The 115343-nt window shown below is 28.1% G+C and carries 108 protein-coding genes, 2 tRNA genes and 1 other RNA gene (2 of these 111 cut by a window edge); 96 read left to right on the forward strand and 15 right to left on the reverse strand.

Annotated features, from left to right (window positions below):
* Together HV819_RS00315 and HV819_RS00320 are read left to right on the forward strand one after the other, a co-directional pair.
* Window positions 1-493, forward strand: the 3' portion of a protein-coding gene (locus tag HV819_RS00315) for an aminopeptidase (protein WP_216629198.1). 437 nt of this gene lie to the left of the window's left edge; 493 of the gene's 930 nt are visible here — the last part of the coding sequence; its start codon lies off the left edge, out of view; it ends in the stop codon at window positions 491-493.
* 194 nt (window positions 494-687) lie between these two features.
* Window positions 688-990 carry a hypothetical protein gene (locus tag HV819_RS00320; RefSeq protein WP_176269272.1) on the forward strand — a complete coding sequence of 101 codons (303 nt, stop codon included), beginning with the start codon at window positions 688-690 and terminating at the stop codon, window positions 988-990.
* Between the two features lie 288 nt (window positions 991-1278).
* On the opposite strand, the gene HV819_RS00325 is transcribed toward HV819_RS00320, so the two are convergent.
* Window positions 1279-1354, reverse strand: a tRNA-Thr gene (locus HV819_RS00325).
* Between the two features lie 137 nt (window positions 1355-1491).
* On the opposite strand from HV819_RS00325, the gene tuf reads away from it, so the two are divergent.
* From tuf to HV819_RS00340, 3 genes are all read left to right on the forward strand, one after another.
* Window positions 1492-2688, forward strand: a complete 1197-nt coding sequence (gene tuf, locus HV819_RS00330; protein WP_154538898.1) for an elongation factor Tu — start codon at window positions 1492-1494, stop codon at window positions 2686-2688.
* A 62-nt stretch (window positions 2689-2750) separates the two neighbouring features.
* Window positions 2751-4013, forward strand: a complete 1263-nt coding sequence (locus HV819_RS00335) for a putative glycoside hydrolase (RefSeq protein WP_154538897.1) — start codon at window positions 2751-2753, stop codon at window positions 4011-4013.
* Between the two features lie 9 nt (window positions 4014-4022).
* Window positions 4023-4655 carry a transporter associated domain-containing protein gene (locus tag HV819_RS00340; protein ID WP_176269273.1) on the forward strand — a complete coding sequence of 211 codons (633 nt, stop codon included), beginning with the start codon at window positions 4023-4025 and terminating at the stop codon, window positions 4653-4655.
* 41 nt (window positions 4656-4696) lie between these two features.
* Here the strand turns inward: HV819_RS00340 and HV819_RS00345 are convergent, their stop codons facing one another.
* Window positions 4697-5545: an AraC family transcriptional regulator gene (locus HV819_RS00345; protein ID WP_154538895.1), complete on the reverse strand. Its 849-nt coding sequence runs from the start codon at window positions 5543-5545 to the stop codon at window positions 4697-4699.
* Window positions 5546-5687: 142 nt separating this feature from the next.
* Between HV819_RS00345 and HV819_RS00350 the strand changes: the two genes are divergently transcribed.
* Window positions 5688-7340, forward strand: coding sequence for a GlgB N-terminal domain-containing protein (locus tag HV819_RS00350; RefSeq protein WP_176269274.1), 1653 nt, complete (start codon window positions 5688-5690; stop codon window positions 7338-7340).
* Between the two features lie 54 nt (window positions 7341-7394).
* Here the strand turns inward: HV819_RS00350 and cbpB are convergent, their stop codons facing one another.
* The 3 genes from cbpB to HV819_RS00365 all read right to left on the reverse strand — a co-directional run bounded on the left by cbpB (window position 7395) and on the right by HV819_RS00365 (window position 8299).
* Window positions 7395-7871 carry a cyclic-di-AMP-binding protein CbpB gene (gene cbpB / locus HV819_RS00355; protein ID WP_176269275.1) on the reverse strand — a complete coding sequence of 159 codons (477 nt, stop codon included), beginning with the start codon at window positions 7869-7871 and terminating at the stop codon, window positions 7395-7397.
* 71 nt (window positions 7872-7942) lie between these two features.
* Window positions 7943-8209: signal recognition particle sRNA large type (gene ffs, locus HV819_RS00360), an RNA gene on the reverse strand.
* Window positions 8209-8299: transfer RNA gene (locus HV819_RS00365), tRNA-Ser, on the reverse strand. The genes ffs and HV819_RS00365 overlap by 1 nt, the downstream gene beginning before the upstream one ends.
* 111 nt (window positions 8300-8410) lie before the next feature.
* On the opposite strand from HV819_RS00365, the gene dnaX reads away from it, so the two are divergent.
* From dnaX to hydF, 5 genes are all read left to right on the forward strand, one after another.
* Entirely contained in the window at window positions 8411-10132 is a 1722-nt protein-coding gene (gene dnaX / locus HV819_RS00370) for a DNA polymerase III subunit gamma/tau (protein WP_176269276.1), read from the forward strand.
* 11 nt (window positions 10133-10143) lie between these two features.
* A complete protein-coding gene (locus HV819_RS00375; RefSeq protein ID WP_154538891.1) occupies window positions 10144-10479 on the forward strand; it encodes a YbaB/EbfC family nucleoid-associated protein in 336 nt (111 codons plus the stop codon).
* Entirely contained in the window at window positions 10479-11078 is a 600-nt protein-coding gene (gene recR, locus HV819_RS00380) for a recombination mediator RecR (protein WP_154538890.1), read from the forward strand. Before HV819_RS00375 ends, recR begins: the two co-directional genes overlap by 1 nt.
* 441 nt (window positions 11079-11519) lie before the next feature.
* On the forward strand, window positions 11520-12944 hold the full coding sequence (gene hydG / locus HV819_RS00385) for a [FeFe] hydrogenase H-cluster radical SAM maturase HydG (protein ID WP_176269277.1): 1425 nt from the start codon (window positions 11520-11522) through the stop codon (window positions 12942-12944).
* Window positions 12941-14080, forward strand: coding sequence for a [FeFe] hydrogenase H-cluster maturation GTPase HydF (gene hydF, locus HV819_RS00390; RefSeq protein ID WP_176269278.1), 1140 nt, complete (start codon window positions 12941-12943; stop codon window positions 14078-14080). Before hydG ends, hydF begins: the two co-directional genes overlap by 4 nt.
* Before the next feature lie 19 nt (window positions 14081-14099).
* Here hydF and HV819_RS00395 read toward each other — a convergent pair whose 3' ends face one another.
* Window positions 14100-15908, reverse strand: a complete 1809-nt coding sequence (locus HV819_RS00395) for an ATP-dependent helicase (protein ID WP_176269279.1) — start codon at window positions 15906-15908, stop codon at window positions 14100-14102.
* A 99-nt stretch (window positions 15909-16007) separates the two neighbouring features.
* On the opposite strand from HV819_RS00395, the gene HV819_RS00400 reads away from it, so the two are divergent.
* Both HV819_RS00400 and map read left to right on the forward strand, forming a co-directional pair.
* Entirely contained in the window at window positions 16008-16805 is a 798-nt protein-coding gene (locus tag HV819_RS00400; RefSeq protein WP_176269280.1) for a nitroreductase family protein, read from the forward strand.
* Window positions 16806-16822: 17 nt separating this feature from the next.
* Window positions 16823-17623 carry a type I methionyl aminopeptidase gene (gene map / locus HV819_RS00405; protein ID WP_176269281.1) on the forward strand — a complete coding sequence of 267 codons (801 nt, stop codon included), beginning with the start codon at window positions 16823-16825 and terminating at the stop codon, window positions 17621-17623.
* Window positions 17624-18188: 565 nt separating this feature from the next.
* Here map and HV819_RS11495 read toward each other — a convergent pair.
* Together HV819_RS11495 and HV819_RS11500 are read right to left on the reverse strand one after the other, a co-directional pair.
* Window positions 18189-18410 (reverse strand): IS110 family transposase, encoded by a 222-nt coding sequence (locus HV819_RS11495; protein ID WP_235942747.1) that lies wholly within the window; start codon window positions 18408-18410, stop codon window positions 18189-18191.
* Between the two features lie 210 nt (window positions 18411-18620).
* Entirely contained in the window at window positions 18621-19175 is a 555-nt protein-coding gene (locus tag HV819_RS11500) for an IS110 family transposase (protein WP_235942748.1), read from the reverse strand.
* A gap of 245 nt (window positions 19176-19420) precedes the next feature.
* Here HV819_RS11500 and brnQ point away from each other — a divergent pair, with 245 nt between their 5' ends.
* Together brnQ and HV819_RS00420 are read left to right on the forward strand one after the other, a co-directional pair.
* The gene (gene brnQ / locus HV819_RS00415) at window positions 19421-20752 is read left to right on the forward strand and encodes a branched-chain amino acid transport system II carrier protein (RefSeq protein ID WP_176269282.1); all 1332 of its coding nucleotides are present in this window, start codon (window positions 19421-19423) and stop codon (window positions 20750-20752) included.
* Window positions 20753-20938: 186 nt separating this feature from the next.
* Window positions 20939-22120, forward strand: coding sequence for an acetyl-CoA C-acetyltransferase (locus tag HV819_RS00420; RefSeq protein ID WP_176269283.1), 1182 nt, complete (start codon window positions 20939-20941; stop codon window positions 22118-22120).
* Between the two features lie 34 nt (window positions 22121-22154).
* Here the strand turns inward: HV819_RS00420 and HV819_RS00425 are convergent, their stop codons facing one another.
* Together HV819_RS00425 and ychF are read right to left on the reverse strand one after the other, a co-directional pair.
* The gene (locus tag HV819_RS00425) at window positions 22155-22772 is read right to left on the reverse strand and encodes a thymidine kinase (protein WP_176269284.1); all 618 of its coding nucleotides are present in this window, start codon (window positions 22770-22772) and stop codon (window positions 22155-22157) included.
* Between the two features lie 7 nt (window positions 22773-22779).
* On the reverse strand, window positions 22780-23877 hold the full coding sequence (ychF, locus tag HV819_RS00430; protein ID WP_176269285.1) for a redox-regulated ATPase YchF: 1098 nt from the start codon (window positions 23875-23877) through the stop codon (window positions 22780-22782).
* A gap of 134 nt (window positions 23878-24011) precedes the next feature.
* On the opposite strand from ychF, the gene HV819_RS00435 reads away from it, so the two are divergent.
* The 13 genes from HV819_RS00435 to HV819_RS00495 all read left to right on the forward strand — a co-directional run bounded on the left by HV819_RS00435 (window position 24012) and on the right by HV819_RS00495 (window position 40384).
* Window positions 24012-25781 carry an aminopeptidase P family protein gene (locus HV819_RS00435; protein WP_154538880.1) on the forward strand — a complete coding sequence of 590 codons (1770 nt, stop codon included), beginning with the start codon at window positions 24012-24014 and terminating at the stop codon, window positions 25779-25781.
* Window positions 25781-27628 carry an excinuclease ABC subunit UvrC gene (gene uvrC / locus HV819_RS00440; protein ID WP_176269397.1) on the forward strand — a complete coding sequence of 616 codons (1848 nt, stop codon included), beginning with the start codon at window positions 25781-25783 and terminating at the stop codon, window positions 27626-27628. The genes HV819_RS00435 and uvrC overlap by 1 nt, the downstream gene beginning before the upstream one ends.
* Window positions 27629-27637: 9 nt before the next feature.
* Window positions 27638-28564 carry an HPr(Ser) kinase/phosphatase gene (hprK, locus tag HV819_RS00445; RefSeq protein ID WP_154538878.1) on the forward strand — a complete coding sequence of 309 codons (927 nt, stop codon included), beginning with the start codon at window positions 27638-27640 and terminating at the stop codon, window positions 28562-28564.
* Window positions 28565-28666: 102 nt separating this feature from the next.
* Window positions 28667-32197 (forward strand): pyruvate:ferredoxin (flavodoxin) oxidoreductase, encoded by a 3531-nt coding sequence (gene nifJ, locus HV819_RS00450; protein WP_154538877.1) that lies wholly within the window; start codon window positions 28667-28669, stop codon window positions 32195-32197.
* Window positions 32198-32692: 495 nt separating this feature from the next.
* Window positions 32693-33046, forward strand: coding sequence for an Asp23/Gls24 family envelope stress response protein (locus tag HV819_RS00455; protein WP_154538876.1), 354 nt, complete (start codon window positions 32693-32695; stop codon window positions 33044-33046).
* Between the two features lie 7 nt (window positions 33047-33053).
* Complete coding sequence (locus tag HV819_RS00460; protein ID WP_176269286.1) at window positions 33054-34619, forward strand: DAK2 domain-containing protein; 1566 nt, start codon at window positions 33054-33056, stop codon at window positions 34617-34619.
* Window positions 34620-34622: 3 nt separating this feature from the next.
* Window positions 34623-36602 (forward strand): ATP-dependent DNA helicase RecG, encoded by a 1980-nt coding sequence (locus HV819_RS00465; protein WP_176269287.1) that lies wholly within the window; start codon window positions 34623-34625, stop codon window positions 36600-36602.
* Window positions 36602-37162: a 16S rRNA (guanine(966)-N(2))-methyltransferase RsmD gene (gene rsmD / locus HV819_RS00470; RefSeq protein ID WP_154538873.1), complete on the forward strand. Its 561-nt coding sequence runs from the start codon at window positions 36602-36604 to the stop codon at window positions 37160-37162. Before HV819_RS00465 ends, rsmD begins: the two co-directional genes overlap by 1 nt.
* Window positions 37140-37631 (forward strand): pantetheine-phosphate adenylyltransferase, encoded by a 492-nt coding sequence (gene coaD, locus HV819_RS00475; RefSeq protein WP_154538872.1) that lies wholly within the window; start codon window positions 37140-37142, stop codon window positions 37629-37631. Before rsmD ends, coaD begins: the two co-directional genes overlap by 23 nt.
* Before the next feature lie 2 nt (window positions 37632-37633).
* A complete protein-coding gene (locus HV819_RS00480) occupies window positions 37634-38116 on the forward strand; it encodes an ATPase (RefSeq protein WP_154538871.1) in 483 nt (160 codons plus the stop codon).
* A 314-nt stretch (window positions 38117-38430) separates the two neighbouring features.
* Window positions 38431-38802, forward strand: a complete 372-nt coding sequence (locus HV819_RS00485) for an SPASM domain-containing protein (RefSeq protein ID WP_176269288.1) — start codon at window positions 38431-38433, stop codon at window positions 38800-38802.
* A 696-nt stretch (window positions 38803-39498) separates the two neighbouring features.
* The gene (locus HV819_RS00490; RefSeq protein WP_176269289.1) at window positions 39499-40080 is read left to right on the forward strand and encodes an ATP-binding cassette domain-containing protein; all 582 of its coding nucleotides are present in this window, start codon (window positions 39499-39501) and stop codon (window positions 40078-40080) included.
* A 28-nt stretch (window positions 40081-40108) separates the two neighbouring features.
* The gene (locus tag HV819_RS00495) at window positions 40109-40384 is read left to right on the forward strand and encodes an ATP-binding cassette domain-containing protein (RefSeq protein ID WP_407926325.1); all 276 of its coding nucleotides are present in this window, start codon (window positions 40109-40111) and stop codon (window positions 40382-40384) included.
* Window positions 40385-40474: 90 nt separating this feature from the next.
* Here HV819_RS00495 and HV819_RS00500 read toward each other — a convergent pair whose 3' ends face one another.
* Entirely contained in the window at window positions 40475-41641 is a 1167-nt protein-coding gene (locus tag HV819_RS00500; protein ID WP_176269290.1) for a nucleotidyltransferase family protein, read from the reverse strand.
* Between the two features lie 142 nt (window positions 41642-41783).
* Here HV819_RS00500 and efp point away from each other — a divergent pair, with 142 nt between their 5' ends.
* The 27 genes from efp (at window position 41784) to HV819_RS00635 (ending at window position 64874) form a co-directional block, all read left to right on the forward strand.
* Entirely contained in the window at window positions 41784-42341 is a 558-nt protein-coding gene (gene efp, locus HV819_RS00505; RefSeq protein WP_176269291.1) for an elongation factor P, read from the forward strand.
* Between the two features lie 23 nt (window positions 42342-42364).
* Window positions 42365-42679, forward strand: a complete 315-nt coding sequence (locus HV819_RS00510; RefSeq protein WP_154538864.1) for an Asp23/Gls24 family envelope stress response protein — start codon at window positions 42365-42367, stop codon at window positions 42677-42679.
* Window positions 42679-43068: a transcription antitermination factor NusB gene (nusB, locus tag HV819_RS00515; protein ID WP_176269292.1), complete on the forward strand. Its 390-nt coding sequence runs from the start codon at window positions 42679-42681 to the stop codon at window positions 43066-43068. Before HV819_RS00510 ends, nusB begins: the two co-directional genes overlap by 1 nt.
* A 2-nt stretch (window positions 43069-43070) precedes the next feature.
* Window positions 43071-44252 carry an exodeoxyribonuclease VII large subunit gene (gene xseA / locus HV819_RS00520; RefSeq protein WP_176269293.1) on the forward strand — a complete coding sequence of 394 codons (1182 nt, stop codon included), beginning with the start codon at window positions 43071-43073 and terminating at the stop codon, window positions 44250-44252.
* Complete coding sequence (xseB, locus tag HV819_RS00525) at window positions 44245-44436, forward strand: exodeoxyribonuclease VII small subunit (protein ID WP_154538861.1); 192 nt, start codon at window positions 44245-44247, stop codon at window positions 44434-44436. Before xseA ends, xseB begins: the two co-directional genes overlap by 8 nt.
* The gene (locus HV819_RS00530; protein ID WP_216629199.1) at window positions 44429-45262 is read left to right on the forward strand and encodes a polyprenyl synthetase family protein; all 834 of its coding nucleotides are present in this window, start codon (window positions 44429-44431) and stop codon (window positions 45260-45262) included. The genes xseB and HV819_RS00530 overlap by 8 nt, the downstream gene beginning before the upstream one ends.
* Window positions 45259-45711 carry an arginine repressor gene (locus tag HV819_RS00535; protein WP_154538859.1) on the forward strand — a complete coding sequence of 151 codons (453 nt, stop codon included), beginning with the start codon at window positions 45259-45261 and terminating at the stop codon, window positions 45709-45711. The genes HV819_RS00530 and HV819_RS00535 overlap by 4 nt, the downstream gene beginning before the upstream one ends.
* A complete protein-coding gene (gene recN, locus HV819_RS00540) occupies window positions 45712-47400 on the forward strand; it encodes a DNA repair protein RecN (protein WP_176269295.1) in 1689 nt (562 codons plus the stop codon).
* Between the two features lie 4 nt (window positions 47401-47404).
* Window positions 47405-47944, forward strand: coding sequence for an NUDIX hydrolase (locus tag HV819_RS00545; RefSeq protein WP_154538858.1), 540 nt, complete (start codon window positions 47405-47407; stop codon window positions 47942-47944).
* Complete coding sequence (locus HV819_RS00550) at window positions 47934-48647, forward strand: segregation and condensation protein A (RefSeq protein WP_154538857.1); 714 nt, start codon at window positions 47934-47936, stop codon at window positions 48645-48647. Before HV819_RS00545 ends, HV819_RS00550 begins: the two co-directional genes overlap by 11 nt.
* Entirely contained in the window at window positions 48647-49180 is a 534-nt protein-coding gene (gene scpB, locus HV819_RS00555) for an SMC-Scp complex subunit ScpB (protein ID WP_154538856.1), read from the forward strand. Before HV819_RS00550 ends, scpB begins: the two co-directional genes overlap by 1 nt.
* Complete coding sequence (locus HV819_RS00560) at window positions 49167-49856, forward strand: pseudouridine synthase (protein WP_154538855.1); 690 nt, start codon at window positions 49167-49169, stop codon at window positions 49854-49856. The genes scpB and HV819_RS00560 overlap by 14 nt, the downstream gene beginning before the upstream one ends.
* Before the next feature lie 8 nt (window positions 49857-49864).
* On the forward strand, window positions 49865-51085 hold the full coding sequence (locus HV819_RS00565) for a BaiN/RdsA family NAD(P)/FAD-dependent oxidoreductase (RefSeq protein WP_154538854.1): 1221 nt from the start codon (window positions 49865-49867) through the stop codon (window positions 51083-51085).
* Window positions 51078-51728: a (d)CMP kinase gene (cmk, locus tag HV819_RS00570; RefSeq protein WP_154538853.1), complete on the forward strand. Its 651-nt coding sequence runs from the start codon at window positions 51078-51080 to the stop codon at window positions 51726-51728. Before HV819_RS00565 ends, cmk begins: the two co-directional genes overlap by 8 nt.
* On the forward strand, window positions 51718-52317 hold the full coding sequence (locus HV819_RS00575) for a lysophospholipid acyltransferase family protein (RefSeq protein ID WP_176269296.1): 600 nt from the start codon (window positions 51718-51720) through the stop codon (window positions 52315-52317). The genes cmk and HV819_RS00575 overlap by 11 nt, the downstream gene beginning before the upstream one ends.
* The gene (locus HV819_RS00580) at window positions 52314-54389 is read left to right on the forward strand and encodes a bifunctional 4-hydroxy-3-methylbut-2-enyl diphosphate reductase/30S ribosomal protein S1 (protein ID WP_154538851.1); all 2076 of its coding nucleotides are present in this window, start codon (window positions 52314-52316) and stop codon (window positions 54387-54389) included. The genes HV819_RS00575 and HV819_RS00580 overlap by 4 nt, the downstream gene beginning before the upstream one ends.
* Before the next feature lie 70 nt (window positions 54390-54459).
* A complete protein-coding gene (miaB, locus tag HV819_RS00585; RefSeq protein WP_154538850.1) occupies window positions 54460-55815 on the forward strand; it encodes a tRNA (N6-isopentenyl adenosine(37)-C2)-methylthiotransferase MiaB in 1356 nt (451 codons plus the stop codon).
* Window positions 55816-55832: 17 nt separating this feature from the next.
* Window positions 55833-56810, forward strand: coding sequence for a V0D/AC39 family V-type ATPase subunit (locus HV819_RS00590; RefSeq protein ID WP_154538849.1), 978 nt, complete (start codon window positions 55833-55835; stop codon window positions 56808-56810).
* 3 nt (window positions 56811-56813) lie between these two features.
* A complete protein-coding gene (locus HV819_RS00595) occupies window positions 56814-57686 on the forward strand; it encodes a V-type ATP synthase subunit I domain-containing protein (protein WP_154538848.1) in 873 nt (290 codons plus the stop codon).
* 12 nt (window positions 57687-57698) lie between these two features.
* Window positions 57699-59117: a V-type ATP synthase subunit I gene (locus tag HV819_RS00600; protein WP_154538847.1), complete on the forward strand. Its 1419-nt coding sequence runs from the start codon at window positions 57699-57701 to the stop codon at window positions 59115-59117.
* Window positions 59118-59127: 10 nt separating this feature from the next.
* Complete coding sequence (locus HV819_RS00605) at window positions 59128-59553, forward strand: ATP synthase subunit C (RefSeq protein WP_154538846.1); 426 nt, start codon at window positions 59128-59130, stop codon at window positions 59551-59553.
* A gap of 1 nt (window position 59554) precedes the next feature.
* Window positions 59555-59791, forward strand: coding sequence for a V-type ATP synthase subunit F (locus tag HV819_RS00610; protein ID WP_154538845.1), 237 nt, complete (start codon window positions 59555-59557; stop codon window positions 59789-59791).
* Window positions 59792-59804: 13 nt separating this feature from the next.
* A complete protein-coding gene (locus HV819_RS00615) occupies window positions 59805-60425 on the forward strand; it encodes a hypothetical protein (protein ID WP_154538844.1) in 621 nt (206 codons plus the stop codon).
* Window positions 60409-62160 carry a V-type ATP synthase subunit A gene (locus HV819_RS00620; RefSeq protein WP_154538843.1) on the forward strand — a complete coding sequence of 584 codons (1752 nt, stop codon included), beginning with the start codon at window positions 60409-60411 and terminating at the stop codon, window positions 62158-62160. The genes HV819_RS00615 and HV819_RS00620 overlap by 17 nt, the downstream gene beginning before the upstream one ends.
* Window positions 62157-63536 carry a V-type ATP synthase subunit B gene (locus tag HV819_RS00625; protein ID WP_154538842.1) on the forward strand — a complete coding sequence of 460 codons (1380 nt, stop codon included), beginning with the start codon at window positions 62157-62159 and terminating at the stop codon, window positions 63534-63536. The genes HV819_RS00620 and HV819_RS00625 overlap by 4 nt, the downstream gene beginning before the upstream one ends.
* The gene (locus tag HV819_RS00630; RefSeq protein ID WP_176269297.1) at window positions 63523-64149 is read left to right on the forward strand and encodes a V-type ATP synthase subunit D; all 627 of its coding nucleotides are present in this window, start codon (window positions 63523-63525) and stop codon (window positions 64147-64149) included. The genes HV819_RS00625 and HV819_RS00630 overlap by 14 nt, the downstream gene beginning before the upstream one ends.
* Window positions 64150-64700: 551 nt before the next feature.
* Window positions 64701-64874, forward strand: coding sequence for a hypothetical protein (locus HV819_RS00635; RefSeq protein ID WP_176269298.1), 174 nt, complete (start codon window positions 64701-64703; stop codon window positions 64872-64874).
* Window positions 64875-65967: 1093 nt separating this feature from the next.
* Here the strand turns inward: HV819_RS00635 and rodA are convergent.
* Window positions 65968-67107: a rod shape-determining protein RodA gene (gene rodA / locus HV819_RS00640; protein WP_176269299.1), complete on the reverse strand. Its 1140-nt coding sequence runs from the start codon at window positions 67105-67107 to the stop codon at window positions 65968-65970.
* 95 nt (window positions 67108-67202) lie between these two features.
* Between rodA and nth the strand changes: the two genes are divergently transcribed.
* From nth to HV819_RS00770, 26 genes are all read left to right on the forward strand, one after another.
* Window positions 67203-67850, forward strand: coding sequence for an endonuclease III (nth, locus tag HV819_RS00645; RefSeq protein ID WP_176269300.1), 648 nt, complete (start codon window positions 67203-67205; stop codon window positions 67848-67850).
* A complete protein-coding gene (locus HV819_RS00650) occupies window positions 67847-68686 on the forward strand; it encodes an HAD family hydrolase (protein WP_154538838.1) in 840 nt (279 codons plus the stop codon). Before nth ends, HV819_RS00650 begins: the two co-directional genes overlap by 4 nt.
* A complete protein-coding gene (locus HV819_RS00655) occupies window positions 68679-69137 on the forward strand; it encodes a tRNA (cytidine(34)-2'-O)-methyltransferase (RefSeq protein WP_154538837.1) in 459 nt (152 codons plus the stop codon). Before HV819_RS00650 ends, HV819_RS00655 begins: the two co-directional genes overlap by 8 nt.
* Window positions 69138-69149: 12 nt before the next feature.
* Window positions 69150-70076 (forward strand): thioredoxin-disulfide reductase, encoded by a 927-nt coding sequence (trxB, locus tag HV819_RS00660; protein WP_176269301.1) that lies wholly within the window; start codon window positions 69150-69152, stop codon window positions 70074-70076.
* Between the two features lie 77 nt (window positions 70077-70153).
* Window positions 70154-71161, forward strand: coding sequence for a type I glyceraldehyde-3-phosphate dehydrogenase (gene gap, locus HV819_RS00665; RefSeq protein WP_176269302.1), 1008 nt, complete (start codon window positions 70154-70156; stop codon window positions 71159-71161).
* Between the two features lie 47 nt (window positions 71162-71208).
* A complete protein-coding gene (locus HV819_RS00670; RefSeq protein WP_176269303.1) occupies window positions 71209-72405 on the forward strand; it encodes a phosphoglycerate kinase in 1197 nt (398 codons plus the stop codon).
* Window positions 72406-72414: 9 nt separating this feature from the next.
* Window positions 72415-73167: a triose-phosphate isomerase gene (gene tpiA / locus HV819_RS00675; protein WP_176269304.1), complete on the forward strand. Its 753-nt coding sequence runs from the start codon at window positions 72415-72417 to the stop codon at window positions 73165-73167.
* Window positions 73168-73188: 21 nt separating this feature from the next.
* Window positions 73189-74484: a phosphopyruvate hydratase gene (gene eno / locus HV819_RS00680; protein ID WP_176269305.1), complete on the forward strand. Its 1296-nt coding sequence runs from the start codon at window positions 73189-73191 to the stop codon at window positions 74482-74484.
* Window positions 74485-74589: 105 nt separating this feature from the next.
* A complete protein-coding gene (secG, locus tag HV819_RS00685) occupies window positions 74590-74817 on the forward strand; it encodes a preprotein translocase subunit SecG (protein ID WP_154538831.1) in 228 nt (75 codons plus the stop codon).
* A 73-nt stretch (window positions 74818-74890) separates the two neighbouring features.
* Window positions 74891-76996 carry a ribonuclease R gene (gene rnr, locus HV819_RS00690; protein ID WP_176269306.1) on the forward strand — a complete coding sequence of 702 codons (2106 nt, stop codon included), beginning with the start codon at window positions 74891-74893 and terminating at the stop codon, window positions 76994-76996.
* On the forward strand, window positions 76997-77440 hold the full coding sequence (smpB, locus tag HV819_RS00695; protein WP_176269307.1) for an SsrA-binding protein SmpB: 444 nt from the start codon (window positions 76997-76999) through the stop codon (window positions 77438-77440).
* A gap of 1 nt (window position 77441) precedes the next feature.
* Window positions 77442-78143 carry an ABC transporter ATP-binding protein gene (locus HV819_RS00700; RefSeq protein WP_176269308.1) on the forward strand — a complete coding sequence of 234 codons (702 nt, stop codon included), beginning with the start codon at window positions 77442-77444 and terminating at the stop codon, window positions 78141-78143.
* A gap of 1 nt (window position 78144) precedes the next feature.
* Window positions 78145-81624 (forward strand): FtsX-like permease family protein, encoded by a 3480-nt coding sequence (locus tag HV819_RS00705; RefSeq protein ID WP_176269309.1) that lies wholly within the window; start codon window positions 78145-78147, stop codon window positions 81622-81624.
* A 53-nt stretch (window positions 81625-81677) separates the two neighbouring features.
* Window positions 81678-82247 carry a histidine phosphatase family protein gene (locus tag HV819_RS00710; RefSeq protein WP_154538828.1) on the forward strand — a complete coding sequence of 190 codons (570 nt, stop codon included), beginning with the start codon at window positions 81678-81680 and terminating at the stop codon, window positions 82245-82247.
* Window positions 82244-83275, forward strand: a complete 1032-nt coding sequence (locus HV819_RS00715; RefSeq protein WP_176269310.1) for a metallophosphoesterase family protein — start codon at window positions 82244-82246, stop codon at window positions 83273-83275. Before HV819_RS00710 ends, HV819_RS00715 begins: the two co-directional genes overlap by 4 nt.
* On the forward strand, window positions 83268-85178 hold the full coding sequence (locus tag HV819_RS00720; RefSeq protein ID WP_154538826.1) for an ATP-binding protein: 1911 nt from the start codon (window positions 83268-83270) through the stop codon (window positions 85176-85178). Before HV819_RS00715 ends, HV819_RS00720 begins: the two co-directional genes overlap by 8 nt.
* Window positions 85175-85867: a metallophosphoesterase gene (locus tag HV819_RS00725; RefSeq protein ID WP_176269311.1), complete on the forward strand. Its 693-nt coding sequence runs from the start codon at window positions 85175-85177 to the stop codon at window positions 85865-85867. The genes HV819_RS00720 and HV819_RS00725 overlap by 4 nt, the downstream gene beginning before the upstream one ends.
* Window positions 85857-86390: a class IV adenylate cyclase gene (locus HV819_RS00730; RefSeq protein ID WP_154538824.1), complete on the forward strand. Its 534-nt coding sequence runs from the start codon at window positions 85857-85859 to the stop codon at window positions 86388-86390. The genes HV819_RS00725 and HV819_RS00730 overlap by 11 nt, the downstream gene beginning before the upstream one ends.
* Window positions 86391-86450: 60 nt before the next feature.
* Window positions 86451-87380, forward strand: a complete 930-nt coding sequence (gene pyrB / locus HV819_RS00735; RefSeq protein ID WP_154538823.1) for an aspartate carbamoyltransferase — start codon at window positions 86451-86453, stop codon at window positions 87378-87380.
* The gene (locus HV819_RS00740; protein WP_154538822.1) at window positions 87373-87801 is read left to right on the forward strand and encodes an aspartate carbamoyltransferase regulatory subunit; all 429 of its coding nucleotides are present in this window, start codon (window positions 87373-87375) and stop codon (window positions 87799-87801) included. The genes pyrB and HV819_RS00740 overlap by 8 nt, the downstream gene beginning before the upstream one ends.
* Window positions 87801-88997 carry a dihydroorotase gene (locus tag HV819_RS00745; protein ID WP_176269312.1) on the forward strand — a complete coding sequence of 399 codons (1197 nt, stop codon included), beginning with the start codon at window positions 87801-87803 and terminating at the stop codon, window positions 88995-88997. Before HV819_RS00740 ends, HV819_RS00745 begins: the two co-directional genes overlap by 1 nt.
* Window positions 88972-89838, forward strand: a complete 867-nt coding sequence (gene pyrF, locus HV819_RS00750; protein WP_176269313.1) for an orotidine-5'-phosphate decarboxylase — start codon at window positions 88972-88974, stop codon at window positions 89836-89838. Before HV819_RS00745 ends, pyrF begins: the two co-directional genes overlap by 26 nt.
* The gene (locus tag HV819_RS00755; protein WP_176269314.1) at window positions 89825-90541 is read left to right on the forward strand and encodes a dihydroorotate dehydrogenase electron transfer subunit; all 717 of its coding nucleotides are present in this window, start codon (window positions 89825-89827) and stop codon (window positions 90539-90541) included. The genes pyrF and HV819_RS00755 overlap by 14 nt, the downstream gene beginning before the upstream one ends.
* A complete protein-coding gene (locus HV819_RS00760; RefSeq protein ID WP_154538818.1) occupies window positions 90541-91440 on the forward strand; it encodes a dihydroorotate dehydrogenase in 900 nt (299 codons plus the stop codon). The genes HV819_RS00755 and HV819_RS00760 overlap by 1 nt, the downstream gene beginning before the upstream one ends.
* Before the next feature lie 8 nt (window positions 91441-91448).
* Window positions 91449-92018: an orotate phosphoribosyltransferase gene (gene pyrE, locus HV819_RS00765; protein WP_176269315.1), complete on the forward strand. Its 570-nt coding sequence runs from the start codon at window positions 91449-91451 to the stop codon at window positions 92016-92018.
* Between the two features lie 76 nt (window positions 92019-92094).
* Complete coding sequence (locus HV819_RS00770; RefSeq protein WP_320595876.1) at window positions 92095-92799, forward strand: glucosaminidase domain-containing protein; 705 nt, start codon at window positions 92095-92097, stop codon at window positions 92797-92799.
* A 158-nt stretch (window positions 92800-92957) separates the two neighbouring features.
* Here HV819_RS00770 and thrB read toward each other — a convergent pair whose 3' ends face one another.
* Both thrB and HV819_RS00780 read right to left on the reverse strand, forming a co-directional pair.
* Window positions 92958-95261 (reverse strand): homoserine kinase, encoded by a 2304-nt coding sequence (thrB, locus tag HV819_RS00775; protein ID WP_176269316.1) that lies wholly within the window; start codon window positions 95259-95261, stop codon window positions 92958-92960.
* Window positions 95261-96460, reverse strand: a complete 1200-nt coding sequence (locus HV819_RS00780) for a homoserine dehydrogenase (RefSeq protein WP_176269317.1) — start codon at window positions 96458-96460, stop codon at window positions 95261-95263. Before HV819_RS00780 ends, thrB begins: the two co-directional genes overlap by 1 nt.
* 417 nt (window positions 96461-96877) lie before the next feature.
* Here HV819_RS00780 and HV819_RS00785 point away from each other — a divergent pair, with 417 nt between their 5' ends.
* The 14 genes from HV819_RS00785 to HV819_RS00850 all read left to right on the forward strand — a co-directional run bounded on the left by HV819_RS00785 (window position 96878) and on the right by HV819_RS00850 (window position 113498).
* Window positions 96878-98041: an IS256 family transposase gene (locus tag HV819_RS00785; protein ID WP_176269318.1), complete on the forward strand. Its 1164-nt coding sequence runs from the start codon at window positions 96878-96880 to the stop codon at window positions 98039-98041.
* 126 nt (window positions 98042-98167) lie between these two features.
* Window positions 98168-99499: a Mur ligase family protein gene (locus HV819_RS00790; protein ID WP_154538815.1), complete on the forward strand. Its 1332-nt coding sequence runs from the start codon at window positions 98168-98170 to the stop codon at window positions 99497-99499.
* The gene (locus HV819_RS00795; protein WP_154538814.1) at window positions 99496-100152 is read left to right on the forward strand and encodes a type 1 glutamine amidotransferase; all 657 of its coding nucleotides are present in this window, start codon (window positions 99496-99498) and stop codon (window positions 100150-100152) included. Before HV819_RS00790 ends, HV819_RS00795 begins: the two co-directional genes overlap by 4 nt.
* Window positions 100153-100244: 92 nt before the next feature.
* Window positions 100245-101900, forward strand: coding sequence for a formate--tetrahydrofolate ligase (locus HV819_RS00800; protein WP_154538813.1), 1656 nt, complete (start codon window positions 100245-100247; stop codon window positions 101898-101900).
* A 10-nt stretch (window positions 101901-101910) separates the two neighbouring features.
* Window positions 101911-102234 (forward strand): YerC/YecD family TrpR-related protein, encoded by a 324-nt coding sequence (locus HV819_RS00805; protein WP_154538812.1) that lies wholly within the window; start codon window positions 101911-101913, stop codon window positions 102232-102234.
* A gap of 174 nt (window positions 102235-102408) precedes the next feature.
* Window positions 102409-104601: an ATP-dependent helicase gene (locus HV819_RS00810; protein WP_154538811.1), complete on the forward strand. Its 2193-nt coding sequence runs from the start codon at window positions 102409-102411 to the stop codon at window positions 104599-104601.
* 1 nt (window position 104602) lies between these two features.
* On the forward strand, window positions 104603-106609 hold the full coding sequence (ligA, locus tag HV819_RS00815; RefSeq protein WP_154538810.1) for an NAD-dependent DNA ligase LigA: 2007 nt from the start codon (window positions 104603-104605) through the stop codon (window positions 106607-106609).
* Window positions 106602-106880: an Asp-tRNA(Asn)/Glu-tRNA(Gln) amidotransferase subunit GatC gene (gene gatC, locus HV819_RS00820; protein ID WP_154538809.1), complete on the forward strand. Its 279-nt coding sequence runs from the start codon at window positions 106602-106604 to the stop codon at window positions 106878-106880. Before ligA ends, gatC begins: the two co-directional genes overlap by 8 nt.
* Before the next feature lie 10 nt (window positions 106881-106890).
* On the forward strand, window positions 106891-108300 hold the full coding sequence (gene gatA / locus HV819_RS00825; protein ID WP_154538808.1) for an Asp-tRNA(Asn)/Glu-tRNA(Gln) amidotransferase subunit GatA: 1410 nt from the start codon (window positions 106891-106893) through the stop codon (window positions 108298-108300).
* Window positions 108290-109711, forward strand: a complete 1422-nt coding sequence (gene gatB / locus HV819_RS00830) for an Asp-tRNA(Asn)/Glu-tRNA(Gln) amidotransferase subunit GatB (protein ID WP_154538807.1) — start codon at window positions 108290-108292, stop codon at window positions 109709-109711. Before gatA ends, gatB begins: the two co-directional genes overlap by 11 nt.
* Before the next feature lie 19 nt (window positions 109712-109730).
* Window positions 109731-111005 (forward strand): amidohydrolase, encoded by a 1275-nt coding sequence (locus HV819_RS00835; RefSeq protein ID WP_154538806.1) that lies wholly within the window; start codon window positions 109731-109733, stop codon window positions 111003-111005.
* On the forward strand, window positions 111005-112195 hold the full coding sequence (locus HV819_RS00840; protein WP_154538805.1) for an NAD(P)H-hydrate dehydratase: 1191 nt from the start codon (window positions 111005-111007) through the stop codon (window positions 112193-112195). Before HV819_RS00835 ends, HV819_RS00840 begins: the two co-directional genes overlap by 1 nt.
* Before the next feature lie 107 nt (window positions 112196-112302).
* Window positions 112303-112647, forward strand: coding sequence for a type II toxin-antitoxin system PemK/MazF family toxin (locus HV819_RS00845; RefSeq protein ID WP_154538804.1), 345 nt, complete (start codon window positions 112303-112305; stop codon window positions 112645-112647).
* Window positions 112647-113498, forward strand: coding sequence for a ComEC/Rec2 family competence protein (locus HV819_RS00850; RefSeq protein ID WP_176269319.1), 852 nt, complete (start codon window positions 112647-112649; stop codon window positions 113496-113498). The genes HV819_RS00845 and HV819_RS00850 overlap by 1 nt, the downstream gene beginning before the upstream one ends.
* A gap of 129 nt (window positions 113499-113627) precedes the next feature.
* Here HV819_RS00850 and murC read toward each other — a convergent pair whose 3' ends face one another.
* Window positions 113628-115016 carry a UDP-N-acetylmuramate--L-alanine ligase gene (murC, locus tag HV819_RS00855; protein WP_154538802.1) on the reverse strand — a complete coding sequence of 463 codons (1389 nt, stop codon included), beginning with the start codon at window positions 115014-115016 and terminating at the stop codon, window positions 113628-113630.
* A 165-nt stretch (window positions 115017-115181) separates the two neighbouring features.
* Here murC and rpiB point away from each other — a divergent pair, with 165 nt between their 5' ends.
* Window positions 115182-115343, forward strand: the start of a protein-coding gene (rpiB, locus tag HV819_RS00860; RefSeq protein ID WP_154538801.1) for a ribose 5-phosphate isomerase B. It continues 282 nt past the right edge of the window; the window shows 162 of its 444 coding nt (coding positions 1-162); its start codon is at window positions 115182-115184; its stop codon lies off the right edge, out of view.

The raw sequence follows: 115343 nt of genomic DNA on the forward strand, positions 1-115343 counted from the left end.
TACTTTAAATTTAAACCTAGACGGAAGGTCTGGTGTTTCTTCCCCTGGCGTATATAAAAATAAAGGCGAAGGCGGAAATTTGCCTTCTGGAGAAGCGTATATAGCGCCTATTGAGACTGGTGTAAATGGAAAAATGTTAATTGATGGTTCAATGGTTGGAATAGGCCTTTTGAAAAAACCATTGCTTGTTGAAATAGAAAATGGCAAGATAGTCAAATTAGAGGGTGATGATGACAATAAGCTTTCAATTCTCTTTGTAAGTGAAGAAAATCACACTATAGCAGAACTTGGAATTGGAACAAATTCTGCCGCAAGACTTACTGGAGTGATTCTTGAAGACGAAAAAATATATGGAACTGTTCATATAGCTTTTGGTACAAATACATCATTTGGCGGGAAAAACCAAGCAAGTTGCCACCTTGATGGGATAATTCTTAATCCGACGCTGTATCTAGATGATGAAAAACTTTTAGAAAACGGGAGATTTTTATAATTATTTTTTCTAAGTTTAAAAAAGTGGTTCAATATCTGAACTCAATTCTGTAAATATTGAATCTAATAATCTATTTTGAGCGGAATGTAGTCTGTAATTTACAGAAGATTTCGCTTGATTTTTTAGTGAAAAAAAGGCATATTTAATTATTTACCTTACAATTAATTAACCACAACTTAAAAAGGAGACTAAATATGTCTATTGATTATTTTATTACAAATTTACTAAATATTAAAGTGGATAATATATCTTTTTTGGGTGATATTCATCATGAATTTATTAAGGGTGTTAAGAGACATTTAATGTATTTTAATGATAAGATTTATCTTAAGATGCATGTGTCTATTAATATTTATTTTGAGTATTTAGATTTTATTGAGAATTCTTTTATTTATAAATATCCTAATGATTCTATTGAAGGGATTAACAATTTTATTAAGCTATTAAGCATATTTATTTTAGATCATTTGTTAATTTTAGGACTAGAGTTTTTGTAAGTAGGAATCTAGTTTTAAGAAATTAAAAACCAAGAAGTAGTATGTTCTACTTTCTTACTTCCTTGGAAATAATTGTGTTTATTTTATCTACCAACACTATTTAACAAAGAATAAAAAAAGAAGAAAGCAGATCACTTTCTTCTTGATTCTCTATATTGTACCATTAGTTATTTTTTTATTGTGTTACCAACCAGTTACCAACGTGTTACCAAACCAGTCGGATTTCTCCAAATTTCTTAGCATTTTTATCAATACAAACGTTGAAATTCCGTAAAAATGGGCATAAAATGGAGCCACTTCCCAGAATCGAACTGAGGACCTCATCCTTACCATGGATGCGCTCTACCTACTGAGCTAAAGTGGCACTTAATTAAGTATACTACCTGTTTTAAAAAATTGCAAATTTTTTATTTATTCAATAAAAAACGGTATAATGTTCTTAATTCTAGTAAAATTATTAAATTTATGGTATAGTAAAATTATAATATTTAGGAGGATGAAATGAGTAAAGAAACATTTGAAAGAAGTAAACCACATATTAATATTGGTACAATAGGACACGTTGACCATGGTAAAACAACAACAACAGCAGCAATTACATTAGTATTAAATAAAAAATACGGAACAGGTGAATCAATTGATTATGATAAAATCGATAAAGCTCCAGAAGAGAGAGAAAGAGGAATCACAATCAACACATCTGTAGTAGAATATGAAACACCAAACAGACACTATGCACATATTGACGCACCAGGTCACGCTGACTACGTTAAAAACATGATAACAGGAGCAGCCCAAATGGACGGAGCAATCATAGTAGTATCAGCAGCAGACGGTCCAATGCCACAAACAAGAGAACACATTCTACTAGCAAGACAAGTAGGAGTACCAAAAATCGCAGTATTCTTAAACAAAGAAGACCAAGTAGATGATCCAGAATTAATCGAACTAGTAGAAATGGAAGTAAGAGATTTACTAAACGAATACGACTTCGATGGAGATGGAGCACCAGTAGTAGTAGGATCAGCATTAAAAGCAATCCAAGAAGGTGGAGAAGGACCATGGTCAGATAAAATCCTAAACCTAATGGAACAAGTAGATGAATACTTTGACATACCAGAAAGAGACAATGACCAACCATTTCTAATGCCAGTAGAAGACGTAATGACAATCTCAGGACGTGGAACAGTAGCAACAGGAAGAGTAGAAAGAGGAACTCTAAAACTAGGCTCAACAGTAGAAATCGTAGGATTAACTGACAAAACAAGAGAAGTAGTAGTAACAGGAATAGAAATGTTCCACAAATCACTAGAAGTAACAGAATCAGGAGATAACTGTGCGTTACTACTAAGAGGAGTTCAAAGAAACGAAATCCAAAGAGGCCAAGTAATAGCAGCACCAGGTTCAGTACACCCACACACAGAATTTGAAGGCCAAGTATACGTACTAACCAAAGAAGAAGGTGGACGTCATACACCATTCTTCTCAGGCTATAGACCACAATTCTTCTTTAGAACAACAGACGTAACAGGAGACATCCAACTAGAAGAAGGAACAGAAATGGTAATGCCAGGAGACAATGCAACATTCAAAATCACATTACAAAAACCAATAGCTCTTGAAGAAGGACTAAGATTCGCAGTAAGAGAAGGTGGAAGAACAGTTGCTTCAGGAGTTGTAACAAAAGTTATCCAATAAAAAATATAGAGTGGGTCTTTTTGACTTGCTCTTTTTTTATTTTAAACAAGCTAGGAGTTTTTATGAAGCATAGAAATTTTTTATTAGCTCTAATTGTTTCTCTTATTTTCATGTTTACTTCTTGTGTCAGTAAGGATAATAAAGGTAATGATTTATCAAATGATGTAAGTTCCAATAAAAAATTAAGTGATAAAAGAGAAAAAAAGCCTATAGGTGAGCCTTATGAAGTAGGGATAACTCCTGATGACTATAATATGGATTATGATACATCTAGGCTAAAATCATTAGACGAAAAAAAATCTAAATATTATCCTAAGGACGGAGTTAAGGGTTTATACTTTAATACCTATGCTATAGCAAATCCAAAAACATATGATAAAATTATAAATTTATTAGATTCTACCAAGCTAAATTCAGTCGTGATAGATATTAAGGATGATTGGGGAAATATCACTTGCGAATTTAAAACAGATAATGAAGATATAAAATATGCAACAAGTAAGGTTATAGATGTAGAAAAATTTATCAAGGATATGCATTCAAAAGGTATTTATGTTATAGGAAGAATAACCACTTTCAAAGATTCTGTTATAACTAAAAAACATCCTGAATGGGGTTTTACATTAAAAGATGGGTCTTTATGGACTAATGCTAATGGAGAAGCTTTTATGAATCCATTTATGGATGAGGTTAGAAAATATGATTTAGAGATTGCAGAACTTGCGGCAAAATCAGGATTTGATGAAATCCAATTTGATTATATAAGATTTGCTGAAGGATTTGAAACTTTCCAGGGAGAACTTAATTATCCAATGGGTAGGTGGCAAGATTTAAAAATGAAAGATGGAGAAAAAAGAATAGATGCTATAACTTCGTTTGTGAAAGATGCAAGAGAAATGCTTCAAGCCTACGATATGCCTTGTGGAATAGATGTTTTTGGTTATGCAATGCAAGTTGGAAGAGCTGAGGGAATTGGTCAGGATTTTAAGGAAATGGCTAATGAAGCTGATGTAATGAGTTCAATGATATACCCATCCCATTGGAGTTCTTTTTCGTTTGACCTAGAAAAACCAGATCTTGAACCATATGAATTAGTTAGAAGGTATCTAAAAGAAGAGCAAAAAGAATTTAAAGAAATTAACCATAAACCTAAGTCTAGACCATGGATTCAAGATTTTACAGCATCATGGATAGGACAGGGCAATTATATGGAATATGATGCTGGTGCAGTTCAAGCTCAAGTTGATGCTATCTATGATAGTGGACAAGATGAATTCTTAATATGGAATTCATCTGCAGAATATACTGAGGGTGTTAAATATTAGTGAGGTTTTATGGAGAAATTGATTAGAGAATTTATAGATAAGGCTATAAAATTTATAGAAGTTTTAATATGTATTGCCATATTAATATCTGTCCTATTGTCAGTTCCAAATCTTTTAAGATATGGGATTGATATCGTTTCATCTTCTAATGTAAGAAGTAACTATGAGCTTTTAAATGAGTTTTTAAAGCATGCACTTTTATTGGTGGTGGGTATTGAGCTTTTGGAGATGATAATCACTAAAAGTCATGAATCTGTTCTTACTCTAATTCTTTTTGTAATAGCAAGAAAAATGTTGGTTTATTCTGTAGGTTTAGTTGATATACTTATTGGTTCAATATCTATTGGACTTATATTTGCAATAATAAAATTTGTAATAAATGATGACAAACTTATGGCAACGATTGATAATACTTTTTCTGCCGCAATGACTGTAGAAAAGATAAAAAAAGAATTTGCTCTAGATATACCTCAAGATATGTCAAATACTCTTGGCGGTTTAGTTTATGAGATTGCAAAGCTAGAAGATGTAAAAGAAATTAAAGAAAAAACAAAACTTATATATGGAAATTATATGTATAAGGTGGTTTCAATTGAAGATAATGTTATACAAAGAGTAAGAATTGAAGAGTTAAAAAACTAAAAAAGGGTTGTTGCAAAATTACATTTGCAACAACTCCTTTTTTAAATTCTATGATTTTTTCTAAATTGTGAAGGTGTTATACCGACCTTCTTTTTAAAAACCTGATTAAAATAAGACTGAGAATTAAAACCCACTATAGAAGAAATTTCTTCCATAGAGTGATTAGTACTTATTAATAAGTTTTTAGTTACCTCGATTCTTTTAAGAATAAGGTATTCTATAGGGGTTACCCTATAATTTTGCTTGAATTCTGAAATTAAATGGAACTTATTCATATAAGCCATTTTAGATAAGTTTTCAAGTCTTATATCTTCTGAGTAATTGTTATCAATAAAATTTTTGATATAATCAATTTGTTTGTTGATTTTTATATCGTTTGTTATCTTAAACTCATCGCTTAAATTTCTAAGTAAAGTTATTACAAATTCGCTTGCTTTAGCATTTGCCATAGACTTAGAATAAGGATCTTTTGAATTAAATTCATTGTTGATGTCATTGAAAGAATTTAAAAAGTAATCTTTCATCTCATCTATAGAGTTGTAGTAATATTTATCCTCTTCTAAATTTTCGTTATTATCTACTGATTTGACAAAAATACTATCAACTCCGAATGAAACATAAATAAGATTCTCATCATCTTTCGATGAATATATACTGTGACCAACATTTGAATTTATTATCAAAAAGTCATCTTTTTTTACATCAATCATTTTATCTTCAATAGAAAATTTTCCATTGCCATCAATAATAAAATAAAACTCAGTAAAAGGATGAAAATGAATCCTAGAGCTTATTTTATTAGATGAAGAATTTTTTTTAGCATAAAGTACATTTAAGTATATACTTTGCATTGCTGTGTTATCGTTTTCGTTATTATCTATCATTACCATAATCATCGTCCCTTTTTGCTTGATTCATATACCATTATACAGAAAATGACAAGTTAAAACAAGTGAATTTTACAGTACTAAGCAAGAAATTTGTGATATAATGTACTATAGTTAATAATATTAATAAAAGAAAGGAATATTTATGGATACAAGGAACTACTTAGAAGGAAAATCAAATGAAGGTTTTAAATTTTTTGGTAATCATAAAAAAGGAAATAAATCTTATATATTTAGGCTCCTTGCACCGAATGCTGAAAATGTTTATATAAAGGGAGATTTCAATAATTGGGAAAGTGAAAAACTCAGAAAATACAACACAGGTGTATTTTCAAAAACAATAAAAAATTCTAAGGTTAATGATGAATATATCTATATAATAGAAGATAAAAATGGAAATAAGATTTATAAGCTTGATCCATATGCAAAAATTCAAAATAAAGATTTTTCTAATTCAATAGTCTATGATGATTCTTATAAATTCTCTTATAAATATAAAAATAAGAAAAATCTTAATTTATATCAAGTAAATTTAAGATATTTAAATGAAATTGGTGTTTTTGATGATGATAAATCAATTACAAAATATATTGAATATATTAAAAATTTAAACTTTAGCCATATTTTATTTATGCCTATAACTTCATATAAAGATGTAGAATCCCTAGGTTATAGCCCATTTAGTTTTTTTTCTTTGGATTCAAATTTAGACATTGACAAGATAAAAAGATTTATAGATTTAAGTCATAGGGATGGCCTAGGAGTTTTAGTAGAATTTTCCCTAAATGAGTTTGATAATAGCGAAAAGTCCCTAATAAATTTTGATTTTTCTAATATGTATAACTATGATTATGAAGATATACTTTATAATTATAAGGGAAATATTAATCTAGATATAGGTAAAGATATGGTTAAGTCTTTTGTTAAATCTATTATATTTTATTGGATTAAAGAGTTTAATTTAGATGGTGTATTCATATCAAATCTAGAAGATGTTATTTTTTGGCAAGGAGATATTAGTAGAGGAATCAACGAAAAATGGCTTAATTTTTTAAAAGATTTAAATGAAGAAATAAAAAATGAATCAAAAATTTCTATTGGAAATTATAATTCTATATATAATAATGATATAAACAAAGATTTAGGTTTCTCTTATATTTTTGATAGGTCGTTTTCTAATATTATTAAACTATTTCAAAAGATTCCTTTTTATAGAGATAATTACAAGGAAATGGTTAAAAAATATTTTGAAAGAGATTTAAATAACTTTATTTTAGGTTTTAATTACTATGATAGCTTAAGTGAAGGGTGTTCTCTTTTAATGAAGATGTATTCTGAGGATTTTAAATATGACCAATTAAAAACTCTTTTTACTTTTTTATATAGTATAAAATCTAATAAAATTATTTTTATGGGAGATGAATTTGGATCAATTGAGAAATTTGATTTAAGAAAATTATCAAGAATTAAGATAAATAAAGATGAGGAAGAAGATTTTTTAGAGTTTTTTAAGGATTTATCTTATATATATAATAACATATTTAATAATTTTTCTGGAAAAATAAAGGATGAAATTTTAGAAATAGAAGGTTATAGTTTATATGCTATTAAAAGATTATACAAGAAGAAAAATTATTTACTTTTATTTAACTTTACAGACCTAAGCTACAATCTTAAATCTCCATATTTCTTAGATACACTTATTTCTACAAAAAATAATAAAAAGAGTATTGAAAAGGATGAAATAATTAATATAAAACCTTTTGAATCTTTTATATTTCAAATATATAAGCCATAATATAGTTATAACCCAAAAGTTGATTTTAGTTCCAACTTTTGGGTTATTAACTTACTACAGCTTATTTAATCTTTTTATAAGTTTATATTCATTTTCAATATTGTGAGCTATATTAGTAAATCTCTCTAAAACTGTCTTTCTTGTAATTATACCTAAAAAATAACCATTTTTATGTGTAATACAAATAAAATTATTATTAATAATTAATCTTAAAACATCCTCAAGGTCAGAGTCATCAAATAGTATAGGAACTATTTGGTCCATAACTTCGTATACTTTCGTTTCAGTTAACTTTTTTTCATTAAAAAAACTTACATCTTCGCATGAAATAACAATTTTTGATATAGAAATTAAACCTCTTACTCTATCTTTAGTATCAAGAACAGGAATTGTTTGATAGCCTCTATTAGATAGGACTAAAATAGCATGTAGTAAGGAGTCATCTTCTCTTAAAACTGCAACTTCACTTGCTGGAGTTATAATATTTGCAGTTGGTTCATTAAACAAATCTTTGATTTTTTTACCGATCATATCTACTCCTATTAGCTATAAAAATAGCCCTTTGTAAAACAAATAACAAAAGGCTAAATTATATAATATGTAAGCACACCCAAGCTCGTGCGATAGAATCTATACGTTACTTAGACAGCCAGCTCATGATAGGTGACCTTACGGCACATAGAAAAATCTGCTTAATGCTGCTACGTTCCCGTCCTGACATGGTTCACAGCTTTCTATTGCGTAAGACCCATCAATCAACACTACTTTTCTAAGGCAGGCTATATATTTTAAAACCCTAACTTGGGAATTCAACCCTGCTATAGCGGATTGCAGGTTATAGGGCACCGCTAACTCCCCATCTAGTGCATGGCGGAGAGCAAGGGATTTGAACCCTTGATACACTATCAATGTATACACGATTTCCAATCGTGCTCCTTAAGCCACTCGGACAGCTCTCCATGATGCTTACAAAAATAAATTATACTTTAAATACTTAGAATTTCAAATTAATTTTTAAAATTATAAATATTTACCTACTATGGTATAATTTTATAAAGAAAGGAATGATTATGGCAAAAGCTTTATATAGAGAATATAGACCACAAAATTTTGATAATGTTTTGGGGCAAGATAGGGTTGTAAATGTATTGAAAAATCAAGTAAAATCATCTCAGATATCCCATGCTTATCTATTTGCTGGGGAGAGAGGTTGTGGTAAGACCACCTGTGCAAAAATATTTGCTAAGGCGATAAATTGTTTAAATCCTAGAAATGGTTCTCCTTGTGGAGAATGTGAAAATTGCAAGTCTATTGATGAAGAATCGACAATGGATATTGTAGAAATGGATGCAGCAAGTAATAGAAGAATAGATGATATTAGAAGTTTAAAAGAAACAGTTATATATCCACCAAATAACTTAAGATATAAGGTCTACATAATAGATGAAGCGCACATGATTACACGAGAGGCCTTTAATGCTTTATTAAAGATAATGGAAGAACCTCCTAGTCATTTAGTATTTATATTAGCTACAACAGAGATAGATAAAATACCAAAAACCATTCTATCTAGAGTTCAAAAGTTTGAATTTAATAAGATTGGAAAGACTGATATAATAAAACAGATAGATACTATTTTAAGAGATAAAAATATAAGCATGGACAATGAGGCGAAAGAGCTTGTTGTAGCAAAGGCTAGTGGAGCTATGAGAGATGCTTTATCAATACTTGACCAAGTTTTATCTATTAATAAAAAGAATTTTACACTTGCTGATGTACAATCTATTCTGGGAGTTGTAGAATCTAAGAATATAGATCTATTACTTGATAAGATAATTGGTTTAAATCAAAAAGGTGCTTTAGATATTTTATTTGCTTTAAGAGAAAATAACAAGGATGATATGGATATTCTTGATTCACTTACTATTTATTTAAGAGATATCATGATATATAAGACAAGTGCTAGCGAAAAACATATAAATTCTTTAGATTTTCTAGATAATATAAAAGAAAAATCAGAAAAAATTTCTAATAATCAAATTATCTCTTACCTTGAAATTATAAATGACTATTCAAATAGAATGAAAAATTCTTTTAATACATCACTTTTAATGGAAATGCTTTTGTTAAGACTTATCAATTTAAAAGATGAGAAAAATATTGAATCTAGGATAGAGAGGTTGGAGAAAAATAATCCAAGTAATAATATAGATCTTATAAATAAGATAGTCGAAGAAAAACTTGCTGATATTGATGTATTGTCTATAAAAACTAGACAAAATAACAATTTTAAAATCAATGATGAGTCCACTGAAAGAGATGATTCATTGAAGAAAGACATAAATGAAGAAATTAAAGATAATAATTTAGAAGTTTTATCTTCTAAAATAGAAGAAAGAAACAATGAAGAAAGGATTTTAAGAGAAGATAAAACTCTAAGCAAAAAAGATGAGGAAAATATTAAAAAGGCTCTCAAAAATAACTGTTCACCATTGATTAGAACTTTTATAGATAAAGAAGGCTTAAATTATGATATAATTAAGAACAAGCTTGTTATTTATTACGAAAGCTCTTTTTATTATCAATCTTTAGAGGCAGCAAAAGATAATATAAAATCTATAATTAAGACTATTACTGGTATAGATTTCAATATTGATATTGAAAATATTGACAAAAAAAATTATAAAAAGAATAATAATATAGAAGAATCTAATAATATTAAAATAGACTCAGAAAATATAGTAGATAAATTAGAAAAAGTCTTTGGAAAAGACATAACAATTGAAGAATAAAGGAGATTAACATGGTAAGAGGCGGATTCCCAGGTGGTGGAAATATGAATAATATGATGAAAAAAGTACAAAAAATGCAACAAGATATGGCTAAGGCTCAAGCTGAGATAGAAGAAAAAGAATTTACTTCAACAGCTGGAGGCGGAGTTATTGAAGCAACTGTTAATGGAAAAAAAGAGCTTATAAAAGTAAAAATTGACGAAGATGTTGTTGATCCAGAAGATACTGAAATGCTTGAAGATCTAGTGGTTGCTGCTATTAATGATGCACTTAAAAAGGCTGATGAATATAGTCAAAAAGAAATGGGCAAATTAACAGGAAATCTAAATATTCCTGGATTAATGTAATGAGTTTATATCCTGAAAGTTTAACTAATCTAATAGAACAATTTCAAAAGCTTCCAACTATTGGTAAAAAAAGCGCTGAAAGATTAGCCATGAGTATAGTTGATAAAGATTCAAAGTCTGTAGAGGACTTCTCAAATGCCTTAAAAGAAGTTAAAGATAAAATTCATCCTTGCAAGATTTGTGGTAATCTTACTGAAGATGATATATGTAATATATGTAAAGATGTTTCAAGAGATGAAACAACTATTTGCGTCATAGAAGATGTAAGAAACCTCATAGCGATTGAGAAATCTTCGGTCTATCATGGAAGATATCATATACTTGGAGGACTGATATCACCATCTGATAATGTCAAAGCAGAAGACTTATCAATAGATAAACTTTTAGAAAGAATTGATAAGGAAGGAATAAAAGAGATTATACTTGCCATATCATCAACTATAGAAGGTGAAACAACTTCTCTGTTTTTGGCTCATCTTCTAGAAAATAAGGATGTAAGAGTATCAAAAATAGCATCAGGAATACCCGTAGGTTCAAATCTCGAATATTTTGATCAACTTACCTTAGAAAGAGCTTTGGAAGATAGAAGAGAAATATGAAATTTATAGAAAATGTAGGTTAGAATTTAGTTTTTTTATTTAAAAATTTTGTGAAAATAATAGCAAAAATAAAGTAAGTGAATATCGACAATTCTAAGTATTTAAGTTCAGAATAAGCATTAGATATAGTTAACAATTAATTAGAATTTGTTATAAAAATCAAAGAGTTGATATAAACTTATAAATAATATAAGTCCTAGTGATATGAGTAAAGCTTATGATATAATAAAGAAGAATTATATAGTAAGTGATAAAGAAATTGACTATATTATTAACAATATTAGTTTTATGATTTTAAGTCAATTTAAATAAAAATTTGTCATAAGACAATGTTTATATTATATAAAATTACAATTTATATGATAAACTTTATTATAATTCAAATTGAATTTGAACAAGACCATCCTTAATGGGATGGTTTTTAAACTTAAAGGAGTAGCAATGTCTGTTTATGATGTAAAATCAAAATATGCAGAAGAATTTATTAATCACGAAGAGATTATGGAATCTCTTGATTATGGAAAAAGAAATAGTAAAAATGATAAATTAATAAGAGAAATTCTTGAAAAGGCAAGAAAAGCTAAGGGATTAAGTCACAGAGAAGCATTTGTCTTACTTTCCTGTGAACTTGATGATTTTAATGAGGAGATATTTAAACTTGCAAAAGAATTAAAACTTAAATTCTATGGAAATAGGATAGTTTTATTTGCACCTCTCTATCTTTCAAATTATTGTGTAAATGGATGCTTATATTGCCCATACCATGCTAAAAACAAGACCATACCAAGAAGAAAACTTAATCAAGATGAAATTAGGAAAGAAGTTATTGCTCTTCAAGATATGGGGCATAAAAGATTAGCTCTTGAAACTGGAGAAGATCCTATTAATAATCCTATTGATTATGTTTTAGAATCTATAAAAACTATTTACTCTATAAAACATAAAAATGGATCTATAAGAAGGGTTAATGTAAATATAGCAGCAACAACAATTGAAAATTATAAAAAACTTTTAGATGCAGAAATTGGAACCTACATATTATTTCAAGAAACCTATCACAAAAAAAATTACGAAACCTTGCATCCATCAGGACCAAAACACGACTATAATTATCATACAGAAGCTATGGATAGGGCAATGGAGGCAGGAATAAATGATGTTGGATGTGGTGTTTTATTTGGACTTCAAAATTATGAATATGAGTTTGTTGGACTTCTAATGCATGCAGAACACTTAGAGGCAAAATTTAATTGTGGTCCTCACACTATATCTGTTCCTAGAATCCAACCAGCAGATGATATAGATCCTGATGAATTTGATAATTCATTAAGTGATAGAATGTTTGAAAAAATAATAGCATGTCTTAGAATTGCAGTTCCTTATACAGGTATGATTATATCAACTAGAGAATCCAAAGAAGTAAGAGAGAAAGTCTTAGACTTAGGTATAAGCCAAATTTCAGGTGGCTCAAAAACTACTGTTGGTGGATATTCTAAAGACATAGGTGATGTATCAGGCTCAAATCAATTTGAATTATCTGATAATAGAACTTTGGACGATGTTGTAAATTGGTTAATAGGTATGGATTATATACCTTCATTTTGTACAGCTTGTTATAGGGAAGGAAGAGTTGGAGAAAAGTTCATGTCCATAGTAAAAGAGCATGGTATAGGACAGATGTGCCAACCTAATGCTCTCTTGACCCTAGATGAGTATTTAACTGACTATGCAAGTGATGATACAAGAAATATTGGACAAATTTTAATTAAAAAAGAAATAGATAAAATTGAAAATCCAAATCTTAGAGAAAATGCAAAAGAATGGCTTAAAGAAATCAAAGATGGAAAAAGAGATATACACGTATGATTCAATATAATTCAGAAAGACTTACCATGGCCTTGGTTGGAAAGACTAATTCTGGTAAGTCTTCCTTTTTAAATTTTATAACAGGAGAAGATACTTCTATAGTTTCAGAAGAAAGAGGTACTACAACTGATCCTATTAAAAAATCTATGGAAATTCATGATTTAGGACCTGTATTGTTTTATGATACGGCAGGATTTGACGATGGGTCAAGTCTTTATGAGAAAAGGTTAGAAAAAACAAAAAATTCTATAAAAAAGGCTGATATTATTCTTTACTTCCTATCTATAGAAGATAATTTAGATGATTTAATATCTATAAAAAACAATCACAAAAATATTATTTATATAGCAACAAAACAGGATATTTCAGATGGAATTAAGCTTATAGAGAAATTTAAAATTCTTGATCCTCTTGCGATTGATATAAAAAACAAAAAAAGTAAGGAGCAATTTTTTTTAAAGATAAAATCTTTATATGAATTTGAAGATAATACAATAACAAAGAAATTAGTAAAAGAAAAAAACCTAGTCTTACTTGTAATTCCTCAAGATAGTGAAGCTCCTAAGTTTAGGCTGATAAAACCACAGGTTATGACTATAAGAGAGATTATAGATAAAAATGCGAGTGTGGTTTGTACTAATCTAATAAACTTAGAAAATACACTTAGTTTTTTAAATAAGAAGCCTGATCTTGTTATTACTGATTCTCAGTATTTTAAAGAAGTTTATAAAATATTAGACAAGGATATAAAATTAACTTCATTTTCTGTACTTTTTTCAGCTTTTAAAGGTGATATTAATTATTATATTGAGTCTGTTAAAAAACTTAAAGATGGTAATAAAATTCTAATTACTGAAGCCTGTTCTCATCCACCTTTAACCGAAGATATAGGGACTGTTAAAATTCCAAAACTTCTAAGAAATAAATATAAGAATATAAGTATTGATTTTAAAAGAGGAGATGATTTTAAGGATATAGAAAAATATGATTTAATTATTCAATGTGGGGCTTGTATGTTTAATAAAAAATATGTAAGTGAAAGAATTAGAAAAGCCAAAGCTAAAAATATTCCTATGACAAATTATGGAATTTTAATAGCTTATCTTAACGGAATACTAGATAAGATAGAAAAATAAAAAGATAGACTGAGAGAGCCTATCTTTTATTTTTTAATATTTCATAACTTTCCTTATAAAAGATTGATTGCTTAACCTTTTTTTTATTTCTTTTAGATAGGCTTAAGATATAAAGGCTATTTTTAGCTCTTGTAATAGCAACATAGAAAATCCTCCTTTCTTCTTCTAACCTTTGTTTTCTATCCTCATCATTAAATATAAGAGGAAATTCATTTTCAATAAGGTCTATTACAAATACTTTGTCATATTCTAGACCCTTTGAAGAATGTATGGTTGAAAGATAAAGTTTAGATTTTATTAAAGATTTGGATTTTTTCTGAAGTTTTTCAATCTTTTCTAACAATTCTTCTTTTGTTTTAATTCCTTTGGTAAAATTTATAGCACTTTCTATATATAAATCTTTATTTACTGTTTCTTGCATATATTTTCTACTTATCATATTTATGTAAGACTTATATGAGAGACTATTATAAATAAAGGATATTTTTTTATCATATGAAAGTTTTCTTATATGCTTAAGCTTTTTTTCAATATTAAACAAAGAATCAATTTTATAATCTTCTAATTCAATTCTATAAAAATAATCAAATATGTCTTCATTTATGGCCTTATAACTTAATTTTTCTATATCTTCTTTGCTTAAGTAGCTACTAACTTTATAATAAATTTCCTTAAAGAGTTCAACATTATTAAAATCATTAGAAAAATCTATTATAGATAAGAGATCTTTAAAAATCTTGCTCTCAAAAAAATCCAATACATTAATATTTACATTAAAATCAATATCATTATCAAAAAAATACGCTATAAGTAATATGGCTGAAATATTATTTCTAAAAAGAATTGCAGTTTTTTCATCACTTTTAAGATTTTTTCTTATAAATTCATATTCTTTAGATGAGTCAGCAAAAGTTTTTAAAATTATATCATTTTTTTTATCTCTTTTTGCTATAAAGTTTTTATCATACCTTAACTTGTTATTTTGGATTAAGTATTTTGATAAATTAACAATATTTGATCCAGATCTGTGATTAGTATCAAGCCACATTATTTTAGAATTTTCAAATTTATTTTTAAAATTTAATAAATAAGATGGATTGGCTGCCCTGAATGAATAAATAGATTGATCATCATCTGCAACTATTAAAATATTATTCTCAGGATATATTATCTCTTCTAAAATCTTAAACTGTAATAAAGATGCATCTTGTCCTTCGTCAAGTTGATAATACTTATATTTACTCTTTATGGACATTAAGATAGATTTATCGTTTTTAAGTATCTCTAAAGCTTTTACTTGCATATCATCAAAATCTAGGAGATGCTTTTTGTTTTTTATTTCTTCATATATTTCATAAATTTTACTTATATTTTTTATTTCTATATTTTTTAAGTAAGACTTATCTAAAATAGAGTTTTTCATAAAAGAAACTTCCCTAAAAAACAAAGCCAAATCTTCTCTAGAAATAGGGTAATGATTTATCTTCTCATAAATTTCACCGACCAAATTATATTTGTTGTAAATTTTTTCATCTTCTATAAGTCTTATTTCTCTATTGTATTTTCTTAAATAATTTCTAATTATTAAGTAGCAAAATGCATGGATTGTCATAAAATTAGACTTTAAGTCCTTAGATCTTTCTTTCATATCTTCAGCTTGAATTTTTGAAAATGTTAGAGAAAGTATTCTTGTCTTATCAATAATTCTTGAAAGTATTTTTATTCTTTCTAAAAGCATTGTTGTCTTACCACTTCCAGGTATGGCTAATACTAATAAGGGTCCCTCTTTATGATTTGCTGCTTTTTCTTGTTTACTTGTCAATATCATATTTATATTTTATCATATAAGTATGGAAATTTACTATATAAAGCTTTTCATTATTACTTTGGCTTAATTTAAGGTATAGTATAAAAAACGGGAGGAATTATGTTAACTACAAATTTTTTAAAAACAAGAACATCTACTAGAGAATTTAAAGAATCTAAAGTAGAGGAATCAAAAATCGAGAAAATATATGAATATGTAACAGATATTAAAGCAGGACTTTATGAAGAAGATTTATCCTTTGAAATTTCTAAAGATGGAGAAGGTCTTTATGAAAAGTTAAATGGAAAGGCTGGATACAAAGGAGTGATGATAAAAGCTCCTATATATGTAGGTCTTGATGTTAAAAATCATAATCAAAAAGCCCTTGTTAAGGGGGCATATGGTCTAGAAGAATTGATTACAAAATTAAGCGAAATAGGACTTGCTTCATGTTGGATTTCAGTAGTAGATGCAAGTGAAGATGATTTAAATAGTGCTTTTTTAGATAGTAAAGGTAATATCAAATCTATTCTAGCTGTAGGTGAAGCTCTTAATGAAGAGGTAAGAGAGCATAGGTTTGATGATAGAAAAGGAATTAATGAATTTGTTTTTATAGATGATTTAAACCATAAGGCAAGTGTTGAGGAAATCGAACAAAGAGGCATGGATGATTTGTTTTCTTATTTAAGATTTGCACCATCTTCATATAACTCACAACCTTGGAGGTTTGTTCTTGTAGATAATCTTGTAAAACTTTATTTAGAAGATTATAAGGATGAATCAAACTTAGTTGATGCAGGAATAGTAATGTATTATTTCGACCAACTCACAAAAGACTTATCCATTAATTCTTCATGGGATGTTAAACCTAATCTTGATGGTTCAAAACAAGTATTTATAGCTCAAAAAGAATTATAAATTAAAGAAGGATATTAATGATAACTTTAAAGACAAGTAAAGATATAGAAAAGATGTATAGGGCTTCAGAAGTACTTTGCAAAACTCATCTAGCTATTAAAGAAATCATAAGACCAGGTATAACCACTTTATTTCTTGATGATTTCGCTAATAAATTCATCAAATTTCATAAGGCTATACCAGCTCAATTAGGCTATCAAGGATTTCCATATACACTGTGTATTTCTGTAAATGATGAGATATGTCATGGATTTCCTTCGGATTATGTTCTAAAAGAAGGGGATGTCGTGTCAATAGATAATGTAATAGATTTAGATGGAGGACTTGCTGACTCTTGTTGGACTTATAAAATAGGTAAACTATCAAAAGAAAATGAAAAATTAGTTGATGTTAACTTAAAAGCCCTATACAAAGGAATAGAAGAGGCAATACCAGGAAATAGGATTGGCGATATAGGAGCTGCTATCCAAGAATATGTAGAAAAAGAAAATGGTTTTTCTGTAATAAGAGATTTTATAGGACATGGCATAGGAAAAGAAATGCATGAAGATCCACAAGTCCCTCACTATGGCAAAAGAGGTTTTGGACCAAGGATTCAAGAAAATATGGTCTTTACTATAGAACCTATGATTTGTATAGGCAATTGGAAGTCAAAAATAGATTCAAATGGATGGACAGCTAGAACTAGTGATGGCTCTGTTTGTTCTCAATTTGAACACCAATTAGTAATAAGAAAAAATAAGGCTGAGATTATTACAGACCAAGATAAGTTTGAACTTAGTGACAAAGATTTAAAATTTATTGAAAATTACAAATAAAGGGGGGTACCCCTTTATTTTTATGAAAAAACCAAAATATATAAATTTAATCTATTATTATTCTTCTTTTGAATATGCCTTAATAAATTTTAATTTACAAACGCTTTTATAAAGGGATTTTTAAATATATACAAAACTGATGTTTACTTATGCAATTCATTATTCAAAAATTTAAGATATATTTGTAATTTTATTTCAAATATATTAATTGTTGCTATATATTTTTTTAAAACACTTAATAAGTAACCAAAAAACTGGTAAAATATAAAAGTACGTTTAGACTAACTAAGGAGAAAATTAGAAAATATGTAAAATAATTTATGAATAGAAACGCTTTTAAAAACAATAAAAATAAGCATAGGAAATAAAGCTAGTTAATCTAGCTTAAAAAATTAATTAATTTGTGGTTCAAACTTGCAGTTATCTTTAAGAAGTTTAAAAATAACTCTAATAAGCTTTCTAGCAGTATTGGTAAGTACAACATAATGATGTTTACCCTCAGATTTCTTTTTCTGATAATATAAAGCAAGAGTTTCATCCCTCATAGCTACTAGCCTTGCAGCATTTAAAAGAGCCACCTAAGATAAGGTGACCCTCGTTTAACTATAGACACACCTGTAGCAACAAACTTACCTGATTGGTGAGTACAAGGATCTAGACCAACAAAAGCAAGGAGTTGACCATCATTATCAAACCTATTGATATCAACAATTTCAGCTAAAATGATAGAAGCTAAGGTATAAGAAATCCCAGGAATAGACATCAGTGGTGACTGAATCTGATCCATAATCATATTGATTTTATCCTCTAACTCTTTAATTTTAGAAGAATAGAAATCAATTAAATCAATAGTTTGGATAAGTTCAAAACTAATAGCATCAGAATCAGAACCAATAGAATTCTCCGCGGCTATCTTTATACAAATAGCCTTATCCTTATAGAATTAGACTTAAGAACATTAGTAAGTTTTGTAAGATGAGCATATGCAATGAGCTTTTTAGAAGGGAAACTCTAAACTCTTAAGCATAGCTAAAGTAGACTTCTGATTAATAGAATAGACACAAGACTCAAGCTCAGGAAAAATGATATTGACAATCCTAGAAATTGAAATCTTAAGCTTAGATAATTGCTCTTTAAGTCTAAATCTGTATCTAGTAAGTGACTTAAGCTCCAAAATATAATAAGATAAACCCAAGTGGGGTTTAGCATCACTGGCAAATAACATAAGAGCAATTAACTTAGCATCAATTTTATCAGTTTTAGTCTTTCTAAGCGTATGAGCTTTTCTGAAAAGATTAATTTGAAGTGGATTGAAGATAACAGGATTAAAACCATTCTCAACTAAGAAATTGATCAATTTTAAAGAATAATGTCCAGTAGCTTCAAGCCCCACTTTTACATTTTCAGAAGAATCAGGCAAAAAAGACAAAAGCAAATCAAAGCCAACCCTATTGTTATCAAAAGAAAAAGAATCTTTAATAACAGTTCCATTTGAATGACAAATATAGCAATCATGCTTATCCTTAGCAACATCGATACCAACTAAAATCATAAAATATCCTTTCAAATAAAATGGTTGTGATATCCACAAAAAAATATGTATCGTATCCTTGCTTGAGATAAAACGTCAAGCGTTATCTAACTCATAAACAAATAAACATAGAATTGTGGTTGCACCCTAAATAAAATAGTCAAAAGCTATAGGAGGAAACAACAATCCACAAGCCTATGATTATCATATAGTAAAAATGAAATTTGAACACTATTTACTATGTGTTCATTATACAAGGAGGAAATATGGATATAATAGTAATAGGTTTTGCATTATTTGCAATGTTTTTTGGAGCAGGAAATTTGATATTTCCACCAATGCTCGGTTATACATATGGAAATAATTGGCTCTATGCAGGCATTGGTTTTACGATAGTAGGGGTTGGCCTAACTTTAATTGCAGTTATAAGTGTTGCAAAAAGTCATGGTAATATATTTTCATTTACTTCACTTGCAGGAAACAAGTTGTCTAAAGTTATAATTTTTATTATCGCTCTTTGTATAGGACCTTTGGGAGCTATACCAAGAACAGCAGCTACAAGCTCTGAAATGCTCACATCTAGTGGATTTAATATATCGCCTTTAGTGTTTTCTATAATTTTTTTCTTTATATCTTTATGTTTAGCCTTAGGAGAAAGTTCAGTTGTAGATTTTATAGGTAAGTTTTTAACACCTCTTTTACTAATTTCCTTGTTTATAATGATTATAGTTGGTGTTATAAACCCTATAGGAGAAATGAAAGATGTAAATATGCATACTGGAAAAATTTTATCAAATTCTATGCTTGAAGGATATAATACAATGGATGCACTAGCAGCTTTAGCTTTTACTCCTATTATAGTAAAGAGTATTGTAAAGAAGGGCTATAAAAATGAAATTCTTAAAAAAACAATAGAGGCTTCATTTGTAGCTGTGATTGGTTTAGTGTTAGTATATATGTCACTTGCATATTTAGGAGCAAGTGTATCTAAAAGTGTTGATGGTCTGTCAAGGGTAGAGCTATTAAACTTTATTTCAAAAGAAATATTAGGCAGTAAGGGGAGGTATATACTACTCATAGCATTAATATTAGCATGTTTTACAACAGCCACTGGTCTTATATCATCAATATCAGAAATATTTGTTAAGTATTCAAATAATAGACTTTCATATAAGTTTAATGCATGTCTAATAACATTAACTTCCTTAGTTTTATCGGTATTGGGAGTGGATAGTATAGTTGAATTTACAGGTCCATTTTTACAATTTGCTTATCCATTAGCTATTTTATTAGTTATTTTTAATCTATATGGTAAGAATAAGTTGGATAAAATTTTGGTAAGAAATTCATTTATAACTGTTTCCATTGTCTCTTTTATAGATGCTATAATAAGTTTTATAAGTGTAATTGAAAAGTTGCTAAATATTAATTTTGAATTATTTGATGCTATACAAGAAGCTTTAAGTAATATTCTTAAAATTATTTCAATCAATAATAAAGATTTTCCTTGGGTATATCCCTTTATAATTGTTTTCATATTAACTTTAATCTACGTAAATAAATTCAATTCAAAAACTAACATTGATCTGTCTAAGTAAAATTAGGCAGTTTTATTTTAAGAAATAGTTTGCAAATATATTTATTTCATGTATATTTTTTATTAGCTAGTAAAATAGTTTTAATAAAGAATTTCATAAAAATCAAAAAATGTTTGATAAATTTTTAACCACGTGTTATAATCTACATATAAGTTAATTATTTATCAAATATTGAAAGGGGAAAATATGACAAGAAAAGTAGTTATTGCAAGTGCAGCAAGAACACCAGTAGGAAGCTTCGGAGGCAGTTTAAAATCAAAAAGTGCAGTTGATTTAGGGGTTGTTGCTGCAAAAGCAGCAATTGAAAGAGCAGGAATTAAACCAGAAGATATAGAAGAGACAGTATTAGGTTGTGTATTACAAGCAGGATTAGGTCAAAATGTTGCTAGACAAGTTTCTTTAGGGGCAGGAGTTCCAGAAACAGTTCCAGCAATGACAATTAATAAGGTTTGTGGTTCAGGTCTTAGAACAGTATCACTAGCAGCTCAAATGATTTTAGCAGGTGATGTAGATGTAGTTTTAGCAGGAGGAACCGAATCTATGTCTAATGCTCCATTCTTAATCAATGAAGCTAGATGGGGAGCTAGAATGGGTGATAAAAAACTTGTTGATGAAATGATTATTGATGGACTTTGGGATATTTATAATAACTATCATATGGGAGTTACAGCTGAAAATGTAGCTGAAAAATATGGTATTACAAGAGAAATGCAAGATGATCTTGCAGCAGTAAGTCAACAAAGAGCAAGTAAAGCTCGTGCTGAAGGAAGGTTTAAAGATGAAATAGTTCCTGTAGAAATTACTGACAGAAAAGGTAATGTTACAGTTGTTGAAGATGATGAATATATAAGAGATGGAGTTACTAAAGAAAATATTTCTAAACTTAGATCAGCTTTTATCAAAGATGGTACAGTAACAGCAGCCAACGCATCAGGAATCAATGATGGTGCAGCATGTCTTGTAATTATGAGTGAAGAAAAAGCTAAAGAATTGGGAGTAAAACCTCTTGCAACAATTATAGGATATGCATCAGCAGGTGTTGATCCAAAAATTATGGGAACAGGTCCAATCCCATCAAGTAAAAAAGCTTTAGAAAAAGCCGGTGTTACAGTTGATGAACTTGATTTAATTGAATCCAATGAAGCTTTTGCAGCTCAATCTTATGCAGTAAGAAATGAAATGGGATTTGATCCTGAAAAAACAAATGTAAATGGTGGAGCGATTGCTATAGGCCATCCAATAGGAGGATCTGGAGCAAGAATTCTTACAACACTTTTATATGAAATGGAAAAAAGAGATTCTAAAAAGGGTCTAGCAACACTCTGTATAGGTGGAGGAATGGGAACTGCCCTAGTTGTAGAAAGATAATATAAACACAAAAATACTGTAAGATTTTAAAATCTTACAGTGTTTTTTTATATTTTTCAATTGATATTTGGTTCTTAGATTTTTCTCTATCTTTCATCTTTTTTGTGTAGCAAGATCTACATAAAGGTTCATATGAATCCTGAGCTCCTATTTCTATTCTCTCTTCATTATATGATTTTCTAAATGATACCCAGGCATCTTCTCCACATGATGCACAGATAGCATGGTGTTTGATAAGTTCATCTGCAATAGGCATAAGTTCCTTCACTATCTCAAAAGGTCTTGCTTTATAGTCCATATCAAGTCCAGATACTACAATTGTTATGTGGGACTTCATAAGTTTTAGAAAACACTCTACGATTTCTGTTGGATTATCTGGGAAAAATTGAACTTCATCTATTCCAATAGCATCAACTTCATTTCTTGAACTATATTCTAAAATGTCATTAATAGAATCTATTTTCAAAGCATCAAGTTCAAGATTATCGTGGCTTATAATTTTTTCATCTTCATGTCTTGAATCTACTGAAGGTTTAAAGGCAACAGTTTTATACCCTGCAATCTTCATTCTATATAGTTCTCTCCAAAGTGAAGTTGTCTTTCCTGAAAACATTGAACCTGTGTGAACAATAAGTTTAGCTTGTTTCTTCATATTACACCTAAACATTAAATTTAAAGTTCGTAATATCGCCGTCTTTCATAACATAGTCTTTTCCTTCCATTCGAAGTTGACCATGTTCTTTAACTTTTGCCATATTACCACATTCTTTAAGGATATCAAAGCTTACAATCTCGGCTTTTATAAATCCTCTTTGGATATCAGTATGAATTTTTCCAGCAGCATCAACTGCCTTTGTCCCCTTAGTAATTGTCCAAGCTCTAGTTTCATCTTCTCCCGTAGTTAAAAATGAAATTAAGTTAAGTGTTTTATATGAATCTCTTATAACTTGGTCACATCCTGACTCTTGAAGACCGATCATTGCTAAGAATTCCTTTTTCTCTTCATCTGTATCAAGGTTTGAAATCTCCTCCTCAATCTTAGCACTTACTACTGATACTTGGGAGTTTTCCTCTTTTGCAAACTCTCTTACTTGATTTACATATTTATTTGAATTTCCATTATCAATTACATCGCTTTCGTCTACATTACATACATATATTATAGGTTTAGTTGATAGAAGTTGATAGGATTTAAGAAGTGACATATCATCATCATTAAGATTTAATACTCTAGCTGATTTTCCTTCTTCTAAAATTTCTTTAATTTTTTTTAAAAGCTCTACTTCATTTCTCACACTTTTATCAGACTTTGCAATCTTTTCCCTTTTAACCAATACCTTATCAACAAGTTCTAAATCAGCAAGGATTAACTCGAGATTTATGGTTTCTATATCTCTTAATGGGTCAATAGATCCGTCTACATGGGTTACATTTGGATCGTTAAAGCAACGCAAAACTTCTACTATTGCATCTGTTTCCCTAATGTTTGATAAAAATTTATTTCCTAAACCCTCACCTTTACTAGCACCTTTTACAAGACCTGCAATATCATAAAATTCTATTGCAGCAGGAACTATTTTTTTTGAATTATGCATTTTTGCAAGGTAGTCTAACCTTTCATCTGGTACATTTACAAGACCTACATTTGGGTCTATCGTACAGAATGGGTAGTTTGCAATTTCTGCTCCTGCCTTTGTTATGGCATTAAATAGTGTTGACTTGCCTACGTTTGGTAGACCAACAATTCCTAATTTCATTTAATCACTCTCTCTTTTTTTATTCTTTCATTAGCCTTAATTATTATATGCAAAGGGGATTAAAAAATCAATTTTTATATTATTTAACAATGGTATAATAATAGAAAGATAAGATTTAATATAAAGGAGCTTTTATGAATATAGATGAAAAACTAAGAAAGTTACGAGAATTGATGGCAAGTCGTCAAATTGACGCCTATATAGTAAATACATCTGATCCTCATCAATCAGAATATATTAGTAATTATTATAAAACCCGTGAGTTTATTTCTGGATTTACTGGTTCAGCAGGTACTTGTGTTATAACTATGGACAAAGCAAGGCTTTGGACGGATTCTAGATATTTTCTTCAAGCAGAGAAAGAACTAGAATTTACTGAGTTTGAGTTTTATAAGCTTGGCTTTGAGGAAGATCCAAGCATAGAAGAGTTTTTATTGGAAGAAGTTAGTGAGTTTGGGAAAATCGGCTTTGATGGTAATTGTTTTTCCGTAAAAGACTACAAAAATTTAAGTGAGAATATGGGTTCACGTGCTTTGGTTTATGATATAGATTATATATCAAAAATATGGAATGACAGACCAAGTCTTCCTAAAGAAAAAGTTTGGGTATATGATTTAGAATATGTAGGGGAAAGTTTAGAGTCAAAGATTAAAAGGTTAAGAACTGAACTTAAAGATAAAAATTGTGATTATAATTTTATAGGTTCACCTGAAGATATATGCTATCTGCTAAATATTAGGGGAAATGATATAGAGTATAATCCAGTGTTTTTATCATATCTTTTAATATCTATGGATGAGATTCATCTTTGTGTTGACCTTGATAAAATAGATGATAAGGTAGAGGAATATTTAAAAGAAAATAATGTTAAGCTACATTCATATGACTATATTTATACATTACTTAAAGATATAAGGGGAAAAAATAGAATTTATCTAGATCCTGAAAGAACTAATGTATTAATTTATGATTCAATAAATTCAAATGTAAGAATAATGACAGGAATCAATTTATCTACAAAGATGAAGGCAATCAAAAATGATGTAGAACTTGAAAATGAAAAAAAAGCTTATTTAATAGATGCTTTAACTCTTGTTAAGTTCTTTAATTGGGTTGAAGTTGGAACTAAAACAGGTTCTTTGACAGAGCTTATAGCTAGCAAAAAACTTCATGACTTAAGGAGTGAGAATGAATCTTATATTGAAGATTCTTTTGAAACTATAGCAGGTTACAAGGAAAATGGGGCTATAGTTCATTATTCATCAAATTCATTATCTTCAAAGACTTTAGAAGAAAGATCTCTTTTACTAGTTGATTCTGGAGCTCACTATATGGAAGGAACTACTGATATAACAAGAACAATTTCCTTAGGAAAACTTACTGAAGAAGAAAAAGAAAACTATACTTTGGTATTAAAGTCTCATATTGCATTAATGAGCGCTAAATTTAAAGAAAAAACAAATGGACAAAGACTTGATGCTATTGCAAAATATCCATTATGGAAGGCTGGAAAAGACTTTTTCCATGGTACAGGTCATGGGGTGGGTTTTACACTCACAGTTCATGAAGGACCAAATAGGATATCAGCCTTTGATAATACAGAATTTATAGAAAATATGACTACATCTATAGAACCTGGTCTCTATATAGCAAATAGGCATGGAATAAGAATTGAAAGTGAAGTATATGTAAAGGAAGATTTTACAAATGAATTCGGAAAATTTATGAAATTTGAATGTTTAACCTTTGTTCCAATAGATACAAGACCTGTTAATATAGATATGTTAGAAAGATGGGAAATAGACTGGCTTAACTCATATAATAAGAAATGTGAAGAAATTCTTTCTCCATATCTTGAAGGAAGTGATTTAGAATATTTGAAAGAGAGTTGTAGGGAAATTTGATAAATAATCAAATAAAAGCTAAATTAAAAGACTTACCAGATTTACCTGGTGTTTATATAATGAGGGATAAAAATGACGAAATAATCTATGTAGGCAAAGCGATTAATTTAAAAAAACGTGTCAGACAGTACTTTGACAATAACGCCAATAAGGGTAGAAAAGTACTTGCTATGGTAAGTCATGTAAAAATATTTGAATATATAATTGTTGAAAATGAAGTTGAGGCCCTTGTTCTAGAGTCGAATTTAATTAAAAAAAATAGACCAAAATACAATATAGTACTAAGAGATGATAAGCAATATCCTTATATAAAAATTACAAATGAAAAATATCCTAGAATAGAAAAGGTAAGAAATGTAAAAAGGGATAAGGGACATTATTATGGACCTTATCCTGATGCCTATGCTGTCAACGATGTTATAGAATTATTTCACATACTTTTTCCTTTTAGGACTTGTAATATTAATTTTGACAAGGGACAACAATTAGATAGACCTTGTCTTAATTACTATATAAAAAGATGCAATGGACCTTGTATAGGTAAAGAAAAAGAAAAATCCTATATGGAAAATATAAAAACAATTAGAGAATTTTTAGAAAATAAGTCTAATGAAATACCGAAGCTTGTAATAGATAAAATGAATTATGCAAGTAAAAATCTTGATTTTGAAAATGCAGCTAAGTATAGAGACTATCATAGGGCACTTTCTACAATTTCTCAAAAACAAAAGGTTACAAATACAAATCAAGAAGATATTGATATTATAGCTATGAGCAAGGGATTATTTTATGTAACTATGCAGGTATTTTTCATGAGAGATGGAAAAATTGTGGATAGGGAACATTTTATATTAAAAGATGATTATAGAGAAAAAGAAGAAGATATTATGGCATCTTTTATGAAACAATTTTATTTAAATCTTATGTATATTCCTAAAGAAATTTTGGTAGCTATTCTACCCTCAGATCTTGGTGCATTAACCTCATTTATTGAAAAGAAAAAAGGCTCCAAGGTTTCTATAATTCAACCTAAATTAGGTAGAAAAAAAGATTTGATTAAAATGGCTGAAAGAAATGCTAGTGATATGATGAAAAAATATGAAAAAAGACTCGAAGAAAAGGAGAGGAAAAAACATAGGGGACTTAATGGTCTTAAGCAGGTTTTAAATCTTAAGTCCATTAAAAGAATTGAAGCTTATGATATTTCCAATACTGCTGGTGTTCAAACAGTAGGGTCTATGGTAGTATTTGAAGATGGATTACCTGAGAGAAAAGAATATAGGAAATTTAAGATAAAAACAGTAGAAGGACCAGATGATTATGCTTCATTAGAAGAAGTATTAACAAGAAGATTTAAAAGAGGAGAAAAAGAAATAAAGGAAAATAATACATCTACAGGATTTGGTAAACTTCCAGACTTGATTTTGATGGATGGTGGTAAGGGGCAAGTAAAGATTGCAAAAACAGTACTTAAAAAATTTAATTTAAATATAGAAGTAGCAGGACTTGTAAAAGATAATAAACATACGACAAGGGCTATTATTTATGAAAATCAGGAAATAAGTATAAAAAGAAGAGATCCAGTCTATAAACTCATATATGAAATTCAAGAAGAGGCCCATAGGTTTGCAATAAATTATCATAGAAAACTTATGACAAATGCAATGAAAAAGTCAGAGCTTGATAATATAAAGGGCATAGGCAAAAAAAAGAAAGAAAATTTATTTAATCACTTTAAAACGATTAATAATATAAAAAATGCAAATTTAGAAGAGTTGATGGAGGTTGATTTAATTAGTAAAAATCAAGCTCTTGATATAATTAAGTACTTTAAACTAAATAGTTAAGGGGAGAATATGACTAGAAGAACTAGTGTAAAATTAAGGGATGTAGTAAATAATTTAAAGCTTGAAATAGTTCATAAGTCAAGTGACTTTGATGAAGTTGAGATTACAAGTCCTGATATCAATAGACCAGGATTACAACTTACAGGTTTTTTGGAAGAATTTCCTTATAGACGTTTGCAAATAATAGGAAGTGTCGAGTATAACTACCTAACAAGTCTTGATAATAGAATGCAATATGAAAGATTTAGAGGTATTTTATCATATAATATGCCCGCAATAATTTTCTCATACAATGCAGGACTACCCAAAGATATGCTAGACTTAGCTGACTATTATGATATAAGTATATTAAGAAGTAAACTTCCTACAACAAGGCTTACTTCACTTATATCCCAAGAGTTAGAATATGTATTTGCTCAAAGAACTCAAGTTCATGGAGAGTTACTTGAAGTATACGGTGTAGGTGTACTTATATTAGGGGAAAGTTCAGTAGGGAAAAGTGAAACGGCACTTGATCTTGTATCAAGAGGTCATAGACTTGTTGCTGATGATTTAGTGGAAATTGCATCCTATGATAATAAAGTTGTAGGTCAGGCTCCAAAAAATATAAGACACTATACAGAAATAAGAGGTCTTGGGATATTAGATATTAGAAGGCTTTATGGTACAGGTTCAGTTAAGGTATATACAGATATTGATATGGTAATTGAGCTTGAACATTGGAGAGAAGATTATGAATATGATAGGTTAGGATTAGATGATCATTATACAGACCTTTTAGGAGTTCAACTTCCTAAAATTCTTGTTCCTGTGAGAGCTGGAAGAAATATTGCTATGATTGTAGAAGTGGCAGCAATGAACCAAAGAGAAAAGTCTATGGGATATAACGCAGCAAAGGTAATGACCGAAAACTTATTTAATGATTTAGAAGACTAGACATTTTTTAAATCATTAATTACTTGACTTAAATAAGGATATTTATTATACTCATAATAGTGTTAACGATAATTGATTCATATAATTTTTAGGAGGTCTTAAATGACAATTAAAAGAGCTATGAAGACTATGGATGGTAATACAGCAGCAGCTCACGTATCATATGCGTTTACTGATGTTGCAACAATCTATCCTATAACACCTTCATCACCAATGCCTGAATCAGTAGATGTATGGGCAGCAAACGGTAGAAAGAATGTATTCGGAAGACCAGTAGAAGTTAAAGAAATGCAATCAGAAGCAGGTGCAGCAGGAGCTGTACACGGTGCATTAGCAGCAGGAGCACTTACTACTACATATACAGCAAGTCAAGGATTATTATTAATGATTCCTAATATGTATAAAATTGCTGGAGAAAGATTACCAGGTGTATTCCATGTTGCAGCTAGAACTTTAGCTACTCACGCACTTTCAATTTATGGAGATCATTCTGATGTTATGGCAGCAAGACAAACAGGATTTGCTATGCTATGCTCAGGCTCAGTTCAAGAAGTAATGGACTTATCTCCAGTAGCTCACTTATCAGCTATAGAAGGAAGAATTCCATTTTGCAACTTCTTTGATGGTTTCAGAACAAGTCATGAAATTCAAAAAATAGAAGTTTGGGATTATGATGATTTAGCTCCATTAGTAGATTATGAAGCAGTTGATAAATTTAAAAATGAATCATTAAATCCAGAAAGACCAAAAACAATTGGTACATCTGAAAAGAATATTTTCTTCCAAAGAATGGAAGCTTCTAATCCAGCTTATACAGACATCGTTGGAATCACAGAAAATTACATGCACAAGATAAATGAATTAATCGGAACAAATTATGAATTATTCAATTTCTATGGTGCAGATGATGCTGAAGAAATTATTATAGCTATGGGTTCAGTTTGTCAAGCAGCTGAAGAAGCAATTGATAAGTTAATAGAAGACGGAAGAAAAGTTGGTATGATAGAAGTTCATCTTTACAGACCATTCTCTAAAGATCACTTATTAAAAGCTATACCAAAAACAGTTAAGAAAATAGCTGTACTTGATAGAACAAAAGAAAAAGGCTCAATTGGCGAACCATTATTATTAGATGTTAAATCAGCATACTATGATGTTGAAGATAAACCACAAATAATTGGTGGTAGATATGGACTTTCATCTAAAGATACAATACCTGCAGATATTGAAGCAGTGTTTAACAATCTTGAAGGTGAAATGAAAGATGACTTTACACTTTCAATTACTGATGATTTAACATATAAATCACTTGAAAGAACTGACTTAAGAATTAGACAAGAGGGAACTCACAGATGCAAATTCTGGGGATTTGGATCTGATGGAACAGTTGGTGCTAACAAACAAGCAATAAAAATCATTGGTGATAATACAGAAATGTATGCTCAAGGATACTTTGACTATGACTCTAAAAAATCAGGTGGTTTAACAGTATCTCACTTAAGATTTGGTTCAAACCCTATTAAATCAACTTACCTACTAGATGAAGCTGACTTTATTTCATGTTCAAAACCAGCTTATGTTAATCAATATGACTTACTTGAAGGTCTTAAAGATGGAGGAACTTTCTTACTTAACTGTTCATGGTCAGTAGATGAACTTGAAGAACACCTTCCAGCAAAAATGAAGAGATATTTAGCTAAACACAATATAGAATTCTATATTATTGATGCATCTCACATAGCTGAAAGAGTAGGATTAGGTTCAAGAACAAATATGATAATGCAATCAGCATTCTTTAACTTATCACAAGTAATTCCTATAGATGAAGCTGTTAAATACTTAAAAGATTCTATAGTTAAATCATATGGTCACAAAGGTGACGACATAGTAAATATGAACTACAAAGCAGTAGATGAAGGAATTGATGCAGTAGTTAAAGTTGAAGTTCCTGAATCTTGGGCTGATGCAAAAGATGAAGAAAAAGAAGAAAAAGAACTTCCAGAATTCATTAAAAATATCGTTAAACCAATGATTGAGCAAAAAGAAGATGAACTACCAGTATCAGCTTTCAAAGATAGTACTAATGGAGACTTTGAACCAGGTACAACTAAATATGAAAAAAGAGGAATTGCTCTTAATGTACCTGAATGGCAAATAGATAATTGTATACAATGTAACCAATGCTCATATGTTTGTCCTCATGCTGTAATTAGACCATTCTTAGTAACAGAAGAAGAAAAAGCAAATGCACCGGAAGGATTTGAAACAAAGAAAGCAATTGGTAAAGGAATGGATGGTTATGAATTCAGAATTCAAGTTTCACCACTTGATTGTACAGGTTGTGGAAATTGTGCTGATGTATGTCCAGCTCCAAAAAAAGCCTTGCTAATGAAACCTTTCGAACAACAAGTTGAACTTGAAAAAGATCATTGGGAATATGCACATGAAGTAGTAGGATATAAAGAAGATGTTATGGATCCAATGACACTTAAAGGATCTCAATTTAAACAACCACTTCTTGAATTCTCAGGTGCTTGTGCTGGTTGTGGTGAAACACCATATGCCAAGCTTGTAACTCAACTATTTGGTGATAGAATGTACATTGCAAATGCTACAGGATGTTCATCAATCTGGGGAGCTTCATCACCAGCTACACCATATACAACAAATGCTTGCGGTAAGGGTCCAGCTTGGGGTAACTCTCTATTTGAAGATGCAGCAGAATATGGATATGGTATGAAACTTGCAGCTGACTCAAATAAATTACTCCTTGAAACATATATGAATGAATTTAATGAACTTAATATTGATTCTGAATTAAGTGAAGCATTTAATGCATGGCTTGAGGGAAAAGAAGATGTTAAGGCTTCTAAAGAAGCAACAGCTAAGATTATAAACCTTGAAGATAAAGCTAGATCAGTATCAGATGAAAAGGCTAAAGACTTATTACACAAAATCTATACATTAAAAGATTATATGATTAAAAAATCAGTATGGATTTTTGGTGGTGATGGATGGAGCTATGATATAGGATTTGGTGGACTAGACCATGTACTTGCTAGTGGAGAAAATATAAACATACTAGTATTTGATACAGAAGTTTACTCAAATACAGGTGGACAATCATCTAAGGCTACACCATTATCAGCAGTTGCACAATTTGCTGCAAGTGGTAAGAAGGTTAAAAAGAAAGATCTTGGCTTGATGATGACTTCATATGGTTATGTTTATGTAGCACAAGTAGCTATGGGAGCTAATCAAAATCAAACAATAAAAGCTATGAAAGAAGCTGAAAGTTATGATGGACCATCTCTAATTATTTGTTATGCTCCATGTATCAACCACGGTATCAGAATTGGTATGGGTAAATCTCAATTTAGAGAAAAACAAGCAGTTGATGCAGGTTACTGGCACTTATGGAGATTTGATCCAAGACTTGCTGATGAAGGAAAGAATCCATTCCAATTAGATTCTAAAGAACCTAAAGAATCATTCCAAGAATTTATTCAAGGAGAAGTAAGATATTCTTCACTTAAGAGATCATTCCCAGAAACTGCTGATCAGTTGTATCAAGAAGCAGAAAAAGCTGCTAACGATAGATATCAAACATACAAGAGATTAGCTGGAAAATAGGAAAATCATTTAAATTAGAACTTGCTAATATTTTCTAGACAATAATTGTTTTTAAAAGTGCTTACATGATAGGTTTAAATTGATTAAATAAAACGACTAAAACTATATTATATCGCTTCAGACTCATAATTAGCTTGTTTCTTAAAATTAAATATTAACTCTAAGATAACCTTAAATTTGATTTTTAACAAATTTAAGGTTATTTTTATTGTCTGATAAATTGTAAAACTAATGCAACACTTATATTAAGTAAAATTCATAGTAACTTTATGGAAAATGTTAATAAATATAAAAATACACATAGATTAATATAAATTACAAATAACTTACAATAAATTATAGACAGTTATAGGGTATTGAAGCTTACTTTTTTCTAGGATTATCACATATGTTTGACAATCTTAGAAATTACTATATATAATACTTTTATACAATTATACTAGGAGACTAATTAATGGTATAATGATAATTAGAAGAAAATTAATGGAGGAGTATATGGCAATTAAATATAAAAACAATTACGGTAAAGTAAGTATATCAGAAACAGTAATTGCAAATATTGCTGCATCTTCTGTTATAGAGTCTTATGGAGTGGTAGGACTTGCAAGCAGAAGTACAAAAGATGGAATATATAAACTTTTAGGTCTAGATAATATGAATATGGGTGTGAAAGTTTCAAGGAATATAGACGGTTCAGTAACAGTAGAAATATCTTTGATACTAAATTATGGTGTTAGAATCGCAGTGGTATGTCAAAATATTATAGAAAATGTTAAATATAATATTGAACACTCTCTAAATGTTAGTGTAAATCATGTGAATATATTAGTTCAAGGAATTAAAAATTAGGTGAATTATGAAGAAAATTGATAGTTCTAAGTTCAAAATCCTTATTGTGAAGGCTTTCGAACTTTTAAATGAGAAAAGAGATATTGTGGATAGTTTAAATGTATTTCCAGTGCCAGATGGAGACACTGGTACAAATATGACTATGACAATGAAGTCTGGAGTAGACAAAGTTAAGAGCATTGATACAAGTTCTTGCTATGAGATAGCAAAGCTTCTAAGCCAAGGTACCTTAATGGGGGCTCGTGGAAATTCAGGAGTTATCCTATCCCAACTTTGTAGGGGTATGGCTAAGGCTATTAAGGGAAAAGATACAATTAGTGCGTTAGAGATTAAGGAGATTTTTAAAGTTGCCAATGAAACAGCATATAAGGCTGTAATGAAACCTACTGAAGGCACTATTCTTACAGTATCAAGATTGATGGCTGAAGAAGCAGAAAACTCTTATATAGATAATATTGATATAGATAAGTATCTTTTAAAAATTATTAATAAAGGTCAAAAGGCCTTATTAGATACACCTAATCTGCTACCAGTATTGAAAGAAGCAAAAGTAGTAGATTCAGGTGGTCAAGGACTTATGTTTTTATTAGAAGGTGCTCTCAAAGCCCTTAATTCTGATATTGATATTGAAACAGACTTATCTAAACTTGAAATAAAAGATATTCCTTCAAAATCCTATAATGTTGATTTAATTTTATTAATAGATGAGGATTATAAAATTTTAGAAGAAAAATTTTATAACATATCATCATCTTTAAGCACAAACATTGATAATGGGTTACTTGATGTGTCTTTTGATTGTGATAGCTTAAATGACCTATATGATATAATCAAAGATTATGATGTGATTAAGTTAAATATAGAAAATACAAATCCAGGTGTTTTAGTAAATATTAATATTAATAAAAAACCTTCTAAAAAATATGGTTTTATTGCTATATCCAGAGGAGAGGGATATGATAAGGTATTTGAAAGCCTAAATGTGGATAAAATTATCTCAGGCGGACAAACTATGAATCCATCTACTGAAGATATCTATAAGGTCATTGAAAAAATTGATAGTGAAAATGTTATAATTTTTCCAAATAATAAAAATATAATAATGAGTGCTAAACAAGCTTGTGATTTATCCGAAAAAAATTGTAGAGTGGTTGAAACTAAATCAATACCAGAATCATTTTCTGCACTTTTATCATTTGATGAGTCTCAGTCATTAGATAAAAATATGGAGAATTTCAATGAAGCTATTGAAGATGTCAAAGTATGCGAAGTGACTATAGCAGTCAGGGATACCAGTGTAAATAATATTTCGATTAAAAAGAATGAATATATAGGAATTGTTGATAATAAGATTGTAACAAGCAAAAAAACTATAGATAGGACTGCCAAGGATACTTTAGTCAAGGCTGTCGATGAAGATACTTCTTTAATTACCATATACTATGGTGAGGATGTTGATGATAAGGAAGCTAAGAAATTTTCAAAATCTATTGAAAAGAAATTTAAGGATGTTGATGTAGAATTGATTTATGGAGGTCAACCTCTTTATTATTACACAATTACCTTGGAGTAAATAATGGATCTTACTGATATTAAGGGTATTGGTAAAAAGAAGAAAGAATGTTTGCAAAGATTATCAATAAATTCAGTTAGTGACTTATATAATTATTATCCAAAAGAGTATGAGGATAGGTCAAAAAAATTTATGTTATCTTCAAATATTGATGAAAACAAGCACTATTTTGAATGGACTATCGAATCAAAAATTTATATGAAGTATTCAAGAAAATCTACCATATCTTATCTTTATGCTAGTGAAAATGAAAAAAAAATAAAATTAATATGGTTTAATGATAAGTTTTCACCAAGAAAACTGAAGATAGGTGAGACATATAAGTTTTATACCAAAGTTAAAACTGATGGGCAAAATTTTGAATGTTATAACCCGATGTTTACAAATCTTAAAGATTTAAGTATTGGAAGTATCATTCCAATCTATTCTTTAACTAGATCTATAACAAATAATAACCTACGAAATTTTATCAATGAGGCCTTAAAATACTACAATATGGATGAAAATTTTTTAGGTGACAAGCTAATAAGAAAGTTTGAATTTTCTAGTAAATTATCAAATTTAAAGGAAATTCATAGCCCAAGTTCAATTATTAAATTAAAAAAAGCAAAGTCTGAAATAAAAATTGTAGATTTCTTAAAAGAATTGATTTTTATATATCTGATGAATAAGGAGAACTACTATCAAAAATTAGATTTAGAGTATAATCTTGATGAAATTTTAAGAAAACTTGATTTTAAGCTAACCTCAAGTCAGTATAAGTCATTGGTCGACATTTTAAATGATATAAATAGCAATAGTCCTATGAATAGACTACTTTGTGGAGATGTTGGAAGTGGAAAAACAATTATAGCAATCATAAGTATGATTATTTTTGGTTTAAATAAATATCAATCTGCAATGATGGTACCAACAGAGGTGCTAGCAAGTCAACAATATGAGAAAAACAAAGATTTTATTGAATCTTTTGGCCTTAAAGTTTCTCTTCTTACATCATCGACTAAAAATAAAGATAAGATTAAAATGGATCTTAAAAAAGGTAAAATTGACATTCTTATAGGTACCCATGCCTTAATAGTTGACGATGTAGATTTTAATAATCTGAAATTTATAGTAGCTGATGAACAACATAGATTTGGTGTAAGACAAAGACAAAGTCTCTATCAAAAGGGAAGTAATGCTAATTATCTTACAATGACTGCTACACCTATACCTAGAACACTTTATCTAAAAATTTCGAAATTGTTGAATTTATCACAAATAACAGAGCTACCTAAGGGAAGAGGAGAAATAAGAACAGAAATAATTCTTGAATCTATGAGAAACTCAATTGATAATAAGTTAAAAAAAGTATTAGCTGAGGGTAGGCAAGTTTATATAGTAAGTGATTCTATAGATAGTGATGATAAGAATTCTGTTGAAAACTTATATTCTTATTATAAGAGTAACTTTAGAGAATATAAGGTTAAAAAGCTTCATGGAAAATTAAAATCAATTGAAAAAGAAGATATACTTAAAGAATTTTCAAAGGGAAATATAGATATACTTATATCAACAACTATAATTGAGGTTGGTATAGATGTTAAAAATGCTAATACTATGCTTATATACAACGCCAATAATTTTGGTCTATCTTCTCTTCACCAACTTAGAGGAAGAATAGGTAGGGGGAGGTATGAGTCTTATTGCTATTTAATATGTGAAAAATTCAATGAAAAGAGTAAGCTTAATATTATAAAAAACTCTAACGATGGTTTTGAAATTGCTAGAAAAGATCTAAAGCTTAGAGGTGCTGGGAAAATATTATCTACAATTCAGCATGGTAAAAACTTAAATGACATAGACTATTTTAACTTAAAAGAAAATGAGATTAATTTGTGTTTTGAAATTTTCGAATTTTCAAAAGAGGAAAATTTCAAAAATATAAACCTAAAATATCTAGAAAATTATTTTAACATTGATAAGGGAATTGTACTAAACTAATGAGAGTAATATCAGGAATCTATAAGGGATTTAATCTTAAATCTCCAAAAGCAAAAAACTCAAGACCAACAGATAATAAAGTAAAAGAGGCAATATTTACTATACTATATCCTTATAAGGAAAGTTTTACAGCACTTGACTTATTTGCTTGCACTGGTCAAATGGGTATAGAATTTCTGTCCCATGGAGCAAGTTTTGTTGTATTTGGAGAATTAAACAGGTCTAATTATCAGATACTTAAAGAAAATTTAGAAAAAATTTCTAACAAAAAGAATGAAACTATAAAAGGAGATTTTAGAAAAACTTTAGAAATTTGTAGGGATAAGTCTTATAAATTTGATTACATATTCTTAGATCCTCCCTACAAAGAAGATTATCTTAAAATTAGTCTAGAGCTTATATTAAACTATCATTTATTGAAGAATAATGGTATAATAATAAGCGAATCAGATAGAAATTTAGATTTTTCTGACATGGATTATTTAAGACTAATCAAAGAAAAAAAATATGGAAGGAAAATCGTGAAATTTTATTGCTATGAAAGTGATATATCCAGGTAGCTTTGACCCAATTACTATTGGACATTTAGATATAATTGAAAGACTTAGTAAAATGTTTGATGAAGTTGTGGTAGCTATATTAATAAATGAAGTCAAACACACTCTTTTTTCAATTGAAGAGAGAATAGAATTAATTAAGCAAGACATAAAAGAATACAAGTTAGATAATGTTGTTGTAAAAGAATTTGATGGTTTGCTAGTAGATTTTGCAAAAAAAGAAAATTCAAAGACAATTGTCAGAGGTATAAGGGCTGTGACTGATTATGAATATGAAATTAACATTGCACAATTTAACTCTAGCCTTTATCCAGGTTTTGAAACTATATTTTTGCTATCAGACCCAAGATACTCCTTTATAAGTTCAAGCGGAGTGAGAGAGCTAGCAAGTTTTGGTGGAGATGTATCCAAATTTGTATCAAAAAATGTAAAAAAAGCTATAGAAGATAAGGTTGATATAGGAGGAAGGTAATTATGGCAAATATTAATGAATTAATTGATGAAATAGAAGATATAATGGATAATGCTAGTTCTGTTCCATTTTCTAGAAAGGTTTCAGTAGACCCAGATGAAATATTTGAAATTGTAAGAGAAATGAGAGATTCATTACCAGCAGAAATTAAAAATGCTCAATGGATTAATGATGAAAAGGATAGAATTTTACAAGAAGCAGAAAATGAAGCTAAGTCAAAAATAGAAAATGCTAATAGTCAAATTAATAATTTCAAAGAACAAGCTAAAAACCAATATCAAAAGATGATTTCGGAACATCAAATAACAACTCAGGCCAAAGATGAAGCTAGAAGAATAATTGAAGAAGCAAACAATCAAGCAAATAGTATTAAAAAACAATCTTATCAATATGTAGATCAATTATTTTCTAAATCTAGTGACAATTTTAATAAACTAGCTCAATCTCTAGAAAAAAACAGGCAACATATATTAAATCAAAAATAAGAATTAAAAAATGAATTCTTTATCATAGAATGCATAGTTTTTATGATTTAGAGTTTATTTTTTATCTAAAATATTACAATACTAATATTCTAAGTAATAATATTAATTATCTTATATATAATAAATTCAATTATAATTAATTAAATATAATATGTTATATTCTATTAAAATCAAATTTTTAAAATTTTTAAAAATATTGCTTAAATAAATACAAAGACACTTATTGTAGATTGTTATGGTGATGATACTTTAGAATTTAAAGATATAGATAAAGAAATAATTTAGATATTGAAAACAATATAGCTAATAAATTAATGTCAGACAAATCGTTTTCAAGTTCTTATTATGATGATTTATTTTGTGATGCAGGGATCCATTCTTTTGCAATTGATCCATTTCTAAATATTATACCTTGTCATATGTTTTTAGGACATGATGATTACAAATTAGGAGAATATAATAAAAGATATATTTTTAATTCTAAATTCAGAAAGATAACAAATAGTTTACAATCTATTAGGAAATTTAAAAGATGTAAAGAGTGTATAAATAAAAATTCTTGCTCTGTATGTCCAGCATCTATTTTGATTTATAAAAAATTTAATCATGGAAGATTATGTGAATTTAAAAGAAAAATTAAAGATAAATATATAAAGGAAAAATCAAGGAATCAAGATCATGATTAAAGAATATATTTTTAAAAATAAAAAATCTCTTATAATATCTCTAATTACTAGTTGGTTTGCTATATGTTTTTTTAGTATTCTTCTTTAAACCTATCCAATATTACAAGACTTATGTTAGATGGGGAATTTATAGAATCTACATATTATATAGGGATATCTATCTTTTTTTTCTAATTTATCTTTTGTGTATGTATATAAGTCAAAAATATGCTAATGATTTCACTATAAACATTAGTGATGATATAAGAGTAGATTATTATATGAAATCTTTATATAAGATGGAAACTTCAAAATATAAATTTGATACTAGCTATTATATAAATATTATTGATAAAGATGTAGATCAATTTAGATTAAATTATTTATTAAATTTAGTTTACTCATGTATGTATCTTGGTCAAGTTTTAATATTTTTGTTTTTTTGGTAAGAATACATGTAGCAATAATGTTAACAGCTATATTTGTATCCTTTATTCCTTTATTTGTAGGAAAAATTTTTGCAAAAAAAATTAATTTTTTACAAATGGAATATTCTAATAATAATGAGATTTATTTGAATAAATTATATGAATCTTTAGATGGATATTTACAAATAAAACAATCAAAAAATAGCAAATCATTTGTAGATTTTTTTCTAAAAGTGATAAAAAAGTATTAGAATCAATTAAAAAATTGAATATAAGTAAAAGAATGTTAATGGAAACAATGACTACTTTAAGTGGGATAACTTTAATTATTAATGTATCTATATGTTCTTTACTTATTTCTTTTAATAGTTTAGATTCAACTATGATACTTTCTGCAATTACAATTGTGTCAACATCATCAAATGCTATAGCAGATGGATTCAGACACTTTGTAGAACTTAATGCATCTAAAAGCATAAAAAATAAGATATTTTCTGGGATAATCAAAAGTGAAAATGTAAAATCTAAAAAAATAATTACACCAAAGCAAGAAATTACTATAAATAATTTAAGTTTCAAATATAAAAAAACACTAGTTTTTTCTGACCTTAATTTTAAATTTGATAAATACAAGTCATATGCTATTATAGGTTCTAGTGACTCAGGGAAATCAACTCCTGCAAAGATATTAATGAAAATAGAAAAAGATTATAGTGGTAATATATTTTTTGAAAATATACCATTAAAGCAATTTAAAGAAGAAGATATATATGATTTAATATATTATATACCTCAAGATAATTTTATACTTAAGGATAGTTTATATAACAATATAAGTATGTATAAAGATTATAGATGTAAGTCTTTATAATAAAGTTATAGATTTAGTTGGACTAAAAATTTTATCTAATAAGGTCAAAAATAATATTCTTAATAAGAATACTATTTCTGGAGGAGAAAAGAAAAGAATAGAATTGACAAGAGCTTTAGTAAATAAGGTAAAGATAATAATCTTTGATGAACCAACTTCAGGATTAGACCCAAAATCAGCACAAGTAATCGAAAAACTGATTTTTAGCTTAAATGATTTAACAAGAATAGTAATAACGCATAATCAAGATGAAAATTATCTTGAAAGATTTGATGGAATATTAAATATTGAGAATTTCAAGTAAAAAATTAAGAATTTATAAAAATATTATAATAGACTCTATAATAACTTGTAGTTTTGTAGAAACAAATTATTATAGAGTCTTATTTTATTTTCATTCAGTGATTTTTATATGTCTAGTAAAATCATAGTTTAATTCTCTACCTATGATAAGAGAGTAAAGATTGGAAGAATCAACCATTTTATCATAGATTTTTTTATTATCTAAATTTAAAGAGTCGGCATCTTTTTTTCTAATTACAAAATTTATATTTTTATTTTTTAATAAAACTTTAGAATCTTCGCTAAAGGATAGGACTTTTAAAAAGTTAATGTTTATATTATTCAACTCTGTAAAATTATCTAAGCAATAGTTTAAAATTAGTCTTCTAATTCTAGATTTTGTAAATCTTTGACTTATTGCTTTTTCTAAAAAGTCTTTATAATTGTTATTATTTTCAGCTAGTTTTCTTAGCAGATTATCTATTCCATTTTCATAACATAGACACTTATTCATTGGAGCTTTTTCTACAAGAATTTTATATCTAAAAATATTATATATATAATCATCTTTTGGAAAATTTTTATATTCATTTTTAAAAGCAAGGATTTTTTCATAAGAATATTTAGGTAAGTATGTATTTATATTTTCATTTTCTATATTATTTCTTATAGATGTTGATGATGAGAAAATATCTTTTCCTAAAGATAAATCTCTATTGTTTGCTCCAATTCTTTTTATTGCTATAGGCTTTATATTTGAGTTTATTTTTTTGATAGCCCTTATATATTCTAGGGCAAGAATATTATTGGATGTTAAAAATAAAGTATCATCTATTATTTCATTGCTTGCTAAGTAAGAAGCTTTTGTATATGAGTATCCGTTATCCATAAACTCTCTGATCTTAAAATTTATCTTATCTTCATTATCGATAATTTTATTAGCATAATCAAAAAATTGACTTTCTTCAATATTTTCAATTCCAAATGCTAAGTAGTCTATGTTAATCTTATTTAATAATTCTATATTTTTATAAGCAAAAAAGTTTGCAGATTGTAAACTTATAAATGTAGGCATTTCAACAATGAGGTCAGAATATTTAATTGCACAATTAGCTCTTTTATATTTATCAATAATACTTGCTTGACCTCTTTGGACAAAATCGCCACTCATTATACTTACAAGAATATCAGCTTGAGATATTTTTCTAGCTTCTTTTAATATGTATTCATGACCATTGTGAAATGGGTTAAATTCTGATATAATTCCTATTTTTTTCATTTTAATCACCACTTATATTATATCAGATTTATGTTTTACTATATGAAAAAATATAGGTTAATTTTACATAAATTTGCATATCAATTTAAAAAAGTTTCTATAAGTGGTATAATAAGATAAAAAGAGTCAATCAGGAGGAATTATGATATCAGCAAATGATTTAAGAAAAGGAATAACTTTTGAATATAATGGGGATGTTTATCAAGTAATAGATTTCCAACATGTTAAGCCAGGCAAGGGAGCAGCATTTGTAAGAGCTAAAATAAAATCTGTTATGCAAGGTGGAAATAAAGATGTAACATTTAATCCAAATGAAAAGTTTGAACAAGCTATAATAAGTACAAAAGATATGCAATATTTGTACAATGATGGTGAATTATATTATTTTATGGATCCAGAAACTTTTGAACAAATTCCAGTGGATCATGATGCAGTAGAAGAGGCTATATCATATATTAGAGAAAATGATACAGCAACAATGAGATTTTATAAGAATAAACCTTTTTCTATTGAAGCACCAAACTTTGTAGAGTTAAAAGTAGTTAAAACTGAGCCAGCAATAAAAGGTGATACAGCCACTAACGTTACAAAACCTGCAGAGGTTGAAACTGGAGCAATTATAAATGTACCAGTATTTGTTAATGAAGGTGACACTATTAAAATCGATACAAGAAATGGAGAATATTTATCTAGAGTTTAACTTTTAGGTAAAAAGGAGTAAAGATGGCTAGAGAGTTTAAATACGGTAGTGTAAAAATCGCTAATGAAACTATTGAAACAATAGCAAAAACCGCGGCAGAAGAAATAAATGGAGTTGTTGAATTAGAAGAACTCGATAGTAAAGAGCTTAAAAAAGCATCTAATATTTCAGTGTTTGAAGGCTTTGTAACTATAGATTTAAATTTAGTACTTAGGGCAGATGTTAATGTTAGAAAAACTATCAAACACGTTCAAGAAAATGTAAAAAGGCAAGTTGAAACTATGACAGGACTTCTTGTAAAAAGAGTTAATGTCCAAGTAAACAGTTTGAAGATATAATGAATAGAAAAAAACAAAGAGAATGGATTTTTAAGATAATATTTGAAAATCAAATAAATGAAGTAAGTAATATTAAAGATTCGTTTTATAATCATGAAATAGACTTAGGAGAAGATTCATTTTGCTACTTATCTTTAAAATCATATTTAGAAAATTATGACGATATAAATGAAATAATACTAAATCAAATTGGAAAGTCTTCTTTTAATAGATTATCTAAGGCTGATAAATCTATTTTGTTTTTAAGTATAAATGAAATTTTCTACTTAGAGATTCCAGTAAGTGTTTCTATAAATGAAGCTGTTAACTTATCAAAAAAATATTCTACAAGTGATGGATATAAATTTATTAACAGTGTACTTGGTAAAATTTCTAAAAAGAGATTATAGTTTTGAAGTCTTTAAGTGTAAAACAATTTAATCAGTATGTAAAGACATCTATTAAGTATGATCCTTTATTTCAAAATGTAAGTATTGAAGGGGAAATAGCTAATTTAAAAGTATCGCATGTGCATATTTTCTTTTCTTTAAAAGAGGATAATGATATAGTAGATTGTGCTATTTTTTTCTATAAAAATGAGGACTTTGAAAATATAAATAATGGAGATATGGTAGTAATAATTGGAAATCTTACTTATTCTACATACTCTTCAAGGTTAACTATTGCGATAAAAGATATTAAAGTTTCAGGCCTATCTGACGAATATTTACGTTTTTTAAAGTTAAAAGAAGATTTTTACAAAAAAGGTTATTTTGATTTAGATAGAAAAAAGAAAGTCAAAGATTATCCTAAAAATATTGGACTTATAACATCTAGTAAGTCGGCTGCAATAGTTGATTTTATTTCAGTAATAAATAAGGAAATGCAAGATATTGAGATTTTCCTTTATCCAGTAAAAGTTCAAGGAAGTAGTGCAAAAGATGAAATAATTAAAGCACTTAATAGACTTGAAGATATGGACTTAGACTGCATTGTACTAACTCGTGGTGGTGGTAGTAAGGAAGATTTAAAAGTTTTCAATGAAAAAGATTTAGTAGAGATGATTTATAATTTAAATACACCAATAGTTTCTGCTATTGGACATAAAATAGATAATTCACTTACAGATTTAGTAAGTGATATATCTTTACAAACTCCAACTGAGGCTGGCTCTTATCTTGTAAGAAATTATAAAAGACTTAGAGAAGATTTTAAAGATTCTTTTATTGAGATAAAAAAAGTTTTCTCGAGAAATTTAGAACTTAAAGAGATAGAAGTTTCATATTTAAAACAAAGGTTAGATTTATTTAGTCCTAACAGCCTTATCGAAAAGAAAAAAAATGAAATAGATATATCTTTTAAAAGCATAAAAGATATTTTAAACGATAGAATAGGACAAAAAGAGTCTTTGATTGAAAATTTAAATATAAAGCTTTCTTCAATCAAAGAAATATTAGATATAAGAAGTAAATCTATATCCATTAAAAGTTTAGATGGTTATGATATTTATTCTAAATTTTCTTTGAAAGATTATGATTTTGTTAAGATAGTTTTTAGTGATGGAGAAGTGAAAGCACAGATAAAATATGAATAATACATTTGAAGATAATTATAAAAAGATGAAGTCTTTACTTAATCAGCTTGAAGAAAATAAGGATAATTTAGACAAAAGTATAGACTTATACAAAGAAGCTATGGATATATATAATAATTTAAATAAGCAAATTGATGAGTATAAGGCTAAGATAAAAATTATAGATAGTGGTAATGATGAATAAAGAAGATTTTAAAACAATTTTAAAAGAAGATAAGAAAATAATTGATAGGGCATTTGAAGAAAAATTTAAGGATGATAATCCTTTAAACGAAGCCTTAAGGTATGCAACAGATTCGGGAAAAAGGATTAGACCAATACTATTTCTAGAATCCTATAAGATGCTAACTAAAAAAAGTTATCTAAATGATGAGATTATTGAAATGGCATTAAATATTGAAATGATACATGCTTATTCTCTAGTCCATGATGATCTTCCATCAATGGATAATGATGATCTAAGAAGAGGAAAGCCGACGGTTCATAAGAAGTTTGGTGAAGATATTGCAATTCTTATAGGTGATAGTTTATTAAATTTGGCTTTTGAAAATTCATTAAATTTGGCTAAAAATGGGCAACGTTTTCTAGATGCATCGCTTTATCTCTCAAAAGCTAGTGGAATAGATGGTATGATAAAAGGTCAGGTATATGACCTAAGAAGAAACTTGGAAATTGATTTATCCTATATATTAGAAGTTTATAAAAATAAAACTTCTAGATTATTTATGGCGGCGTGTGTTATGGCTGGATTATTAAATGGACTAAGTGAAGATAAATTAAAAGCTTTGGAAAATTACGCTTATTATTTAGGTTTATCATTTCAAATTCAGGATGATTTATTAGATAAGAATGAAAAAAATGAACTTAATATACTATCATGTAAATCGTTAGATGAAGCTAATAGCTTATTATTAGATTTTAACAATAAGGCTAAGGAAAATATTAATAAATTCAAAAATAATGATTTTCATATTTACTTAATTGATTATTTAACTGAGAGGACTAAATGAAAAAATATACTAGACAAAGATTAATTTTAGATATTATTCAGAATAACGAAGTAAAGACACAAAGTCAATTATCAAGATTGTTAAAGGAACAAGGTGTAGATGCTACTCAAGCAACAATTTCTAGAGATATCAAAGAGCTTAGGATTTCAAAAGTACAAACAGATGACTATGAATATAAATATACAGTGATTGATACTGTTTATGATTCTTTAAATGAGAGAATGGAAAAAATATTTAAAGAATCTGTTCTTGCTGTTGAAAGAAGTTATCAACTTGTAGTTATTAAAACTATATCTTATACAGCTACAGTTTGTGGGCTTTATATAACTAATGCTAAGCTTGAAAATATAGGTGGAATTGTTACTGGTCTTGATACAATATTTATTACACCTAAAAATCTTGATGAAATAGACGAATTGATTGAAACTTTAAGAAGTATGGTGAAGTAGGTGTTAGCAGAGCTTTTTATAAATAATTTTGTTATTATCAAGAGAGATCATATATTCTTTGATAAGGGCTTTAATGTCATAACAGGAGAGACTGGCTCTGGAAAATCACTTATCTTAGATGCAATAAATATCGTATTAGGAAAGAGAGCTAATAAGGATATTATAGGGAAATTTGATAATAAAACAATTATAGAAGCTGTTTTTTTACTTGATGATAGGCTTATAAATATATTAGAGCAAATGGATGTTGTTTTTGATGATAATAAATTAATCATTACAAGAACAATAAGTGATAAGTCATCATCAATAAGGATAAATGGTAGGATTACTAATTTAAATCTTGTAAAAGATATATCTAAATTTCTTATTGATGTATATAAACAAGGTGATACAAATATATTTATGTATAAAAATAATTACCTGGACATAATTGATTCTTATAAAAATGATACGGAAAGTAATAGTATTAGAAAAAAATTAGAATCCTTGTATATTGAAAAAAATAATTTTTTAAAAAAATATCAAGAATTTGATCTATCTCAAGAGGAAATATCAAGAGAAAAAGAATTGATTTCATATCAATTAGATGATATAGAGCAAGTTGACTTAAAAAATATTAATGAAGAGAAATTAGACCAAGAGTATAAGAGATTAAATTCAGTTACTGAGATTATAGAATGCATAGAAAAATGCGAAGAGCACTTATCTTCATATGACTATGATAGTCCATCAATTAGTTCAATGCTTGCAAGTCTTTCATCGAGTCTTTCTTCTTTTTCGAATATTGATGATAATATAAAAGAAATAAACTCAAAAGTGGATGAGCTTATAGATTCTGTAAATGAAATATACTCTGAATTAGATTTTTATAAGGATAGTCTTGATCAAAACCCTGAAAGATTATATGAACTTGAGATGATAAATCAAAAAATATTTGATTTAAAGAGAAAATATGGTAATAATATAGAAGAAATCTTAACTTACAAAGATAAAATAAAAAAAAGATATGACGAACTTGATAAAATTGATAATTATAAAGATAAAATTTCAAATTCTATTAAAAATATAGATGAAAGTCTAAAAAGTATGGCAAAGAATTTGTCATATATTAGAAAAAATAAGGCTAAAGAACTCGAAGAAAAGATAATTATCGAAATCAAATCTCTTAATATAAAAAATGCTGATTTTAGGATAGATTTTAGTAAAAAATTGAGAATTGACCCAAATGGTTTTGATAACATTGATTTTTTGATTAAAACTAATAAGGGAGAAGAGCTAAAAAGTTTGTCGAAAACTGCATCAGGTGGTGAAATATCAAGAATTGTTCTTGCTTTTAAAAAAGTTTTTTCTACATTTGACAATATAGATACTATGATTTTTGATGAGATAGATCAAGGTATAAGTGGAAGGACTGCTCAAATTGTAGGTGAGAAGATATTGGATTTATCCAAAGAAAGGCAAATTTTAGCCATAAGCCACCTTCCTCAAATAGCTTCTTTATCTAATAATCATATACTTATAGAAAAACATGACGAAAAATCTTTGACAATAAGCTCCTCTACAAATTTAAAAGGTGAAGAGAGAGTTAATGAGATAGCAAGACTTATAGGTGGAGTCGATATAACAGATAAAACAAAAGATTCTGCTAAGGAAATGCTAGATATGGCTGAGAGATTAAGAAAAGGATGATTTTATGGATAACTATGAAAAAACTATAAAAGTAGATAACATTTATGAAGGTAAAATACTATCATTAAGAGTAGAAACAGTTGAAATGCCAGATAAAAAATATTCAAAAAGAGAAATAGTAGACCACATGAAAGGTGTTGGGATTATTGCTTATGATGGGGAAGACTCACTTTATTTTGTACGACAATATAGAAAAGCAATAGATGAATTTAGCTTAGAAATACCTGCTGGCCTTGTAGAGTCTAATGAAAAACCAATTGAAACTGCAAAAAGAGAGCTTCAAGAAGAAATTGGATATAAACCTTTAGATATAGAATATCTTTTTGATATGCACGCATCTCCAGGATTTACAAATGATAAACTATCATTTTTTATAGCAAAAGACTTAGAAGAGTCTAAATTAGAACTTGATGAGGATGAATTTTTGGAAGTTGAAAGTATAAAAATTGAAGATGCTTATAATATGGTTATAAATTGTGAGATAACAGATGCTAAAACAATAATAGCAATAATGTATGCAAAAAAAATATTAGATGAAAGATAATAGTTTAAATATTGACTTAGAGGTCTATACAGGACCTTTTGATGTCTTATTAAGTCTAATTGAGAAACAAAAAGTTGATATTTATGATATTAAGATAGAAGATATTACAAACCCTTATATGGAAACTATTAAAAATATGGAAATTCCAATAGACCAATTAAGTGAGTTTATATATATATCTTCTATTTTGTTGTATATTAAATCATCAAAACTTATGCCAAAAGAGGGTAGTGATAAGGTAGAAGAAGATTTCCTTGAATATTTAATAGAATATAAAAAAATAAAAAGTGTTGAAGATGATATGAAAGTTCTTGAAAATAAAGGTCTTTTATATTATTACAAATTTCAAGAAGATTTGTCAAAATACAGTGAAAAAGAGGAGGTTATCAGCCAAGACGTAGAAATTCTTTCAAAAGAATTTAGAAAAATAATGGATAAATTTAAGGAAAAAAATAGACAAAAACCAGATATAATAAATACTATAAGAAAACTTGATGTAAATGATTATGTTCTTAAGGTTAGAAATACTTTAAAATTTACAAAAAAAATAAGACTTGAGTCCATAATTAATGAAATTAAATCTAAGGATGCATGTATAGGAACATTTTTAGCCTTATTAGAACTAGTTAAGACTAAGGAAATTTATTTAAAACAAGATTATGTAAATAAGTTTTTGATTTTAAAAAGGGAAGTTAATAGCTAATGGATAGAGAATATTTAAAAGGAATAATTGAAGAAATACTCTATATATGGGGAGAAGCGATTGATATAGACGACCTTGCTAAGATTATTGATGATTCAAAAAAATCTGAGATAAAAGATGCACTAAAAGATATGGAAAATGAGAGAAACATTAAGACTAGTGGACTACTTATAAGAAACTTCGATGGTAAATTTCAATTTTCAACAAGAAGTGAACATGAAAAATATATATCAAAGCTTGTAAAAAAATCAAGCAGTAAACTTTCTAACTCATCTCTTGAAACTTTATCAATTATTGCCTATAAACAACCTATAACAAGAGCGGAGATTGACAAAATTAGAGGACTTAATTCTCAATCAACTATTGATTCTCTTTTATCTAAGAATTTAATAAAAGAAAATGGAAGGCTTGATAAAATAGGTAAGCCAATTATATATGTAACTACTGAAAATTTCTTAAAACATTTTAATATAGAAAGTTTAGAAGAATTACCTAAGATAGATATTAAGGAAGAATCTGATGAGAATAAATAAATTTATTGCAAAATCTGGTATTTCTTCAAGAAGAAAGGCAGAAGAACTTGTAAAAAATGGACAAGTTTATATAAATGGTAAAGTGGTAGAAGATTTATCTTATATGGTAAAAGATAACGATGAAGTTGTAGTAAATCGAAAAATTTTAGAAATAAAAGATAAGTTTTACCTAAAATTAAATAAACCTATAGGTTATATTTCGTCAAATTTCGATCCATACAATAAAAAAGATTTAAATGATTTAATAGATATAGATGAAAGATTTTTTTGTGCAGGTAGGCTTGATAAAGACAGTCATGGTCTTATGCTTATAACAAATGATGGAGCTATAACAAATAAATTAATTCATCCAAGCAAAGTTATAGACAAAATATATATAGTTAAAGTGAATAAAAAACTTTCAGAAACTGAATTATCGAGTTTTAAAAATCCTATAAAATTATCTAGTAAGGAAATTACTTCAAAATCCGATATAGAATATTTGTCAGATAATACATATAAAGTTGTAATTCATCAAGGCTTTAACAGGCAAATTAGAAGAATGTTTGCATATTTTGGAGTGAAAGTATTAGATTTAAAAAGGATTAAAATTGGAAAAATAAAGCTGGGTAATCTAAAAAGCGGAGATTATGCCAAACTTAGCAATGAAGAGATTAATTATTTAAGGTGTTTGTAGGAATAGGTATGGAAAAAATAGGAATAATAGGTGCAGGGGCAAGTGGTGTATTTACTGCAATAAATGCAAAAACTGAAAATAACGAAATTACCTTAATTGAAAAAAATGATAAGATAGGTAAAAAACTTTTTATAACAGGCAAGGGTAGATGTAATATTACAAACGCCAAATTTTTTGATGAATTTTTAGAAAATATAGTGGTTAATAAGAAATTTATGTATTCATCATTTACAAACTTTGATAATTATGCCCTTATGGATTATATGGAAAAGAATAATCTAAAACTATCTATACAAAGAGGAGATAGGGTATTTCCAAAAAGTGAGAAGTCAAATGATGTTATAAAACTATTTGAAAAACAAATTAGAAAAAAAAATATAAACTTAAGACTTAATGAGAATGTAATAGATTTGTATAAAGATGATAAATTCAAGGTTAAAACAAGTCAAAGTGCTTATGAATTTGATAAACTCGTTATAGCTACTGGAGGACTTTCATATCCTTTGACAGGTTCGACTGGAGACGGCTATAAGTTTGCTAAAAAATTTTCACATAAAATAATACATCAAGTTCCGGGATTATGTCCTATTATTTTTAAAGACAAAAACTTAAATGTATTAAATGGCATAAGTTTAAAAAATGTAAGTCTTAATATAGAAACAAATAGAGGGGATTTTAAAGAATTTGGTGATATGCTTTTTGCTAAAGACTTTATAACAGGTCCAATTGTATTAACACTCTCATCTTTAATTAATAGGAGTAGAGTAATTAGAATGTATATAGATCTTAAGCCTGCTTTAGATTTTGAAAAGATTGATAATAGACTTCTTAGAGAGTTTGATAAAAATCCTAATAAAGATATATCAAATATCCTAAAAAAATTACTTTTAAACGCCTTTATAGATATAATATTAGAAAGATCTGAAATAAATAATCGGATAAAGGCTAATCAAATTACAAAAGAAGAAAGACATAGATTAATTAAAGAAATCAAATTTTTTCACTTAAGTTTTGATGGACTAAAAGATATAAATTCCGCCATAATAACAAGCGGTGGGATTGACTGTAATGAAATTAATCCAAAAACTATGGAGTCCAAGTTAGTTCCAAATCTTTATTTTGTAGGCGAGGTAATTGATGTAGATTGTTTAACTGGAGGATATAATTTACAAGTGGCATTTTCCCAAGGATATGCTTGTGCAAATGATATAAGGAGGAAAAATGAATAATTATATAATTGCAATTGATGGACCTAGTGGATCTGGTAAGTCAACTATTGCAAATGAATTATCAAAAAAATTAGAAATATCTTATCTTAATACAGGCTCAATGTATAGAGCCCTTACTCTTTATTTTCTAGAAAACAATATTAAGAAAGATGAAAATATAAATAAATCATTACTCGAGAAAATAAATATTGATATAAAAAATAATAAAGTATATTTAAATAATAAAAATGTAAGCTTAGAAATAAGGGATAGCTTTGTAACAGAAAATGTATCTTGGGTATCTTCAATCATGGCTGTAAGGGAATATTTAGTAAAACTTCAACGAAAAATCGCCTCAAATAAGTCCATTATATTAGATGGAAGAGATATAGGTACAGTTGTATTTCCTAATGCAAAATACAAATTTTATCTTGATGCAAGTCCTGAAATAAGGGCTAGACGACGTTTTGAGCAAAAAGAGATAAACAAAAGTATAGATGAAATAAAAGACGATATTATAAAAAGAGATTACATTGATTCTCATCGAGAGATATCTCCTTTAAAAAAAGCAGATGATGCATATGTAATAGATTCTTCAAATTTAAGTATAGAAGAAGTAGTCAGTAAAATTATAAGTTATATGGATAAAGAAGATGTTTTATAGATTTTCTTATATTTTAATAAAATTTATTATAATTCCTTTATATAGGATAAATGTTCATGGCATAGAAAATCTTCCAAAAGATAATAAATTTATAGTATGTGCTAATCACAAAAGCATGTTAGATCCCATCTTTGTTGCTGTATCATTAAATAGACAAATACACTTCTTAGCCAAAAAAGAACTTTTTAAAAATCCATTTTTGAGAAAATTTTTAGACTTGCTTGGGGCATATCCTGTTGAAAGGGATGGCAAGGATTTAGGGGTTTTAAGAAATTCTATTAAGGTATTGAAAAAAGGACAAATTTTAGGTATATTTCCTGAGGGTACTAGGGTAAAAGAAATAAAAAGAGAAAATGTGAAAGACGGAGCAGGCTTTATTGCTCTTAAATCAAATACAAATATATTACCAATAGAGATAATATCAGAATACAAAATATTAAAAAAAACTAACTTATATATAAAAAAACCTATAGAAATATCTGATTTTAAAGAACTTAAATCAAAAGATGCTATGAGCAAGATTATGGATGAAACTTATGAGAAAATATATGAAAATCATAATTTATTATACAAAAGGAAGGTTAAATGAAAGTAATAGTAGCTGAAAATTCGGGATTTTGTGGTGGAGTAAGAAGAAGTGTGGAACTTGCAAACAATGAAAGTAATAAAGAAAATAAGTCATATACACTAGGACCTTTAGTTCATAACCCAACTCAAGTTAAGATGCTAGAAGATAAGGGAGTAGAGGTAATTGATGAGAATAAAGTAAGAGAAATTTCAAATGCTAATATTATTATACGAAGTCATGGCATAAGTCAAAAACTTAAGGATGAGCTAAAAAAAAATTCAAACAATGTTGTTGATGCTACCTGTCCTGTATTAATAAATATATATAAGAAAATCAAAAGAAAAGAAGATGATGGATATCAAATAGTAATTGTTGGAGATAAGGAACATCCTGAAATAAAAGCTATGGCATCTTATGTAAATAATGGTATAATAGTAAAAGATGAGACTGAAGCAAAAAATATTACAAATATATCAAAACTATATGTTGTTAGTCAAACAACAAACAGAATTGATTTTTTTGAGAATATTGCTCATGAGTTAGAGAAGACGAATGATGATGTAGTAATAGAAAACACAATCTGCAATGCTACAAGACTTAGACAAGAAGCATGTCTTAGTCTTTCTAAGAAGGTTGATTGTATGATTGTTATCGGTGGTTTTAATAGTTCAAATACAAACAAACTTTATCAAATTGCACAAAAGTATTGTAAAAATGTTCTTAGAATTGAAACTGTTAAAGATCTACCTTTGCAAAAGCTCTCAAAATTTAATATAATAGGGGTAATCGCTGGTGCGTCCACACCAGATTCGGTTATCGAGGAGGTAGTAAATAGGATGGATGATTTAACAAATGAAGAATTAATGAACAGCATTGATGACAGTATGAAAAAAATATACCCAAGGGATGTTGTTACAGGTACAATTATTGATGTAAAAGATGATGAAGTTTTTGTCGACATTCAATATCGTGCAGATGGTATTGTAAAGCTTGATGAAATGACTGAAGAAGAAAGAGAAAATCCAAAAAATCATTTTGAAGTAGGTCAAGAAGTAGAAGTTTATGTTATTAAGCTTGATGATGGTGAGGGTAATGTAGCCTTATCTACAAGAAGAGTTGAAGGAATGAAAAACTGGAAGGCCCTTAGAGATGCGTACGAAAACAAAGAAACTGTTAAAGGTGATGTGGTAGGCTCTAACAAAGGCGGACTAACAGTTAAAGTTATGGGTATCAATGGCTTTGTTCCAGCAAGTCAAATAGCCCCATATTTTGTTAAAAACTTTAAAAAGTTTGTTGGGGAACATTGGGATCTTAAAATAATATCAATTGATGAAAGAAAGAATCGTTTAGTTCTTTCAAGAAAAGATATTGTTGAAGAGAAATTAGACGAACAATGGGATGAGCTTGAAGAAGGACAAGTAATTACAGGTAAAGTAGCAAGATTAACAGATTTTGGTGCATTTATAGAAATAGGAAGCCTTGATGGTTTACTTCATGTATCTGATATTGCTTGGACAAGGGTAGAGTATCCAAGAGATGTATTAAATATCGGTGATGATATAGAAGTTAAAATATTAAAATTAAACAAAGAAAAGAATAGAATTTCCCTTGGTAGAAAACAACTACTCGAAAAGCCATTTACAGAATTTGTAAATACACATGAAGTAGGAGATGTTATAACAGGTAAGGTGGTTAATTTATTAGACTTTGGTGCTTTTGTAGAAGTACAAGATGGAGTTGAAGGATTAATTCACGTATCTGAAATATCATGGGACCACGTTGAAAAACCATCTGATGAGTTAAATGTTGGAGATGAAGTTGAAGTTAAAATCTTAAGCATTGATCCAGAAGAAGAAAAAATTGGTTTATCAATCAAAGCTTTAAAAGAAGCTCCAGAAAGAAGTGAAAGAAAACCAAGAAGACGTGATAACAATGATAATAAAAACAGATTTAATGCAAAAGCTAAAAGAAAATCAGCTCAAAAGGAATCAAGTGATGACTTTGGGGATAATGATTTAAATAACAACATTGGATTTGCTATTGAAGAAATGCTATCAGGTATTGAGATTGATGAAGAATCTTCAGATGAATAATATTTGATAAAATACAATTGTACAAGAAAGAGGTGATTTTATCATCTCTTTTTTGCCTGTAAGGAGAAATATGCAATTAAAAACTAATGAAATTTATAAAGACCATTTTAAAGGCAAGACATATAATATAACTACTTTTGGGTGTCAGATGAATGAACATGATTCTGAAAGAATTTCATACTTATTGGAAGACATAGGATATAAAAAAACTGAAAATAGAGATGAAGCTGACTTAATTTTATTTAATACTTGTTTGGTTCGTGAAAATGCGGAATTGAAATTATATGGTCAAGTTGGGAGTTTAAAAAAATTAAAGGAAGAAAATCCAGAAAAAATTATTGTAGTATCAGGTTGTATGATGCAAACCAGTGTTGCAAGAGAAGTTATAGAAAAAAAACATAAAGAAGTTGATATAATCTTTGGTACTAAAAATATAAATTCTCTACCAGATTTATTATTTAGGTATTTAGAAAGCGGAGAAAGAGTCATAGATATATCTGAAGATAATGTTAAAGATGACTATGTAAATTACAACTCAAAAAATAATTTCCAAGCTTATGTAAATATAATGAGAGGCTGTGATAACTTCTGTTCATATTGTATTGTTCCACAATCAAGAGGAAGAGAAGAAAGTAGAAGACCTTCTCATATAATTGAAGAAATAGAAAATCTTGTGAGAGAAGGATATAAGGAAGTAACACTTCTTGGACAAAATGTAAACTCTTATGGAAATAAGTCCGATTTTAATGTGACTTTCCCTGAACTACTAGAAAAATGTGCTCAAATTGATGGTTTAAAAAGATTAAGATTCACAACAAGTCACCCAAAAGATTTATCAGATGATTTAATTAAAGTAATTAAAAAATATGATAATATTTGTAATTATTTTCACTTACCTATGCAAAGTGGATCTAATAAAGTTCTTAAAGATATGAATAGAAAATATACAAAAGAGAAATACCTTGAAAGAGCATTAAAATTAAAAGAAGAAATACCAGGTATATCTATATCTACGGATATAATTGTGGGCTATCCTACAGAAGATGAAGAAGATTTTATAGAAACACTTGATGTATGTAAGAAAGTTGGTTTTGATTCAGCATTTACCTTTAAATACTCGCCTAGACCAAACACTAAGGCAAGTAAGCTTACACCAATAAACGATATGATTGTCCAAGATAGGTTTGACAGACTACTTGATACCTTATATCCTATTTTTAATGAGAAAAATAAAGAATACTTAGGAAAAACAGTTGAAGTTCTTCTTGAGTCTGAAAGTAAGAATAACAGAGAAGTGCTGACCGGTAGGACAGATACCTTTAAATTAGTTCATGTTAAGGCTGATAATAGCCTTATAGGAAAATTTGTAAAGGTAAAGATTACAGATCACACATCATTTACTATATCTGGAGATTTAATAAGCTAGATAGAAAGAAGGAGAACATGAAGTCTTATGTAGTTAAAGCAAAGGCAAAACTAGGTAAATTACCGGATAAGACCATTAGAAGAGATTTATTATACGAAGATGATACAGATAGAAAACTTGATATTATCAAATCATTTTATCCGGAAATATCTTCTTTAACAAGTAAAAGTGATTTAGAAATCGGTCTTGAAAATCATTTATACGATAACCTTTATTCTTTTTTGAAATTTATAAAGGGTGAAGAAAAAGAATTTTTCATTAAATATATTTCTAGATATGAAATTTCAATTCTACAGCTTATAATACAAGCTTTGCTAAATAATCATATAAAAGATAGCTTGGAAATTATAAAAGAAAATAAGTTTTCAAAAGCCTTTGATATAAAAGAAGACTATGATTTTGAAGATTTTGTTTTAAAAAGTAACAATACTAGATATTATAGGAGCTTATTCCCATTTTTAAATGAAAATGTGGATAGAAGCTCATTAATATTTTTGTCTTCAAATTCTTTGAATAAATTCTATTATAGGGACCTCTTAGAAGAAATTTCTAAATTTTCTAAAAATGAAAGAGATGAGTTAAGAGACTTTATAGGAAAAAAAATAGATATATTTAATATAGAGATGCTTTATAGACTTATAAGATTCTTTGATATAAATAGTAATGAAATGTTTAACTATTTAATTGAAGGAGGTAAATATCTTAAGTCTGATGACTTGATAAAATTATCTAATATGAATTTAATTAATTTCAAAGACTTTATAATAGGAAGTCAATATAAAGATTTATTTTTAACTAGTAAAACTTTTTATAAGGCAAAAGAAGATTATTTATCAAAACTTTCAAAAAAATTAGCTAATTCTAAATATGATTTATTAAAACTAATCTATATTGTTGATATGATAGACATATCTAATAGAAATCTAATTAGTCTTTTGGAACTTGACGAAAGTTTTGATAAAGATGAGAAGAAAAAATATATAATAGAGAGGTGAATTATGGCTGTAGAAAAAATGCATCTAGTCAATATAATGGCAAGGTTAGATAATCTAGATAGTTTTTTAGAAGATTTAATAGAAATTGATGAATTTGACCAAGTTGATGCTTTAAGACAGATTCAAAATAGGGAATTTTCAATAACTTCAAATGAAGCAAATATTGAAAAAACTGAAGATTTCAATAATATTGAATCTTTTGAAAAATTAGACCCTAATTTTTTAAAGAAACTTGAAGATATGAAAGAGTTTCTTAACTTAAAAGATTCTACTCATGGGAAAAAAATTGATAATGAAAAACTTGAATATCTTTATAATATATTAGATGAAAAGATTAATGAAAAGAAAAAGTTAGAAGAAAGAAATATAAAACTTGAAGAATACATTAGAAATTTAAGAGCATTAGAAAATGAAGATATTGATATAAATAAGGTACAAAAACTTAATTATTTTTCGTATAGACTTGGTGAAGTAAGCAAGGACGGTAGATTTATATTAAAAAATAATTATGAATCAATACCATCATTAATTATTCACTTAAAAGAAAATGATCCTGATATTGAAATAAATAAGCAGGCTCTTGGAGATATCTATAATATTGATAAAGAAACTAAAAAACTTAGGGATGATACGGATAAAATTTTAGAAAATGAGAAGGCCAATGTTAATAAAATCAGCATAGAACTTAATGAGGAGTATGATAAAAAGACAAAAAATGATTCGTCTAAATTGTATGATGATATTCTAAGTAAGGCAAATGTAGAATCTAAAAATATAGAAGAATTTTATAAACAACAAAAGTCTGAAACTGAAAAAATTTATAAAGATAAGAAAGATAGCATTATAAAAGACTTCTTCCAAAAGATAATTAAATAGAAAGGAGGTTATATGAAATTATTAGAAAAATTAGGTTTTAAAGATAAATATAAAAATAGTCCAAAAAGTAAGAATATAGATCAGTCAAATGAGGATTATCTTTTAGTATATCCTAAAAATGTTGAGGATGAAGTAAATAGAACAATATCTTCCTTGGGTTTTATTGATAAAGAGATAGAAAATGGGACAGATATGGAAAGTCTTAGAAAAGAGTATGAAGAGAATAAAAGGAAACTAAAAGAATTAGATAAGAGCCTCAGTAAGATAAAAAATGATAATTTAGCTGATTTGGAAAATATCCCAAAAACAATAGATTATTATAAAAAATCTTCAAAACTTAAAGAAAAGATGCTTAGAGGAAATAAATATTTTTACCTTTCAGGCTGGGTTCCTGAATCAAAATTTAAGATATTAAAAGATACAGTCGATAAGTATGAAGACAGCTTGATCGACCAAAAAAAAAATAAGGAAACAATAGCCAATCCACCTACTAAGCTGAAGAATAATAAAATATTTAAGCCATTTGAATTTTTAGTAAATATGTATGGTGCTCCAAATTATAATGAAGTAGATCCTACAGGATTTTTTGCCATTACATATATGCTTTTATATGGAATGATGTTCGGTGATCTAGGACAAGGTTTAGTTTTTATATTAGCTAGCTTCTTTATAGGAAAGAAAAATGAAGTTTTTGGTCAACTTATTAGAAGGATTGGAATATCAGCATCAATTTTTGGTCTTATGTATGGTTCATTCTTTGGAATTGAAACTTTGATACCAACTCTGCTTATAAAACCATTTGATAATATAATAAAAGTTTTAGCAGCATCTGTAGGATTTGGTATTATTTTATTAATAATATCATATCTTATCGGAATATATAATAAGTTAGTCAAACAAAAAGATTTAGAAGAGGGTATTTTTGGTAAAGAGGGAATAGCAGGACTCATAATGATGATATCATTTATTATGATAATACTTAATATAGTAAATATTAATCCACTACCAATGATAATATCATTAATACTTTTAATCTTATCTATAGTTATGATGATATTTAAGCAACCTATCACTAGAATATTACTTAGTGTTAGTCCTTTATATGATCAATCAGGTTCAGATTATTACGTAGAAAGTTCTTTTTCTATAATAGAAGCACTTTTATCAGTATTTTCAAATCTTGTTTCTTTTACAAGAGTTGGAGCCTTTGCAATAAACCACGTAGGTTTATATATGGCATTTGAAGTTATTAGTAAGCTTGTCGGTGGAGGCTTTATAGGAATAATTATATTGATTTTAGGTAATATTCTAATTATAGGTCTAGAGGGAATGATAGTATTTATCCAAGGCTTAAGGCTTGAATTTTACGAAATGTTTAGTAAATATTACAAGGGAGATGGACATAAATTTAGTCCAATAAGTAAATTATAAGGAGAAAAATATGATTTTAGTAACAATTTTAGCACTTTTATGTGTAACAATGACAATTTATTCAGGTTTATACTTAATGAAAAACAATGAGGACCCATCAAAGGAAAAAATAAAAAAAGCCTTAAAAATTAATTTATCAACATTTGTTCCAATCATGGTTATGATTTTAGTCTTGATTTTACCAGATGGAGTTAAGGCTGCAGCAAATGGAAATGAAGCAATGGCTGCAAGTGGTCTTAAATATATAGGTGCTGCTTTATCAACAGGTCTTGCAACTATAGGAACTGGATATGCTGTAGGTCAAGTAGGTTCAGCCGCTTTAGGAGCTATTTCAGAAGATGCATCTATTTTGGGTAGAACAATAATCTTTGTTGGACTTGCTGAAGGTATTGCTATCTTTGGTGTAATTATTTCTATATTAATTCTTTACGCATAAAATGAAAGCAAATATTATAACTAAGGATATGTCACTACTTCTAGGGTTTAGACTCGGAGGTATAGATGGCTGCCTTATCGACAAAAATGATCAAATATTAAAAAATTTCAATCAATATTCTAGAAATAAGGAAACAGCATTAATAATATTTTCAAAAGATTGTTATGAACTTATTAAAGATGAGGTTGAATCTTTTAGACAAATCAAGGACAAACCCTTGATAGTAGTTTTAGATTAGTAAGGAATATAATATGCTAGATTTAAGTTCAAAGATATCAAGCTTTAGAAAGATGGTTTGGTCTAATGAAAAGAAAAAAAGCGAGAAACAGCTTTATAATTCTACAGAAAATTCATCTAAAGCTTTAAGTGAAATAAAAATAAAGCTAGAAAATGAATATAATAAGTACATGGAAAAAAGAGAAGAATTTGCTAATTCAAGAAAAAATGAAAAAATAGCAAATATATCTCAGCACGAAAAAACACTTTATAATAAATTTAAGGAAGAACTCTTAAATAAACTAATTGATGAAATTAGATTAGAGCTTATTGACTATAGTAAAAGTGATGAATACAAAGAAAAATTAAAAATAGAGGCTACAAAAATATTTGAAAGCTTATCTAAGGATGATGATTCTCTGATTTTAGCGGTTAGAGAATCTGACAAAGAACTATTTGATTTTGATACCGAAACTATGGATGATAGTAAGATTGGTGGCTTTATTATAAGAAATAAAGATTTTACCTATCAATATAATTTTTCTTTAGAAAAGAAACTAGACAATTATAAGTATGAAATTGGTAGCGAATTTTATAAAGAAATTGCTGAAAATTTCAAAAAAGAAATGGAGGAATTATATGACTCCAAGAATTAAATCTATAAATGGACCTGTAATAGTAGCAAAAGATGCTAGTAAACTTAAAGTTAGAGAAATGGTTAATGTAGGTTCTTTAAAACTTATAGGTGAAGTAGTATCTATAGATGGCAATATGGGTGTAATACAAGTTTATGAAGATAGTTCAGGTCTTAAGGTAGGTGATGAAATAGTCCCTACACATAGACCTTTATCAGTAAGGCTTGGACCTGGTATGATTGGAAATATGTTTGATGGTATTCAAAGACCATTAGATAGGATTGCTGCAAAAAATGGAGCTTTTATTCCTTCTGGTTTAGGTTTATCAAATCTTGATGAAGAAAAACTGTGGGATATAAAAATTAAAGTCAAAATAGGCGACTTAATTAAAATAGGCGATATTTATGCAACTTGTAAAGAAAGTCCAATAATAGAGCATAGAATAATGTCAAATGTTAATGGTGAAGTTATAGAGATATCAGATGATGGTTTTTATAAACTAGAAGATACTATTGTAAAGGTTAAAACAAATGACGGTATAGAAGAATTAAAACTTTATCAATATTGGCCTGTAAGAGTTCAAAGACCTGTTAAAGAGTCAAAAGCTTTAAATAAGCTTTTAGTGACAGGACAAAGAGTTTTAGATATTTTCTTTCCAGTTGCAAAGGGAGGAACTGTAGCAATTCCAGGAGGATTTGGTACAGGAAAAACAATGCTTCAACACCAATTGGCCCAATATTCAGACGCTGATATAATTATATATATAGGTTGTGGTGAACGTGGAAATGAAATGACCCAAGTACTTGAAGACTTTCCAGATCTAATAGATCCAAATACTGGAAGAGGTCTAATGGAAAGGACTATTCTTATAGCAAATACCTCAAATATGCCAGTAGCAGCAAGAGAGGCTAGTATTTATACTGGAATAACCATGGCGGAATATTTTAGGGATATGGGCTATGATGTAGCTCTTATGGCAGATTCAACATCAAGATGGGCAGAGGCCTTAAGAGAAATATCTGCAAGACTTGAAGAAATTCCCGCTGAAGAGGGATACCCAGCTTATCTAGGTTCAAGACTTTCTCAATTTTATGAAAGGGCAGGAGATTTTATAAATTTAAATGGTAGTGAGGGCTCAGTTACTCTAATTGGTGCTGTATCTCCAACAGGAGGAGATTTCTCGGAGCCAGTAACTGAAAATACAAAAAGAAGTGTAAATGTATTTTTAGGTCTGGATAAAAATCTTGCTTACTCAAGACACTACCCTGCTATAAATTGGCTTACTTCTTATTCTAATTACCTTGACCAAATGGGAGATTATTATGAAAACTTGACAGGTGAAGATATTATAGGGTTAAGAAATAGGATGATGACAATACTTACTGAAGAAGATAAGCTTCAATCTATAGTAATGCTTGTTGGAAAAGATGCTTTAAGTGATAAGCAAAAAAATCTATTAGATGTGGCAAGTATTATAAAAATTGCCTATCTTCAACAAAATGCTTTTAATGATATAGATAAGTATGTGCCATTAGAAAAGCAAGTTTTAATGCTAAAGGCTATAGAAGCTTATTATAACTATTCCCTTGAAGCTATTGATAGGGGAATATCTTATAAGGACATTTACAATAAAGACTTAATTTCAGAGCTTAATGGCATGAAATATAATATTAAAAATGATGAAACAGATAAATTTATTGAGTTAAATAACAATATCCGTTCTTATTTTCAAAGTCTAAAAGAGGGTGAACTATGATAAAAGAATATACAAGAATTAAAAAAATAGAAGCATCAATTATAGAGTTAGAAAAAGTTTCAGATATTGCTTATAGTGCTGTGGTAAAGATAAATACACTTGGTCAAGAATTTATAGGACAAGTTGTAAAAATAGATGAAGACACAGTAACAGTTGAAGTTTTTGGTGATACTCAAAATTTCTCAATTTATGATATAGTTGTTGAATTTAATGAAAAACCCTTAGAGATTCCATTAAATGAGTCAATATTAGGCAGAACTTTTAATGGTGTAGCAAGACCAATTGATAATGGTGGAGAAATCTACTCTGATAAGTTTTATTCTGTAGAAGGTAAACCTTTAAATCCTGTATCAAGACAATATCCAAGAAATTTTATCCAAACAGGTATATCATCAATTGATATACTAACAACATTAATACGTGGTCAAAAACTACCTATATTTTCAGGATCTGGAATGCCACATAACGAAATAGCTGCCCAAATTGTACGACAAGCAAAACTTAAGACCGATGAAGACTTTTGTTTTGTATTTGCGGCAATGGGGATAAAAAAGGATGAAGCAATGTTCTTTGATGATGCCTTTACCAAGGCAGGTGTAAAAAATAAGGTAGTTATGTATGAAAATCTTGCGGATGATCCAATAATGGAAAGACTTATAACACCAAAATGTGCTCTAACAGCTGCAGAATACTTAGCATTTGAAAAAAATAAACATGTTTTAGTAATAATAACTGATATTACATCATATGCAGAAGCTTTACGTGAAGTGTCATCTATTAGGCAAGAGGTGCCATCACGTAAGGGTTATCCAGGATATCTTTACTCAGATTTAGCCTCTTTATATGAAAGAGCTGGTATGATAAAAGGGATAAATGGATCAGTAACCTTAATCCCTATACTAACTATGCCAAATGACGATATAACCCATCCTATTCCAGATTTGACTGGATATATCACAGAAGGTCAAATTGTAGTAGATAGGGGACTTAATCAAAAAGGGATATATCCTCCAATAAATGTTCTTCCATCTTTATCAAGACTTATGAAAGATGGGATAGGAGAAGGATATACAAGGGATGATCATGATGATTTGATGAATCAGTTATATGAATCTTATTCTAAGGTTCAAGAAATTAGAAATATTTCACAAATAGTTGGTGAGGATGATCTTTCAGATGTTGATAAGAAATTTTTGAAATTTGGTAAGATATTTGAAAATAAGTTCTTAAGCCAAGATCAATACGAAAATAGGTCTATAGAAGAATCATTAGATTTAGGTTGGGATATTCTTAAAATACTTCCTCTAGATCAACTTCATAGAGTAAGTGATAAAAATAAAGCAAAATTCTTGGGTGGAAATAATGACAGAGACTAAGCTTGCACCAACCAAAGCCAATCTAATGAAAGCTAAAGCCCAGCTTGACCTTATCAATGAGGGCTATGATATTTTAGATAAGAAGAGAAAGGCTCTTATTAGTCAGTATAATGCTAAAATTGATCAAAGAAACGAGTTGAATGATATAGTAAATTCATCAATTAAAGATGTAAAAAAAGCAATTAAAAAAGCAAGTGCAACTATAGGGGAGGATAAGCTTAAATCAATAGCTTTATCAGTACCATTAGATAATTCAATATCTTTAATAAATAGAAAATTTATGCAAATGAAAATTTATGAGATAAGTTTTGAAGAAAAAAAGCTTGATTTATCTTATTCATTAAGTTTAACAAACTCTTTATTTGACCTAGCCTTAATTTCATTAAATGAATTAAAGAGTAAGGTGTATAAGTTAGCTGAGCTTGATACAACTATTAATAATCTTGATAAAGAGATTAAAAAAACCTCAAAAAAGGTTAATAGTCTTGAAAAAGTTCAAATACCAAATTATAACAAAACAATTAAATCTATTTCTAGTCAAATTGAAGAAAAAGAAAGAGAAGAATTTTCTAAAACAAAAATGATAAAAGATAGAAAAGTTGATAATAAGTAAGTCTTATGCAAACGTCTTGTTTACATAAGACTTTTTTACATTATGGATAAATAAGAAAAGTACATGAACAATATCAAAAATTAGTAATAGGTGCTAGCATAAATTCTATAATATTATAGATAAAAAGTGGTAAAATAATTGTCTGAAAAATGATATTGATATAGAATAAATATATAATATAATTTGAAAGGGAAAAGCCTAAATTCAGCTAATTATGATGGTATATACTAATTAAAAATGATTAAAATAAAGCCAGTTCTATTCCAAAATCCTTCCAAGGATTTTAAAAAAAACGTAGTCTTTATCAAAACGTCTTTTACAAATTTAATTGTAAAGGGCGTGTTTTTTATATAGAGTTTAAGTAAATTGTAGGCAAATTTTAATATAGAAATTCTTGGATGAATTTTGAATTGAATTTTATCGTAAATATTTTTAATTATTTTTTAATAGATTTGTTTTTAGAATATACTTTTATTTAATTTAGAAATATTATTCAACTTGACAATATATATAATGTAGACATAATTAGGATTGCTAAAGGATAAATTTATATGAAAAAGAAAATAATAACACCAGCATTAATCCTATCATTAGGACTATTAGCAGCACCCCAAGCACACGCACAAGAGTGCAAAGCTAACGACTTAATTAATCAATCACAAACATTAATTACACAACTCAATCAAAACACAAGAGACTTAGACTCTATAAAAGCTAAAAAATGATGTTAAAGAAAACTCAGATGAAATAACACCATCTACCCTATCTAAGCCATCAAAAGAAGAAAAGAACGATGACAAAAAAGAAGAAGCAAAAGAGCTTCCACTAGGTGAATATGAACTAATAGAAAAAGCCGAATCCATAAAAAACAGATGATACAGTATTATGTCAAAGCCATTCCACTTTAACATACTCGGCAATAAGACAGGCTCTGAATGGGCTTCATATCAATATGAAAAAAACCATCTAGACATAATCTCAGTAGAAAACGTATAAGAAAACAATGAATTCAAAATCAAAATAACCTTAGGAAATATACATCAAAAAGGACAACTAGAATTAGTCAAAATAGGAAAACTTCTTACAGGAACAACAACAGAAGATAAATTAGTTATAAAATAACCAAACCAACAATCACATTAGATAGACTTCAAAATTGTTTTCTTGATTAAAATATTTTATTCTATAAAGTCTAAATCATTTATTTTTTGTAAAAGATAAAAATATTTTTTACTATCTTCATTTATTACTATTTCTTCAAAAGAATTGAGATTATAGCTATGAACGTATTCTACACTATCCTTAATATTATCATAATTTATATTTATTCCTATATTTTTTAAGATTTAAGAATTGTTTTTAAAGTAATTTCTGTTATTCTTTTTTCTATATAATCGTAGTTTAAATGATTTTCATTTGAATTGAAAGAATCTCAAATAGTTATTTCTACTATAATATAATAGAATTGGGAAGTTAAAAATAATATTGTTTACTAGAAGTATTTATAATTTAGAAATCATAATTAGAGGTATAAATAATAGTAAAATTATTCTTGAGATTAAATACTAAAAACATTGGGAAAGTGAACTAACTGTTTTAAGAATCAAGGCATAAGTTAATAATATTAGATAATGGTTCATGTAAAAATTGCTTGTTTAAAATTAATTAATTTAGCAAATCATTACAATATTTTAAATTACTTATAACTAATTTTATATAACAAATTAGTTTTCTAAGCTTGCTATATAGTCTTCAAGTTGTTTAGAATAGATTGTAATGACTTGCTAAAGATAGGAAATAATAATTTTTTAATAATTCCTATCTAATAAATTTAATAGTTTCGTATTCGCTTGCATCTTCTATGTCATATGATGATTTTTGCATGGATGCAGATAAAGCTAGTCCTACATTTGCAAAACATATAAGTAAGAATGTTCCTCCCGATGAGAAAAATGGTAAGGGAATTCCAGTAACAGGCATAAGACCTATTGTCATTCCTACATTTTCAAATATATGGATAAAAAACATAGCTGAAATACCAGAAACTAATAGGCTCACAAAAGTATTTTTTGAATTTTTACTTATAGCTATAAACCTATAAATCATTATAACAAAGGCTATTAGCATAAGTATTGCACCTATAAATCCAAGTTCTTCTGCAAGCACTGAGAAAATATAATCTGTTTCCTTTTCAGGGATATAACCATATTGAGCTTGGGTTCCTTTCATATATCCACGTCCTGTAAGCATACCACTTCCTATGGCTATTAAACCTTGTTGTTGTTGCCAACCACTACCAGATGTATCTCTTGATGGGTCCAAAAAGTCATGAATTCTATCGGCTCTATAGCCCTTAAGATTAAGTAATAAAATTAAAAATCCAACTATAGCGATGGCTAATAGAGCAATGATCCATTTCCATGAAAGTCCAGCCATAAAAAACATTACAGCTATAAAAAATATATAAACCATGGCTGTCCCAAAGTCAGGTTGGAATAATATTAAAATTACAGGAACTAGGGCAAAGGCCATACTTATAAGTAGACCACTTGGTTTATTTATATTTGATTTGTATTTATCAAAATAAGCTGCTAAAGCAAATATTATACCAACTTTAGTTACCTCAGATGGTTGAATTTGAATAGGACCGAGAATTAACCAAGAATTAGAACCCCACTCTTGTTCACCTTGTCCAAAAAGTATGGTTAATAGTAACAAAATTAAGGATATTACATAAACTGGCATCCATGCTTTTTTTATAACATCCATATCCATGGTGCATAAGACAAATATAAGTATAAATCCTAATACAGTTGCAACTATTTGGCTTTTTATATTGCTAATCTTTCCAGAAAAAGCAGAATAAAGTATAAATAGTCCATATAAACTTAAAAAAGCCACACTTATAAATAGCAGCCAATCGAATCTTTTTAAATCTTTTTTCTTTAAATTAAACATTTAATCACTCCAATACTAGTAATAATTATATAATAAGCATCTTAAATCTTCAATCTTTATTTTTCCCAAAAGATAAGGGTATAATAAATTAAGAGGTGAGAATTATTTTAGAAAAAGAAGAAATTTCAAAAGTAATAGATATACTAAATCAACTTTATCCAAATCTTGATAAAAGTTTTCTAGATTTTACAACACCATTTGAACTCTTAGTAGCTACAATTCTATCAGCTCAATGTACCGATGTAAGAGTAAATAAAGTTACAAAATATATGTTTAAAATTGCTAATAAAGCAGAAGACTTTGCAAATATGAATATTAAAGATATTGAAGACTTGATAAAAACATGTGGACTTTATAAGAATAAAGCAAAAAATATTAAAAATGCATCTATAATGTTGTTAAGGGAATTTGATGGAAAAGTACCTGATACCATGGAAGATTTGATTAAACTTCCAGGAGTTGGTAGAAAAACAGCAAATGTTGTAATGGCAAATGCTTTTAATAAAGATACCATAGCAGTAGATACTCATGTACAAAGGGTTTCAAATAGGATAGGTCTTGCTGATAGTAAGAATGTGTTAAATACTGAAAAAGATTTGATGAAAAACTTACCAAAAGACAGATGGTCAATTTTACACCATCAGATTATAGCACATGGAAGAAAAATTTGTAAGGCTAGAAATCCACTTTGCCATGAATGTGATATAAGAGTTTTATGTGAGTACTATAAGGAGAAAAAATGATAAAATTATTTGCTATTGACTTAGATGGGACAACTTTAGATAATCAGTCAAGGCTTGATAATAAAGTTATAGAGGCTTTAAAAAAATTAGATGAAAATGGTATAAAATTCGTATTTACTTCTGGAAGAGCAAAGCCATCCGTAGATTATTTAACATCTCTTACAGGTTTCGATAACCCAACTGTAGCTAATAATGGAGCTATAGCATCTATAAATAGAGAAAACATAATATACGAAAATTATCTAACTTATAAAAATATAGAAAAGCTTATTGAATTTTGTGAAAATTATAAACTTTTGTATCAATTTTATGACCATGATACTTATTATTCTAATAGAGTATGTCCTGAAAGATTTAGCCATCTAAAAAAGAAAAGTGATTATGGAATGAATTATCAGGTCAATTTTTCTTTTTCAGCAAATCCCTTAAATGAAATAAAAAACAGAAATAGTAATGTACTTAAATTTCAAATATTTCCAAAGGAATATAATAAATTAAGTAAAGATAGGATTATTGAAGAAATTAGAAAGTTCAATAAAAATCTTTATATAACATCATCAAATGATAAAGTTATAGAAATAATGCAAAAAAATGTAAGTAAATATCAAGCTATATGTGAAGTTTCAGATTATTTGGGTATAAATAGAGATGAAATAGCTGCAATTGGAGATCAAGATAATGATATACCAATGTTAAAGTTAGCGAAGCTTTCTTTTGCAGTTGAAAATGCTATAGATGAGGTAAAAGAAATTGCAGATGTAATTGTAGGATCTAATGATGAATTTGGTATTGTTGAAGCTATTGATATAGTAATAAAAAGGAATAAAGATGTTTAATATAGTATTGATTTCTCCACAACATCCTGGAAATGTTGGCAATATATCAAGAACTTGTGTACAGACTGATTCAACTCTTCATCTAATAAGACCATTTAAATTTGACCTATCAAATAAATCTTTAAGAAAAGCTGGCATTGACTATTGGGATGATTTGAAGCTAGTAATTCATAATAGTGTTGATGATTTTTTTGAATATGTAAAAGATAAAAATATATATTTTATCGAAACAGGAAGTAATAGGACTTATTGTGATATTTGCTTTAAAGTAGATGATTATCTAATTTTTGGCAGAGAAAAAGAAGGTATAGATCAAAAACTATTAGATGAACATAAGGATAAAATTTTTAGTATACCAATGACTAATAAGATAGATAGGTCATTAAATTTAGCTAATTCAGTTGCAATAGTTTTATATGAAGGATTAAGACAAAATAATTTTTTTAAATAATAGAGGTGAAATATGTTTGATGTAATAATAATTGGAGCAGGACCTGCAGGACTTACAGCAGGTCTTTATGCTGGTAGGGCTAAGCTTAAAACATTAATTTTAGAAAAAGATATAGCAGGTGGGCAAATTGCAACAACAGAGCATGTAGAAAACTATCCTGGTTCTGAAAAAGGAGCAGGAGGTCTTGCCATATCAGATAGGATGGAAGAGCAAGCAAGAGAGTTTTGTGAAATAAAATATAAAGAGGTTAAGAAAGTAGAGCTTAAAGGTGAAGTTAAAAAAGTGTATACGACAGATGAAGTTTATGAAAGCAAGGTGGTTATTATCTCAACTGGGGCAAGTCATAGGAAATTGAATGTTCCAGGTGAAAAAGAATTTGCAAATCTTGGAGTTTCATACTGTTCAACCTGCGATGGTCCATTTTATCAAGGTTTAGATATATTTGTAATTGGTGGAGGTGAGGCAGCACTAGAGGAAGCACTCTATCTTACTAAATTTGGCAAGTCTGTAAATATAATTCATAGAAGAGAAGGTTTTAGAGCAAGTCAAACTGTAGTTGATAGATGTAAGGAAAATGAAAAAATCAATTTCTTATTAAATTATACAGTTGAAGAGATAAAAGGAGAAAGTGAAGTAAATGAACTTATACTAAAAAACACTCAAACAAATGAATTAAAAAGAATAAAAAATGATGATAATAGTCCATTTGGGGTATTTATATATATAGGTAATATACCACAAACTGATTTATTTAAAGATCAAATTGAACTTATAGATGGCTATATTCCTACAGATGAGGACATGAAAACTAATTTAAAGGGAGTTTTTGCTATTGGTGATACCAGAGTTAAAAAAATAAGACAAATGGTAACAGCAACAAGTGATGGATGTATAGCTAGCGAGATGGCTAATAAATATATCGATAATGGTGAGTGGTAATATACACTTGACAAAAAATCGTCAATTAGTAAAATAATTATTGTAAAGCACATTGAAAAAGCACTTAGGAGGAAATAATGACAACAAAAGTAGCTATTAATGGATTTGGAAGAATAGGACGTCTTACACTTAGAAGAATTGCTGAAGTTGAAGACAATATAGAAGTAGTAGCAATCAATGATCTTATTGATAAAAAAGGCTTATTATATGCATTTAAATATGATACTGCTCAAGGAAGATTCAGCGGGGAAGCTGAACTTACAGATGATGGATTTAAAATAAATGGAAAAGATATAAAAGTATTTGCTGAAAGAAATCCAGAAGACCTTCCATGGAAAGACTTAGATGTTGATATAGTACTTGAATGTACAGGATTCTTTACAGAAAAAGAAAAAGCAGAAGCTCATATTAAAGCAGGAGCTAAGAAAGTTTTAATTTCAGCACCAGGTAAAGGTGATATGAAAACAATAGTTTATGGTGTTAACCATGAAACACTTGATGGATCAGAAACAGTGGTTTCAGGTGCTTCATGTACAACAAACTGTTTGGCACCAATGGTTAATGTATTGGTAAAAGAATTTGGTTTTGTATCAGGACAAATGTCAACAATCCATGCTTATACAGCTACTCAAGCTATCCAAGATACTCCAGCTAGTAAAAAAGACCTTAGAGGTGGAAGAGCAGCAGCTCAAAATACAATTCCAGCATCAACAGGTGCAGCTAAAGCAGTTGGTAAAGTACTTCCAGAAGTAGAAGGAAAAATAGATGGTTCAGCTCTAAGAGTTCCAACAATAACAGGTTCTATTACAGAACTTTACTCAGTACTTGAAAATAAAGTTACTGTGGAAGATGTTAATGCTGCAATGAAAAAATATGAATCAGATGCTTTTGCTTACACAGAAGATGATATAGTATCAAGTGATATTGTTGGATATCCAGCAGGAAGTGTATTTGATTCACAATTAACAAAAATAGTTGAAGGTACAGATGGAACACAAGTTGTTAAAACTGTAGCATGGTATGATAACGAAATGGGATATGTATCTAACCTAGTTAGAACACTAGATTACTTGGCAAATCTTTAAGATTTTAATTGGCGGGATATAGTCTCGCCTTTTTTTAGAGGTGAATAATGAATAAAAAAACAGTAAAAGATTTAAATGTATCTGGAAAAAAGGTGTTAGTTAGAGTTGACTTTAATGTTCCTTTATCAAAGGAAGAAAAGGGAGTTATAGCTGATGATGCTAGAATAAGAGCGGCTCTACCTACTATTGATTACCTATCAGAAAATGGTGCAAAGGTAATATTAATTAGTCATTTAGGAAGACCAAAGGGAGAAGCTAATCCAGAATTTACTTTAAAACCAGTAGCAGATTGGCTTAAGAATAAGTATGGAGAAAAGTTCCATTTTATACCATCACCTAGGGTAATTGATCAAAATGTAAAAGATAAGGTAAATGAATTAAAAGATGGTGAGATTGCTCTTTTAGAAAATACAAGATTTAGACCAGAAGAAACCAAAAATGGTGAAGAATTTGCAAAAGAACTTTCTGAAATTTCTAATTTATATGTAAATGATGCTTTTGGTACAAGTCATAGAGCTCATGCATCCAATGTCGGAGTTGCAAGTATACTTCCATCTGCAGTTGGACTATTAATTGAAAAAGAAATAGATGTTATGGGTAAGGCTCTTGAAACACCAGAACATCCTTTTGTTTCAATTTTAGGTGGAGCAAAAGTATCAGATAAAATTGGTGTTATAGAAAATCTTATAACAAAAGTAGATACAATTCTAATTGGAGGAGGAATGGCTTATACTTTCCTTAAAGCACAAGGAAAAGAGATTGGTAAGTCATTACTTGAAGAAGATAAGATGGATTTATCTCTTGAGCTAATCAAAAAAGCTAAGAATAAAGGAGTTGAAATACTTCTACCTATAGATGTAGTTATTGCTGATGAAATAAAATCAGGTGTTGAGACTTCAATAGTTGATATTGATAATATTCCAGAAGATAAGGAAGCTTTGGATATAGGTCCAAAAACAATAGAACTTTTTGCAAGTAAAATTAAAGATGCAAAAACAGTTGTTTGGAATGGACCAATGGGAGTTTTTGAAATAAAAGAGTTCTCAAATGGTACAAATGAAGTTGCTAAAGCTTTAGCTGACTCAGATGCTGTGACTATAGTAGGTGGTGGAGATAGTGCCCTTGCTATTGAGAAAGCTGGATTTAAGGATAAAATAACACATGTATCAACTGGTGGTGGAGCAAGTCTTGAATTCTTGGAAGGAAAGACTCTACCAGGTATTGCTTGTATTGATGAAAAATAAGGAGTAGATATGCGTACACCTGTAATAATAGGAAATTGGAAAATGAATTTAGCTCCTAGTGAGGCAAAAGCTTTGTTAAGAGAGCTTAGAGAATTAGACCTTGATCAAAGTGTTGAAAAGGGAGTTTGTGTACCAGCTATAGATTTATTAATAGCTGAAGATATTTTAAAAGACAGTGATATTAAGTTTGGTGCTCAAAATATGTACTTTGAAGAAAGTGGTGCTTATACAGGAGAAATTTCTCCAACTATGCTTAATGATATTAAAGCAGATTATGTTATATTAGGTCATTCCGAAAGAAGAGAGTACTTTAAGGAAGATGATGAATTAATTAATAAAAAAGTCTTATCAGCACTTGAGCATGATATAATTCCAATTCTTTGTGTAGGTGAAACTTTAGAAGAAAGAGAATCTAATAAAGAAGAAGAAAAAGTAAGAAATCAATTAGAAAAAGATTTAAAAGATGTTAAAGATTCTGATATAGAAAAGGTAATTATTGCCTATGAACCAATTTGGGCTATAGGAACTGGAAAAACTGCATCATCAGATGATGCTGACTGTATGTGTAAGTTTATTAGAAATTATATAAAAAAGGTCTATGGTGAAGATTATAGCGAAAAAATTAGGATTCAATATGGTGGATCTATGAAGCCTAAAAATGTCAAAGAACTTTTAGCTAAAGAAAATATAGACGGTGGACTTATAGGTGGAGCAAGCCTTAAAGCAAGTGACTTTGAGCAATTAATAAATTATAAAAAATAATAAATAATAAGGAGAAATATAATGAGTGTAATTTCAAGTGTATATGCAAGACAAATTCTTGATTCAAGAGGAAATCCAACAGTAGAAGTTGAAGTTGTTACAGAAGATGGTGGATTTGGTAGGGCAAGTGTTCCATCTGGAGCATCAACTGGTGAATGGGAGGCTGTTGAGCTTAGAGATGGTGACAAAGATTACTATCTTGGAAAATCTGTCCTTCAAGCAGTTAAAAATGTAAATGAGATAATTGCTGAAGAATTAGAATTCACATATGATGTATCAGATCAAGTTGGTATTGATAAAGCAATGATTGAACTTGATGGAACTGAAAACAAGGGTAAACTAGGTGCTAACGCAATCCTTGGCGTATCTCTTGCAGTAGCTAAGGCTGCAGCTGATGAAATTGGCGTTCCTTTATATAACTATCTTGGGGGAACAAATGCTAAACTTCTTCCAACACCAATGATGAATATCCTAAATGGTGGAGAGCACGCAGATAATTCTGTTGATATTCAAGAGTTTATGATTTTCCCACTAGGTGCAGAAAGTTTCTCACACGCTCTTCAAATGGGTACAGAAGTATTTCATAGTCTTAAAAATGTGCTATCATCAAAAGGATATAATACATCAGTAGGAGATGAGGGTGGATTTGCTCCAAATCTTAAATCAAATGAGGAAGCTTTAGAAATTATATGTGAAGCTATTAAGGCTGCAGGATATGAACCAGGAAAAGATGTTTATATAGCTATGGACTGTGCATCTAGTGAATTCTATAATAAAGAAGATGGTAAATATCACCTTAATGGAGAGGGAACAGTTAAAACTGAAGATGAAATGATTGATTGGTTAGAAGAATTAGTTGGCAAATATCCAATTATCTCAATTGAAGATGGTCTTGATGAAAATGACTGGGAAGGTTGGAAAAAACTTACTGATAGACTTGGAAATAAGGTTCAATTAGTAGGAGATGACTTATTTGTAACAAACACTAAAAAACTTGAAAAAGGAATTAAAGAAGGTGTTGCAAATTCAATTCTTATAAAAGTTAATCAAATAGGTTCTCTAACAGAAACTCTAAATGCTATTGAAATGGCTAAAGAAGCTGGCTATACAGCAATAGTATCACATAGATCTGGTGAAACAGAAGATACAACAATATCAGATTTAGTAGTTGCTGTGAATGCAGGTCAAATTAAAACTGGTGCACCTTCAAGAACTGACAGGGTTGCTAAATACAATCAATTATTAAGGATTGAAGATGAACTATTTGATACAGCACAATTTAAAGGTTTAAAGGCGTTCTACAATATCAATAAATAGTTAAAAAATATAGATAGAGGGGTAAATATATACAAAACCCCTCTTTTTATTGATATATATAATAATTTATGTTATCATTATATAGTATGAAAATGGAGGTGTCTTATGACAACAGTATTATCAATCTTATTGATGATTGCTTCTCTTGTACTAGTTATTGCTGTAACTTTACAAGAACCAAAAACTGATGGACTTGGAACATTAGCTGGACAAGAAACTAATGTGTTTGGTAGAAGCGCACATAGATCAAAGAATGAAATGTTAGATAAAGTTGTAATAGCTGCAGGTATTGTATTATTTGTATTGAGTATAGTACTTTTAGCAATAAACTAAGGGGTTGAGTATAACTATAATTTGCCAAGCAAGTTAATAGGCTATACTAGCCTCTTTTTTAATAGGAGTAAAAATGAATTTCAAGGATTTAATTTTAAATATAGTAAATGGTGAAAATTATAGACCTATGACAATGAAACATATGTTAAAGTTTCTAGATTGTGATAAGTATATAAGAAAAGATGTAGTAAAAGAAATTCAAAAATTACATAAAGAAGGAGAACTCAATATTACAAAAAAGGGAAAGATTATGCCTTTAAGCAAGGAAGATAAGGCACTTATAGGTATAATTTCTACAGCTCAGGGCGGCTATGGATTCTTTATATCTGATGATGAAGACTTTGATGATGTTTTTATTTCTAATGCTAATCTTAATAAAGCTATAAATGGTGATAGGGTTAAAATAAAAATCATAAAAGAAAAAGAATATGGAAAGAATGCTGAAGGTGTAGTTGTTGATATCTTAGAAAGAAAACAAAATAAGATAGTTGGACTTTATCAAAAAAATAAGAAATTTGGATTTGTTATAGCTGATGATAAGAGTATATTTGATGATATTTATATAGATAATGAAGACTCAAAAAACGCAAAAAATAATGATAAGGTAGTAGTAAAGATATTAAGATACCCTGAACATGGTAATCCAGAAGGAAAAATTACTGAAGTATTAGGCAACAAAGATGATGCAAATATCGATGTATTGTCTATAGTAAGAAGCCATGGGATAAAAGATAATTTTTCGAAAAAGGCAAAAAGTGAATGTTTATACATAAAAAAGGAAATTACTGATAAAGATATAGAAGATAGGATGGATTTTAGAAAGCTTTTTACGGTAACTATAGATGGTAGAGATTCTAAGGACTTTGATGATGCAATCTCAATTGAAATAGATAAAGATGATTATATACTCTATGTTCATATAGCTGATGTAAGTCACTATGTTAAAGAATCTACTGCAATTGATAAGGATGCTTATGAAAGAGGTAATTCAACTTATTTATTTAATATAGTTATACCAATGCTTCCTGAGGTTTTATCAAATGGTATATGTTCACTTAACCCAAATGAAGATAGGCTTGCTGTAAGTATTAAAATGAGAATCGACAAGAATGGAAATGTTATAGAAAATGATTTTTATAAATCTGTAATAAAATCAGACTATAGACTTATTTATGATGATGTAAATGCTCTCTTAGATGAAAATGATCAATCAGTTTATAATGATAAATTAACTATTGAAAAATTAAACTTGTTTAAAAAACTATATAAAATATTAAAGGATAAAAGAAGCAAAAGAGGATCAATTGATTTTAACTTTACAGAAAGTCAAATTGATGTGTCAGAAGATGGAGAAGTTTTAAATATATCTCGTTATGAAAGAGGTACTGGAAATAAGATGATTGAAGAGTTTATGATTGCTTCTAATGAAACTGTAGCAAGTTTATTTGCTTATATGGACTTTCCATCAATTTATAGAATTCATGAAAAACCAAAAGAAGAAAAAGTAGAGTCATTTAATAAAATTTTAAATACTCTTGGGCACAATATTAAGGGAAATAGCCTCCACTCAAAAGATTTCCAAGAAATCTTAAAAGAAGTAAAGGGTGAAGATGATGAAGGCTTAATAAATATTTTGATGTTAAGAACCATGCAAAAAGCCAAATATACAAATTATAGGGATATTCATTTTGGACTTGCAACAAAATTTTACACCCATTTTACATCACCTATTAGAAGATATCCAGATTTAATAGTCCATAGACTTATAAAACTTTATATAGAAAATAAACTTACAAAGCTTAACCAATCTAAATTAAGTAAGGATTTAGGTACTAAGGCTGAACATTTATCAATTACTGAAAGAAATAGTGAAGAATGTGAAAGAGATGTAGAAGACTTAAACAAATGCAAGTATATGAAAAAATATATTGGTAAGGAATTTGAAGGTATAATTTCATCAATTACAGATTTTGGAATATTTATAGAGCTTGAAAATACTGTTGAGGGTTTATTTATGTATAAATTTTCCGAAGATAGATTCGAGTATATTGAAGATATGATGTATACTGTAAATACTGATAATAATAAAAGATATAAGATTGGAGATAGAGTAAGGATTTGTGTTATTAATGTAGATATTGAAAAAAGAAATATAGATTTTGATTTATTGGAGGAATAAGTGAAAGTAATTGCTAATAATAAAAAAGCAAAACATGATTATTTTTTAGAGGAAAAATATGAGGCAGGAATTGAACTTAAGGGAAATGAAGTAAAGAGTATTAAGGAAGGAAAAGTATCAATAAAAGAATCCCATGTAGGTGAGTATAAAGGTGAGATGTATATATACAATATGAATGTAACTCCTTATAAACAATCTTATGATAAAAATATAGACCCTATTAGGACAAGAAAACTTTTGCTTCATAAAAAAGAAATTAATAAGTTAATAGGTAAGGTATCACAAGCAGGCTATACTATTGTTATAACAAAGATTTATCTAAAAGATGGTCTTATAAAAGCGGAAGTAGCTTTAGCAAAAGGGAAAAAGGTATTTGATAAGAGAGAAACTATTAAGAGAAAAGATGCAGATAGAAAAATTGAAAGAGCGTTAAAAAATTATTGATATGGCCTATATAGAATTAAAAAATGTGTATAAATATTTTAATGTAGCTGGAAATAAGATAATTGCAAATGATAATATTAACTTATCCATAGACAAAGGTCAGCTTGTAATAATAGTTGGAGCAAGTGGTGCAGGTAAAACAACCCTTTTAAACCTTATAGGAGGAATGGATAAGTTAAGTGAAGGGGAAATTATAGTTGATGATAAAAACTTATCGGATATGAATGAAAAAGAGATTACAAAATATAGAAGAGATGATGTTGGGTTTGTTTTTCAATTTTATAATCTTATACCAAATCTTACAAGTATAGAAAATGTAGAACTTGCATCAGAGATTGCAAAAGATAATATGGATGCTTATAAAGCTCTTGATGAGGTGGGACTTTCAAATAGAAAAGACTCTTTTCCTTCTCAGCTTTCTGGAGGAGAACAACAAAGAGTTGCTATTGCAAGGGCTATTGCTAAAAGCCCTAAACTTTTACTTTGTGATGAGCCTACAGGAGCTCTTGATTATAGAACAGGTAAGTCTATACTAAAATTATTACAAGATACAGCCAAGAATCTAAATACTACCGTAATTATAATAACACACAATACAGCTATAAAAGATATTGCTGATAAGGTATTTGAACTTAAAGATGGTAAAATAGTAAATGAGTATGAAAATAAAAATCCTGAAAATGTAGAAAATATTGAGTGGTAAAATGAGAAAAAGTAATTATTATAAAAGTATATTTAGGGATATGAAAAATACCAAGGGTAAGATTTTTTCTATCTTTATAATGATAATGCTTGCCTCAATGATTGTAGTAGCTTTATTTCTAACAGGACCTACTATGAGAAACACCTTAAATAATACTTTAAAAAATGCTAATCATCCAGATATGATTATAAGCTCAACTTATGGACTTAAAGATGAAGATAAAGTAATTATAGAAAAAGATAAGGATATTGAGAATGTATCCTACCAAAAAGGAACAGACCTATATTATAAAGACTTACTATTAAGTATAGATTCTAAAGATGAAACTTTCCCAAAATATAATATAAAAAAAGGTAGGGACTTAAAAAACAATAATGAAATAATCATTGATGAAGTATTGAAAGATGAGTTTAAAATTGGAGATACTATAGAATTTGATGAATCTTTAAATAAAAATATTGATGATAAATTAAAAAATAAAAAATTTAAAATAGTGGGCTTTGCCAATTCGACAGAAAATCTCATGAATGATATACGAGATTATTCAATTGAAGGTAAAAAAATGGTGGATGGCTTTGCTATAATATCTTATGATAATTTTAAAACAGATGATATAAAAAAAGCAAATATACTATATAAAGATACCAAAAATCTTCATAAATTTGATGAAACTTACATATCATATGTTGACAAAAAGAAGAAAGATTTAGAAGATGACTTTAAGTATAGGCCAAGTGAAGTTTTAAAAAAACTTAAAGATGAAAGTAATAAAAAATTAGATGAGAACGAAAAAGAATTAGATGATGCGAAAAAAAAGCTTGGTGATGAGCAAGAGAAACTCTACAATGCTAATGAAAAATTACTTAATGGTATAAATAAATACTATGCCAATGAAAAAGAATTTCAAAATAAAATTACTGAATCTGAAGAAAAGCTTAAATTATCAAAAGTTAAAATTGACAATGGATATATTAAGCTCGATAAGGCAAAGAAGCAATATGAGAGTGGTTTAAATGAATATAATACTAAATTTAGTAATGCAGAAAAAAGACTTAAAGATTTAGAGCTTGAAATTAATAAGGCTTACAAAATAATTAATGACAGTAGTAAGGAAATTGAAGAAGGTAAAAATAAAATTGAAAGCTCTTTTAAATACCAAAAGGATAAATTAGTTGAACTTAATAACAATAAAAGTAAACTTGAACTTGAAATTTCAAAAATCAATGAAAGTAAAAAATTTATAGAAGAAAATATTAAAATTATTGAAAAAAAAATAGAAAATTTAGATGATAGTGAAGAGAATAAAGAAGAGATTGATAAGTTAAGTAAATCCAGAGAAGATCTCTTAAATAAGTTTAATGAATTAGATTCGAAAAATAAAGAGCTTATAGAAAAAAAAGAAGAAATAGATTTGTCTTTTAAGGAATTTAAAAATAAGTATGATTTAGCCTATAATGAAGCTATGGCTCCAATTTTAGAAAAAGAAGATGTACTTAATAAGAAAAAAAGTAATTTAGGTGAAAAAAATACTATCTTACAAGAATCTATTAGAAAAATAAATATCGAGAAAGATAGTGCAAGAAATAAGTTAAATGAATCTAAATCCATGATAGCTTCTAATGAAGCAAGTTTAAATGAAGCTTTAAATCTTTATAATTTATCTTACGAAAGGTTTAAAAATGAAAAAGAAAATGGAAGATTTAAACTTGATAAAGCTTATGAAGAACTTTTAGAAAACCAAAGAAAATTAGAAGAAGCCAATAAAAAATTTTTCGAAGAAAAAGATAAATCTTTAAAGAAAATTAACGATGGTTATGATGAAATTGAGGAGGCTAGAGAAAATCTTGTAAGACTTCCAGATCCAAAATATAGTATAGGGAATATATTATCAAATAAAGCTATTGACACTTACTATAAGAATTCTAAGAATATGGATGAACTTTCTAAAGTATTTCCAACATTTTTCTATTTTATAGCTCTTTTAGTATCATTGACTACAATAAAAAGATATATTGAAGAACAAAGAATTCAAAATGGTACTTTGAAATCTCTAGGATATGCTAATAAGGATATTGCAAATAAATTTTATATATATGCACTTTCACCTACTATATTGGGATCAATAATAGGGGTTATTTTAGGAAAGTATCTAATAAGTAAGATTATATTTAAGGCTTACTCATCAGGATTTGATATATTTGAGATGGATTTTCCTAATAGTTTTTTACTTGTTGTTACAACTATTATTCTTTCTATAATTCTTATAACGCTTACTGTATTTTTTACATCAAACAGTGAGGTAAAAGAACAAACTGCAGACTTACTAAGACCAAAACCACCAAGGGGCGGATCAAGGATATTTCTAGAAAAAATTGACTTTTTATGGAAAAGATTGTCTTTTATGACAAAAATTACTTTTAGAAATTTATTTAGATATAAGTCACGTATGCTGATGACAATTTTTGGTATTGGAGGATGTACTGCCTTGTTATTTTTTGGATTTGCAATGACAGACTCTATAAAAGATACATCAAATATCCAAAGACAAGAAATTAGCAAATATGATTATATAAATATATTTGATAATAGAGCTGATGTGAAAGATAAAAATGAATATGAAGATATAATAAATGATGAGATGACAAAAAGAATCTATTATAAGAGTGTAGAAATTGATCTTAAAGATGATATCAAAGCTAATTTAATAGTCTTTGAAAATCAAGATAGGCTTAATGAATTTATTGATATAAGAAATAAATCCAAAAATCCTATTAAGTTAGGTGAAGATTCTTTGGTAGTAACTACAAATCTTTATAATAAACTTAATGAAAAAGACGAGCTTAAGTTTTTAGACAAAAAAGTTAAAATTAAAGATGTGGCAGAAAATTATATAGATGATTATATCTATATGTCAAAAGAAGCTTATGAAAATAATTTTAATGATAAATTAGAATTTAATGCTGATATAATAAATACAGAAAATAAAGGTTTGAAAGATAAAATATTAAAAAATAAAGCTAGTCTATCACTAATTGAACCTAATAAATCATATGAAACAATTGATTCATTGATGGCAAATCTTAACTTGGTTATAGGAATAATCACTCTGGTTTCTGCAATATTGGCCATAGTTGTTTTATATAATCTTACCAATATAAATGTTAGTGAAAGAAAAAAGGAACTAGCAACAACAAAAGTTTTAGGATTTTTCCCAAGAGAGACGACAGCTTATATATATAGAGAAACTTGTATTTTAACAATTTTAGGAATAATGTTAGGCTATATGTTAGGATATATTATGCTAAAGTATGTACTTTTAGTTGTAGCACCTGATGGTATATATTTATCAGCAAAAACACATCCACTATCTTATATAATATCAGCTATAGTAACCTTATTTATTTCATTTATTATAATGATAATCGTCCATTTAAGATTGAAAAGGATAAATATGGCTGAAGCTATGAAGGCAGGAGAATAAAGCAGTTTAGTCTGCTTTATTTTATTGTGATATAATAGAAAAAGGTGATTAGTATGAAGATAATATTTTTAAGACATGGTCTTACTGAATCAAATAAGAGTAAGAGATTTTCTACAGCAGATACGAAAATATCTAAAGATGCTTATAAAGATCTTGATAAAAGTAAGTTTAATTTAAGAGATTATAATGTAGATAAGGTATACACATCCAAGCTATTGAGAAGCAAAGAAACTGCAGAATATTTAGGCTTTAATGAGTATACAGAAGATAAAAGATTAAATGAAATGGATTTTGGTGACTTTAAGGGAAAAAGGATTTCTGACACTTTAATAGAATACGAAAACTTTTATAAGGAAAGGAAATTAAATCCATATGATATAAGATATCCTGGTGGAGAGAGCGTAAAAGATCTTATAAAAAGGCTTGATGATTTTATTGAAGATAAAAAAACATCTCATAATACAATACTTTGTGTAAGTCATGGTATAGCAATAAGGGCAGCTATTTTTACAATATTGAATGATTTATCAAATTTTGAAAATTTTTGGATTGATAATGGCTCATTAACTATTATTAATATTGAAAATAACAAAAAAATTCTAGAGTGTGTAAATAAGATATGAAATTTATTAATTTATCAGATGTACATCTATCAGATAGTTTTGATTTTGAAAGCTCATATTCTAATATAATTAGAAGAAGTAAATGGGATAGTTTTAAGGACATATTAGAAAGTAATAAGGATGTAGATTTTGCCCTTATTTCTGGGGATCTTTATGAGCGAGATTATTTTATGTCTAAAGATTATGACAGATTGTTTAGGATAATAGAAAATTTTGGTAAAAATATTTATTATGTTACAGGAAATCATGACTATATAGATAGAAAAAATGATTTTTTCTTTGAAAATAAACCTCAAAACTTATATATATTTGGGAGTGAAAGAATTGAGTTTTATGAATATAAAAATGTAAGGATATATGGAATATCTTATGATGATAGGATATTTTCAAAAAGATTTAATTATAGTATAAATCTAAATAAGAATTATTATAATATAGGTATATTTCATGGCGAAATTACTAATATTAACTCAACTTATTTAAGTCTTGATTTAGAAAGACTTAAAAAAATAGGATTCAACTATGTAGGTTTAGGTCACATTCACAAAAAAACAAACTTTAATAATAATATTTACTACGTAGGAAGTATAGAGCCTCAATCTTTTAAGGACAAAGGAGAATTTGGATATATTAAGTATGATAATGGAGATTTTTTCTTTAAAGAATCTTCTAAGCTTGAATTTTTAGAATTAAATGAAGATCTATCAGACTATAGAAATATGGACCATATGATAGATTCTATAAGAGATATGTTTAAAGGGGATTATGTTTTTTTGAGATTAAAACTTGATAATTATGATTTATTTGATATTAATGAAAAAAAATTAAGAAAAGAACTTGATTTAATTTATATTGAACTTGTTTACAAAAAATCATTATCATATTATAATGATTTAATTAAAAAATATCCAAATACAATATTGCAGGATTTCTATGATTCTTTGTTAAGTCTTGATGAAGATGAAAAAGTAAAAGAAAGAGCATTAGAAATAGGTATAGATGCAATACTTAGGAGTAGAGATGTCTAATTTATATATAAAAGAAATCAACTTATTATCTTTTGGACATTTTCAAAATAAAAATATAAAATTCAATGAAGGATTTAACCTAATTTATGGAGAAAATGAAAGTGGTAAATCTACAATTCTTGACTTTATAGAGGGTGTTTTTTATGGATTTGACCAAGGTAAAAATAAGATTAATTTTTCATATAAAAGAGAAAAATACAGACCAATTGGTTCTTTTAAATATATGGGTTCATTAATTCTTTCGAAAAATAATAAGGATTATAGAGTAGATAGAAATTTTGATGATGGAAGTTATAAGATATATGATTTAAAAGAAAATATAGAGATAGAAAATAAAAAATCAAGACTAAATTATCCGGGTGAGTATTTCTTAAATATTAGTTATAGTATTTATCGAAATATAATAAATAATCAACAATTACAAGATATTGATCAAGATTCTAAAAAAAAGATTATAGATTTTTTAAAAAATCCATCATCGGATTTAGAATTTTCATCCCTAAAAGCAAAAGAAAATATAGAGGACAGAATTAATAAGCTCGGAAGTAAAAGAGCTTATACAAAACCCTATGCAAAAAATCTTAAACTTTTAGAAAATAAAAATGATGCGCTTAGACGTATAAATAAGTTAAATGACCAATATTATAATGATTTATTAAAATTAAAAAATCAAAGGCATAAAATTATACAATTTTTAGAAAAAATCAAAGAATTAAAAAACGAAAGAGATCAGTATAGGAAAGCAAAAGCTAATAGTAATTACTTAGAAGAGAAAGCAAGAAAAGAATCTTTAAATATTATTGAGAGAAAACTTAAAGATTACAGTGAGTTTTATGATATTGATAGGATTTATTTTGAAAAGTTGGATGAACTCTTAGATGAGAGTAAAGACTTTTATAAGAATAATAAAAGTCGTGATATTAAATTTCTTTATTTTATTATAATTTTAATGATTACAATTTTTATTATCTTAAAAAGAGCTTATATTATATTAGCCTTTATTATACCAATAATTTATTTTTTATATAAAAAGGTTAAAAATGATTATAAAAAAAGAAATAATCTAATTAATTTAAATATTAGAATAAATAATGAATTATTAAAAGTTGGGGCCAAAAACAAATATCAATACGAAAAAAAGAAAGAAAAATTTATAGAGTATGAAAAATTAAAAATTGAAAAAGAAAAGATAATAGAGATTCTTAATATTCTTGATAAGCAAGAGAAATATGATAAAGAAATAGATATTAACTATAAAAAAAATATAGATATTTTAAAAATTGATAAAGAAATTGAAGAAAATGAAAATGAGCTTAATAAACTTAGGGATTTAAATTTAAAACTTGAAAAGAAATTAGCACTTGTTGAAGATGAATTAGGAAAGAAAAATGATCTTATTGAAGATATAAAAGCTATTAAGAGAAAGCTTGATGAAATAGAACTCGAATTAAGAGCATCCAATTTAGCGATAAAACTTATAGAATCTAATAAAGATAAGTTAGGGAAAAATAAAATAAAGCTTGAAAATAAGATTTCAAAGTTAATAGCTGATATATCTAATTGTAAGTATAAAGATTTATCCTATGATGATAAACTAAATCCATTAATAAGGACAAAAAATAATGAATTTATCGATCTAAATAAATTATCAGTAGGTTTTTTTGATCAGATTAATTTCGCTTTAAGACTAAGTCTTACTGAAAATTTATATAATAATATGTTTTTGATTTTCGATGATGCTTTTATTAATTATGATAGTTTTAGACTTAGAATGGCCTTGTTACATTTATTAGATATTTCTAATAACTTTCAAATTATTTACTTTTCATGTCATAAAAGAGAAGAGGATATACTTAAAGCAGAGGGAATTGATATAGATATAAAATACATGGAGAAAATATGATTTATGCACTAGCAGATTTACATCTTGATTACACGGAAGAGAAGTCTATGGAAATTTTTGGCGAAGCTTGGGATGGATATCAAGAAAAAATATTTAAAAATTGGCAAAATATTATAAATGATGAGGATTCAGTTTTGATAGCTGGAGATATTTCCTGGGCTATGACAGAAAAAAATGCTTATAATGATCTTAAGAGAATAGATAATTTGAAGGGAAAAAAAATCCTTCTTAAAGGAAATCACGATTATTGGCGGCAGTCATTAAAAAAGTTAAATGATTTAAATCTTAGAAGTATAAGTTTTTTACAAAATAATTCTTTTGAAGTCGAAGGATATGATATATGTGGAACAAGAGGTTGGATTAGTAGAGATTTTAAAGACTTTGATGAACATGACGAAAAAATTTTTAAAAGAGAACTTCAGAGATTAAGGAAGTCATTAGAATATAATAAGAAAGGAAATAAGAAAATTGTAATGCTTCATTACCCACCATTAAATTCAGACAAATCTTTAAATGAATTTTTTAGAATTTGTAAGGGTTATAAGGTAGAATCAATAGTGTATGGACATCTTCATGGACCAGGACATAAACAAATTGTTGAAGGAATATTTGATGGCATTAAGCTTAAATGTATTTCTGGAGATTATGTAGATTTTAAAGCAGAGAGGATAAGTTTAAATGGATCGTGAATTAGAATTAAAAATTTTAAATATTGACTTGAATGAAATGGAAAAGAAGTTGATTTCTAAAGGAGCTAAAAAACTAGGTGTTGAGATACAAAAAAATCATACTTTTTCACCACAGAATAGGAGTGAATTTCCAAATGGATATCTTAGAATTAGGGAAAAAACTATTGATGGGAAAAGATTAGATACAGAGTTGACCTTTAAGGAATCTGTAGATTCAAAAGATGATGTTAGAGTTAATAACGAATATACTACAAATATCACCTCTACTTCAAACATGATAAAGATTCTTGAAGAAATTGGACTTGTGGAAAGATATGTAGGTGAGAAAAAAAGAGTTTCTTATGAATATAAAGAACAAAGATTTGACCTTGATACATGGTCAAAGGATGTATATCCAGACCCTTATATGGAAATTGAGTTTACAAATGTTAATTTGATTGAAGAAATTTTAGATGAATTTGATATTGATAGAGATAATGTTACAAGTGAGTCTATAAATGAGCTTATACAAAAATTAAAGTAATTTATTGACTTAGCAAGACACTTTTGATATAATTAAAAAAACTTAAAAAGGAGTGTCTAAATGCTAAAAATTAAAAATTTACTAAGTGCAGAAGATTTGTATAAAGATGATTTACTTGAAGTAATTGACTTAGCAGAAGACATAGTAAAGAGTCCTAGTGATTTTTCAGATTATTGTAATGGAAAACTATTAGGGACTCTTTTTTTTGAGCCTTCTACTAGGACTAGACTTTCTTTTGAATCAGCAATGTTAAGGTTGGGTGGTTCTGTTGTAGGATTTTCAAATGCAGCATCTTCTAGCCAAAGTAAGGGTGAAAGTTTACAAGATACAATTAAGACAGTTAGTCAATATGCAGATATAATTGCCATGCGTCATCCCCAAGAGGGAGCTGCAAAACTTGCAAGTGAAGTAAGTGATTGTCCAATTATTAATGCGGGAGATGGCGGACATCAACATCCTACTCAAACTTTGACTGATATTTTAACTATAAAAACTTACAAAAATAAGTTAGAAGGACTTAGGATAGGTCTATGTGGAGACTTAAAATATGGCAGGACAGTCCATTCATTATTAAAGGTACTAACAATGTTTGATAATAATGAATATGTCCTAATTTCTCCAGAAGAGTTAAAACTTCCAAACTATATTAAAAAATCAGTTTTTGAAAAACATAATATAGAATTTGAGGAAAGAAGGTCTTTAGATGATTCTATAAATGATTTAGATATCTTATATATGACTAGAATCCAAAAAGAAAGGTTTTTCTCAGATAATCAATATACTAGACTCAAGGATTCTTATGTTTTAAATAAGGAAAAACTTAAAGATGTCAAGAAAGATTTGGCTATACTTCATCCACTTCCAAGGGTTAATGAAATTGATACTGATGTAGATAATGATCCTAGAGCCCTTTATTTTAAACAAGTTAAATGTGGTATGTATGCAAGAATGGCACTTATTATTAAATTATTGGAGGGAAGAGATGCTTGAGATTACTTCACTAAAAGATGGAATAGTTATAGATCATATTAAAAGTGGTCTAGGAATTAAAATATTTAACCTTTTAAGTCTAGATGAATTATCAGAAGAAGTTGCGCTTATTTTAAATGCAAAATCATCATCCCAAGGCAGAAAAGATATAGTTAAAATTGCAGGAAATCTTGATATTAACTTAGATGCAGTAGCAATTATCGACCCAAATGCTACAATAAACTTTATTAAAAATGAAGAAGTTGTAGAAAAGAAAACATTGGATTTACCTAAAGAAACTAGGGGAATATTAAAATGTCAAAATCCAACTTGCATAACAACAAGTGAAAGAAATATTGAAAGTAAATTTATCCTTATAGATAGGAAGGAAAAGATGTATAAATGTGCTTATTGTGACCATATTTATGATGTGGAGGAATAATGAGACAAGTATTTAAAAACCTTGTTGGGATTGATGATGTTAATATATCTAGAAAGAATATTTTTGTTGAAAATGGATTTATTACAGATGAATTTGACTTAGATGATGATGTAGAAATTATAGATTGTGAAGGTCTGATTTTAGTTCCTTCATTTATAGATATGCACACTCATTTTAGAGACCCAGGATTTATCTATAAAGAAAATTTAGAATCTGGATCTAAGACGGCTCTTAAAGGTGGATATACTACGGTAAATCTCATGCCTAACACAAATCCAATTGTATCAAGCAAAGATGTTTATGATGATATAATGAAAAGAGGAAGAGATTTAAATCTTATTGATATATTTCAAGTTTATTCAATAACTAAAGATTTTGAAACAGATGATTTATCACATCTTAAAGACCTACCTGAAGATTTACTATTTCTTTCAAACGATGGAAATGGTGTGGATGATGATTTTGCTATGTATAAAGCTATAAAAATAGCTAAAGAGAATAAACTTAAATTCACTTTACATGAAGAATGTAAAGAAATATCTAAATATGATTATGAAATAGCAGAAGATTTGATGACTATAAGAGATGCATACCTTTCTTATAAAATGGATGTACCAATTCATTTTTCTCATGTATCTACTAAGGGAGCAATTGAAGCTATTGCATATTTTAAAGATAAAGGTGCAAATATTACTTGTGAAGTTACACCTCATCATATTTATTTTACAAATAGGGTTGATTTAAAAGTTAATCCTCCTATTAGAAAAGATAAGGATAAAGAAGCTTTACTTTCTATGATAAAAAGAGGATATGTAGATTGTATAGCAACTGACCATGCTCCTCATACTAAAAAAGAAAAAAATGAAGGAAAACCTGGTTTTATAGGACTTGAAACTGCTTTTTCAACTTCTTATGAGGTTTTGGTTTTATCTGGTCTAATATCTTTAAATGACTTAATTAGGATGATGAGCACAAATCCAGCTAAGCTTCTTGAGATTAAAAAAGGAAAACTAAAAAAAGGATACTTGGCTGATTTTACCATTATTGACTTAGATAAAGAATATATATATGAAGAAGAAGATATTTTATCAAAATCAAAAAATTCTTTATTTATAGGTAAGACACTAAAGGGACAAATTAAAAAAGTTTACAAAAAAGGAGTACTAAAATATGACCTTGATGGAAAGATTATATAAAAAAGTAAGTCAAAATGGCTTTGTTTGTGTAGGTTTAGATACATCTATAGACTATATACCAAAAACTCACAAAGAAAATAAGTCTATTGATCAAGCTCTATTTGATTTTAATAGGGAAATAATAGATAGTACAAAAGATGTCTGTGCTATATATAAGATACAAATTGCTTATTATGAATCATATGGACTATTGGGAATGAAAGCCTATAGCAAAACTCTATCCTATATTAGAAAAAATAATCTTTTAAGCATAGCAGATGTAAAAAGGTCTGATATTGCTCAGAGTGCAAAACAATATGCAAAAGCTCATTTTTCTGGAGATTTTGAAGCAGACTTTATCACTCTTAATCCATATATGGGAATGGATTCGATTTCACCTTATTTAGATTTTATTGAAAAAAAAGATAAGGGTGTTTTTGTACTTTTAAGAACTTCAAATCCTGGAGCAAGTGATTTTGAGTGTTTAAAGCTTAAAGATAATAGTGAATTTTTTTATACAGTAGGTGACAAGCTTAAAGAGTTGAATAATAAATTATTAGATAAAACAGGCTATGGCCCAATAGGATTGGTCGTTGGTGCAACACACAAAGATGAGGTGGAGAAAATTAGAAAAAGATATGATAATATGTTTTTCTTAATACCTGGTTTTGGTGCTCAGATGGCAGAGTCTATGAATGTATATAAACTTCTCAACAATCTTAATGGAGGAGTAGTAAATTCATCTAGGGCTATCCTAAAAAATTATCTCAATTTTGATGATGGTGAAGATAAAATTGGTTATTATGCAAGGCTTAAGTGTATAGAAACAAGAAAGGAAATTGAGAAAAATGGAAGGCTATAGAAAAGCAGATGTGGTTTTTAATAAAAAAATTAGTGATAATATCTATTTTTGTAAGTTAAAAACCAAAATTAATGCAAAGCCTGGTCAATTTTTTATGCTTAGAACAGATAGCTTTAGAGAATCTCCACTATTATCAAGACCTTTTGGTGTTTGTGATCAAGATGAAGAAACTATGTCATTTTTATATCAAGTTAAGGGTGTAGGTACAAATATAATAAAAGACTTAAAAAAGGGATCAGAAGTAAATATTCTTGGTCCTCTTGGAAATGGATTTAAGATAAGAGAAGGTAGAAAATCAGCAATAGTTGCTGGTGGTATAGGGATAGCTCCTTTATTATTTTTGGCAAAAATGCTTGATAAAAAGGCTGATTTTTATGTTGGATTTTCTGATTTTGAGTATTTTACAGATTATTTTAAAGACTATGTGAATAATACAACTGTAACTATAGATAAAATAGATAAAATATTTATTACAGATAAAATAAATACTAATGATTACGATGTAATCTATGCTTGTGGACCAAATCCAATGCTAGAGACACTATCTAAGAAAAATACTACTACTGAAATCCAAATATCTATGGAAGCACACATGGCTTGTGGAATAGGAGCATGTCTTGGTTGCACTATTGAAAATATCAATGGAGATTTTATTAGAGTATGTAAAGACGGACCGGTTTTTGATTCAAAGGAGATATTTTAATGACTTTAAAAGTAAATATCTGTGGAATAGAATTTAATAATCCTGTAATAGCGGCAAGTGGTACTTTTGGTTTTGGCAAAGAATTTGCAAATTATATAGATATAAATAAGCTTGGTGGAATATCTTCAAAAGGTCTAACCCTACATAAAAATTTAGGTAATAAGGGGGTTAGAATTTATGAAACACAATCTGGAATTATGAATTCAATTGGACTTCAAAATCCAGGCATAGATTATTTCATTAAAGAAGAACTTCCTTTCTTAGAAAGTAAAAATCCAGTAATTATTGCAAATTTAGGTGGACATAGTATTGATGAGTATGTAAAAGGTGCAATATTACTAGATGATACATCTATCCCTATAATTGAGTTAAATATTTCTTGCCCTAACGTTAAAGAAGGTGGAATGGCCTTTGGTACTGATCCTAATAAGGCTTGTGAAGTTATAGAAGAAGTAAGAAAAGTCACTAAAAAAGTTTTAATGGTAAAATTGTCTCCAAATGTAGGAAGCATAAGTGAGTTTGTAAAAATTGCAGAGAATTCAGGTGCTGATTGTATATCCTTAGTAAATACTTTTAATGCTTTAGCAATAGATGTTGATAAGAAAAAGGCGATTTTTGAAAATAAGACTGCTGGTTTATCTGGACCTTGTATAAAACCAATAGCATTAAGAATGGTATATGAGGCAAGTATGGCTACAAAGCTACCTATAATTGGAATGGGTGGTATAAGAAATTATAGAGACTGCCTTGAGTTCATTATGGCAGGAGCAACGGCAGTCCAAGTTGGGACTAGTAACTTTGTTGATTTTAATACAATGATAAATATTATTGATGATTTAAAATCATATATAGATAGAGAAAATATAAAATCTTTAGATGAAATAAGAAATATTATATAGGAGATATTATGGATAGAACAGTTGAATTATTAAAAAAATCTAATGCTTTACTTGAAGGACATTTCTTACTTTCAAGTGGAAGACATTCTAGAAAATATATACAATGCGCTAAATTAATAGAAAATCCAGTATATTGCGAAGAGATTGCGAAAATTATAGCTAAAAAAATTAAGGAAGCTGGAATTAAAGTTGATTTATGTGTAGGTCCCGCTATGGGAGGGATAATTATAGCCTATGAAGTAGCAAGAGCTCTAGGGGTAAATGCTATCTTTACTGAAAGGGTTGATAATATAATGACTCTAAGAAGAGGCTTTGAAATAAAAAAAGATATGAATGTTATTATAGTTGAAGATGTAATAACAACTGGAAAATCTTCATTTGAAACAGTAGATGTTATTGAAAAAGAGGGAGCAAATACTGTGGCTTTGACATCAATTGTGAATAGGTCAGGTCTTGATCAGATAAGGGGACTTAAGTTAATATCAGCTACAGAAATTCAAATTAATAGCTTTGATCCTGATAATTTACCAGATGATTTAAAGGATACTCCTGCAGTAAAACCTGGTTCTAGAAAATAAAGTTGAAATATAGCATAAGTTATGATAGAATATTTGTAACAATTCTGTAACATTTAAAATAATAAGGGAGATATGTGTGTTTAAATATAAAAAATTAAAAATATCTATGTTTTCTTTTTTATCTATTGTTCTTGTGCTAATTATTTCATCTGGAATTGAAAGTTCATCATTTGCATCAAATTCAAGTCAAAGAAGAAATAAGATTATTAGGGGAATAGAAAAAATTGACAAAGAGGCACTGAGTTTAGAGCAGTCTAAAATTAAAAGATATGAAAAATTAGAGAATGATTTAAAAGAGTTTAGGGAAAAAGGTTCTGAGAATATAAGTGAGAATTCTTATTTATATTTAACCAATAAGACTGATTTTACAGCTGATGAATTAGAAACAGGTCTTAAAAATACAGAACTTTTAGGCCTTGGTAAAGACTTTAAAAATGCAGAAGAAAAGTATGGAGTAAATGCAATACTTTTAATGGCTATGGCTAAGCATGAAACAGGTAATGGAAATTCATATCTTGCAAAAGAAAAAAATAATCTTTTTGGATTCAATGCTATAGATCAAGATCCTATTAATAAAGCAAACCATTTTAAAACTAAGGGTGAATCAATAGACTATGTAGCTAAATTCTTAAAAGAAAATTATTTGAGTAAAGATGGTAAGTTTTATAATGGAATATCTACTGCATCTATAGGAAAATTATATGCTTCAGATCCATATTGGTCAGAAAAAGTAGATTATATGATTAGAGAAGTTTCTGTAAATATATTAGAAAATAAATAAAATTAAGGTTAAAAGGGGCCGTTGCAAAATGATAGAAATTCATATTTTGCAACAGCCTCTTTTTGTTCTAAACTTAATAATTAACTAATGGTGCATGCCTTAATGAAAAATTAATTTTTATAAGACATAAAGATAAGAGAAACTTTATGCTCATTGGATTATGAAATTATTTTAGCCCCATCAAGATCTATATTAAGTTTTTTTACATCCCAATTTTTGAGATTGTTATTAATATAGTCTTTAAGCATCGCATATGTTTTGGAGTTTTTTTCTGAAAGTACCATTATTGTTGGGCCTGCACCACTAAGATAAGTAGCAATTGCATCAAATTCTAGAGATTTTTCTTTAAGTAAATCAAAATCTTTTATAAGTCTCTTTCTGTAAGGTTGGTGAAATCTATCATCAAGGCATACTTTAATAAGATTTTTATCAAGATTTACAAGAGCAGGAGTAAGTAAAGCAGCTCTTGAAACATTATGTACTCCATCTTTTAGACTAATCATTTTTGGAAGTATATTCCTTGAATCCTTGGTGCTTAATGAAAAATTAGGAATTAAAGCTAGAAATTCTAGATTTTTATTAAGTTCAAACCTTCTATAGTGTATGTGTTCATTGTGTTTAAGCGAAATTACAAAGCTTCCCATAATGGCTGGAGCTACATTATCAGGATGTCCTTCAATTTCTGTTGCTATGTCAAGAGCAAGTTCCTTATTTATGGTTTTATTCATCATGAAAAGAGCAGAATATACTCCTGCAACTATGCAAGTTGATGATGAGCCTAGTCCTCTAGTATATGGAACTTGTGATTTTATCTTTACTGATATTGGAATAATATCCTCATCTAAATATTTAAAAGTTTTTTTATATGAATCAATCACAAGGTTATCTTCCATGAAGGTTTCAGATTTTTTAAATATAAACGTATTAAATAAATTTAAAGAAACACCAAAAGTATCAAAGCCTACTCCAATATTAGCACTTGTTGCTGGAACTTTAACACTAAATTTGCAATTTAAGATTTCTAATACTTCTTTTTTCATATTTTTAGGATCAATTACCCTATGATGCATAATCTTCTTATTTTCTAATTCCTTAATATTTTTTGGAACATCAACCTTCATTAGTTTAGCTAAATCTTCAAGCTTTTTAAAATCATCTTTTGATTTAAAAATACCTATTGAATTCAAGACCTTGTCTGGAAATTTAAAAGGGCTTGCTGTAGATGCTATTAATGTCAGAGTATTATCAGATGTTCGATTTTTATAGCTTTTGTAGACACTATATGAAACAGCTGTATGAGAATCAATTACATAATTGTAATTATCGTAGCAAGTTTTTATAGCATTTGAAATATCTTCTTCTGTTGCAAAACCAGCTTCTATAAGGCTCTTATCTAAGTCTTTCCACTTGTACGATTTTTTGTTTTTAAGATCTTCCATAGCTATTTTGACCTTTTTTGTATCCCCATCTACTAGGTGGAAAAGTAAACGTTCAAGGTTAGAAGAAATTAGTATATCCATTGACGGAGATGATGTAATAATAAGATTTCTATTAGAATTATATATACCACTATTAAAAAAATCTGTAAGTACATTATTTTCATTTGATGCTACTATTAACTTGTTTATAGGCAGTCCTATCCTTTTTGCATAGTATGCAGCTAAAATATTGCCAAAATTTCCTGTAGGAACACATATATTAATTTTTTGACCCATATTGAGTTTTCCTATTTTTACTAACTTGAGATAGGAATAGACATAGTAGACTATTTGGGGTATAAGTCTACCTATATTTATTGAATTAGCAGAAGAAAGTTCATATCCCCTTTTTAAAAGTAGATTTTTGTAATTTTGATCAATAAAAATTTTTTTAACAGCACTTTGGGCATTATCAAAATTTCCATTTATAGCAATTACATCAAGATTATCTCCCTCTTGGGTTAGCATTTGGAGTTCTTGAATTTTTGATACCCCTCCCTTTGGATAAAATACCATGCAACGAACCCCATCAATATTTTTAAAACCTTCTAGACTAGCCTTACCAGTATCCCCAGATGTTGCAACAAGAATTAGTATATTTTTATTGTCCTTATTGACCTCCAATGATGCTTTAAGAAGGTGTGGAAGGACAGATAGGGCCATATCTTTAAAGGCATGAGTTCTTCCGTGATAAAGTTCAAGAAAGACAGTATCATTTTCTTTTAAAACTACAACTTCATTAGGAAATTTTGAATCATAAGCTTTGTAAGCAATATCTTTTACCTTATCACCTAAATCGTCAAAATATAAACCTAAAATATATGCTGCAAGATCTTTATAGTTATAATCAATTAGACTATCAAGTTTTTCTATCTTTGGAAAATACTCTGGCACAAAAAGACCACCATCTGGTGCTATACCTTTAATTATTGCCATAGAACCATTCATTTTAATATTTTTATTTCTAGTCGAAAGAAATTTCATCAATAATCCTCACTTTCAAGTCTTATTATTATAGAATTTGAATCTTTTTTAAGAGCTCTTTTAAGTTTTTCATATTGACAATTTTTAATTAAGTAACTTTCATTTGTTAATTTTTTTCTTTTAAAACTATCAAGACTTATAATTTCAGAATTATATCTAACATAAAAATCCCCCTTGATTTCATCTTTTGTAATTTGTCTATTAAGTCCTTCACCAAGTCTTACCTTAGACTGTCTATCAAATAATATATCTATAATATCATTTGTAACTGCGTTAGCTGTAGGAAGCATACCTGCTCCAGCCCCATAAAACTTTAATTCTCCAACCATATCACCATATACTGTTACACTATTATAGGCTTCCCTTACAGATGCAAAGTAGGAGTTAGAGTAAACTGCTACTGGTTGGACAATTGCTTTAATTTTTTCATCTTCTACCCACGCATCACCTATTAGCTTTATGGTTCTATTTAATTTTGCAAGATTTTTAATATCACAAGCTTTTATATTTGATATACCTTCTAAGAGTATATCATTTTCATCAACATCTTGTCTAAAAGCCATTGTTGATAGAATTCTAAGTTTTCTGAGAGTGTCAATACCATCGACATCACTAGATGGGTCAGCTTCTGCATAGCCTAATTCCTGAGCTTTTTTTAGTACATTTTCGTAATCCTCACCTTCTTCTGTCATTTTTGATAAAATAAAATTACAGGTTCCATTTAGAATGCCTCTTACTCTTGTAATGTCATTTTCCATAACTAAATCTCCAAGAGGTTTTAGAACAGGAATACCACCTGCAACAGCTGCCTCATGAAGAAAATGAAGATTGTTATCCCTTGCAAGGTCATTAAGTTCATTAAAATACTTACTAATAGCAGCCTTATTTGCGGATACAATATCTTTTCCCTTATTCATTGCCATCACCATCATGTCTTTTGCTTGATCAATTGATGAGGTTACTTCTACAATAATATCTATAGCGTCATCATTTAGGATTTCTTCAAAGTTATTTGTTAAAAGATTTCTATCTATTTCGACTTTATATTCTTTATTAAAATTTCTAACTAAGATTTTTTTTATGTCAATTTCTGCATTTGTATAGTACATAATTGAGTCATGTTTTTCTTTAATAATTTTATAAACGCCTTGACCAACAGTTCCAAATCCTAATATCGCTATTCCTACAATTCTTTTCATTATTTACTCCTTATTACAACAGTTTTTTATAAATTAATAATTTTTAATATTAAGCAAATATTTACTTTTTATAAAAATAATAGTATAAAATGTATTTATAATATGCAATACAAGTATTTAACTTATAAATTTTTAATATTAAGTTTTAGATATTTTTTATGATTTTATTACTTTAAAAGATAAAAGTCAAGAAGATTATGAAAATTATGATTTATACAAATAGTCAATTAAACATAGATAATATATTTAAGTTTGGCTTAAATATTATTTCTAAGACTTAAATTATATGATTATTAACAAAAAAATATTATTTGTATTTACAGATAGAGTCCGTATAATTGTGTAAAAAGAAAAAGGTCATTTGAAACCCAAACTAGTACAATGTTTTTAACCACAAAAACCAACTAGGAGGAACAAATGACCCAATTACATTTTGTAATTAATCAAGAAGAAATACAAAATTTAATTAATGAATCTGTAGATAATAAAATTGCCAAATCTATCTTAACAAAAGTTTTTAATGAACTTATGGAAAAAGATGAATATTTAGAAAATACAGCCTATCAAAGGGATCCTAACAGAATCACCTACCATAATGGATACTATGAACGTGACTATACAACCAAAATAGGAACATTAACCTTAAGAGTACCTAGGACAAGAGATGGTAAATTCTCAACAGAAATCTTTGAAAAATATCAAAGAAATGAAAAAGCACTACTTTCAACCATGCTAGAAATGTATGTTCAAGGAGTATCAACAAGAAAAGTATCCAAGGTGATAGAAAATATGTGTGGTAAAACATATTCTAAATCCTTTGTATCATCTTTAACTAAAGAGCTTGACGAAGAAGTAAAGCTATGGAGAAATAGTGATTTAAGCAAACTAAAAATTCCGTATCTAATTGTAGATGTGGTCTACATAAAAGTAAGGGAAAACAATCGTGTAGTATCAAAAGCTTGTCATATTGCAATAGGAATAACTGAAAAAGGAAATAGAGAAATTATAGGCTTAGACCTAAGTTCTAGTGAAAGTGAAAATTCATGGTCAAACTTCTTTGAATACTTAAAAGCTAGAGGACTATCTGGACTTAAAATGGTAATATCAGATGCTCACAAAGCTCTAGTAAAAGCAATAAAAGAAACATTCGTAAATGTAATATGGCAAAGATTTCAGGTACATTTCTTAAGAAATATCCTATCAAAAGCACCAAAGAAAAACACAGAAGAATTTAGAACTGATATCAAAGCACTATTTAAAATCCAAGATATAAACTTAGCAAGAAAAATGAAAGAAGAAATATTCTCAAAATATGAGAACGAAAAGAAAATTCAAAATTCTTTAGACACCTTAGATGAAGGCTTTGAAGATTCCTTTGTATATCTATCTACAGACGTAATTAATAGTAGACTTAAATCAACCAATTGCTTAGAAAGACTAAACGAAGAAGTTAGAAGATGTGAAAAAGTGATTAGAATATTTCCAAATGAAGACTCAGCTATTAGACTAATAGGAGCAATCCTCATTGATATCAATGAGGATTGGATAACATCTTCTAAATTGTATATTAGAATGAAATAGTAAATATTGGACTAGGATAATTTACACAATATTATGGACTTGACTTATTTACATGTATTATAAAATAAAAAAGATAGTTTTGTTTTATGATTTTGAAAATCAAAATTTTTGTAATATACTAATGTCATGAGTATAAAAGATAATTTAACTATAAGTACAGCGAAATTAATTCGCTTTTTATTGAAATTGACAAAACACAAGGCTACAAGCCTTCCAGGTAAAATTGCTTATAAGATGGATAAAGATATACTTAAGTCACTTAGTAAAAATACTAAATTTATTTTTATTACAGGGACGAATGGCAAGACTATGACTACACACTTTGTGACAAGTATTCTTAAAAATCATTATAATAAAGTGTTTACAAATGAATCTGGCTCAAATATGATTCAAGGAATAATTACAAGTCTTCTAGATAATCCTAAAAATGAAAATACAGTTGCCGTTTTGGAGGTAGATGAGGCGAATCTTGTTAGGGTTTCTGAATTTATAAAACCTGATTATGTTGTTTTGACAAATATATTTAGAGATCAAATGGATAGGTTTGGTGAAATTTATAATGTTTATAACAAGATTTTAGAGGGATTTAAAAAATGTGATGATGTAAAAATTATAGCAAATGGTGATTTACCAATATTTTCATATGATTCATTAAAAAAATATAATCCAATATATTATGGTATTAGAGAGGATAAAAAAGATAGTCAATTATATGACTTAGATGCTGAGTTTAATAGTGATGGCATACTTTGTCCAAATTGTAAGTCTATTTTAAAATATAGAATTATAAATTATTCATCCCTAGGAGATTTTTCATGTCCAAACTGTGATTTCCATTCTCCAAAAATAGATTATAATATTGAAAATATTTTATCTATGGAAGCAAATTATTCAAAATTTCTTATAGATAATGAAGAGTATGAAATTCAAATTGGAGGATTTTATAATATTTACAACGCCCTTGCGGCCATATCTCTTTCAAAAGAATTGGAACTTACTTATGAAGAAATATATGATGGATTAAAAAATCAGGAACACGTTTTTGGTCGTCAAGAAAATCTTAATATTGAGGGCAAAGAAGTAATTATAAATTTAGTTAAAAATCCAACTGGTTTAAATCAAATTATTAATCTTATGCTTTTAGAAGATGATCCTATAAGTTTATTTTGCTTTTTAAATGATAATTATGCTGATGGAACAGATGTATCTTGGATTTACGACTCCTATTATGAAAGACTAAAAAAACTAAATATAAAAGAAGTAAAAGTTTCAGGTAAGAGAAAAAAAGATATGAAGAGAAGACTAGAAATCGCAGATATATTTGATGGGGAAATTATAGAATTTGACTATGAAAAAGATATTTTAAAAGCTATCAGTACATCAAAAACAAATAAAATTTATATACTTTCAACCTATACTGCCATGTTAAGATTAAGGGAGGTTTTAAACTTACAATGATAATAAATATATGCCATCTTTATGGAAATCTTTTAAATACCTATGGAGATGTAGGAAATGTTATGGCTATTAAATATTTAGCAGAAAAAAAGGGCTATAAAGTAAATGTAGATGTTATTAGTATTAATGATGATTTTTATTATAAAAAATATGATTTTGTTTTCTTTGGTGGAGGACAAGACTACGAACAGTCAATAGTCGAAAAAGACTTAGAAAATAAAAAAGATAACATAATAAAATATATTGAAAATGATGGATTATTTCTTGCGATTTGTGGAGGATATCAACTTTTAGGTAAATATTATTATGATGCTTATAATAATAAAATAGAAGGTCTTAACATTTTTGACTATTATACAAAAAATCAAGAAGATTCTAAAAGATTTGTTGGGAATGTAAAGGTTAAGGATAATAAAAGCGGACAAATTTATGAAGGATTTGAAAATCATGGTGGAGTAACTTATCTTTCAGATAAACATTGTGCATTTTCAACCATTATTGAAGGATATGGAAATAATGGCCAAGATAAAACTGAAGGATTTAGATATAAAAATACTTTTGCAAGTTATCTCCATGGTCCTTTGTTAGCTCGCAATGATAATTTGTGTGATACATTTTTACAAATCATAGAAGATAATAAAAAACAGTATTAACCTAATTCACTTTAATAAGCTATTGAATTGATAAGTTTTTATTGATATAATGTACTATGAAAAGCAAATCATAAAGTTTTATAGGAGTTTAAATGAAAAAAGATATTGAAATTGCTAGAGAAGCTCAAATTAAGGATATTGATGAAATAGCACATTTTCTCAATATTGAAAAGTATGAGAAATATGGAAATTATAAGGCTAAAATCGATCTTTCTTATTCTGAAAATCAAAATAAAGATTCAAAGCTAGTATTAGTAACTGCTATTAGTCCAACACCTTATGGAGAAGGTAAGACTACTATGAATATAGCCTTGTCTATGGGGCTTAATAAACTAGGAAAGAAAGCTATTTCAGCTTTAAGGGAACCATCTTTAGGACCATCTTTTGGTATTAAAGGAGGAGCCTGTGGTGCAGGATATTCTCAAGTTATACCAATGGAAGATATTAATCTTCACTTCACTGGAGATTTTCATGCTATAACTAGTGCTGTTAATCTTGTAGCTGCAATGATTGATAATCATATTTACCAAGGTAACGAAAAAAATATAGATTTAAGTAATATTCTATGGAAAAGATGTGTTGATCTTAATGATAGGGCCTTAAGAGAAGTAGTAGTTGGTTTAGGTAAAAAAACGAATGGAATAGCTAGACAAGATGGATATGATATTACTGTTGCTACAGAAATGATGGCAGTATTTTGTTTAAGTAATAACTTAAATGATTTTAGAGAAAAAGTATCCAGAATGATAGTTGCCTATGACTATGATAACAATCCAGTTACAGTAGATGATATTAAAGCTACAGGACCTGTAGTAGTTCTCATGAAAGACGCACTTAAACCAAACCTTGTTCAAACCTTAGAAAATACGCCAGCTATTATACATGGTGGACCTTTTGCAAATATTGCTCACGGCTGTAACTCTATTATAGCCACTAAAACGGCACTTGCCTTATCGGAATATACAGTAACAGAAGCAGGCTTTGGAGCAGACTTGGGAGCCGAAAAATTCTATGATATTAAGTGTAGAAAGGCATCTATAAAGCCAAATATTACTGTAATAGTTGCAAGTGTTAGAGCACTAAAATATCATGGTGGTGTTAGCCTTGAAGATATTAATTGTGAAAATCTTGAGGGTTTGAAAAGTGGCTTTAAAAATCTTAAAGTTCATCTAGAAAATTTGAAGAAATTTTCTAATAATGTGGTAGTAGCAATTAATAAGTTTGACCAAGATACTAAAGCTGAACTAAGTTTATTAAAAGAACTAGTTAATAATTTAGGTATAGAGGCCTTTGAATGTGATGTATATCATAAGGGCTCAGAAGGTTGTCTAGATATATGCAAGTATATTATTGAAAAATCAAATAAAGATAATGATTTTAAATTATTATATGATGAATCCTTATCTATTAAAGAGAAAATTGATGTTATTTGTAAAGAAATATACAGAGCTAATGGAGTAAAATATGCAAAAAAAGCCCTTGATGAAATAGAAAGAATTGAAAATTTAAACTCAGATAAATTACCTGTATGTATTGCTAAAACTCAATATTCATTTTCTGATGATCCAAAGAATCTTAATCCTGAAAGTGAATATGAAATTACTATCAATGATATAAGATTAAATCAAGGAGCAGGTTTCATAGTTGCTATTACACAAAATATTATGACGATGCCAGGCCTTGGCAAAAAACCTGCTGCTTATGAGATTGACATTGATGAAAATGGGAATATCGTTGGACTATTTTAGGGAGATATGTATGACAGAATCAAAATTAAAAAGTAAAGAATTAGATGAATTTTTTGATGCTATATTGATGCTAAAAAATCGAAAAGAGTGTTATATGTTTTTTGAGGATGCTTGCACAGCAAGAGAGCTTCAATCTATATCACAAAGGCTTCAAGTAGCTAAATTATTAAAGATAAGAAAAACCTATAGTGAAATAGAGGAGCAAACTGGTGCATCAACTGCTACAATTTCCAGGGTAAATAGGTCGCTTCACTATGGAACTGATGGATATGATTTGGTTTTAGAAAATCTTATAGCAAATAATCTAAAAGAAGAAAAAGAAAATAATAGATAAGTAAAAACTTATAACGGATTTATCTTAATGATGTATAGACATAAAACTGGACAAAGAGCGGTAAGGATGGTACACATCAATCAAGGTGAATCCGTTTTTTAGTTAGTCTAATTTGATTAATCTTTTTTACAAACTAGTTTGTGGTATAATTGTAAGGATGAAAGGATGTGAAAAATGGACTTATCTAATTTAAATGATAAACAGAAAGAGGCTGTTTTACATAATAAAGGTCCTTTGTTAGTGGTAGCAGGTGCAGGTAGCGGTAAGACTCGAGTTCTAACTACAAGCATCGCTTATCTAATTAAAGAAAAAAATGTGGATCCAGTAAATATTTTAGCCATAACTTTTACCAACAAAGCTGCTAATGAAATGAAAGAAAGAGTTGCTAATTTATTGGGTAAAGATGTATCTTATCTTTGGATTGGGACATTCCACTCCATATGCGCAAGAATTCTTAGGATGAATATTGATAAGTTAGGCTATGATAATAACTTCACAATATATGACACAAATGATCAGAAAACTTTAGTAAAAGAAATAATAAAAGACTTAGGATATAAGGATGAAATAAGCCCAAAAGAAGCCTTAAATATAATCTCATATTGTAAAAATAAATCAATATACCCAGATGAATTCTTAAAATTAAATACATTCTATGTAAAACAAGAAGAGTATTATAAAATATATAAAAATTATGAAAAAAGAAAGTTTGAATATAATTCCTTAGATTTTGATGATTTAATACTTAAAACTTTGGACTTGTTTGCAGAAAGTCCTGATACTCTAACTTACTATCAAAATAAGTTTGAGTATATTTATGTAGATGAATATCAAGATACAAATAAAAGTCAATATGAATTGATTAAATTCATAGGAAAACTACATAATAATATTACTGTTGTAGGAGATGCTGATCAATCTATTTATAGCTTTAGGGGAGCTGATATAAATAATATTTTAGATTTTGAAAAGGACTTTAAAGATGCTAAGACTATAAAACTTGAGCAAAATTATAGGTCGACTTCAAAAATCATAAATGCTGCAAATAAATTGATAGAAAACAATACCGAAAGAAAAGATAAGGTTCTTTGGACATCAAAAAAAGATGGTGCAGAAGTCTTATATAAAAAATCTTCTCTTGAAACAGAAGAGGCAAGCTTTGTAGTTAATGAAGTTACATCACTTTTAAAAGATGGCTATAAATTAAGTGATATTGCAATCTTATATAGGACCAATGCTCAATCGAGAATATTTGAAGAAGTTTTCATGAAAAAACTTATAGATTATAAGGTTATAGGTGGTTTAAAGTTTTACGACAGAAAGGAAATAAAAGACCTTGTAGCTTATCTTAAAGTTTTAGTAAATCCTAAGGATGATATTTCATTAAAAAGAATTATTAATGAACCTAAAAAAGGAATAGGTCAAAAAACCATAGAAGGACTAGAAAAAGAGGCTTCTAAATTAGGTTTTTCTTTGACAGAACTTGTAACAGACCCAAGTCTTTTCAATGGCCTTACTGAAAAGTACAAAAATACTTGTAGAAAATTTTATGATCCTTTAAAAGATATTTTTGAACATTATAGTGATTATCTAATAGTTGATTTAATTGAAAATGTTTTGGATAAGAGTGGTTATTTAAAATCTCTTGAAGAAAGTTATTCAATAGAAAATAGATCAAGGATTGACAACTTAAATGAGTTTATGTCTTCTGCAGCTGAATATCAGTCAAATAATCCTGAAGACAATATATATGACTACTTAGAAAATCTATCTCTTTTATCAGATCTTGATAAGACGGAAGAAAGTAATGAGGCTATATCTTTAATGACTGTTCATTCTTCGAAGGGTTTAGAATTTAAAGTCTGTTTTATTGTTGGTATGGATGAAGGTTTATTTCCATCAAAAAGAAGTATTGATGAAGGAAATATTGAAGAAGAGAGAAGACTATGCTATGTTGCAATAACACGTGCTATGGAAAAATTATATATAACCTCAGCAGAAATTAGAAGACAATATGGTCAGCCAGTATATTATAAACCATCAAGATTTTTAAATGAATTAGACGGTTCAATAAAAAAGCTAGATCAAGATAAGACTCAAACCTTCTCCAATCACGAGTTAAGAGTTAAGACAAATGAAGATTACATGAGAGATAAGGCCAGAGAAAGTGTTCTAAAGAAAAAAACCATAAAGGAATCATCAAAAGAAGAATTTAAAATAGGTGATAATATTCTCCACTCTAAATGGGGAAAGGGTATGATAGTACAAATAAAATTATCTACTGATGGAAATGAACTAGTTGTAGCATTTGATAAAAAAGGTCTTAAAAAATTAAATCAAGACTATGCTCCTATAAAGAAGGTTTAATATGGACAAAAAAGAAAGAATTAGAGATTTAATAGATCAAATTAATGAATTAAATTATCACTACTATACCTTAGATAAACCTTTAATATCAGATGGTGAGTATGATAAGCTATATGATGAGCTTAAAAATCTTGAAGAGGAAACAGGTATAGTGGATAAATTCTCACCCACTCAAAGAGTTGGAGGAGTAATACTCGATAAGTTTGAAAAGCATTACCATATTTCAAGGTTATATTCTCAAGATAAGTCACAAAATTACGAAGATCTAAAAGAGTGGATTAATAGATGTGAGAGGTTAAGACAAAATTATAATAATACTCATGAAGATAAATTAAAAAAGTTAGAATTTATAACTGAGTATAAGTTTGATGGACTAACAATAAATCTAACCTATAATGATGGAGTGCTTCAAACTGCAGCTACGAGAGGTAATGGAATAGTTGGAGAAAATGTTCTAGAACAAGTTCTTACTATTTCTTCTATCCCAACAAAAATTGATGAAAAATCTTTGATAGAAGTCCAAGCAGAGGCTGTAATGCCGCTTTCTTCATTAAAAAAATACAATGAAGAAAATGAAGTTCCTTTAAAGAATGCTAGAAATGCAGCAGCTGGAGCAATTAGAAATCTAGATACAAGTCAAACAAAAAAAAGAAATCTTAAGGCATATTTTTATCAAATTCCTACAAATGAATTATCATTTGAAACTGAAGAAGAAATGCTTAAGTTTTTAGAAAAGCAAAAACTTCCAGTATATCCTTATTACAATTTAATTGATAATTTTGATGACTTAGTTAAAGAGATAGAAAGAATTAAAGTTCAAAGACATAAAATAGACATATTAACTGATGGCGTAGTAATTAAAATAAATGATATAAAAACTCAAAAAGTACTTGGATATACTAATAAATTCCCTAGATGGTCAATAGCCTTTAAATATGATCCTGAAGAATACACTACAATTTTAGAAGATGTTTTGTGGAATGTGGGAAGAACTGGAAAAGTTACACCATCTGCAATAGTCAAACCTGTAGATTTTTCTGGGGTTACTGTAAGACGTGCTACCTTAAACAATTATGATGATATTGAAAGAAAAAAACTTAGAATTGGTTCCAAGGTGTTCATAAGAAGATCTAATGATGTAATTCCAGAAATTTTGGGCGTAGTTGATGAAAATCAAAAAAATACAAAAAAGATAGAAAAACCATCAAGATGTCCTTTTTGTAACTCAGAACTTATTGAAGGGAATGTTCATATATACTGTCCAAATTCTATATCATGTACACCTCAACTCAAAGCAAGACTTGTTCATTTTGCTTCAAGAGAGGCCATGGATATAGATGGTTTGAGTGAGAGAACTGCTGAATTATTTATAAAAAATTTAAATATTAATGAAATTTATGACTTATATGATATAGGATATGAGGATTTGATAAAACTTGAATCATTTAAAGAAAAAAAGACTAATAATCTATTAAATGCTATTGAAAATAGTAAGGAATGTGATTTATCAAATTTCACTTATGCTATAGGAATTCCAAATGTTGGAGTAAAGACTGCAAATGACCTGGCTAATAAGTTTAGGACTTTTAATAATCTTAGAAATGCAAAAGAAGATGAGTTAATAGAAATTGAAGATATTGGTGAAAAAACTGCAAGTTATATAATAGATTTCTTTAATGACCATAATATTAGTAAATCAATTGATATACTTTTATCAAAAGGCATAAAAATTAAAGAAATAGATAAAGGTATTAAGTCTGACTTATTAAAAAATAAAAATATTGTTATAACGGGTTCTATTGATAATTATAAAAGAAATGATTTGAAAAAATTAATAGAGAATAACTTAGGTAATGTAACAAGTTCTGTTTCTAAAAATACAGACCTAGTCTTGTGTGGTCAAAAACCTGGCTCAAAAAGAGATAAAGCTATTGAATTGGGAATTGAAATATTAGAAAGTGAAGATCTACTCGATTTTATAGAAAAATTGGAGGAAAACTATGAATAAAAATGAAGTTGAAAGAGTTTATAGACTTGCTAACTTAGATCTTTCAAATGAAGATATAGATATAATAACAAATAAATATAATATAATACTTGATTTTATAGATCATATATTTGAGGTAGATTGTGAAAATGTCGAAATGACAGAAATGTTAGAAAATCATAAGGCTATATTAAGAGAGGATGAAGCTCAAGAATCTCTTGATAGAGAAGATGCCTTAAAAAATGCTAAAGATACTCAATTTGGATACTTTAGATTAGATTGGAAACTTTAAGGAGATATTGATGAATATAAACAAAACTATTGAAAAATATAAAAATAAAGAGATTTCAGTCTATGATCATACTAAAAAAGTTTTAGAAAAGATAAAAAATGATAAAACAAATGCTTATATATCATTTAATGAAGAAGATTCTCTTGAAAGAGCAAAATATCTTGATCAAAAACTTAAAAGTGGTGAGAATTTAGGAAAATTATTTGGAATACCTGTAAGTGTTAAGGATAATATTTCATATAAGAATATGAAATTGACCTGTGCTTCAAAGATGCTTGAAGATTTCACACCTTTATATAATGCTACAGTAGTTGAAAATATTTTAGATGAAGATGGTATAATTATAGGGAAAACAAATATGGATGAGTTTGCTATGGGTGGGTCTGGTGAAACATCTTATTTTGGTCCAGTTTTAAATCCGCTTGATGAAAATTTGATTCCGGGTGGATCATCATCAGGTTCTGCAGTTAGTGTTGCAAAAGGTGATGTATTAGTTTCTTTAGGTACTGATACTGGCGGGTCAGTAAGGCAACCTGCTTCTTATTGTAATATAATTGGCTATAAGCCAACTTATTCTATGATGAGTAGGTATGGAGTTGTAGCTATGGCAAATACCTTAGATCAAGTATCTTTATTTGCAAACAATGTAAAAGACTTAAGAATTTTAGCAAGTGCAGTTCAAAGTCCTGATCAAATGGATATGACAGCAAGCTTAGAAAAATATAAATTTTCTGACGATGATTTTAGCTTTGAAGGTAAAAAAGTTGCAATTATAAAAAATGATAACAATGAATTTAACATTACAGACTCTGTATATGAAGATTATAAAAATGCCATAGACTTAATTAAAAACAAGGGTGCTATAATAGAGGAGGTTGACCTAAAATACTCAAAGTATGCTAATGAAGTTTATAGTGTAGTAATGAGCTCTGAAGTAAGCTCAAATCTTTCTAGATTTGATGGCATCAGGTATGGTTACCAAACAGAAGATTATAAAGATGTTGAAGAACTATTTATAAAAAATAGATCTGAAGGTTTTGGAGAAAATGTTCAAAGAAGAATAGCACTGGGAACTATGTATTTATCAAGTGAAGATAATCAAAGGATATACAAGCAAGGGTTAAAAATCAGGAGTCTAATTATTGAAGAATTAAAAGAAATATTTGATAAATATCATTTCTTAATTACACCTACAACTGTAGATTTGCCATCTAAACTTGGAATTTATACAGATAATCCATTGAAAGACTTCTCATCAGATATATTTAATGTAATAGTTAATTTAGCAGGATTATGTGGAGTTTCAGTACCTGTTAGAAAGGGTATATCAGGAAGTATTCAAATAATTGGTGATAGATTCAAGGATAAAGAGATTATAAATGCTTGTGAAGAGTTTGAAAGGATAAAAAATGAAGACTAGAACAATAATAGGATTAGAAATTCACGTTGAACTGTCAACTAAAACAAAAATGTTTTGTTCATGCAAAAATGAATTTGGTGCTATCCCTAATACAAATACTTGTCCAACTTGCTTAGGTCATCCTGGTACTCTTCCAAGAATTAATAAAGAAGCAGTAAGATATGCAATTATGGCTGGACTTGCTTTTAACTGTGATATAAAGACAGAAATGAAAATGGACAGAAAGAAGTATTTCTATCCAGACCTTGTAAAGGGATATCAAATAACACAACAAGATGAACCTTATGCTGTTGGTGGATATATAAAGCTTAAAAATGGAGATAAAATAAGACTAAACCACATCCATATGGAAGAAGATACTGCAAAATCAAATCATGATGAAAATAATAGGACATTAATGGACTATAACAGAGCAGGACTTCCATTAATAGAAATAGTATCAGAGCCAGATTTGAAATCTGCTAAAGAAGCTAGAGAATTTGTAGAAAAGCTTGCCCAAACATTGAGATTTTTGGATGTTTCAGATTGCGTAATGGCTGAAGGATCAATGCGTTGTGATGTTAATATAAACCTTGAAAATCTTGAAAATGGGAAAAGAACTGCCATATCTGAAATAAAAAATCTTAACTCAATGAAAGCTATAGAAGATGCCTTAAATTTTGAAACTAATAGACATAAAAAAATGCTAGAAGATGGTAATCTAGGTATAAAAGAAACTAGAAGATGGGATGATTTAAGTCAAAGCACTATATCTATGAGAACAAAGGAAACTACAAATGACTATAGATTTTCCATAGAGGGTGATATCCCAAGAATTAAGCTTGAAAAAAGTTTCATAGAAGATATAAAAAATAATTTACCTGAACTTCCTGAGAAAAAAGAGCAAAGATATATAGAAGAATATAAACTATCTTCATATGATGCTAACCTTTTATCAAATGATAGAAAACTTTCAGAACTTTTTGAAAGCACAAATGAAATTGTAGATAATCCAAAAGAAGTTTCTAATTGGATTTTAACAGAGCTTTCAAGAAGATTAAATGAATTTAAAATAGAATCTGACCAAATGAATTTATCTGTAAAAAACTTTGCGAAACTTATAAACTTGGTTATTTCAAATAAAATCAACAATAATGTTGGTAAAAAACTTTTAAGAGAAATCTTTGAAAGTAATGATGATCCAGAGAAACTAGCTAAAGAGAGAAATCTTCTACAAATAAGTGATGAAAATTTCCTAGAAGACATAGTAAATGAAGTTTTGAGAGAAAATCCTCAATCTATTGAAGATATAAAAAATGGTAAGGATAGGGCTTTTGGATTCTTAGTAGGTCAAGCTATGAAAAAGACCAAGGGTAAGGCAAATCCACAACAAGTAAATGCTTTGCTTAAAGATAAAATAGCCAAATTCTAATTCTAAGAATTGATTTATTATGAATATATTAATAGAAAATGCTAACATACTCTCAATGGCAGATGGTGAAAAAATTTATAAATCTAATATCTGTATTGAAGATGGTAATATTACAAAAATTTCAGATAACACACAATATTTTAATTATGATAAAAAGATTGATGGAAGTGAAAAACTTGTCATGCCAGGGTTTATAAATGCCCATACTCATGTTGGCATGAGTTTTTTTAGAAATTATTCTGATGATGTGAGTCTTATGACATGGTTAAATGAAAAAATTTGGCCACTTGAAGATAAACTATTAAAAGACGATGTTTATTGGGCTTCACTTTTATCACAAATAGAAATGATTATGACTGGCACTACAACATTTGCTGACATGTATTACTTTGAAGAGCAAACCATAAAAGCACTTGATAAGTCAAAAATGAGAGCACAAATATCAAGAGGTCTAACCTTAGAAGATAAGGATAATAAAAAAATAAAAGAAAATCTAGCTCTTTATGAAAAATTTGATGGAAAAGATGGAAAAATAAATATAGCGTTGGGTCCTCATGCTGTTTATACGACTGACAAGGACTATCTTAAAGAAATATCCAAAATATCATCAAAAAAAAATATTCCAATCCATATTCACCTATCAGAAACAAAGGCAGAAAACATTGAATGTCAAAAAAAATTTGGTCAAAGTCCAACTGAAGTGTTTAATGAGTGTGGAATATTTGATAATAGGACTATAGCAGCCCATGGATTGTACTTATCTGAAAAAGACATTGAAATATTAAAAAATAAAAATGTTTCTATAGTTCATAATCCATCATCAAATTTAAAACTTTCATCTGGTTTTTTAGATGTTTCTAAATTATTATCTATGGGAATCAATGTTGCAATGGGGACTGACTCAGCAGCTAGCAATAATAATTTATCAATGATTAAAGAAATCTCTTTGGCTTCCTTAGTTTCAAAATACTATGATCCAAAGAATTTAAGAGCTTATGATATTTTAAAACTTGCTACTATAAATGGTGCTATGGCTTTAGGACTTTTTGATAAGATTGGAAGTCTTGAAGAGGGGAAAAGAGCTGATTTAATTTTAATAGACTTAGACAATCCAAATCATACTCCAAAAAATAATCTTATATCATCAGTTTGTTATTCAACATATGATAAGGATGTAGAAACAGTAATAATAGATGGTGATATTGTTTATGAAAATTATGAGTTTACAAATTTGGATATTGAAGAAGTGATGGCAAAATCAGAAGAAGCATTTAAAAGATTAAGGATGAGATAATGCTAGGTATAGATTTAGTTGATATAAATAAATTTAGGATGAAATGTAAAAATCCTAAATTTATTTATAAAATATTTACTGATAATGAAATTCATTATGGAAATAAAAAAGGTAATAGAATAGAAACTTTTGCTGGTCTATTTGCTGCAAAAGAGGCCGTTATAAAAGCTTTAAATCTTAATTTAGCTTATATTTTAAGAAAAAAAATAGAGATTTTACATATAAATAATAAACCATATGCAGTAGTTGATAATAAAATAGAGCTTGAAATAAGTATAAGTCATCAATCAGATTATGCTGTTGCTATATGTAATAATAAAAGTCTATTTAATGAAATTATTATTGATAAAAATATAAAAAAATTATTAGTAGATAGAAATGAAAATTCTCATAAAGGGGATTTTGGCAGAGTTGCAATATTAGGCGGAAGTAATGGAATGAGTGGCTCTGTTTATTTGTCATCTCTTGCTTCACTTAGATCAGGATGCGGACTAAGTCATATTATTTGTCCGTCATCTATTTCAAATATTTTACAAATAAAGTCAACTGAAAGTATAATAGAAGAAGTAAAATGTGATAATTTTCATTATAGTGATGAGATATATAATAAGATTCTCATATATTTAAAAAATAAGGATAGTCTAGCTATAGGCCCTGGCATGGGAAGAGCTAATGGCTTAAATAAGCTTTTATTCTCAGTTATAAAAGAATATAAAAAAAATATTGTTATAGATGCTGATGGATTAAATGCTTTATCTGATGATATTAGTATACTTAAAAATCATGAAAATATAATTCTAACTCCACATGTAATGGAATTTCATAGGTTATCTAAGCTTCCTTTAGAGTACATAAATAAAAATAGAATGGAAGTTGCAAAGAAATTTGCAAAAGAAAATAAAATTATTTTAGTTTTAAAGGGTCAAAAAACTATTGTGACAGATGGAGATTACTCTTATATAAATAATACAGGAAATTCCGGCATGGCTACTGCTGGAAGTGGCGATGTTTTAACAGGTATTATTTTGGCAAATCTATCAATAATGAAACCTCTAAATGCTGCCATATTATCAGTTTATATACATGGATTGGCAGGAGATATTGCTAAAATAAAGTTAGGGGCTGATTCAATGATTGCAAGTGATATAGTTAATAATATAAGTGAAGCTTATAAATTAATGAGGAAGTAAAATGATAAAAAACTTTAATTTAGTCTATATACATAATGATTTTTATAAATTGAAAATATTTGATAAATATATTAAAAAAATAAATATTAAGCTAATAGGAGATATAAATGAAGGTTAAAAGAGGTGACTTATTTTATGCTGATCTTTCTCCAGTAGTTGGTAGTGAGCAAGGGGGCGTTAGGCCCGTTATAGTAGTTCAAAATGATATGGGGAATAAATACTCTCCAACTATAATTGTGGTTCCTGTCACAAGCCAGATAAAAAAATCAAAACTCCCTACTCACGTCTCACTTAGTGCTAATAAATTTGGTTTACCTAAAAATAGTGTAGCCTTATTGGAGCAGTTAAGAACTATTGATAAAAGAAGATTAAGAGATAAATTGGGAAGTTTCGACAAATCAGTTATGATAAAAATTGACCAAGCTATAGCAGTTTCTGTTGGAATTGATTGATGAAATCAATTATTAAAAATATACTAATAGTAGTTTTACTAATAGTTCTTTCAATAGTTAGCTATTATACATATACCAATAAGAAAATAGATACAAATTTAGAAATTGACTATATAGATGTAGGTCAAGGTAATGCTGTATTAGTAAAAGAAAACAAAAAAGTTTTATTGATAGATGGAGGAGGTAGGTCTAGTAGTAGAAAATATTATTCTTATATTGATAATAAAAATATAGATACTATTGATTATCTTCTAGTTAGTCATTATGATGAAGACCATATAGCGGGTCTTATATCCATATTGGATAATAAAAGGGTTATCAATGTAATTTGTCCTAACTATAAAAAGAATAGTAAAATTTATAAATCTTTTATGAAATCCTTAAAAAATTCTAGTGCTCATATAATTCATCCACAAGTCGGAGATGAATTTATTTTAGGTAAGGCAAAATTTAAAATCTTATGGCCTAAATCTTTTGAAGATAGTTTAGATAATGAAAATTCCATAGTTTTAAGACTTAGTCATGGCAATAATTCGTTCTTATTTCCTCAAGATGTTGATACGAAAATAGAAGACCAGCTAATATATAGTGGTTATAATCTAAAAAGTGATGTACTAATGCTAGGACACCATGGGAGTAAATTTTCTACTTCAAAAGAGTTTATTAAAGAAGTTAGACCAAAGCTTGCTATACTTTCAGTTGGAAAAAATAATAGGTATAATCATCCCGCTAAACGTGTAATTGATTTACTTATAAACGAGAATATAAAACTTTTAAGAACAGACATTGATGGTAATATATCCTTAGAAAGTAATGGGAATGAAATAAAAGTATATACTGATAAAGAATAAAAATCCCTCTTTAAAGTGAAACTTAATATAGGTTGAACCGACCTCCCAAATTGGTTTTTTATCTTCAACTTTTGTGGTTCAGTCCATAGATATAGTTTCACTAAATTTAGAGGGATTTTATTATTATTATTATTTACTTTTTACTATCATTTTAGCTAACTCATCTGGATTTCCACACCCAGTAGTTATTACTAGATCATCTTTCTTAATTTCTTTAAGTATATAATCACGAGCACTTTCGAAATCTGGAATATAAATTGCATTTCTTCCAGTCTTTACCATAGCATCAACTACATCCTTGCTATTTATAGTAGGATCAAATGCTTCTCTTGCTGCATATATATCAGTAATTATAACTTCATCTGCATCATCAAAACTTTCAACAAAATCATTAAATAGAGTTTTGGTTCTTGAATATGTATGAGGTTGCCATACACATATTAACCTACCCTTTGTATGCTCCTTAAGAGCGTTTAGAGTCACTTTAATTTCTGAAGGGTGATGTCCATAGTCTGTCATAATATCGCATCCGTTTACATTACCTATTACTTGCATTCTTCTATCAAGCCCTTTATACTCTTTTAAATATTTTCTTATAGTTTCAATATCTACACCATTTTCATGAGTTGATATGATTGCTGCACAAGCATTATTTATATTGTGTCTTCCTATTATAGACAATTCGAAATGTTCAACACTACCATCTTTCATAATCAAATCAAATCTCGGCTTGCCAAGTTCATCAAATGTTATATTAGTAGCGTTATAATCAGCATCTTTATTATCTTGACCATATGTTATAAGCTCACCTTGAACAGCATCTAAAATAAGTTTATTATTTTCTTCATTAAGATTTAGTATAGTTTTAGAATCTTTATCTTGGTTTCTTAAATAGGTTTTGAATGTTTCAATTATTTGATTTAAATCCTTATAAAAATCTAGATGGTCCTCATCTATATTTAGGATGATTACAGTTGAAGGATAATAATACTTTATATTTCCTTTGTATTCACATGCCTCAGTTACTAAAAAATCTTTGTCACCTACGTGTACATTTCCATCAATTTCATCTAATTCTCCACCTAATAAAATTGAAGGATTTTTTGAAGAATGCATAAGAATTTTTGAAATCATACTTGTTGTGGTACTTTTTCCGTGAGAACCAGAAATAGCAATTGAGTTTTTATAGTTTCTCATAAGGGCTCCTAGAAAAACACCCCTTGTAACAACTGGTACATCTAGCTTACGTGCTGCTATTAGTTCCTCATTAGAATCTGCTATAGCATCAGTATATATTACTAAATCTGGATTTTTAATATTTTCTTTTTTTTGTCCAATTAGGACATCTATCCCATTATTAATTAGGTTTTTACTTGTTTCGGAAAGCTGTCTATCAGAACCTGTAATATTGTAACCATTTTCTTTTAGTAAAATGGCGATTCCACTCATTGAAATACCACCTATTCCAATCATGTGAATATTTTTATACTTGTAATCATTTATATTAAATTCAAACATTATTACTCCTTTAAAAGCTTTTTTTTATTTTAACTTATGTTATTATACCATAAGTTAAATAATTACTCCATTTCTCAATATTTATCTTTATATTTTGAAAATTGACACAAATTCTATTAAATGATAATCTTTTATTATATAAAGTTAATGAATTGAGAGGTAAAAATGAGATATATTATAGGTAACGATCACGGAGGTATAGATCTTGTTGATAGTGTAGAAGAAATTCTTCTTGATTTAGGTCAAGAAGTTGAAAAAGTAGGCACTTATAATAAGGATTCTTGTGATTACTCTGATTTTGCAAAAAAGGCATGTGAAAAAATCATA

This window comes from Anaerococcus faecalis (assembly GCF_013371425.1).
GTDB classification, from domain to species: Bacteria; Bacillota; Clostridia; order Tissierellales; family Peptoniphilaceae; genus Anaerococcus; species Anaerococcus porci.

Coding starts and splice junctions, on each gene's coding strand:
- HV819_RS00320 (WP_176269272.1), top strand. CDS start 688: ATGTCTATTGATTATTTTATTACAAATTTACTAAATATTAAAGTGGAT.
- tuf (WP_154538898.1), top strand. CDS start 1,492: ATGAGTAAAGAAACATTTGAAAGAAGTAAACCACATATTAATATTGGT.
- HV819_RS00335 (WP_154538897.1), top strand. CDS start 2,751: ATGAAGCATAGAAATTTTTTATTAGCTCTAATTGTTTCTCTTATTTTC.
- HV819_RS00340 (WP_176269273.1), top strand. CDS start 4,023: ATGGAGAAATTGATTAGAGAATTTATAGATAAGGCTATAAAATTTATA.
- HV819_RS00345 (WP_154538895.1), bottom strand. CDS start 5,545: ATGGTAATGATAGATAATAACGAAAACGATAACACAGCAATGCAAAGT.
- HV819_RS00350 (WP_176269274.1), top strand. CDS start 5,688: ATGGATACAAGGAACTACTTAGAAGGAAAATCAAATGAAGGTTTTAAA.
- cbpB (WP_176269275.1), bottom strand. CDS start 7,871: ATGATCGGTAAAAAAATCAAAGATTTGTTTAATGAACCAACTGCAAAT.
- dnaX (WP_176269276.1), top strand. CDS start 8,411: ATGGCAAAAGCTTTATATAGAGAATATAGACCACAAAATTTTGATAAT.
- HV819_RS00375 (WP_154538891.1), top strand. CDS start 10,144: ATGGTAAGAGGCGGATTCCCAGGTGGTGGAAATATGAATAATATGATG.
- recR (WP_154538890.1), top strand. CDS start 10,479: ATGAGTTTATATCCTGAAAGTTTAACTAATCTAATAGAACAATTTCAA.
- hydG (WP_176269277.1), top strand. CDS start 11,520: ATGTCTGTTTATGATGTAAAATCAAAATATGCAGAAGAATTTATTAAT.
- hydF (WP_176269278.1), top strand. CDS start 12,941: ATGATTCAATATAATTCAGAAAGACTTACCATGGCCTTGGTTGGAAAG.
- HV819_RS00395 (WP_176269279.1), bottom strand. CDS start 15,908: ATGATATTGACAAGTAAACAAGAAAAAGCAGCAAATCATAAAGAGGGA.
- HV819_RS00400 (WP_176269280.1), top strand. CDS start 16,008: ATGTTAACTACAAATTTTTTAAAAACAAGAACATCTACTAGAGAATTT.
- map (WP_176269281.1), top strand. CDS start 16,823: ATGATAACTTTAAAGACAAGTAAAGATATAGAAAAGATGTATAGGGCT.
- HV819_RS11495 (WP_235942747.1), bottom strand. CDS start 18,410: ATGGATCAGATTCAGTCACCACTGATGTCTATTCCTGGGATTTCTTAT.
- HV819_RS11500 (WP_235942748.1), bottom strand. CDS start 19,175: ATGATTTTAGTTGGTATCGATGTTGCTAAGGATAAGCATGATTGCTAT.
- brnQ (WP_176269282.1), top strand. CDS start 19,421: ATGGATATAATAGTAATAGGTTTTGCATTATTTGCAATGTTTTTTGGA.
- HV819_RS00420 (WP_176269283.1), top strand. CDS start 20,939: ATGACAAGAAAAGTAGTTATTGCAAGTGCAGCAAGAACACCAGTAGGA.
- HV819_RS00425 (WP_176269284.1), bottom strand. CDS start 22,772: ATGAAGAAACAAGCTAAACTTATTGTTCACACAGGTTCAATGTTTTCA.
- ychF (WP_176269285.1), bottom strand. CDS start 23,877: ATGAAATTAGGAATTGTTGGTCTACCAAACGTAGGCAAGTCAACACTA.
- HV819_RS00435 (WP_154538880.1), top strand. CDS start 24,012: ATGAATATAGATGAAAAACTAAGAAAGTTACGAGAATTGATGGCAAGT.
- hprK (WP_154538878.1), top strand. CDS start 27,638: ATGACTAGAAGAACTAGTGTAAAATTAAGGGATGTAGTAAATAATTTA.
- nifJ (WP_154538877.1), top strand. CDS start 28,667: ATGACAATTAAAAGAGCTATGAAGACTATGGATGGTAATACAGCAGCA.
- HV819_RS00455 (WP_154538876.1), top strand. CDS start 32,693: ATGGCAATTAAATATAAAAACAATTACGGTAAAGTAAGTATATCAGAA.
- HV819_RS00460 (WP_176269286.1), top strand. CDS start 33,054: ATGAAGAAAATTGATAGTTCTAAGTTCAAAATCCTTATTGTGAAGGCT.
- HV819_RS00465 (WP_176269287.1), top strand. CDS start 34,623: ATGGATCTTACTGATATTAAGGGTATTGGTAAAAAGAAGAAAGAATGT.
- rsmD (WP_154538873.1), top strand. CDS start 36,602: ATGAGAGTAATATCAGGAATCTATAAGGGATTTAATCTTAAATCTCCA.
- coaD (WP_154538872.1), top strand. CDS start 37,140: ATGAAAGTGATATATCCAGGTAGCTTTGACCCAATTACTATTGGACAT.
- HV819_RS00480 (WP_154538871.1), top strand. CDS start 37,634: ATGGCAAATATTAATGAATTAATTGATGAAATAGAAGATATAATGGAT.
- HV819_RS00485 (WP_176269288.1), top strand. CDS start 38,431: ATGTCAGACAAATCGTTTTCAAGTTCTTATTATGATGATTTATTTTGT.
- HV819_RS00490 (WP_176269289.1), top strand. CDS start 39,499: ATGGAAACAATGACTACTTTAAGTGGGATAACTTTAATTATTAATGTA.
- HV819_RS00500 (WP_176269290.1), bottom strand. CDS start 41,641: ATGAAAAAAATAGGAATTATATCAGAATTTAACCCATTTCACAATGGT.
- efp (WP_176269291.1), top strand. CDS start 41,784: ATGATATCAGCAAATGATTTAAGAAAAGGAATAACTTTTGAATATAAT.
- HV819_RS00510 (WP_154538864.1), top strand. CDS start 42,365: ATGGCTAGAGAGTTTAAATACGGTAGTGTAAAAATCGCTAATGAAACT.
- nusB (WP_176269292.1), top strand. CDS start 42,679: ATGAATAGAAAAAAACAAAGAGAATGGATTTTTAAGATAATATTTGAA.
- xseB (WP_154538861.1), top strand. CDS start 44,245: ATGAATAATACATTTGAAGATAATTATAAAAAGATGAAGTCTTTACTT.
- HV819_RS00530 (WP_216629199.1), top strand. CDS start 44,429: ATGAATAAAGAAGATTTTAAAACAATTTTAAAAGAAGATAAGAAAATA.
- HV819_RS00535 (WP_154538859.1), top strand. CDS start 45,259: ATGAAAAAATATACTAGACAAAGATTAATTTTAGATATTATTCAGAAT.
- HV819_RS00545 (WP_154538858.1), top strand. CDS start 47,405: ATGGATAACTATGAAAAAACTATAAAAGTAGATAACATTTATGAAGGT.
- HV819_RS00550 (WP_154538857.1), top strand. CDS start 47,934: ATGAAAGATAATAGTTTAAATATTGACTTAGAGGTCTATACAGGACCT.
- scpB (WP_154538856.1), top strand. CDS start 48,647: ATGGATAGAGAATATTTAAAAGGAATAATTGAAGAAATACTCTATATA.
- HV819_RS00560 (WP_154538855.1), top strand. CDS start 49,167: ATGAGAATAAATAAATTTATTGCAAAATCTGGTATTTCTTCAAGAAGA.
- HV819_RS00565 (WP_154538854.1), top strand. CDS start 49,865: ATGGAAAAAATAGGAATAATAGGTGCAGGGGCAAGTGGTGTATTTACT.
- cmk (WP_154538853.1), top strand. CDS start 51,078: ATGAATAATTATATAATTGCAATTGATGGACCTAGTGGATCTGGTAAG.
- HV819_RS00575 (WP_176269296.1), top strand. CDS start 51,718: ATGTTTTATAGATTTTCTTATATTTTAATAAAATTTATTATAATTCCT.
- HV819_RS00580 (WP_154538851.1), top strand. CDS start 52,314: ATGAAAGTAATAGTAGCTGAAAATTCGGGATTTTGTGGTGGAGTAAGA.
- miaB (WP_154538850.1), top strand. CDS start 54,460: ATGCAATTAAAAACTAATGAAATTTATAAAGACCATTTTAAAGGCAAG.
- HV819_RS00590 (WP_154538849.1), top strand. CDS start 55,833: ATGAAGTCTTATGTAGTTAAAGCAAAGGCAAAACTAGGTAAATTACCG.
- HV819_RS00595 (WP_154538848.1), top strand. CDS start 56,814: ATGGCTGTAGAAAAAATGCATCTAGTCAATATAATGGCAAGGTTAGAT.
- HV819_RS00600 (WP_154538847.1), top strand. CDS start 57,699: ATGAAATTATTAGAAAAATTAGGTTTTAAAGATAAATATAAAAATAGT.
- HV819_RS00605 (WP_154538846.1), top strand. CDS start 59,128: ATGATTTTAGTAACAATTTTAGCACTTTTATGTGTAACAATGACAATT.
- HV819_RS00610 (WP_154538845.1), top strand. CDS start 59,555: ATGAAAGCAAATATTATAACTAAGGATATGTCACTACTTCTAGGGTTT.
- HV819_RS00615 (WP_154538844.1), top strand. CDS start 59,805: ATGCTAGATTTAAGTTCAAAGATATCAAGCTTTAGAAAGATGGTTTGG.
- HV819_RS00620 (WP_154538843.1), top strand. CDS start 60,409: ATGACTCCAAGAATTAAATCTATAAATGGACCTGTAATAGTAGCAAAA.
- HV819_RS00625 (WP_154538842.1), top strand. CDS start 62,157: ATGATAAAAGAATATACAAGAATTAAAAAAATAGAAGCATCAATTATA.
- HV819_RS00630 (WP_176269297.1), top strand. CDS start 63,523: ATGACAGAGACTAAGCTTGCACCAACCAAAGCCAATCTAATGAAAGCT.
- HV819_RS00635 (WP_176269298.1), top strand. CDS start 64,701: ATGAAAAAGAAAATAATAACACCAGCATTAATCCTATCATTAGGACTA.
- rodA (WP_176269299.1), bottom strand. CDS start 67,107: ATGTTTAATTTAAAGAAAAAAGATTTAAAAAGATTCGATTGGCTGCTA.
- HV819_RS00650 (WP_154538838.1), top strand. CDS start 67,847: ATGATAAAATTATTTGCTATTGACTTAGATGGGACAACTTTAGATAAT.
- HV819_RS00655 (WP_154538837.1), top strand. CDS start 68,679: ATGTTTAATATAGTATTGATTTCTCCACAACATCCTGGAAATGTTGGC.
- trxB (WP_176269301.1), top strand. CDS start 69,150: ATGTTTGATGTAATAATAATTGGAGCAGGACCTGCAGGACTTACAGCA.
- gap (WP_176269302.1), top strand. CDS start 70,154: ATGACAACAAAAGTAGCTATTAATGGATTTGGAAGAATAGGACGTCTT.
- HV819_RS00670 (WP_176269303.1), top strand. CDS start 71,209: ATGAATAAAAAAACAGTAAAAGATTTAAATGTATCTGGAAAAAAGGTG.
- tpiA (WP_176269304.1), top strand. CDS start 72,415: ATGCGTACACCTGTAATAATAGGAAATTGGAAAATGAATTTAGCTCCT.
- eno (WP_176269305.1), top strand. CDS start 73,189: ATGAGTGTAATTTCAAGTGTATATGCAAGACAAATTCTTGATTCAAGA.
- secG (WP_154538831.1), top strand. CDS start 74,590: ATGACAACAGTATTATCAATCTTATTGATGATTGCTTCTCTTGTACTA.
- rnr (WP_176269306.1), top strand. CDS start 74,891: ATGAATTTCAAGGATTTAATTTTAAATATAGTAAATGGTGAAAATTAT.
- HV819_RS00700 (WP_176269308.1), top strand. CDS start 77,442: ATGGCCTATATAGAATTAAAAAATGTGTATAAATATTTTAATGTAGCT.
- HV819_RS00705 (WP_176269309.1), top strand. CDS start 78,145: ATGAGAAAAAGTAATTATTATAAAAGTATATTTAGGGATATGAAAAAT.
- HV819_RS00710 (WP_154538828.1), top strand. CDS start 81,678: ATGAAGATAATATTTTTAAGACATGGTCTTACTGAATCAAATAAGAGT.
- HV819_RS00715 (WP_176269310.1), top strand. CDS start 82,244: ATGAAATTTATTAATTTATCAGATGTACATCTATCAGATAGTTTTGAT.
- HV819_RS00720 (WP_154538826.1), top strand. CDS start 83,268: ATGTCTAATTTATATATAAAAGAAATCAACTTATTATCTTTTGGACAT.
- HV819_RS00725 (WP_176269311.1), top strand. CDS start 85,175: ATGATTTATGCACTAGCAGATTTACATCTTGATTACACGGAAGAGAAG.
- HV819_RS00730 (WP_154538824.1), top strand. CDS start 85,857: ATGGATCGTGAATTAGAATTAAAAATTTTAAATATTGACTTGAATGAA.
- pyrB (WP_154538823.1), top strand. CDS start 86,451: ATGCTAAAAATTAAAAATTTACTAAGTGCAGAAGATTTGTATAAAGAT.
- HV819_RS00740 (WP_154538822.1), top strand. CDS start 87,373: ATGCTTGAGATTACTTCACTAAAAGATGGAATAGTTATAGATCATATT.
- HV819_RS00745 (WP_176269312.1), top strand. CDS start 87,801: ATGAGACAAGTATTTAAAAACCTTGTTGGGATTGATGATGTTAATATA.
- pyrF (WP_176269313.1), top strand. CDS start 88,972: ATGACCTTGATGGAAAGATTATATAAAAAAGTAAGTCAAAATGGCTTT.
- HV819_RS00755 (WP_176269314.1), top strand. CDS start 89,825: ATGGAAGGCTATAGAAAAGCAGATGTGGTTTTTAATAAAAAAATTAGT.
- HV819_RS00760 (WP_154538818.1), top strand. CDS start 90,541: ATGACTTTAAAAGTAAATATCTGTGGAATAGAATTTAATAATCCTGTA.
- pyrE (WP_176269315.1), top strand. CDS start 91,449: ATGGATAGAACAGTTGAATTATTAAAAAAATCTAATGCTTTACTTGAA.
- thrB (WP_176269316.1), bottom strand. CDS start 95,261: ATGAAATTTCTTTCGACTAGAAATAAAAATATTAAAATGAATGGTTCT.
- HV819_RS00780 (WP_176269317.1), bottom strand. CDS start 96,460: ATGAAAAGAATTGTAGGAATAGCGATATTAGGATTTGGAACTGTTGGT.
- HV819_RS00785 (WP_176269318.1), top strand. CDS start 96,878: ATGACCCAATTACATTTTGTAATTAATCAAGAAGAAATACAAAATTTA.
- HV819_RS00790 (WP_154538815.1), top strand. CDS start 98,168: ATGAGTATAAAAGATAATTTAACTATAAGTACAGCGAAATTAATTCGC.
- HV819_RS00795 (WP_154538814.1), top strand. CDS start 99,496: ATGATAATAAATATATGCCATCTTTATGGAAATCTTTTAAATACCTAT.
- HV819_RS00800 (WP_154538813.1), top strand. CDS start 100,245: ATGAAAAAAGATATTGAAATTGCTAGAGAAGCTCAAATTAAGGATATT.
- HV819_RS00805 (WP_154538812.1), top strand. CDS start 101,911: ATGACAGAATCAAAATTAAAAAGTAAAGAATTAGATGAATTTTTTGAT.
- HV819_RS00810 (WP_154538811.1), top strand. CDS start 102,409: ATGGACTTATCTAATTTAAATGATAAACAGAAAGAGGCTGTTTTACAT.
- ligA (WP_154538810.1), top strand. CDS start 104,603: ATGGACAAAAAAGAAAGAATTAGAGATTTAATAGATCAAATTAATGAA.
- gatC (WP_154538809.1), top strand. CDS start 106,602: ATGAATAAAAATGAAGTTGAAAGAGTTTATAGACTTGCTAACTTAGAT.
- gatA (WP_154538808.1), top strand. CDS start 106,891: ATGAATATAAACAAAACTATTGAAAAATATAAAAATAAAGAGATTTCA.
- gatB (WP_154538807.1), top strand. CDS start 108,290: ATGAAGACTAGAACAATAATAGGATTAGAAATTCACGTTGAACTGTCA.
- HV819_RS00835 (WP_154538806.1), top strand. CDS start 109,731: ATGAATATATTAATAGAAAATGCTAACATACTCTCAATGGCAGATGGT.
- HV819_RS00840 (WP_154538805.1), top strand. CDS start 111,005: ATGCTAGGTATAGATTTAGTTGATATAAATAAATTTAGGATGAAATGT.
- HV819_RS00845 (WP_154538804.1), top strand. CDS start 112,303: ATGAAGGTTAAAAGAGGTGACTTATTTTATGCTGATCTTTCTCCAGTA.
- HV819_RS00850 (WP_176269319.1), top strand. CDS start 112,647: ATGAAATCAATTATTAAAAATATACTAATAGTAGTTTTACTAATAGTT.
- murC (WP_154538802.1), bottom strand. CDS start 115,016: ATGTTTGAATTTAATATAAATGATTACAAGTATAAAAATATTCACATG.